The organism is Enterococcus sp. C76 (assembly GCF_040886985.1).
Lineage (GTDB): Bacteria > Bacillota > Bacilli > Lactobacillales > Enterococcaceae > Enterococcus_B > Enterococcus_B lactis.
In genome coordinates this window covers 57672-173014 of sequence record NZ_JBFOEY010000004.1, presented here as the reverse complement: position 1 = coordinate 173014, position 115343 = coordinate 57672, and the positions used below count along the sequence as shown (strand labels likewise).

The 115343-nt window shown below is 37.7% G+C and carries 111 protein-coding genes and 1 tRNA gene (2 of these 112 cut by a window edge); 97 read left to right on the top strand and 15 right to left on the bottom strand.

Going from position 1 to position 115343, the window contains the following annotated elements:
- From AB3I00_RS07180 to recN, 15 genes are all read left to right on the top strand, one after another.
- On the top strand, positions 1–764 hold the 3' portion of the coding sequence (locus AB3I00_RS07180; protein ID WP_002289456.1) for a mannose/fructose/sorbose PTS transporter subunit IIB. It extends 226 nt beyond the left edge of the window; only the last 764 of its 990 coding nucleotides appear in the window; the start codon falls outside the window, past its left edge; its stop codon occupies positions 762–764.
- A gap of 32 nt (positions 765–796) precedes the next feature.
- Positions 797–1600 carry a PTS mannose/fructose/sorbose transporter subunit IIC gene (locus AB3I00_RS07175; protein ID WP_002310261.1) on the top strand — a complete coding sequence of 268 codons (804 nt, stop codon included), beginning with the start codon at positions 797–799 and terminating at the stop codon, positions 1598–1600.
- A gap of 20 nt (positions 1601–1620) precedes the next feature.
- Positions 1621–2535 carry a PTS system mannose/fructose/sorbose family transporter subunit IID gene (locus AB3I00_RS07170; RefSeq protein WP_002310262.1) on the top strand — a complete coding sequence of 305 codons (915 nt, stop codon included), beginning with the start codon at positions 1621–1623 and terminating at the stop codon, positions 2533–2535.
- A gap of 82 nt (positions 2536–2617) precedes the next feature.
- Positions 2618–2992 carry a DUF956 family protein gene (locus AB3I00_RS07165; protein ID WP_002286668.1) on the top strand — a complete coding sequence of 125 codons (375 nt, stop codon included), beginning with the start codon at positions 2618–2620 and terminating at the stop codon, positions 2990–2992.
- A gap of 137 nt (positions 2993–3129) precedes the next feature.
- Entirely contained in the window at positions 3130–3375 is a 246-nt protein-coding gene (locus tag AB3I00_RS07160) for a GlsB/YeaQ/YmgE family stress response membrane protein (RefSeq protein WP_002291892.1), read from the top strand.
- A gap of 172 nt (positions 3376–3547) precedes the next feature.
- Positions 3548–4612: a Xaa-Pro peptidase family protein gene (locus AB3I00_RS07155; protein WP_002315415.1), complete on the top strand. Its 1065-nt coding sequence runs from the start codon at positions 3548–3550 to the stop codon at positions 4610–4612.
- Positions 4613–4858: 246 nt separating this feature from the next.
- On the top strand, positions 4859–5284 hold the full coding sequence (locus AB3I00_RS07150) for an Asp23/Gls24 family envelope stress response protein (RefSeq protein WP_002291889.1): 426 nt from the start codon (positions 4859–4861) through the stop codon (positions 5282–5284).
- Positions 5277–5726, top strand: coding sequence for a transcription antitermination factor NusB (gene nusB / locus AB3I00_RS07145; protein ID WP_002286662.1), 450 nt, complete (start codon positions 5277–5279; stop codon positions 5724–5726). The genes AB3I00_RS07150 and nusB overlap by 8 nt, the downstream gene beginning before the upstream one ends.
- 96 nt (positions 5727–5822) lie before the next feature.
- Positions 5823–6677 (top strand): bifunctional methylenetetrahydrofolate dehydrogenase/methenyltetrahydrofolate cyclohydrolase, encoded by an 855-nt coding sequence (locus AB3I00_RS07140; protein WP_368024996.1) that lies wholly within the window; start codon positions 5823–5825, stop codon positions 6675–6677.
- Entirely contained in the window at positions 6678–8015 is a 1338-nt protein-coding gene (gene xseA, locus AB3I00_RS07135; RefSeq protein ID WP_368024995.1) for an exodeoxyribonuclease VII large subunit, read from the top strand. It begins immediately after the preceding gene.
- Positions 8016–8019: 4 nt separating this feature from the next.
- A complete protein-coding gene (locus AB3I00_RS07130; RefSeq protein ID WP_002286657.1) occupies positions 8020–8244 on the top strand; it encodes an exodeoxyribonuclease VII small subunit in 225 nt (74 codons plus the stop codon).
- Position 8245: 1 nt separating this feature from the next.
- Entirely contained in the window at positions 8246–9136 is an 891-nt protein-coding gene (locus AB3I00_RS07125; protein WP_024636550.1) for a polyprenyl synthetase family protein, read from the top strand.
- Between the two features lie 8 nt (positions 9137–9144).
- The gene (locus AB3I00_RS07120) at positions 9145–9963 is read left to right on the top strand and encodes a TlyA family RNA methyltransferase (protein ID WP_368024994.1); all 819 of its coding nucleotides are present in this window, start codon (positions 9145–9147) and stop codon (positions 9961–9963) included.
- A gap of 106 nt (positions 9964–10069) precedes the next feature.
- Positions 10070–10519: an arginine repressor gene (locus tag AB3I00_RS07115; RefSeq protein ID WP_002291879.1), complete on the top strand. Its 450-nt coding sequence runs from the start codon at positions 10070–10072 to the stop codon at positions 10517–10519.
- 17 nt (positions 10520–10536) lie between these two features.
- Positions 10537–12219 carry a DNA repair protein RecN gene (gene recN / locus AB3I00_RS07110; RefSeq protein ID WP_047927753.1) on the top strand — a complete coding sequence of 561 codons (1683 nt, stop codon included), beginning with the start codon at positions 10537–10539 and terminating at the stop codon, positions 12217–12219.
- A gap of 55 nt (positions 12220–12274) precedes the next feature.
- Here recN and AB3I00_RS07105 read toward each other — a convergent pair whose 3' ends face one another.
- Both AB3I00_RS07105 and AB3I00_RS07100 read right to left on the bottom strand, forming a co-directional pair.
- Positions 12275–12391 (bottom strand): DUF4044 domain-containing protein, encoded by a 117-nt coding sequence (locus tag AB3I00_RS07105; protein WP_002291876.1) that lies wholly within the window; start codon positions 12389–12391, stop codon positions 12275–12277.
- Between the two features lie 72 nt (positions 12392–12463).
- A complete protein-coding gene (locus AB3I00_RS07100) occupies positions 12464–13420 on the bottom strand; it encodes a magnesium transporter CorA family protein (RefSeq protein WP_002291874.1) in 957 nt (318 codons plus the stop codon).
- A gap of 170 nt (positions 13421–13590) precedes the next feature.
- On the opposite strand from AB3I00_RS07100, the gene AB3I00_RS07095 reads away from it, so the two are divergent.
- From AB3I00_RS07095 to ileS, 17 genes are all read left to right on the top strand, one after another.
- Positions 13591–13959: a DUF3397 domain-containing protein gene (locus tag AB3I00_RS07095; protein ID WP_002291871.1), complete on the top strand. Its 369-nt coding sequence runs from the start codon at positions 13591–13593 to the stop codon at positions 13957–13959.
- Positions 13960–14128: 169 nt separating this feature from the next.
- Positions 14129–14560 (top strand): division/cell wall cluster transcriptional repressor MraZ, encoded by a 432-nt coding sequence (gene mraZ, locus AB3I00_RS07090; RefSeq protein WP_002291870.1) that lies wholly within the window; start codon positions 14129–14131, stop codon positions 14558–14560.
- Positions 14561–14580: 20 nt separating this feature from the next.
- A complete protein-coding gene (gene rsmH / locus AB3I00_RS07085; protein ID WP_368024993.1) occupies positions 14581–15540 on the top strand; it encodes a 16S rRNA (cytosine(1402)-N(4))-methyltransferase RsmH in 960 nt (319 codons plus the stop codon).
- A gap of 4 nt (positions 15541–15544) precedes the next feature.
- Entirely contained in the window at positions 15545–15946 is a 402-nt protein-coding gene (ftsL, locus tag AB3I00_RS07080) for a cell division protein FtsL (RefSeq protein WP_002297992.1), read from the top strand.
- Positions 15947–18139: a penicillin-binding transpeptidase domain-containing protein gene (locus AB3I00_RS07075; RefSeq protein ID WP_002310275.1), complete on the top strand. Its 2193-nt coding sequence runs from the start codon at positions 15947–15949 to the stop codon at positions 18137–18139.
- A gap of 25 nt (positions 18140–18164) precedes the next feature.
- Positions 18165–19127 (top strand): phospho-N-acetylmuramoyl-pentapeptide-transferase, encoded by a 963-nt coding sequence (gene mraY / locus AB3I00_RS07070; RefSeq protein WP_002291862.1) that lies wholly within the window; start codon positions 18165–18167, stop codon positions 19125–19127.
- A 13-nt stretch (positions 19128–19140) separates the two neighbouring features.
- Positions 19141–20502: a UDP-N-acetylmuramoyl-L-alanine--D-glutamate ligase gene (gene murD / locus AB3I00_RS07065; protein ID WP_123861058.1), complete on the top strand. Its 1362-nt coding sequence runs from the start codon at positions 19141–19143 to the stop codon at positions 20500–20502.
- Between the two features lie 25 nt (positions 20503–20527).
- The gene (gene murG / locus AB3I00_RS07060; protein ID WP_123838044.1) at positions 20528–21616 is read left to right on the top strand and encodes an undecaprenyldiphospho-muramoylpentapeptide beta-N-acetylglucosaminyltransferase; all 1089 of its coding nucleotides are present in this window, start codon (positions 20528–20530) and stop codon (positions 21614–21616) included.
- A gap of 14 nt (positions 21617–21630) precedes the next feature.
- The gene (locus tag AB3I00_RS07055) at positions 21631–22851 is read left to right on the top strand and encodes a cell division protein FtsQ/DivIB (RefSeq protein WP_368024992.1); all 1221 of its coding nucleotides are present in this window, start codon (positions 21631–21633) and stop codon (positions 22849–22851) included.
- Positions 22852–23006: 155 nt separating this feature from the next.
- Positions 23007–24332 (top strand): cell division protein FtsA, encoded by a 1326-nt coding sequence (ftsA, locus tag AB3I00_RS07050; RefSeq protein ID WP_002291855.1) that lies wholly within the window; start codon positions 23007–23009, stop codon positions 24330–24332.
- A 22-nt stretch (positions 24333–24354) separates the two neighbouring features.
- Positions 24355–25596 (top strand): cell division protein FtsZ, encoded by a 1242-nt coding sequence (ftsZ, locus tag AB3I00_RS07045; protein ID WP_002291854.1) that lies wholly within the window; start codon positions 24355–24357, stop codon positions 25594–25596.
- A gap of 16 nt (positions 25597–25612) precedes the next feature.
- A complete protein-coding gene (locus AB3I00_RS07040; protein WP_002310280.1) occupies positions 25613–26290 on the top strand; it encodes a YggS family pyridoxal phosphate-dependent enzyme in 678 nt (225 codons plus the stop codon).
- Between the two features lie 13 nt (positions 26291–26303).
- Positions 26304–26903 carry a cell division protein SepF gene (locus AB3I00_RS07035; protein ID WP_368024991.1) on the top strand — a complete coding sequence of 200 codons (600 nt, stop codon included), beginning with the start codon at positions 26304–26306 and terminating at the stop codon, positions 26901–26903.
- A gap of 14 nt (positions 26904–26917) precedes the next feature.
- Positions 26918–27205 carry a YggT family protein gene (locus AB3I00_RS07030; protein WP_073357513.1) on the top strand — a complete coding sequence of 96 codons (288 nt, stop codon included), beginning with the start codon at positions 26918–26920 and terminating at the stop codon, positions 27203–27205.
- Between the two features lie 48 nt (positions 27206–27253).
- Positions 27254–28036, top strand: coding sequence for an RNA-binding protein (locus AB3I00_RS07025; protein WP_368024990.1), 783 nt, complete (start codon positions 27254–27256; stop codon positions 28034–28036).
- A 20-nt stretch (positions 28037–28056) separates the two neighbouring features.
- A complete protein-coding gene (locus AB3I00_RS07020) occupies positions 28057–28764 on the top strand; it encodes a DivIVA domain-containing protein (RefSeq protein ID WP_002291846.1) in 708 nt (235 codons plus the stop codon).
- Between the two features lie 260 nt (positions 28765–29024).
- Positions 29025–31823, top strand: a complete 2799-nt coding sequence (gene ileS / locus AB3I00_RS07015; RefSeq protein ID WP_024634776.1) for an isoleucine--tRNA ligase — start codon at positions 29025–29027, stop codon at positions 31821–31823.
- Positions 31824–31871: 48 nt separating this feature from the next.
- On the opposite strand, the gene zwf is transcribed toward ileS, so the two are convergent.
- From zwf to AB3I00_RS07000, 3 genes are all read right to left on the bottom strand, one after another.
- On the bottom strand, positions 31872–33398 hold the full coding sequence (gene zwf, locus AB3I00_RS07010) for a glucose-6-phosphate dehydrogenase (protein WP_002291842.1): 1527 nt from the start codon (positions 33396–33398) through the stop codon (positions 31872–31874).
- Positions 33399–33412: 14 nt separating this feature from the next.
- The gene (locus AB3I00_RS07005; RefSeq protein ID WP_002286616.1) at positions 33413–34060 is read right to left on the bottom strand and encodes a metal-dependent transcriptional regulator; all 648 of its coding nucleotides are present in this window, start codon (positions 34058–34060) and stop codon (positions 33413–33415) included.
- 173 nt (positions 34061–34233) lie between these two features.
- Positions 34234–34563, bottom strand: a complete 330-nt coding sequence (locus AB3I00_RS07000) for a DUF4828 domain-containing protein (RefSeq protein WP_002375263.1) — start codon at positions 34561–34563, stop codon at positions 34234–34236.
- A gap of 176 nt (positions 34564–34739) precedes the next feature.
- Between AB3I00_RS07000 and sfsA the strand changes: the two genes are divergently transcribed.
- From sfsA to AB3I00_RS06945, 11 genes are all read left to right on the top strand, one after another.
- Complete coding sequence (gene sfsA, locus AB3I00_RS06995; protein WP_047937369.1) at positions 34740–35468, top strand: DNA/RNA nuclease SfsA; 729 nt, start codon at positions 34740–34742, stop codon at positions 35466–35468.
- A 15-nt stretch (positions 35469–35483) separates the two neighbouring features.
- On the top strand, positions 35484–36497 hold the full coding sequence (locus AB3I00_RS06990; RefSeq protein WP_368024989.1) for a Gfo/Idh/MocA family protein: 1014 nt from the start codon (positions 35484–35486) through the stop codon (positions 36495–36497).
- Positions 36497–37774 (top strand): DEAD/DEAH box helicase, encoded by a 1278-nt coding sequence (locus tag AB3I00_RS06985; RefSeq protein WP_002291838.1) that lies wholly within the window; start codon positions 36497–36499, stop codon positions 37772–37774. Before AB3I00_RS06990 ends, AB3I00_RS06985 begins: the two co-directional genes overlap by 1 nt.
- A gap of 62 nt (positions 37775–37836) precedes the next feature.
- Positions 37837–40539 carry a sigma 54-interacting transcriptional regulator gene (locus AB3I00_RS06980; RefSeq protein WP_368024988.1) on the top strand — a complete coding sequence of 901 codons (2703 nt, stop codon included), beginning with the start codon at positions 37837–37839 and terminating at the stop codon, positions 40537–40539.
- A 151-nt stretch (positions 40540–40690) separates the two neighbouring features.
- Positions 40691–41008: a PTS sugar transporter subunit IIB gene (locus AB3I00_RS06975; protein WP_002286606.1), complete on the top strand. Its 318-nt coding sequence runs from the start codon at positions 40691–40693 to the stop codon at positions 41006–41008.
- 28 nt (positions 41009–41036) lie between these two features.
- Positions 41037–41357 carry a PTS lactose/cellobiose transporter subunit IIA gene (locus AB3I00_RS06970; protein ID WP_368024987.1) on the top strand — a complete coding sequence of 107 codons (321 nt, stop codon included), beginning with the start codon at positions 41037–41039 and terminating at the stop codon, positions 41355–41357.
- Positions 41358–41465: 108 nt separating this feature from the next.
- Positions 41466–42926: a PTS sugar transporter subunit IIC gene (locus AB3I00_RS06965; protein WP_002292902.1), complete on the top strand. Its 1461-nt coding sequence runs from the start codon at positions 41466–41468 to the stop codon at positions 42924–42926.
- A 67-nt stretch (positions 42927–42993) separates the two neighbouring features.
- The gene (locus AB3I00_RS06960) at positions 42994–43215 is read left to right on the top strand and encodes a hypothetical protein (protein ID WP_002292901.1); all 222 of its coding nucleotides are present in this window, start codon (positions 42994–42996) and stop codon (positions 43213–43215) included.
- A 31-nt stretch (positions 43216–43246) separates the two neighbouring features.
- The gene (locus tag AB3I00_RS06955) at positions 43247–43429 is read left to right on the top strand and encodes a DUF3188 domain-containing protein (protein WP_002286596.1); all 183 of its coding nucleotides are present in this window, start codon (positions 43247–43249) and stop codon (positions 43427–43429) included.
- Positions 43429–43842 (top strand): DUF3284 domain-containing protein, encoded by a 414-nt coding sequence (locus AB3I00_RS06950; protein ID WP_002315398.1) that lies wholly within the window; start codon positions 43429–43431, stop codon positions 43840–43842. Before AB3I00_RS06955 ends, AB3I00_RS06950 begins: the two co-directional genes overlap by 1 nt.
- 123 nt (positions 43843–43965) lie before the next feature.
- Complete coding sequence (locus tag AB3I00_RS06945) at positions 43966–45147, top strand: enhanced intracellular survival protein Eis (protein ID WP_104764463.1); 1182 nt, start codon at positions 43966–43968, stop codon at positions 45145–45147.
- A gap of 71 nt (positions 45148–45218) precedes the next feature.
- Here AB3I00_RS06945 and AB3I00_RS06940 read toward each other — a convergent pair whose 3' ends face one another.
- Positions 45219–45383 (bottom strand): hypothetical protein, encoded by a 165-nt coding sequence (locus AB3I00_RS06940; protein WP_002286676.1) that lies wholly within the window; start codon positions 45381–45383, stop codon positions 45219–45221.
- Positions 45384–45536: 153 nt separating this feature from the next.
- Between AB3I00_RS06940 and AB3I00_RS06935 the strand changes: the two genes are divergently transcribed.
- Positions 45537–45610: transfer RNA gene (locus AB3I00_RS06935), tRNA-Arg, on the top strand.
- A gap of 621 nt (positions 45611–46231) precedes the next feature.
- The gene (locus tag AB3I00_RS06930; RefSeq protein WP_104764464.1) at positions 46232–46786 is read left to right on the top strand and encodes a hypothetical protein; all 555 of its coding nucleotides are present in this window, start codon (positions 46232–46234) and stop codon (positions 46784–46786) included.
- A gap of 146 nt (positions 46787–46932) precedes the next feature.
- Here AB3I00_RS06930 and AB3I00_RS06925 read toward each other — a convergent pair whose 3' ends face one another.
- The gene (locus AB3I00_RS06925; RefSeq protein WP_368024986.1) at positions 46933–48165 is read right to left on the bottom strand and encodes an aminopeptidase; all 1233 of its coding nucleotides are present in this window, start codon (positions 48163–48165) and stop codon (positions 46933–46935) included.
- A 255-nt stretch (positions 48166–48420) separates the two neighbouring features.
- Between AB3I00_RS06925 and AB3I00_RS06920 the strand changes: the two genes are divergently transcribed.
- Positions 48421–48990: a TetR/AcrR family transcriptional regulator gene (locus tag AB3I00_RS06920; RefSeq protein WP_002315341.1), complete on the top strand. Its 570-nt coding sequence runs from the start codon at positions 48421–48423 to the stop codon at positions 48988–48990.
- A gap of 175 nt (positions 48991–49165) precedes the next feature.
- Here AB3I00_RS06920 and AB3I00_RS06915 read toward each other — a convergent pair whose 3' ends face one another.
- Positions 49166–49606, bottom strand: coding sequence for a flavodoxin (locus AB3I00_RS06915; RefSeq protein WP_002292892.1), 441 nt, complete (start codon positions 49604–49606; stop codon positions 49166–49168).
- A 157-nt stretch (positions 49607–49763) separates the two neighbouring features.
- Here AB3I00_RS06915 and map point away from each other — a divergent pair, with 157 nt between their 5' ends.
- From map to AB3I00_RS06780, 27 genes are all read left to right on the top strand, one after another.
- Positions 49764–50528, top strand: a complete 765-nt coding sequence (gene map / locus AB3I00_RS06910; protein WP_002292891.1) for a type I methionyl aminopeptidase — start codon at positions 49764–49766, stop codon at positions 50526–50528.
- 31 nt (positions 50529–50559) lie between these two features.
- Positions 50560–51483, top strand: a complete 924-nt coding sequence (locus AB3I00_RS06905; protein WP_002292890.1) for a YihY/virulence factor BrkB family protein — start codon at positions 50560–50562, stop codon at positions 51481–51483.
- A gap of 75 nt (positions 51484–51558) precedes the next feature.
- Positions 51559–52698, top strand: a complete 1140-nt coding sequence (locus tag AB3I00_RS06900; RefSeq protein WP_002329034.1) for an MraY family glycosyltransferase — start codon at positions 51559–51561, stop codon at positions 52696–52698.
- Positions 52691–53491, top strand: a complete 801-nt coding sequence (locus AB3I00_RS06895; protein ID WP_002375235.1) for a glycosyltransferase — start codon at positions 52691–52693, stop codon at positions 53489–53491. Before AB3I00_RS06900 ends, AB3I00_RS06895 begins: the two co-directional genes overlap by 8 nt.
- Positions 53491–54318 (top strand): glycosyltransferase, encoded by an 828-nt coding sequence (locus tag AB3I00_RS06890; RefSeq protein ID WP_086286569.1) that lies wholly within the window; start codon positions 53491–53493, stop codon positions 54316–54318. The genes AB3I00_RS06895 and AB3I00_RS06890 overlap by 1 nt, the downstream gene beginning before the upstream one ends.
- Before the next feature lie 4 nt (positions 54319–54322).
- On the top strand, positions 54323–55030 hold the full coding sequence (locus tag AB3I00_RS06885) for a glycosyltransferase family 2 protein (RefSeq protein WP_002292885.1): 708 nt from the start codon (positions 54323–54325) through the stop codon (positions 55028–55030).
- A 99-nt stretch (positions 55031–55129) separates the two neighbouring features.
- Positions 55130–55996: a glucose-1-phosphate thymidylyltransferase RfbA gene (gene rfbA, locus AB3I00_RS06880; protein ID WP_002286449.1), complete on the top strand. Its 867-nt coding sequence runs from the start codon at positions 55130–55132 to the stop codon at positions 55994–55996.
- Positions 55997–56009: 13 nt separating this feature from the next.
- Complete coding sequence (gene rfbC / locus AB3I00_RS06875) at positions 56010–56582, top strand: dTDP-4-dehydrorhamnose 3,5-epimerase (RefSeq protein ID WP_002292883.1); 573 nt, start codon at positions 56010–56012, stop codon at positions 56580–56582.
- A gap of 21 nt (positions 56583–56603) precedes the next feature.
- Positions 56604–57632 carry a dTDP-glucose 4,6-dehydratase gene (rfbB, locus tag AB3I00_RS06870; RefSeq protein WP_002292882.1) on the top strand — a complete coding sequence of 343 codons (1029 nt, stop codon included), beginning with the start codon at positions 56604–56606 and terminating at the stop codon, positions 57630–57632.
- A gap of 97 nt (positions 57633–57729) precedes the next feature.
- Complete coding sequence (gene rfbD, locus AB3I00_RS06865) at positions 57730–58581, top strand: dTDP-4-dehydrorhamnose reductase (protein ID WP_002315336.1); 852 nt, start codon at positions 57730–57732, stop codon at positions 58579–58581.
- A gap of 34 nt (positions 58582–58615) precedes the next feature.
- Positions 58616–60649 (top strand): hypothetical protein, encoded by a 2034-nt coding sequence (locus tag AB3I00_RS06860; protein WP_024634787.1) that lies wholly within the window; start codon positions 58616–58618, stop codon positions 60647–60649.
- A gap of 43 nt (positions 60650–60692) precedes the next feature.
- Positions 60693–61973 carry an EpaQ family protein gene (locus tag AB3I00_RS06855; protein WP_368024985.1) on the top strand — a complete coding sequence of 427 codons (1281 nt, stop codon included), beginning with the start codon at positions 60693–60695 and terminating at the stop codon, positions 61971–61973.
- Between the two features lie 208 nt (positions 61974–62181).
- Entirely contained in the window at positions 62182–62988 is an 807-nt protein-coding gene (locus AB3I00_RS06850; RefSeq protein ID WP_002289081.1) for an ABC transporter permease, read from the top strand.
- 11 nt (positions 62989–62999) lie between these two features.
- Positions 63000–64220 carry an ABC transporter ATP-binding protein gene (locus AB3I00_RS06845; RefSeq protein ID WP_002289079.1) on the top strand — a complete coding sequence of 407 codons (1221 nt, stop codon included), beginning with the start codon at positions 63000–63002 and terminating at the stop codon, positions 64218–64220.
- Positions 64210–65796 carry a bifunctional 2-polyprenyl-6-hydroxyphenol methylase/3-demethylubiquinol 3-O-methyltransferase UbiG gene (locus tag AB3I00_RS06840; RefSeq protein ID WP_086286572.1) on the top strand — a complete coding sequence of 529 codons (1587 nt, stop codon included), beginning with the start codon at positions 64210–64212 and terminating at the stop codon, positions 65794–65796. The genes AB3I00_RS06845 and AB3I00_RS06840 overlap by 11 nt, the downstream gene beginning before the upstream one ends.
- A 38-nt stretch (positions 65797–65834) precedes the next feature.
- The gene (locus AB3I00_RS06835) at positions 65835–67973 is read left to right on the top strand and encodes a glycosyltransferase family 2 protein (RefSeq protein ID WP_368024984.1); all 2139 of its coding nucleotides are present in this window, start codon (positions 65835–65837) and stop codon (positions 67971–67973) included.
- Between the two features lie 293 nt (positions 67974–68266).
- The gene (locus AB3I00_RS06830) at positions 68267–69658 is read left to right on the top strand and encodes a sugar transferase (protein ID WP_002322621.1); all 1392 of its coding nucleotides are present in this window, start codon (positions 68267–68269) and stop codon (positions 69656–69658) included.
- 19 nt (positions 69659–69677) lie between these two features.
- Positions 69678–70718, top strand: coding sequence for a glycosyltransferase family 2 protein (locus AB3I00_RS06825; RefSeq protein ID WP_368024983.1), 1041 nt, complete (start codon positions 69678–69680; stop codon positions 70716–70718).
- A 179-nt stretch (positions 70719–70897) separates the two neighbouring features.
- Entirely contained in the window at positions 70898–71770 is an 873-nt protein-coding gene (locus tag AB3I00_RS06820) for a phosphorylcholine transferase LicD (protein ID WP_002314203.1), read from the top strand.
- Complete coding sequence (locus tag AB3I00_RS06815) at positions 71767–72468, top strand: 2-C-methyl-D-erythritol 4-phosphate cytidylyltransferase (RefSeq protein ID WP_002310302.1); 702 nt, start codon at positions 71767–71769, stop codon at positions 72466–72468. Before AB3I00_RS06820 ends, AB3I00_RS06815 begins: the two co-directional genes overlap by 4 nt.
- Positions 72469–72475: 7 nt before the next feature.
- Positions 72476–73543 (top strand): NAD(P)-dependent oxidoreductase, encoded by a 1068-nt coding sequence (locus AB3I00_RS06810; protein WP_104870240.1) that lies wholly within the window; start codon positions 72476–72478, stop codon positions 73541–73543.
- On the top strand, positions 73536–74513 hold the full coding sequence (locus AB3I00_RS06805) for a glycosyltransferase (protein WP_002314201.1): 978 nt from the start codon (positions 73536–73538) through the stop codon (positions 74511–74513). Before AB3I00_RS06810 ends, AB3I00_RS06805 begins: the two co-directional genes overlap by 8 nt.
- Before the next feature lie 11 nt (positions 74514–74524).
- Positions 74525–75916, top strand: a complete 1392-nt coding sequence (locus AB3I00_RS06800; protein ID WP_002314200.1) for an O-antigen ligase — start codon at positions 74525–74527, stop codon at positions 75914–75916.
- Positions 75916–76740, top strand: coding sequence for a phosphorylcholine transferase LicD (locus tag AB3I00_RS06795; protein ID WP_002314199.1), 825 nt, complete (start codon positions 75916–75918; stop codon positions 76738–76740). The genes AB3I00_RS06800 and AB3I00_RS06795 overlap by 1 nt, the downstream gene beginning before the upstream one ends.
- A 46-nt stretch (positions 76741–76786) precedes the next feature.
- Positions 76787–77722, top strand: a complete 936-nt coding sequence (locus AB3I00_RS06790; RefSeq protein WP_104835779.1) for a lipopolysaccharide biosynthesis protein — start codon at positions 76787–76789, stop codon at positions 77720–77722.
- Between the two features lie 33 nt (positions 77723–77755).
- Positions 77756–79186, top strand: a complete 1431-nt coding sequence (locus tag AB3I00_RS06785) for a lipopolysaccharide biosynthesis protein (protein WP_025478856.1) — start codon at positions 77756–77758, stop codon at positions 79184–79186.
- Positions 79187–79237: 51 nt separating this feature from the next.
- Positions 79238–80185, top strand: coding sequence for an NAD-dependent epimerase/dehydratase family protein (locus AB3I00_RS06780; protein WP_368024982.1), 948 nt, complete (start codon positions 79238–79240; stop codon positions 80183–80185).
- Between the two features lie 38 nt (positions 80186–80223).
- Here AB3I00_RS06780 and AB3I00_RS06775 read toward each other — a convergent pair whose 3' ends face one another.
- Positions 80224–81384, bottom strand: coding sequence for a serine hydrolase (locus tag AB3I00_RS06775; RefSeq protein ID WP_016628659.1), 1161 nt, complete (start codon positions 81382–81384; stop codon positions 80224–80226).
- A gap of 164 nt (positions 81385–81548) precedes the next feature.
- Here AB3I00_RS06775 and mltG point away from each other — a divergent pair, with 164 nt between their 5' ends.
- The 8 genes from mltG (at position 81549) to AB3I00_RS06735 (ending at position 90451) form a co-directional block, all read left to right on the top strand.
- Positions 81549–82724 carry an endolytic transglycosylase MltG gene (gene mltG / locus AB3I00_RS06770; RefSeq protein ID WP_002289159.1) on the top strand — a complete coding sequence of 392 codons (1176 nt, stop codon included), beginning with the start codon at positions 81549–81551 and terminating at the stop codon, positions 82722–82724.
- 135 nt (positions 82725–82859) lie between these two features.
- Positions 82860–83339 (top strand): transcription elongation factor GreA, encoded by a 480-nt coding sequence (gene greA, locus AB3I00_RS06765; protein WP_002289156.1) that lies wholly within the window; start codon positions 82860–82862, stop codon positions 83337–83339.
- 168 nt (positions 83340–83507) lie between these two features.
- Positions 83508–84239 carry a cell wall-active antibiotics response protein LiaF gene (gene liaF, locus AB3I00_RS06760; RefSeq protein WP_368024981.1) on the top strand — a complete coding sequence of 244 codons (732 nt, stop codon included), beginning with the start codon at positions 83508–83510 and terminating at the stop codon, positions 84237–84239.
- Complete coding sequence (liaS, locus tag AB3I00_RS06755; protein WP_002289154.1) at positions 84236–85303, top strand: two-component system sensor histidine kinase LiaS; 1068 nt, start codon at positions 84236–84238, stop codon at positions 85301–85303. The genes liaF and liaS overlap by 4 nt, the downstream gene beginning before the upstream one ends.
- A gap of 6 nt (positions 85304–85309) precedes the next feature.
- On the top strand, positions 85310–85942 hold the full coding sequence (locus AB3I00_RS06750; RefSeq protein WP_002289153.1) for a response regulator transcription factor: 633 nt from the start codon (positions 85310–85312) through the stop codon (positions 85940–85942).
- A gap of 176 nt (positions 85943–86118) precedes the next feature.
- Positions 86119–89232, top strand: a complete 3114-nt coding sequence (locus tag AB3I00_RS06745; RefSeq protein ID WP_368024980.1) for an N-acetylmuramoyl-L-alanine amidase — start codon at positions 86119–86121, stop codon at positions 89230–89232.
- Positions 89233–89475: 243 nt separating this feature from the next.
- Positions 89476–90141: a TrkA family potassium uptake protein gene (locus AB3I00_RS06740; RefSeq protein WP_002315315.1), complete on the top strand. Its 666-nt coding sequence runs from the start codon at positions 89476–89478 to the stop codon at positions 90139–90141.
- 16 nt (positions 90142–90157) lie between these two features.
- Positions 90158–90451 (top strand): HesB/YadR/YfhF family protein, encoded by a 294-nt coding sequence (locus AB3I00_RS06735; protein ID WP_002292868.1) that lies wholly within the window; start codon positions 90158–90160, stop codon positions 90449–90451.
- Between the two features lie 59 nt (positions 90452–90510).
- On the opposite strand, the gene AB3I00_RS06730 is transcribed toward AB3I00_RS06735, so the two are convergent.
- Both AB3I00_RS06730 and AB3I00_RS06725 read right to left on the bottom strand, forming a co-directional pair.
- A complete protein-coding gene (locus AB3I00_RS06730) occupies positions 90511–91458 on the bottom strand; it encodes a phosphoglycerate dehydrogenase (RefSeq protein WP_002315314.1) in 948 nt (315 codons plus the stop codon).
- A 218-nt stretch (positions 91459–91676) separates the two neighbouring features.
- Positions 91677–92480, bottom strand: coding sequence for a DUF1189 domain-containing protein (locus AB3I00_RS06725; RefSeq protein WP_070770754.1), 804 nt, complete (start codon positions 92478–92480; stop codon positions 91677–91679).
- A 160-nt stretch (positions 92481–92640) separates the two neighbouring features.
- On the opposite strand from AB3I00_RS06725, the gene AB3I00_RS06720 reads away from it, so the two are divergent.
- The 4 genes from AB3I00_RS06720 to AB3I00_RS06705 all read left to right on the top strand — a co-directional run bounded on the left by AB3I00_RS06720 (position 92641) and on the right by AB3I00_RS06705 (position 95085).
- A complete protein-coding gene (locus AB3I00_RS06720) occupies positions 92641–93540 on the top strand; it encodes a cation diffusion facilitator family transporter (RefSeq protein ID WP_368024979.1) in 900 nt (299 codons plus the stop codon).
- A gap of 47 nt (positions 93541–93587) precedes the next feature.
- Positions 93588–94058, top strand: coding sequence for a GtrA family protein (locus AB3I00_RS06715; protein ID WP_002310319.1), 471 nt, complete (start codon positions 93588–93590; stop codon positions 94056–94058).
- Positions 94059–94142: 84 nt separating this feature from the next.
- Positions 94143–94751: a superoxide dismutase gene (locus AB3I00_RS06710; protein ID WP_002310320.1), complete on the top strand. Its 609-nt coding sequence runs from the start codon at positions 94143–94145 to the stop codon at positions 94749–94751.
- A gap of 133 nt (positions 94752–94884) precedes the next feature.
- Entirely contained in the window at positions 94885–95085 is a 201-nt protein-coding gene (locus AB3I00_RS06705; RefSeq protein WP_002292860.1) for a cold-shock protein, read from the top strand.
- 49 nt (positions 95086–95134) lie between these two features.
- On the opposite strand, the gene AB3I00_RS06700 is transcribed toward AB3I00_RS06705, so the two are convergent.
- On the bottom strand, positions 95135–96583 hold the full coding sequence (locus tag AB3I00_RS06700; RefSeq protein WP_368024978.1) for a helix-turn-helix domain-containing protein: 1449 nt from the start codon (positions 96581–96583) through the stop codon (positions 95135–95137).
- A gap of 536 nt (positions 96584–97119) precedes the next feature.
- Here AB3I00_RS06700 and AB3I00_RS06695 point away from each other — a divergent pair.
- The 5 genes from AB3I00_RS06695 (at position 97120) to AB3I00_RS06675 (ending at position 105003) form a co-directional block, all read left to right on the top strand.
- A complete protein-coding gene (locus AB3I00_RS06695; protein WP_368024977.1) occupies positions 97120–99858 on the top strand; it encodes an adhesive domain-containing protein in 2739 nt (912 codons plus the stop codon).
- Positions 99859–99966: 108 nt separating this feature from the next.
- Positions 99967–101646, top strand: coding sequence for a hypothetical protein (locus AB3I00_RS06690; RefSeq protein ID WP_368024976.1), 1680 nt, complete (start codon positions 99967–99969; stop codon positions 101644–101646).
- A gap of 5 nt (positions 101647–101651) precedes the next feature.
- Positions 101652–101891 carry a hypothetical protein gene (locus AB3I00_RS06685; protein ID WP_002341260.1) on the top strand — a complete coding sequence of 80 codons (240 nt, stop codon included), beginning with the start codon at positions 101652–101654 and terminating at the stop codon, positions 101889–101891.
- A 37-nt stretch (positions 101892–101928) separates the two neighbouring features.
- Positions 101929–103419, top strand: a complete 1491-nt coding sequence (locus AB3I00_RS06680; RefSeq protein ID WP_368024975.1) for a Mur ligase family protein — start codon at positions 101929–101931, stop codon at positions 103417–103419.
- 357 nt (positions 103420–103776) lie between these two features.
- Complete coding sequence (locus AB3I00_RS06675; protein ID WP_368024974.1) at positions 103777–105003, top strand: LCP family protein; 1227 nt, start codon at positions 103777–103779, stop codon at positions 105001–105003.
- 117 nt (positions 105004–105120) lie between these two features.
- Here the strand turns inward: AB3I00_RS06675 and AB3I00_RS06670 are convergent, their stop codons facing one another.
- Positions 105121–105591, bottom strand: a complete 471-nt coding sequence (locus tag AB3I00_RS06670) for a TspO/MBR family protein (protein ID WP_002310332.1) — start codon at positions 105589–105591, stop codon at positions 105121–105123.
- Positions 105592–105867: 276 nt separating this feature from the next.
- Between AB3I00_RS06670 and AB3I00_RS06665 the strand changes: the two genes are divergently transcribed.
- Positions 105868–107415, top strand: a complete 1548-nt coding sequence (locus AB3I00_RS06665) for a carbohydrate-binding protein (protein WP_024634798.1) — start codon at positions 105868–105870, stop codon at positions 107413–107415.
- A 153-nt stretch (positions 107416–107568) separates the two neighbouring features.
- Positions 107569–108147, top strand: coding sequence for a lytic polysaccharide monooxygenase (locus tag AB3I00_RS06660; protein WP_002315302.1), 579 nt, complete (start codon positions 107569–107571; stop codon positions 108145–108147).
- Between the two features lie 171 nt (positions 108148–108318).
- Here the strand turns inward: AB3I00_RS06660 and rlmD are convergent, their stop codons facing one another.
- Positions 108319–109701: a 23S rRNA (uracil(1939)-C(5))-methyltransferase RlmD gene (gene rlmD, locus AB3I00_RS06655; protein ID WP_368024973.1), complete on the bottom strand. Its 1383-nt coding sequence runs from the start codon at positions 109699–109701 to the stop codon at positions 108319–108321.
- Between the two features lie 106 nt (positions 109702–109807).
- On the opposite strand from rlmD, the gene recX reads away from it, so the two are divergent.
- The 3 genes from recX to AB3I00_RS06640 all read left to right on the top strand — a co-directional run bounded on the left by recX (position 109808) and on the right by AB3I00_RS06640 (position 112403).
- Positions 109808–110605 carry a recombination regulator RecX gene (recX, locus tag AB3I00_RS06650; protein WP_086322875.1) on the top strand — a complete coding sequence of 266 codons (798 nt, stop codon included), beginning with the start codon at positions 109808–109810 and terminating at the stop codon, positions 110603–110605.
- The gene (mutY, locus tag AB3I00_RS06645) at positions 110598–111776 is read left to right on the top strand and encodes an A/G-specific adenine glycosylase (protein ID WP_368024972.1); all 1179 of its coding nucleotides are present in this window, start codon (positions 110598–110600) and stop codon (positions 111774–111776) included. Before recX ends, mutY begins: the two co-directional genes overlap by 8 nt.
- Positions 111777–111869: 93 nt before the next feature.
- The gene (locus tag AB3I00_RS06640) at positions 111870–112403 is read left to right on the top strand and encodes a DUF402 domain-containing protein (RefSeq protein WP_002310342.1); all 534 of its coding nucleotides are present in this window, start codon (positions 111870–111872) and stop codon (positions 112401–112403) included.
- Between the two features lie 82 nt (positions 112404–112485).
- Here the strand turns inward: AB3I00_RS06640 and AB3I00_RS06635 are convergent, their stop codons facing one another.
- Positions 112486–112920 (bottom strand): GNAT family N-acetyltransferase, encoded by a 435-nt coding sequence (locus tag AB3I00_RS06635; RefSeq protein WP_002315298.1) that lies wholly within the window; start codon positions 112918–112920, stop codon positions 112486–112488.
- Between the two features lie 141 nt (positions 112921–113061).
- Here AB3I00_RS06635 and AB3I00_RS06630 point away from each other — a divergent pair, with 141 nt between their 5' ends.
- Together AB3I00_RS06630 and AB3I00_RS06625 are read left to right on the top strand one after the other, a co-directional pair.
- Positions 113062–114180, top strand: coding sequence for an AI-2E family transporter (locus AB3I00_RS06630; RefSeq protein ID WP_002315297.1), 1119 nt, complete (start codon positions 113062–113064; stop codon positions 114178–114180).
- A gap of 127 nt (positions 114181–114307) precedes the next feature.
- A protein-coding gene (locus AB3I00_RS06625; RefSeq protein WP_002315296.1) for a hemolysin family protein crosses the window boundary here: on the top strand, positions 114308–115343 show its 5' portion. It continues 341 nt past the right edge of the window; only the first 1036 of its 1377 coding nucleotides appear in the window; its start codon is at positions 114308–114310; its stop codon lies beyond the right edge, outside the window.

Sequence of the window (115343 nt, the reverse complement as noted above, 5' to 3'; positions counted from 1 at the left end):
CAAACACATTATTCGAAGAGCACAAAGATAAATGGGCAATCGTCAGCGGTTTGAATTTGCCAATGTTGATTGAAGCCTATGCATCACGCTTTTCAATGGAATCTGCTCATGAAATTGCAGCGCATATCATTGAAACAGCAAAAGATGGTGTAAAAGTGAAACCGGAAGAATTAGAACCGGCAGAAGCACCGAAAGCAGCAGTTGAAGACGCACAACCTAAAGGAGCACTTCCAGAAGGAACTGTGGTCGGAGACGGGAAAATCAAATATGTATTAGCTCGTGTTGACTCACGTCTGTTACATGGACAAGTTGCGACAGCTTGGACAAAAGCAGTGCAACCAAACCGTATTATCGTTGTTTCAGATGCAGTATCAAAGGATGATCTGCGTAAGAGACTAATCGAACAAGCTGCTCCTCCAGGTGTAAAAGCAAATGTTATTCCTATTAGCAAAATGATCGAAGTCGCAAAAGACCCTCGTTTTGGAAATACCAAAGCATTGCTTTTATTTGAAAATCCTGAAGACGTATTGACAGCTGTTGAAGGTGGCGTGGACATCAAAGAATTAAATGTTGGGTCAATGGCGCATTCGGTTGGTAAAGTCGTTGTAAGTAAAGTATTGTCTATGGGACAAGAAGATGTTGAAGCGTTTGAGAAGCTTGAACAAAAAGGTGTGAAATTCGATGTACGTAAAGTACCTAATGATTCACGCGATAACATGGATGACATTTTGAAAAAAGCAAAAGCTGAATTAGCAAAAGCGTAATAAATAATATTAAAATTTATAGGAGGCTTATCATGTCTATTATTTCAATAATTTTAGTCGTATTAGTTGCCTTTCTAGCTGGTATGGAAGGTATTCTTGATGAATTTCAATTTCATCAACCACTAGTGGCATGTACATTGATCGGTTTAGTTACCGGTAACCTCGAAGCTGGTATCGTACTTGGCGGTACGCTTCAAATGATCGCTTTAGGTTGGGCAAATATCGGTGCCGCTGTAGCACCAGATGCTGCATTAGCATCAGTAGCATCAGCAATTATTTTAGTTTTAGGTGGACAAGGTGTTAAAGGTGTTCCTTCTGCGATCGCGATTGCCGTTCCTTTGGCTGTTGCAGGGTTGTTTTTAACAATGATCGTACGTACAATCGCTGTTCCAATCGTTCATTTGATGGATGCAGCTGCTGAAGAAGGAAACATCCGTACGGTTGAAATGTGGCACATCATTGCTGTATGTTTACAAGGGGTTCGTATCGCGGTCCCAGCAGCAGCATTGCTATTTATCCCAGCACAAACTGTGCAATCATTCCTTGAATCAATGCCAGCATGGTTAACAGATGGTATGGCTATCGGTGGGGGAATGGTCGTAGCTGTAGGTTACGCTTTGGTAATCAACATGATGGCTACAAAAGAAGTATGGCCATTCTTCATTATCGGTTTCGTTGTAGCTGCAATTTCTCAATTAACATTGATTGCTCTAGGTGCTTTAGGTGTTGCATTAGCTCTTATTTACTTGAACCTTTCTAAAATGGGTGGTTCATCAAATAATGGAGGCGGAAGCAACTCTGGTGACCCTTTAGGCGACATTTTGAATGACTATTAATCTTGAAGGAGGAAAATAAAATGGCAGAAGAAAAAATCAAATTATCAAAAAAAGATCGTTTAGCTGTTGCATGGCGCTCTACCTTCATTCAAGGTTCATGGAACTACGAACGTATGCAAAACGGTGGCTGGGCATTTTCTATGATTCCAGCAATCAAAAAATTATACAAAACAAAAGAAGAACGTTCTGCAGCATTGAAACGTCACTTGGAATTCTTTAATACACACCCATACATTGCTTCTCCAATTTTAGGGGTTACATTGGCACTGGAAGAAGAACGTGCGAATGGCGCACCTGTTGATGATGTAGCGATTCAAGGGGTTAAAGTAGGTATGATGGGTCCTTTAGCTGGTGTTGGTGACCCAGTGTTCTGGTTTACAGTACGTCCAATGCTAGGTGCACTAGGTGCTTCATTAGCTATGGGAGGAAATATCCTTGGACCAATCATCTTCTTCTTAGGTTGGAACATTATTCGTTGGGCATTCATGTGGTATACACAAGAATTCGGCTACAGAGCTGGTTCTAAAATTACGGATGACCTTTCTGGCGGATTATTACAAGACGTAACAAAAGGTGCTTCTATTTTAGGGATGTTCGTATTAGCTGCCTTGGTACAAAGATGGGTATCAATCAAATTCTTACCAGTTGTATCAACTGTAAAATTAGATAAAGGTGCTTACATCGAATGGGATAAATTACCTTCAGGTGGTGAAGGAATCAAGAGTGCATTTGAACAAGTTAATAATGGCTTAGCCCTTTCTCCTGAAAAGGTAACAACGTTACAAGACAACTTAGACCAATTGATTCCTGGTTTAGCTGCATTAGGATTAACATTGTTCTGTATGTGGTTGCTTAAGAAAAAAGTTTCTCCAATCGTTATTATCCTTGGCTTATTCGTAGTCGGTGTTGTAGGACACGTCATCGGACTTTTATAATCCATAAAAATATAGCTCGGGCGTTGTCCCGAGCTTTTTTTATATAGTATACTGTGAATAAACAGATATTTGGAGGGAGAAAATGGTTCAATCAATCAATACAAAAGTAGACTTAGTAATTGACGCTACTTCATTTACGGGGCTGACAGATTACGGACAAATCATGATAGGCGATAATGGCTTTGAATTTTACCATGCGCGAGATAGACGCAAATATATCCAAATTCCATGGGAAGAAGTGGATTATGTACTAGCATCGGTCATGCTAAAAGGAAAATGGATTCCTCGATATGCCATTCAAACGAAAAAAAATGGTACATACACATTTTCTTCCAAAGAACCTAAAAAAGTACTTCGTGCGATCAGAGAATATGTAGATGAAGATAGAATGGTACAGTCATTGAGTTTCTTTGATGTAGTGAAACGTGGTATCCGTAGCATGTTTAAACGCAAATAAAAAATAAAGAAAACTTCTAAGGGGAGGTTTTCTTTATTTTTTGCTTTGCAGAAGAAAATATGAAATAGCAGAACCAATTATTTGTCCCCTTTAAATCCCTTATGCTAAAATTGATTAGCAAAGAAGGAGGTTATATTATGAGTTGGTTATGGACATTGATTGTTGGAGCTGTGATCGGAGCGATTGCAGGTGCAATCACCAGCAAAGGAAATTCGATGGGCTGTATCACGAATATCATTGCTGGATTAGTTGGTTCAAGTATTGGACAAGCGATTTTCGGCGAATGGGGACCAAAAGCTGCAGGTATGGCACTTATTCCATCTATTTTAGGCGCAGTGATTTTGGTAGCAGTTGTCTCGTTTTTCTTTGGAAAACGGTCATAAGTTTTTTACAAAATAGTAAACTAAAAGGAGTTGCAGCGAGACTGTGACTCCTTTTTGGCTTTCTTTCTTTAAAAGAAAAAGAAGTTTTCCGGAAATTTTTATTTAACTGTCGTGTACGAAGAAAAGTTTGCTATAATAGAAAAAAGCGTGCAAAGAAAGAGGGAGTTTCATTATGATGCTACGTGTAGAAAAATTGCGCAAAAAAATGCAAGAAGAAAATTTGGATTCATTTTTGGTTACCAGTCCGTACAATCTTCGTTACTTAACGAACTTTACAGGTACGACAGGATTAGCTGTTATTACTTTGGAAAAAGCATTTTTTATTACTGATTTTCGTTATACCGAGCAGGCGGCAGCGCAGGCTCAAGGGTTTGAAATTATTAAAAATGTCGGACCTATTTTTGATGAGGTAGCAAACTTAGTACGCAAAGAAGAACTGCACTCATTAGCTTTTGAGGAAACAACAGTCTCATTTTTAGAATATTCGGTTTTAGAAGAAATCATCGATGCGGAATTAGTACCTGTTTCACAGATGATTGAAGAACTTAGAGAAGTGAAAGATGAAGAAGAAATCGCCATTATCGAAAAAGCATGTAATATTGCGGATATGGCTTATGATCACATCCTGAAAATGATCCAACCGGGCATGACTGAGATTGAAGTCGCAAATCAACTAGACTTTTATATGCGTTCTCTTGGCGCTTCAGGTGTTTCTTTTGATACGATCGTTGCTAGCGGATTGCGTTCGGCTATGCCGCATGGTGTAGCAAGCAAGAAACTCATCGAACAAGGTGACTTGATCACGTTGGATTTTGGCTGCTATTACGAAGGGTATGTTTCTGATATGACACGTACATTCGCTATTGGTGATCCTGGAGAAAAATTAAAAGAAATATATCAAGTAGTTCTAGATGCGCAATTAGCGGTTATTGATGCTGCGAAACCAGGAATGACTGGTGTACAATTAGACGCAGTTGCTAGAGATTATATTTCAAAACATGGTTACGGTGAAGCATTTGGACATTCTACAGGACATGGGATCGGTCTGGAGATCCACGAAGGACCGAATGTTTCTTCTCGTGCGGAAAAGCAATTTGTACCAGGAAATGTAATTACTGACGAGCCAGGGATCTACTTACCAGGAATCGGTGGGGTACGTATTGAGGACGATTTGCTGATCACAGAAGATGGCAATCGTGTATTGACTCGTTCACCAAAAGAATTGATCATCTTATAGTCTCGTCCATAAAAGAAGTAAGCGTAAAAATCAGTGTTCACAGACTTTGTTATAGAAAATCGCTTGATTTAATGATACACTATAGAAGAACTTTTAAGCTGTAAGAGATAATAAAGTTGGATATTTTCTCCAATTCATAGCAATTTGCAGCTGATCGGCGGCAGTTTTTTTACCAAATGATCATTATAGCCGCATCATAGAGAATTCGGATGTATCTCGTGCTTAGGCAAAGGGAGGAATAAATAAATGGCAGATGAAAAAAATTTGATTTTAAACGCAAACCAAGATTTGGGAGAGATCGTGATTGCTCCTGAAGTCATCGAAGTAATCATCGGGATTGCTGCTTCTAAAGTAGAAGGCGTATATGGAATGCGCGGAACTTTTGCCAGCAATGTCACTGAATTATTAGGACGAGCAGCTCACGGAAAAGGTGTTTACTTGGCAAATGAGGAAGATGGCTTGAAAGTAGATCTTTACTGCTACCTGGAATATGGTGTTTCAGTTCCTAAAGTTGCAATGGAAATGCAAGAACGGGTTAGCCAGCAAGTCCTTTTCATGACAGATATCGATCTAGCTGAAGTCAATATCCATGTAGTAGCTGTTGTTCCTGAAAAATTAGAACAACCAACAATCGAAGAACTTTTTGAAGACGAAGAGGAAGAGAATGAATAAAGAATTATCAAGACACGAGATTCGGGAGATGGCATTGCAGGCTTTATTTCCGTTAGACTTCAATGCAGACCTAACAAAAGAAGATGCGATTTTCAACGCAATCGAATTAGACCACCGCGACATGATCAATGAAGATGAATCAGAGTTTGTTCCTGTTTATCTTGATACGCTAGTTGGCGGTGTCTGTGCAAAAAAAGATGAATTGGATAAAGTGATCGAAAAACATTTGAAAAACAATTGGCATATCAATCGGATCTCAAAAATGGATTTGGTGATCTTGCGTATCGCGATTTTTGAAATGACTTATGTGACAGATGTACCAGCGGCTGTTGCTTTAAATGAAGCAATTGAGTTGGCAAAAACATTTAGTGATGACCGTTCGCGTAAATTCGTCAACGGTGTTTTATCCAATGTATTAAAAGAATTAGAAGCTGGGGCGTAAGTCCTAGCTTTTTTCTGTGAATCATCATAAACCTGTTATAAATCGGGAAAATTCTATGGTAGAATGAAAACACAAAAAATATCTGGGAGTGGTTAGATGGCAGAATTGATTAACGGAAAAGAATTAGCTGAAAAAATGCAGGCAGACATTGCTGAAAAAATCCAAAAATTGAAAGATAATGGTATCCATCCCGGATTAGTTGTTTTATTGGTAGGGGAAAATCCAGCCAGTCAAATCTATGTAAGAAATAAAGAACGCGTAGCAAAAGAAATCGGAATCCATTCATCAGTAGAGCGTTATCCTGAGACGATTTCTGAAAACGAACTACTTGCAGAAATCGAAAAATACAATCAAGATCCTAGATTTCATGGTATATTGGTCCAATTACCATTGCCAAAGCATATAGATGAAGAAAAGATCCTGTTAGCTATCCGTCCTGAAAAAGACGTAGACGGTTTTCATCCAATGAATTTAGGCAGACTCCTTGCGGGTAAACCGGACAAGATTCCTTGTACGCCATATGGCATCATGAAAATGTTTGAAGCTTATTCTATCGATCCGGCGGGTAAACGAGCAGTAGTTATCGGACGAAGCAATATCGTCGGCAAACCGATGGCTCAGCTGCTCTTGATGGTAGATGCAACTGTTACTGTTGCTCATTCTAAAACCGAAAATCTGGCTGAACTGGCACAAGAAGCAGATATCTTAGTCGTAGCGATAGGACGTGGACATTTTGTCACAAAAGAATTCGTAAAACCAGGTGCTGTAGTGATCGATGTAGGGATGAACCGTGATGCTAACGGTAAGCTGATCGGTGATGTGAAATTTGATGAAGTGGAGCCTATTGCAGGCTGGATCACTCCTGTGCCAAAGGGTGTAGGGCCAATGACTATCACAATGCTGATGTATCAAACCGTAAAATCTGCCGAAGCTTTTGGAGCAGGTGAATAAATGGCACAAGAATATTTAACTGTCACTACATTAACGAGGTATTTGAAACGTAAATTTGATGCCGATCCTTATTTAGAACGGGTATATTTAACCGGTGAAATATCGAATTTCCGTTTACGCGCCAATGCCCATCAATATTTCAGCTTAAAAGATGATCATGCAAAAATATCTGCTATTATGTTCAAAGGTGCATTCCAAAAATTACGATTCCAGCCAAAAGAAGGAATGAAAGTCCTTGTTGTTGGGCGTATTTCACTCTATGAAGCGGGAGGTTCGTATCAAATCTATGTAGAGCACATGGAGCCTGATGGAATAGGTGCTTTATATCAAGAATTGGAAGAACGAAAAGAAAAGCTGATGAAGGAAGGCCTTTTTCAAGGTCCTAAAAAAATGTTGCCGCGTTTCCCAAAGCGAATCGCGATTCTTACCAGTCCAAGCGGAGCGGTTATACGCGATATCATCACGACGGTGAAAAGAAGGTATCCAATTGTCCAATTGGTTTTGTTCCCAACCGTTGTACAAGGGAATCAAGCAGCGGACAATGTTGTCAAAAATATCCGACGAGTAGAAGAGATGGGCGATTTTGATACAATGATCATTGGTCGTGGGGGCGGATCGATTGAGGATTTGTGGCCGTTTAATGAAGAACGGGTTGCCCGAGCGATTTATCAAGCCGATACGCCGGTGATCTCATCTGTGGGACATGAAACAGATACTACGATCGCTGATTTAGTAGCAGATGTTCGGGCTGCTACTCCAACAGCAGCTGCAGAATTAGCTGTTCCTGTTTTGTCAGAAGAGTTGATGCGCATTCAAGAACGGCAAGCTAGATTGCAGCAGGCGTTTGTACGCCAGATCCAGCGCAAACAAGAACGGTTCGAGCGTGCTCGACGTTCCTATGTCTTTCGGCAGCCTGAAAGATTGTATGAAGGACAGACCATCAAATTAGATCAATTGAAACAGCGATTATATCAAGCTACACAGCAGATTTATCATGCAAAAGAAAAGCAAACGATCGCGTTAAGCCACCAATTGGAACAAGTGGCTCCGCTTTATCGAGTCAAAGCAGCCCGCCAAGAAACTGCTTATCTAGAAAAACGTTTAGAAGAGAAAATCCAACAATATATGAAACAACAGCAGCAGCGTTTTGCTCAAGCTGTTCAATCTCTTGATTTGTTGAGTCCATTGAAAATCATGGGAAGAGGCTACAGCTATACGACGTTAAATGATCAAGTAGTAAAAAGTGTCTCCGAGATTCATCAAGGGGATTTGCTGACAATCCATTATCAAGATGGAATCGTTAAAGGACAAGTACAAGAGATAGATAAAGGAGAATAAGAATATGGAAAATCCAACTTTTGAAGAGTCACTGCAAGAATTAGAAAAAATCGTCATGCAGCTAGAACAAGGAGACGTTCCATTAGAATCAGCTCTAGATTCGTTTAAACGAGGAATGGAATTAAGCAAACATTGCCAAGATACCTTAGCTAAAGCAGAAGAAACTTTGACGAAAATGATGACAGAATCAAATGAAGAAGTTGATTTTGACGGAAACGAGGAAAGCTGAGATGAGATTAACTGACTTTTCAGCTATTCATCTACCTGCTGTAGAAAAAGAAATCTTGTCTTTTTTAGATGAACATACGACGGATAGAGCACTCTGTGATGCGATGACTTATTCAGTGAAAGCAGGTGGAAAAAGAATCCGTCCCTTATTACTTTTAGCGGCCGTTGCTTCCTTTGATGAGCCTATCGATGTTCCCGTCTATCAAGTAGCAGCTGCTTTAGAAATGGTGCATACGTATTCCTTGATCCACGATGATTTGCCTGCGATGGACAATGATGATCTTCGAAGGGGAAAACCTACCAATCACAAAGTATTCGGCGAAGCGTTAGCTATATTGGCTGGAGATGGTTTACTGACAGGCGCATTCCAGCTGATCAGTATGGCACACTTGGGTCATTCTCCTAAGCTTCTGTTGCTTCAGCAATTAGCTGTTTGTGCGGGATCACAAGGTATGGTGGCTGGACAAGCTGCAGATATCGAAGGAGAATCAAAAAAGCTTTCATTAGAGGAATTAGCATTTATTCATGAAAGAAAGACAGGACGTTTGATTCGTTATGCCTTGCTAGCTGGAGGTATATTAGCGAAGCAACCTGAAGAAATCTTATTGCTACTTCAACGATTAGCCGAACATTTAGGTTTGGCTTTCCAGATAAGAGATGATCTACTTGATGTGATTGGTACAACGAAAACGTTAGGGAAAACAGCTGGCAAAGATGAACGTATGGAAAAAAACACTTACCCGCGTTTATTAGGACTAGAAAAGACACATGAGGCGTTGGAGATTGAGTTGTTGTCCGCTAATAAGATCATAGACAAATTAGATGAGGACGTTTTTTCTTTTGATGGCGGGCTGATGCGCCAGATGATCAAGCAATTTGATGTGGAGAAATGAGGGAAAGAATGGAAAAAGAACGCGTAGATGTATTAGCGGTCAAACAAGGATTATTTGAAACAAGAGAACAAGCCAAACGTTCAGTTATGGCTGGTTTGATTTACAACGAAAAAAACGAGCGGTTTGATAAACCGGGAGAAAAAATTCCAGTAAGTAGTGAATTAAGAGTCAAAGGTAAAAAACTTCCTTATGTTTCTCGGGGTGGATTAAAATTAGAAAAAGCGCTCAAAGCATTTGATCTATCTGTTGAAGGAAAAACATTGTTAGATATCGGTGCTTCCACTGGCGGATTTACTGATGCAGCTTTGCAAAATGGCGCTAAAATGAGTTATGCTTTAGATGTCGGTTACAATCAGCTAGCTTGGAAAATCAGACAAGATCCTAGAGTCGTCGTAATGGAAAGAGTGAATTTTCGTTATGCAAAACCCGAAGACTTTACCTTAGGGATTCCAGAAGTTGCTGTCATCGATGTTTCTTTTATTTCACTAAAACTGATGCTGCCTCCATTACATGCTATTTTAAAAGAAGAGGGAGAAGTGATTGCCTTAATCAAACCCCAATTCGAAGCAGGCAGAGAATCTGTAGGGAAAAACGGAATTGTTCGTGACGCACAGACCCATCAAAAAGTTTTAGAAGACATTTTGTCATTTGCGGCACAAGGTGGATATGATGTGCTGGAAGTAAGTTATTCTCCAATCACGGGGGGAGAAGGAAATATCGAGTTCTTGGCTCACTTGAGGAAGGTACCTGAAAGCGGCACGATCAATCCAGCTATTAATATGGCAGAAGTGGTTTCAAACGCACACGAACAGTTTGACCATAAATAAATTGTAACTGTGAAAATCAAGTGAGAAGTATGCGGATTCTTCTTTATTATACCAAGGAAATAAGCTATCATTGGTTAAGAAGAATAAGCTAAGGAGCGAAGACGTAATGAGAAAAAAAGATCGGCATCGTTTGATTACTCGATTGTTGAGTGAGCAAGATATCCGAAAGCAGGAAGAATTTGTTGAAATCCTGAAAAGCAAAGGAATATCTGTTACTCAAGCTACGATTTCCAGAGATATAAAGGAACTAAAACTGATTAAGGTACCGGCCTCAGATGGCGGCTACCGTTATAGTATACCAGCTGAAACAAATGAAGATGTAAATACTAAATTGGAAAAACTGTTAAAAGACGCTTTCGTAGCAGTTGACCAAATGGAAAAATTTGTTACTTTGAAAACTTTGCCGGGGAATGCTTCGGCAGCAGCGAATTTGATCGATAAGCGCTACAAGAAAGAATTATTTTCGATTATCAATGATGACGATAATGTTTTGATGATTACACGAACTGAAGACCAGGCAGTTTTACTAAAGAAAGACTTCCTGCATTACCTTTAAGTTGAGGAGCGAATGTGATGCTACAAGAAATCAGTATTACTAACTTTGCGATTATTCCGGAATTGCGGCTTTCTTTTCACGAAGGAATGACCGCGCTGACCGGAGAGACTGGTGCGGGTAAATCCATCATTATCGATGCTTTAGGTTTGTTAGCAGGAGGAAGAGGTTCAAGCGATTATATACGTCAAGGCGCAGAAAAATGCATTCTTGAAGGATTGTTTGAACTTCCGAAACAAGAAGGATTCTCTGAATTGATGGTTGAATTAGGTATCGAAACGGATGAAGACAATCTGATCGTTCGACGAGATATGTCGTTGACTGGAAAAAATGTTTGCCGAGTGAATGGTCACATCATCACGCTAGCTAATCTAAGGAAAATCGGCAGTTATTTAGTGGATATCCAAGGGCAAAACGAACATCAGGAACTGCTCCAGCCTGAATCACATCTTGCTTTATTGGATCGTTTTGGAGATGCAGCTTTCCAACAGAAGAAAAAGAGTTATCAGCAAGAATATACCTCTTATCGTGAGCTGGAAAAAAGGGTACGAAAAGTGCAGCAAAATGAAAAATCCTATGTTCAGAGAATAGATATGCTCCATTTCCAGCAAGAAGAAATAGCTGCTGCTGATTTGCAAGTCGGAGAAGAAGAGAAATTAAAAGAAGAAAGAGAAAAACTTAGCAATTATCAAAAAATTGCTGATGGATTAGCTGCAGGCTACGGAGCACTGACGAATAATGAACAAAACAGTGTAGATGGCGTTGGCTTGGCCGTTGCAGAATTGCAAGGGATCGCACATCTAGATGTGGAGTATGAAGCAATTTATGAAAATATCCAAAGTGCTTACTATTTGTTACAAGATGCAATCGGAGACATGAGTCGTCAAATCGATTTGTTGGAGTTAGATGAGAACCGTTTAGAAGAAGTGACTCAACGTTTAGAATTAATCCGACAGTTGAAACGCAAATATGGCGAATCCATTGAGTCGATATTGGCTTACTATGACGAAATCACCGAAGAGCTAGCTTCTTCTGATTTTTCAGAAGGTCAATTGGACAAAATGAAAGAGGAACTAGAGCAAAAAGAGCTTCTACTTCAGCAACAAGCCGCAGATCTTCATGAAGCGCGTAAAAAAATCGCAAAAGAATTGGAAAAATCCATTCTGCATGAATTAAAAAGTCTGTATATGGAAAACACTGAGTTTGAAGTACGTTTCTTAAAAGAAGAAAACAGACAATTGAATCATGATGGGTTTGACCAAATCGAATTCTACATTACGACCAATCCAGGAGAGCCGCTGAAGCCTTTAGTGAAAGTCGCTTCTGGTGGCGAATTATCTCGGATGTTACTGGCTTTAAAAACGATTTTTTCTTCTGAGCAAGGTGTGACAAGTATTATCTTTGATGAAGTGGATACAGGTGTAAGTGGAAGAGTTGCACAAGCCATCGCGGATAAAATTTCTCAAATATCGAAATACTCTCAAGTTTTGTGCATCACTCATCTACCGCAAGTCGCCGCAGTCGCCGACTATCAATATTATATCGTGAAAGCAGTGATTGATGGTCGTACGCAAACTTCTGTTTCAGAATTGAAAACAAAAGAAAGAGAAGAAGAAATTGCACGCATGCTAGCTGGAAGTGAGATTACAAAACTGACACTCGAACATGCAAAAGAACTATTGCAACTCGCAAGAAGGACCTGATCCACCTCGTAGTGGTTCAGGTCCTTTTTAGCAGCTGATAGCTATATTTTATTTTTTACATGACACTCATGACAGCAGTCAATACAACAGACCCAATCGTTAAAATCAGCATCGTCCAAATGACAAATTTTGTTACTTTAGCAAAAGTACTTGTTTGTTTTTTTTCACGCATTGTTTTCAACCTCGTAATTAATTAGTTAATCCAAGTGTACAATCTTTTTGTCTTTTCTACAAGAGGTCTTTTTTATAAAAACTTCCCTTTTTTTAAATAATAGGTAGTTACGATACAAATAAATAATGTTAATAGGACTAGCCAGATAAACGCATCATCTCTTTCAGCAATGGGTAGCTTGATGTTCATCCCATAGATACTTCCGATGATTGTTGGTATAGTTAATATAATCGTTAAAGAAGTTAAAATTTTCATAATATTATTCAAATTATTCGATACAATTGCTGAAAAAGTCTGATTCATTTGTTCTACTAGTTTTAATTGAATGCGAGAAGTAGTCATTGCTTGCTCTGTTTCTACCAATACATCACGCAGATGGTTTTTCAACGCATGATTTTCTTGGAAAAGTTTATTTTGCGCTAATTCTTTCAATGCATCTAAATTAGCAGAAGTCGCTTCTCTGAAATAAACAAGGCTTTTTTGGATATCCATGATTTGATAAAGTTGTTTGTTTTCAGTTGATACTTGAAGTTTGGCTTCCAAAGTATCGCATTGAGATTGAAGCGTAGCTAAATAACTGTTATAAGACAGTGTAACCTGCCAGATGAATTGAAAGAAGATATTGAGATTGGGTGAAACATCGCTTTTTGGAAAGGTTTGACTAAAGACTTTCTTTAAAAATAGTGGTTCATGATTCGTAATTGTGATAAGCTTCTTTTTGGGCGTCAAAATGATAGAGAGCGGGTATGTATCCACTTGAAAATAACCGCTAGGACTTGTTTTAGCAAACGGATATTGTAACAATAATAACGCTGGTTTTGTCAACTTTGATTGATTGAATTCTTCTGTACGGGAATTTTCTGCATCGTCCAATATGGAAGTGATGTAATCTGACGGAATTTCAAATTGATGTGTCAGCTGATGAATCTCTTCTTGATTGGGACGTTCTACACAATACCAGATCGTTTGGTCAGTTTCCTTTCCGGTATTACGCAGTTTCTCATTATCTAATGTAAAATATTTGATCATGATTTTCCTCCTGTTGCCTGTTTCTTTTATTATAACGGATAGGGGATTGGAATACATGGAATGTGTTTGTAAGATATAGAATATAACTGCATAAATTTAAATAAAATGAAACAGTTGTGTAAAGTATATACAGTATACTTGAAGCAACGATAAAAAAGGAGTTTACGTTCATGGGCACATTCACACCACTTATCTTGTTTTGGTATATTTACCCGGTAATCGTTTTGTTTGGTTGCCAATTTCTTGTAAAATTATTTTCGTTAAATCGTCGTTTTAAAATAAAAGCCCCTGATTTGGCGATTCCTTTTTTGTGGGGCGGTATGCATGCGTTGTCTAGAAACACAGCGACAATTTCTATCCTGCCGTTTTTCTTTATTTCTGTTTTACTAATGGGCATCTGTATTGCTGTTTTTCAAGCATATTATTATGAAGAAATCATTTATCCGCGTTATTTCAAGATGACTTGGCGTTTGGTATTTCTGCTGACGATCGTCTTGTACGCGGTCTTGATCATTGTGAATATACTTTCTTACCTATGAAAAAAGCAGAAAAGCTGTAAAAAGTCTTTTAAAAGGCTTTTTGCAGCTTGATTCTTAAAAAAATGTTTATGAATAAAAAAAGTTGTTCCCGGATTTCCTAGAAAAGGTGGTAGAAAGTGGGGGATTGTGGTAGACTAATTTTAGTTAGTGGAGGAATGGGGGGCTTTCAATGTTGATGGGTGAATTCCAACATAATATTGATGCAAAAGGACGTTTAATCGTTCCCTCAAAACTTCGTGAAGAACTTGGCGAAAAGTTTGTTCTGACACGCGGATTGGATGGTTGTCTTTTCGGCTATCCGATGAGCGAATGGGAAAATCTGGAAGCTAAGCTGAACGAAATGCCGTTGGCTAAAAAAGACGCACGTACATTTGTGCGATTCTTCTATTCGGCTGCCACTGAATGCGAACTTGATAAACAAGGACGGATCAATATACCAAGCACGTTAAGAAATTATGCAGCTTTGACAAAAGGGTGCGTAATCATCGGCGTATCTAACCGAATTGAAATTTGGGATGAGACACGATGGGAAGATTTTTCTGCAGAAGCAGAAGAGAATTTTGACGAAATTGCTGAAAATATGATTGATTTCGGACTATAAGAATAGGAAGAGGCTGACTAATGACTGAAACATTTCAACACTATACAGTCATGTTGAAAGAAACGGTAGATGGATTGAACATCAAACCGGATGGCGTTTATGTAGACTGTACACTCGGCGGTGCCGGACATAGTGAATATTTATTGAGCCAACTAAGTTCTAAAGGGCACCTGTATGCGTTTGACCAAGATCAAAAAGCAATCGATCACGCCAAGCTGCGTTTAGCTTCTTATGTCGAACAAGGGATGGTCACATTTATCAAAGCGAATTTCAGAGAATTAGAAGAACGCTTGAGTGAGTATGTAGATAAGGTAGATGGTATTTTGTATGACTTAGGGGTTTCCTCTCCTCAACTAGATGAAGCAGAACGTGGATTTAGTTATCATCAAGATGCACCCTTGGATATGCGTATGGATCAGTCAGCTCCTTTAACCGCTTATCACGTAATTAATGAATATTCCTACCATGAATTAGTAAAGATTTTCTTCCGCTATGGCGAGGAGAAATTTTCCAAACAAATTGCTCGTGAAATCGAACGAGTACGAAAAACAAAACCAATCCAAACAACTGGTGAGCTTGTCGAAATCATTAAACAAGTCATCCCAGCTCCCGCAAGAAGAAAAGGCGGGCATCCTGCAAAAAGAATTTTTCAAGCTGTGCGGATTGCAGTAAATGACGAACTTGGTGTCGAAGAGGCCTCTTTAGAACAGGCAATCCGGTTATTGAAAGTCAATGGAAGAATCAGTGTGATCACATTCCACTCATTAGAAGACAGAATTGTCAAAAGTATGTTTAAAGAATATAGTACGGTTCAAGATTTACCACCGGGACTTCCTGTCATACCTGACGAATTTCAACCGGAACTGAAAGTCATTACTCGTAAACCAATCCTTCCTTCAGAGGAAGAGTTAGCAGAAAACAATCGATCACGCAGTGCAAAGTTACGTATTGCAGAAAAAATAAGAATGAAAGAGGAGTAGAATGATGGCAGAATTAAAGAAAATGCAAGAGTACGAATATGATTTACCTGAATTGGTGGATCAGCCAGAACAACAAATGCCAGATTCTTCTTCGAATCAAGAAATCATTCTTCCACAATCACCAGCAAAACGATTGAAGCAGATTTCTGCTTTGGAAAAAATTGCTGTGGCAAGCGTGGCGATTGCTATTGTTGCTTTGTGTGTTTTAACAGTCATGTTGCGTACAAATATCAGCGGAGCTGAAAAAGAAATCACATCAATACAAACAGAAATCAATGATAAAAAGCAAGAAAAAACGAGTTTAGAACAAGAAAAAAATGAACTTTCTCGTACTGAACGGATTAAACAAATCGCAGAAGAAAAAGGATTGTCTATTAATGACGACAATTTAAGGAAAGTGAAGTAAATGAGTCTTAAAAATAAAATTCGGCGGTTTATGGAAAAGAAAAATCTAAATCCGATGAACAATCGCAAAAAAGTAGGTATCATTTTATTTGCTACGAGTATTGGATTGTTCTTTTTATTTGCCGTCCGTTTCTCGTATATCGTTATTGGAGGTCATGTTGCTGGTACCTCATTAGCTGAAAAAACAAAACAGTTGTACCAAGGAAGTGAAGTAGTAAAAGCAAAAAGAGGAACGATTTATGATCGTAACGGTGTGGCGCTCGCAGAAGATGCCTCCTCTTATTCAATTAAAGCGATACTCTCAAAAACATATACTTCTGGGGATAAAAAACTGTATGTCGAAGAAAAGAATTTTGATAAAATAGCAGAAATCCTGCATAAGAATCTTTCTATAGACAAAAAAGATGCACTGAATATTTTAGAAGACGGCGCAAAAAAAGAGCTGTATCAAGTTGAATTTGGTAGCTATGGGAAAAATATCTCCCAAGAAACCAAGCAAAACATCGAAGCAGATATGAAAAAAGAAGGTGTCGCTGGTCTTTACTTTGTCGACCATCAGGCTCGGATGTATCCAAATGGCGTCTTTTCTTCTCATTTTATCGGATATGCAGTTCCAGACAAAGATGAGAATGGCTTAGTTGGTAAACTAGGTTTGGAGTCTGCTTACAATGATATTTTGAGCGGTAAAGATGGTAAGATTATTTATCAAAAAGATAATTTTCAAAATCCTCTGCCAGGTACAGTAGCAGAAGAAGAAAAAGCTGTTGATGGACAAGATATCTACACGACTTTGGACAGTAGACTACAAAGTTATTTGGAAACACTGATGGATCAAGTAAATGAAGAATATCAACCGGAAGAATTGACAGCAGTCTTGATGAAAGCAAAAACTGGAGAGATTTTGGCGATGGGGCAGCGTCCTACTTTCAATCCCGAAACAATGGAAGGTTTGACTGGAGAAGATGCTATCTGGCGTAATTTCTTGGTACAAGATAGTTATGAGCCAGGATCAACCATGAAGGTTTTCACTACTGCAGCCGCTATCGAAGAAGGAGAATTCAACGAGAATGAAACCTTCCAATCTGGAAAAATCCAAGTAGAAGATGCGACGATCAATGACCATGACTTTGGTGAAAAAGGTGTGCTGACCATGCGTCAAGCTCTTTCATGGTCAAGTAACGTCGGGATGGTCATACTGGAACAGCGATTAGGCGGACGATGGTACAATTATTTACAAAAACTAGGATTTGGACAAAGTACCCATTCTGGATTAGATGACGAAGTAAATGGTGCTTTGCCTACATCAAATATTGTCGACCGAGCAATGAGTGCTTATGGACAAGCGGTAGGTGTGACGAATTTCCAAATGATGAAAGCTTTCACTTCTATTGCGAATAACGGTACAATGATTCAACCTCGATATATCAGCAAAGTAGTGGATCCTCAAACTGGAGAAGAGCGAACAACTCAAACAGAAGTTCTAGGACAACCTTTTTCAAAAGAAACAACAGAAAAAGTCCGTGAATATATGAGAGATGTTGTCGAAAGCGAAAACTACGGTAGTGCTTATGGCGTATATAGTGTACCTGGATACAATGTATCGGCAAAAACCGGAACAGCCCAAATCGCTTCTGATACAGGGGGATACCAAACAGGAGATACAGCCTACCTGTATTCGATTGTGGAGATGGTTCCTTCTGAAGATCCAGACTATGTCTTGTATCTAACAATGAAACACCCTAAGACATATGATCGAATGGCTTTGGCTAAAATCGCAAATCCATTGATGAAACGGGCAATGGATTTTAAAGAAACTGAAGAAGATACGGATACAGAAACCAAAACAGAAAAAGTATCCGTAGCCGATTATCGTAATCTAGAAGCAGATGTTGCAGCAGCGGATGCTCAAAAAAGCGGACTGCAACCTGTCGTTATCGGTAACGGGAAAAAAGTACAAAAACAATCTACTGCCAACGGTGATCAGTTGATCTCTGGAGAAAAACTGATTCTATATACTGGCGGCGACAAGCTGATGCCTGATGTAACTGGATGGTCAAAAGCAGATATCATGAAGCTAGGGAAAATCCTTGGTATCGAAGTTAGTTTTGATGGGGATGGTTATTGTGTCAAACAAGAACTTGCTCCATATGAAAAAATCACAAAAGAAAAACTTAATTTTACTTTAGAAGAATAAGAAGAGAAATAGGAGAGAAATGAGCATGGAATGGACACAAGCATTGATTCCCATTGTCAGCAGTTGTGCAATGACGATTGCCGCAATGCCGCTATTTATTGGTTACTTTCAAATGAAAAAGCAAGGTCAGGCGATTCGCGAGGAGGGACCAAAGTGGCATAATATCAAAGCCGGAACTCCTACAATGGGCGGCTTAGTGTTTCTGATCGGCTCTATTTTGACAGGGATTTGGGTTGGAGCTTGGCAAAAACAGCTGACTCCTACTCTTTTCATCTTGCTTTTTGTATTAGCATTATATGGAGTAATTGGTTTTCTTGATGATTTTATAAAGATCTTCAAGAAAAGAAACATGGGGCTGAACTCGAAACAGAAACTGATTGGACAGGTTCTAGGGGGAATCATCTTTTATCTTGTTTACCGTTCTGAAGGCTATCCAGGTGTATTGAATTTCTTTGGGCTGGATCTGCCTTTAGGAATCATTTATGGGGTTTTCGCTATCTTCTGGCTTGTTGGATTTTCAAATGCGGTCAATCTGACGGATGGTATCGATGGATTAGTTGCTGGCTTAGGCAGCATATCTTTTGCAGCTTACGGTCTGATTGCTTGGCATCAGCATCAGTATGATGTATTAATCATTTGTCTCAGTGTCTTAGGTGGTTTACTTGGATTCTTCGTCTATAACCGGAAACCTGCCAAGATTTTTATGGGAGATGTTGGTTCATTAGCTTTGGGCGGACTTTTAGCGGCAATTTCTATGATGCTGAACCAAGAGTGGACATTGCTTTTGATTGGCTTGATTTATGTTATGGAAACTGCAAGTGTGATGCTTCAAGTTACATCCTTTAAACTTACGGGAAAACGAATTTTTAAAATGTCTCCAATCCACCATCATTTTGAAATGTGCGGATGGTCGGAGTGGAAGATTGATACAGTTTTTTGGTTGATCAGCATTGTGACTTCATTGATCACATTATGGATCGTTTGGTAGGAGATGACAGGAAATGAAAAAAATATCAACATATGAAAATAAAAAAGTGCTTGTCTTAGGACTCGCAAAAAGCGGAGTAAGTGCGGCCAAATTATTACATGAATTGGGCGCACTTGTCACCGTTAATGACGGAAAACCTTTTGATGAAAATCCGGAAGCACAAGAATTGCTTTCTTTAGGGATAAAAGTAATAACAGGCAGTCATCCAATCGAATTACTAGATGAAGAATTTTCGTTGATGGTCAAAAATCCTGGGATTCCCTACAGCCATCCTTTAGTAGCAAAAGCCCAAGAAATGGGTATTCCGGTAATTACGGAAGTGGAGCTAGCTTACGAAGTAGCGGAATGCCCAATTATTGGGATTACAGGAACGAATGGAAAAACCACGACAACAACGATGACTGGACTACTACTGAATGCAGGCGTAGACAAAGGAGTTGCACGTCTAGCAGGAAATATTGGGTATCCAGCAAGTGGTGTCGCGCAAGAAGCGAAACCAGAAGATAAAATCGTGATGGAGTTATCTAGTTTTCAACTCATGGGAATCACAGATTTCCATCCTCATATAGCGGTGATCACCAATATTTATGAAGCACATATTGATTATCATGGGACAAGAAAAGAATACGTCAAAGCTAAATGGAACCTTCAAAAAAATATGACAGCTGAAGATTATCTGGTTCTTAACTGGAATCAGTCAGAACTACAAGAATTAGCGCAAAGAACAAAAGCACGCGTCCTGCCTTTTTCGACAAAAGAAGTGTTGGAAGACGGTGTGTATGCTGACGATCACGCAATTTATTATAAAAAAGAAAAAATAATGGAAATCTCTGAACTTGGCGTACCAGGTACGCATAATGTAGAAAATGCGTTAGCTGCTATTACTGTAGCAAAATTGTATGGTATATCAAATGAAGCTATACGACAAACGTTGCATTTATTCCATGGCGTGCCACATCGTACGCAATATGTAGGAGAAATCCAAGGCAGAAAATTTTATAATGATTCAAAAGCAACCAATATTTTAGCGACTAAAATGGCTCTAAGCGGATTTGAAACGGCTAAGGTCGTGTTATTGGCAGGCGGATTAGATAGAGGAAATACATTTGATGAATTGGTTCCTTCACTAAAAGGAATCAAAGCAATGATCGTATTTGGTCAAACAAAAGAAAAATTGATCGATGCTGGAAAAAAAGCAGGCATCGAAACGATAGTAACAGCCGATTCTGTAGAACAAGCAGTTCCTTTAGCATTAGAAAACAGTACAGATGGTGATGTGATTTTATTATCACCAGCGAATGCCAGCTGGGATCAATACCCTAATTTTGAAACTAGAGGAAACCGATTCATGGAAGCTGTGAATCAATTAAAATAGAAAAAGTAGAAGCGAGCGATAAAAAATGAAAATTTTGGTTACAGGCGGAGGAACGGGAGGACATATTTATCCGGCTCTTGCCTTTGTCAATTATGTGAAGACTCAAGAACCGAATGCTGAATTCATGTATGTGGGAGCAAAACGTGGTCTGGAAAATAAAATTGTCCCTGATACAGGAATGCCTTTCCATACTTTGGAGATTCAAGGCTTTAAACGAAAAATTTCCATGCATAATATCAAGACAATCCGATTGTTTCTTAAGAGTATCCGTCAAGCAAAAAAAATCCTCAGTGATTTTCAACCAGATATCGTTATCGGTACTGGAGGATATGTATCCGGAGCGGTAGTGTATGCTGCATCAAAAATGGGAATTCCAACTATTATCCATGAACAAAACAGTGTACCAGGTGTTACCAATAAATTTTTAAGCCGATATGTGGATCGGATCGCTCTTTCATTCAAAGATGCGGCTCCTTTTTTTCCCGAAAACAAATCAGTCCTTGTAGGTAATCCTCGAGCACAAGAAGTAGCAGATACTAAAAAATCAGATATTTTGAAAACATTTGGGTTGGATCCAGAAAAGAAAACAGTTTTGATTTTTGGCGGCAGTCAAGGAGCACTTAAAATCAATCAAGCGGTATCGGTTTTTTTAAGTGAATATATTCCTTCCTCTTATCAAGTCTTGTATGCTTCAGGAGAAAGATATTATGACGAAATCCTAAATAAAATAAATCCTGAAATACAAAACATTAGTGTCCAGCCTTACATCAAAAACATGGCAGAAGTCATGGCTTCGAGCAATCTGCTAGTGGGACGTGCTGGAGCAACTTCGATCGCAGAATTTACAGCTTTGGGGCTTCCGGCAGTGCTGGTTCCCAGTCCATATGTTACGAATGATCATCAGACTAAAAATGCAATGAGTCTTGTTCATGCAGGAGCAGCAAAAATGATTGCGGATAATGAGCTAACGGGTGAATCACTAAGTCAGACAATTAACGAAATCATGGATGATGAAGAATTGCAAAAGCAAATGTGCCGAGCTTCTAAAGAACAAGGCATCCCTGATGCTTCAAAACGTCTTTATGACGTAGTGAATCAAATAATCAAAAAATAAAGGCGGTGGTCTTAGTGAGTAAGAAAAAAGAACCTAGAAAATTGTCTCATCCGTCTTCTGATGAAAACAATTTGACTCCTTGGCAAAAGGCTAACCGAAAATATCTGGCAGAACAAGGGATGAAAAACCAAGAGCCAAAAAAAGAAGACACACCATTAGACACACCCCTTTCAGATTCTGAAGAAGAAAGAACGGTTCAAGAGGAACAGCAAGAAACAAGCCAGTCCGAGAAAAAAATCGAATTTTTTGAAGAGATCAAGCAAAAGAAAAACGGTGGCCCGTATAACGGTTCTTTTTTGAATCGTCTCCCCAATTTAAAAAGTCAAAGGCATAAAGTACTGTTTCGTCGGTTAGCATTGATTATTACTGTATTGGGCATACCGCTGATTTTTTTGATCTATTATGTTTCTCCTTATAGCAAGCTACAAGCAGTTGCAGTGTCAGGTAATAAGGTAGTCAACAGTCAGGAAATCATCTCTGATACCAAATTGTCATTGGGAGAAAATGTCTGGGGGCAGTATTTCGATCGATCCACTTATATCGAACGGCTAAAAAAAGCACAGCCGAGAATCGAAAAAGCAGCTATACACTTCAAAGGGATAAATGAGTTCGATTTGGATGTGACAGAATATAAAGAAATCGCTTTGATTGCAAAAGATAATCAATACTATCCAGTAATTGAAAATGGAACAGTATTAGATGAAAAAGTAGCAAATCCTACAAAAAATCTCCCTATCTTAGAAGAGTTCAAAGATTCAGCAAAAATCAAAGAATTAACAAAGCAATACAATCAGTTATCATCAGAATTGCAAAAAGCAATCTCTGAAATCAAGTATACACCAAGAGCAAGTAATAAAAACCTGATCCAATTGAACATGAATGATGGCAATCAAGTCATTGTAAATATCAATAATCTTGCGAACCAAATGAAATATTATTCGCAAGTAGCCAAAGACATGGATGAAAAAGGTGTGATCGACATGGAAGTTGGCATCTACTCATATCCTTACAGCAGTACTCAAGAAACGGCAGAATCGGACCAAACGGAAGAAACAACTGGAAGTGAAGAAAACGCGGATCAAACAAATGGGTCAAGTGAAGAGGCAGAAACGCAAGCAGCAGATACACCTGAATCGTCTGATACAAACGGCTCATCTGATTCAAATAATTCAAGTGAAACAAGTCAAATAGAAGACAATCCAAGTACAACTCCGTCAAGTTTAAATGAAAATTGATAAAACAACTTTAAAAAGTAAGAATGTACTTTCTAAAAACCAGTAATTTATGGTAGAATTGAAAGCAGTGAATATATCTATTAATAAGTATATTTTAAAACGGACGCTAGTTGTTCGCTTGTATATGGAATAGTAAGTAGGAGGGAATCCCATTCATGGCAAAAACAGGAATGTATGTAGGCCTTGATATTGGAACGACATCTGTTAAAGTTGTCGTGGCTGAATATATCGACAGCCAAATGAATATTATTGGAGTAGGAAACGCAAAATCAGAAGGGATTAACCGAGGCATTATCGTTGATATCGATAAAACGGTCCAAGCGATACAACGAGCAGTACGACAAGCAGAAGAAAAAGCAGGTATCCAGATCAAAGGCGTAAGTGTCGGTTTGCCAGCAAACATGCTTGAAGTAGAAAATTGCCAGGGAATGATTGCAGTTAACGGAGATTCAAAGGAAATCACCGATGAAGATGTCAGAAATGTGGCTTCTGCTGCCCTTGTTCGTTCAATACCTCCTGAACGTCAAATCGTGTCAATTTTGCCACAAGATTTTACTGTCGATGGATTCGAGGGGATCAAAGACCCTCGTGGAATGATCGGCGTAAGATTAGAAATGTACGGTCTGTTGTTTACCGGACCAAAAACGATCATCCATAACATACGTAAATGCGTGGAAAACGCCGGATTAATCGTCAATGAAATGGTGATTACTCCTTTAGCGCTGACAGAATCAATTCTTTCTGACGGAGAAAAAGATTTTGGTACGATCGTTATTGATATGGGTGGTGGCCAAACGACAACAGCTGTTATGCATGATAAGCAATTGAAGTTTACCAGTCTCGACCAAGAAGGTGGCGAATTTGTCACTAAAGATATCTCTATTGTATTAAATACGTCTTTTAACAATGCAGAAGCGTTGAAAATAAATTACGGGGATGCATATCCAGAACGGACATCACCAGATGAAGAGTTTCCAGTAGATGTAATTGGCCAGTCAGAACCAGTGAAAGTCGATGAACGCTATTTGTCAGAAATTATTTCAGCTCGTATGGAACAGATTTTCAACAAAGCAAAAGATGCATTGGACCAAATCGAAGCATTAGAGTTGCCAGGTGGCGTCGTATTGACAGGCGGAGCTGCTAGTCTTCCAGGTGTTGTGGACTTGGCGCAAGAAATCTTCGGCGTAAATGTGAAACTGTATGTTCCAAATCACATGGGACTGAGAAACCCGGTATTTACAAATGTAATAAGTATCGTTGATTATTCAGCAAACTTGAGCGAAGTGTATCAATTGGCAAAAATTGCTGTTACAGGTGAGACCTCAGCAGCTCGTCAAATGGTAGTTGAACAAGAAACAACAAACACATATGAAAGCTATGAAGCACCTGAAGAAACAGTCTACGATGAGCCGGAACCAAAAGAATCCGGAGAAAATGTAAAAAATAAAATCAAGGGTTTCTTTACAAATATTTTTGATTAATTCATCCTGGGAGGAATAAGATATGGAATTCTCAATTGATAATAATATCAATGACGGCGCAGTAATCAAAGTCATCGGAGTCGGCGGTGGCGGTGGAAATGCTGTGAACCGAATGATTGAAGAAAACGTCAAAGGTGTTGAATTCATTACGGCCAACACAGACGTGCAAGCATTAAAAAATTCAAAAGCTGAAACAGTTATCCAATTAGGACCAAAATATACTCGTGGTTTAGGGGCTGGTTCTCAACCAGAAGTTGGACAAAAAGCGGCAGAAGAAAGTGAACAATCCTTACGAGAAGCTTTAGACGGTGCAGATATGATTTTCATCACTGCAGGAATGGGTGGAGGAACTGGTACAGGTGCTGCGCCAATCGTTGCAGGGATCGCTAGAGAACTGGGCGCATTGACCGTTGGTGTCGTTACACGTCCGTTCACTTTTGAAGGACCTAAACGTGGCCGTTTTGCTGCAGAAGGTATCGCTCGTTTGAAAGAAAATGTCGATACATTATTGATTATCTCAAATAACCGTTTACTAGAAGTTGTAGATAAAAAGACACCAATGCTTGAAGCTTTCCGTGAAGCAGATAACGTTTTACGTCAAGGTGTACAAGGTATCTCTGACTTGATTACGGCACCAGGTTACGTTAACCTTGACTTTGCTGACGTGAAAACAGTGATGGAAAACCAAGGTACAGCATTGATGGGAATCGGTGTAGCTAGTGGAGAAGATCGCGTAGTAGAAGCAACGAAAAAAGCAATCTCCTCTCCATTGCTTGAAACATCTATTGATGGAGCGGAACAAGTACTTCTTAACATCACAGGCGGTTTGGATATGACATTGTTTGAAGCACAAGATGCTTCAGATATCGTAGCAAATGCAGCAACTGGCGATGTAAATATTATTCTAGGTACATCTATCAATGAAGAAATGGGCGATGAAATCCGCGTGACGGTCATCGCAACAGGTATCGATGAATCAAAAAAGGAGCGCAAGTCTAGCCGTCCAGCTAGACAAGCACAAATGCAATCACCTGCTCAAAAGACTGTATTAGATATGGATCAAGCTAAACCAACTTCTGCAGAAGAAGAAAACAGTTTTGGCGATTGGGATATCAGACGTGAACAAAATGTTCGTCCTAGAGTTGATGATTCCAATTTTGACAATATCGAAAAAAAAGAATTTGATACATTCAACCGCGAAGAAACAAAATCTCATGGCGATGATGAATTAAATACGCCACCGTTTTTCCGTCGTAAAAAATAAAGGAGAGGAAGAGCACATGATTGCTGACAACTTGCAGAAAATCAAGCAAGAAATTCAGGATTCGTGTGCTCTTGTTCATCGTGATCCGAAAGAAGTTACATTAGTAGCTGTAACAAAATCTGTTGAATCAGCTCAAGCTGAAGAATTGGTCAGAGCTGGCGTTATGAATTGTGCAGAAAACCGAGTAGATAAACTATTACAAAAGAAACAAGATTTATTTGATTTTCCCGAAATAAAGTGGCATTTAATTGGTAATTTACAGCGCAGAAAGGTAAAATTGATTGTAAATGAAATTGATTACTTTCATGCGTTGGACAGTTTAAGATTAGCAGAAGAAATCCAGAAGCGGTTAGAAAAAGAATTATCCTGTTTTATTGAAGTAAATGTTTCTGGTGAGGAATCAAAACATGGAATTTCACCAGATGAGCTTTTACCGTTTGTGGAATCTTTAGCTGCCTGCACAAAAATCAAGGTTGTTGGGTTAATGACTATGGCGCCTAAAGAAGCTTCTGATGAGCAAATCCATAAAGTGTTTGGTACGCTGAAAGAATTGCGTGATCTTGTTCAAGCAAAAGGTTATGCCCATGCACCATGTAATGAATTAAGCATGGGGATGAGTCAGGATTTTCAAATTGCGATTGAAGAAGGTGCAACATTTATCCGTGTAGGAACAGCGCTATTCAAAGACGAATAAAGGAGGAACAAAAATGCCGCTTTTAAACAGAGGAGCAATTGCTAATTTTTTCGGATTAGCTGATGAAGAAGAGTACGAATACCAAGATTATCCTGAAACAACAAAAAAGGCTGTACAGCCAACTAAAAAAAATACAGCACAGAATCAACCAACTCATTCTGTATCTGCTGCGAATACTCATGAGAAACAAAAAACGGCGACTTCACGTCCTGTAACGCATGAAAGTATTCAGCCGGCTGAAAAGAAAAAAGTAATTGAACTACATCAATCACCTACAAAAACTGTAGCGAAAGAAAGAACAGCTTCAAGAACGTCTACACAACCTAAAGCAAATCTTGCGGGAAAAATCACTGTGATGGAACCAAGAGCTTATTCTGAAGCGATGGCGATTGCTAAACGAATCATCGCTGGAGAAGCAACCTTAGTGAATTTTCATTTAGTGGAAGAAAAGCAAGCGAGAAGAATCGTTGATTTTCTAACAGGAACAGTTTATGCATTAGATGGAGATATCAAACGCGTTGGAGATGAGATTTTTCTTTGTACACCGACAGGGATGGAGATTGACAGTTCAACCGCTCAATCTTTTGCAGATGCGAATTTGTTTGATCTGTAAGAGGAGGAACTACGATTTATATTATTGCGCTATTACTTCATTTAATTCAACGGGCAGCCTATTTCTATAGCATTATCTTGATGGTATATGCTTTGCTCTCTTGGTTTCCAGGCGGTTATCAATCAGGATTAGGACGGTTTTTAGCTAAGATCTGTGAACCGTATATCAGTTTATTCGACCGTCTGCCTTTAAGGATCGGTCCTTTGGATTTCACGATTTTAGGGGCCATTCTAATCTTGAACTTAGCCGTACAAGGATTAGCACAGATCGTTATATGGATAACTATCCATTTAGTTTATTGATTCAAGCAACAAAATCTTTATTCTCAGAATAGATAGGAGGGGAAAATTTTGGATGCAAATGTATACCAGCACTTTCGGGCAGATGAACGTGCATTTATCGACTCAGTAGGTGATTGGATTGAACAAGTTCAAGGACAATATGCGCCATATCTGACTGAATTTCTTGACCCCAGACAATCCTATATTTTAGAAACACTGATTCGGCAAAGCAGTGATTTGCGTTTCATGTTTTATGGTGGATATGAACAGGCAGAAAGAAAAAGATGTTTGATTTTCCCCGATTATTACGAACCTGTAGAGGAAGATTTTGAAACAGCATTGTATGAAATCCATTATCCTAGCAAATTTACCAGTCTAAGTCATGGGAAAATCCTTGGGACTTTAGTGGGAACAGGTATCAAACGCTCTTACTTTGGCGATATCATCTCAGATGGCGATCGCTGGCAAGTATTTATTGCAAATGAGGTGGATCATTTTGTTGCTGCACAAGTAACAAAGATTGGAAAAGTTGCTGTACGCTTGGAACCAATCAAATACACAGAAATGATTTTGCCGAAAGACAGCTGGACACAAGAAAGAGGGACTGTTAGTTCTATGCGACTGGACAGTGTGATCTCTGAGATTTATAATATTTCCAGACAGCGGTCCAAGCAGCTGATCGAAGCTGGTAAAGTAAAAGTGAATTGGACAGAAAATACAAGACCTGATTTTGTACTTGAACTATTAGATATTATTTCAATCAGGGGTTACGGCAGAGTCCAGATCCAAGAACTTGAGGGGAAGACGAAAAAAGAAAAGTACAGGGTGTTGTTCGGTGTATTACGTAAATAAAATAAAAAGGTGGTTTACTCATGGCTTTAACTCCATTAGATATCCAAAATAAGACATTCCCAACAAAAATGCGGGGATATAATCAAGACGAAGTAGATGATTTCTTAGATTTAGTTGTTCGTGACTATGAAGAATTGACTCAAAGAAATCGTGAATTAGAAAAAGCAGTCAAACATTCAGAAGAAAAACTTGAGTATTTCAATGAATTGAAAGATGCATTGAACCAATCGATCATCGTAGCTCAAGACACAGCGGATAAAGTAAAAACAAGTGCAAGTAAAGAATCTGAAGTGATCGTTACTTCTGCACAAAACAAAGCAGATGAGTTAGTTGCGAATGCTGAAAAACGTGCACACCAATTAACAACTGATGCAGAAGAAAAAGCAAGAAAAATCTTGACAGATGCAACAGAAAAAGCAAGACAGCTTGCGACAGAAACAGAAGATCTTAAGAAAAAGACACGAGTATTCCATCAACGTATCAGCTTGATGCTTGAATCTCAATTGGAACAAGTGAAAAGTCCAGAATGGGACGAAATTTTACAACCATTCTCTAGCTATGTGACTGACAGCCATGAAGTGATCAAAGAAGTTTTAGCAAAACAGCTTGACAACGAAAATGATACTGATGTAAACTCAGACACAGGAGTCATAGAAGCACCTATGACGGCATTTGATACACAGGCTATCGATATCTCAATCGTACCTGGTGAACATGAAAACGAGTAGAACAGAAAAGCACTTTGTTATTCTTAAAGCGAGCCGATGAGAGTGGAAGATCGGTAAGACACTGCATCGTGAAAGATCCTCTACTTGAGACTGCTTTTCTGAAACTAGAGTAAGAAGCAGCGGCTGACCTCGTTATTGGTCACAGAGAGTTTGCATTAGATAGATGCAACTAAATTTGGGTGGTACCACGGCATGTTCGTCCCTTGCGGCTGAACATGCCTTTTTGTGTCCGGAAAATAAACGAAGGAGTGAATGGTTGAATGAAAATGAAAGAAACCTTGCAATTAGGAAAAACAAAATTCCCTATGCGTGGTAATTTGCCAAACCGAGAAGGCGAATGGCAAAAAGAATGGGAAGAAAATCAAATCTACCAAAAAAGACAAGAATTGAACGAAGGAAAACCTAGCTTTGTTCTTCATGATGGACCTCCTTATGCCAATGGAAATATCCATTTAGGGCACTCATTGAATAAAATCAGTAAAGACATTATCATTCGTTCAAAATCAATGTCTGGCTACCGCGCACCATATGTTCCAGGATGGGATACACATGGATTGCCAATCGAACAAGTGTTGGCTAATAAAGGCGTGAAACGTAAAGAAATGTCCATGGCAGAATATTTGGAAAAATGTCGTGAATATGCACTTTCCCAAGTAGATAAACAACGAGAAGATTTCAAACGCCTAGGAGTTGCAGGAGATTGGGAACATCCCTATGTTACATTAGACCCTTCGTATGAAGCTGCACAAGTACGCGTATTTGGTAAAATGGCTGAAAAAGGCTATATTTACAAAGGATTGAAACCCATTTACTGGTCTCCGTCAAGTGAGTCTTCTTTAGCGGAAGCTGAAATTGAATATAAAGATGTAAAATCTCCATCTATTTTTGTAGCTTTCAATGTCAAAGACGGTAAAGGCATCCTTGATGAAGATACAGCTTTCGTCATTTGGACGACAACACCATGGACATTGCCAGCAAACCAAGGTATTGCTGTAAATCCCAAATTTACGTATGTACTGGTCGAAGCTGATGGCCGTAAGTTTGTTGTAGCAAAAGATTTGCTAGAAACAGTTCAAACAGAAATCGGTTGGGAAAATGTAACGGTTCTAAAAGAATTTGCTGGCCAAGAAATGGAATATATGACTGCAAGTCATCCATTCTATGACCGTGAATCGCTCGTAATTTTAGGTGACCATGTTACTTTAGACGCTGGTACTGGATTAGTCCATACTGCTCCAGGACACGGGGAAGATGACTATATCGCCGGTAGCAAATATAAACTATCTGTAGTGTCACCTGTAGACTCAAAAGGGTTGTTTACAGAAGAAGCTCCTGGATTTGAAGGAATCTTTTATGATAAAGCAAATCCTATGATTACTGATTTATTAAAGGAAAAAGGAGCTTTGCTGAAACTAGATTTCTTTACCCATAGTTATCCTCACGATTGGCGGACGAAAAAACCTGTGATTTATCGTGCAACTCCACAATGGTTTGCATCTATCGATAAATTCCGTCAGAATATTTTGGATGAAGTAGAAAAAGTAGATTGGGTTATTCCATGGGGAAAAACACGTTTATATAATATGATCCGTGATCGCGGCGACTGGGTCATTTCTCGTCAACGTGCATGGGGAGTGCCGCTTCCGATTTTCTATGCTGAAAATGGTGAAGCAATCATCACGCCAGAAACAATCGAACATGTAGCAAAATTATTCGCTGAACATGGATCAATCATCTGGTTTGAAAAAGAAGCAAAAGAACTTCTTCCTGAAGGATTTACTCACCCAGGTTCTCCTAATGGCGAATTTACAAAAGAAAAAGATATCATGGATGTCTGGTTTGATTCTGGTTCTTCTCATGAAGCTGTTTTACGTCAACGACCAGAATTATCATTCCCAGCAGATATGTACTTAGAAGGATCAGACCAATATCGTGGCTGGTTCAACTCAAGTATCACGACAAGTGTGGCTATCAATGGCGTAGCACCATATAAATCAGTTATTTCTCAAGGATTTGCTTTAGATGGCGAAGGCCGTAAGATGAGTAAATCTTTAGGAAATATCATTGCACCAGAAAAAGTGATCAAACAATTTGGTGCAGATATCCTTCGCTTGTGGGTATCTAGTGTCGATTATGAAGCAGATGTTCGTGTATCTATGGATATCTTAAGTCAAGTGGCAGAGGTATATCGTAAGATCAGAAATACGATGCGTTTCTTATTAGCGAATACAGAAGATTTCGATCCTAAAAAAGATACTGTTTCGTACAATGATTTACGCTCTGTAGACAAATACATGACCGTACGATTGAACCAAGTAATCAAAGAAATCAGAGAAGAAGGATATGACAAATATAATTTCATGCATATTTACCGTACAGTTATGAACTTCTTGACTGTTGATCTATCGTCCTTCTACCTGGATTTTGCTAAAGATGTGGTTTATATCGAAGCAGAAGATGATTATCAACGTCGTTGTATGCAAACTGTTTTCTATCAAACAGCTGTAGCTTTGACGAAACTATTGACGCCTATCATTCCACATACGGCGGAAGAAATCTGGTCATTCCTGAAAGAAGAAGAAGCATACGTTCAGTTAAGCGAGTTTCCTGGCTATGAAGAGTTTGCGAACCAAGAGGAATTGATGGACACTTGGGCTGCTTTCATGGATTTCCGTGACAAGGTCTTAAAATCATTGGAAGAAGCAAGAAATAGCAAATTGATTGGTAAATCATTGGAAGCAAAACTAACTGTTTATCCAAAACAACAAGTTCGTGAAATGTTAAAAGCTTTGGATGCAGATATTGCACAATTGCTGATCGTTTCCCCAGACTACTTTGAAGTAATGGAAGCAGATGTACAAGTGCCAGATAATGCTGTGGTATTTGATGATGTTGCTATTACAGTGGAAAAAGCAGACGGAGAAACGTGCGATCGCTGTCGTCAAGTTCGTAAAGATGTAGGAGTAGATGAAAAACTTCCTCATCTATGCGGTCGTTGTGCAAAAATCGTTGAAGCATTCTATCCTGAAGCTGTAGCTGAAGGATTCGAAGAAAAGTAAAATGGAAAAGGGGTTGTGACATGTTTTTTGTCACAACCCCTTTTGTTATCAATCGATTAATTTTCCACGTTCGCGATACCAGTTATCTGGTTGCCAGATCCATTCGAATCCGTCTTTTTCAAGTAATTCGAAAGCTGCTTTAGGCCCCATTGATCCGGCCTTGTAGTTTGGAAAGTCCGGTTGTGTTTGGTCCCAAGCTTTGCGAATGACATCCACGATATGCCAAGATTGAGCGACTTCTTCCCAATGAGAGAAATTCGTTCCATCACCATTCAACGCATCTAGCAGTAATTTTTCGTAAGCTTCTGGGCTATTTTCAACCATTTCTGCACTATTTCGAAATTCTAATTTGATTGGTTCCGTTTCAAACCCTTGACCTACTTCTTTTCCATTCAGGGATAAAGAAAATCCTTCAGTTGGCTGGATATAGATCGTTAGAACATTCGGTGGGAGTGTCGTATCGTCACATGGTTCATCGACAGATGTTTTGAATACATTAACAGGAACCTGTTTGAACACGATATTGATCCGAGTACCTTTTTCAGTCAAACGTTTTCCTGTACGCACATAGAAGGGAACACCAGACCAACGGAAGTTGTCGATAGTGAATTTTCCTGCGACGAAGGTTTCGGTCTCTGATTGAGCATCCACTTTGTCTTCTTCTCGATAACCTTTGAATTGTACGCCATCTAATTCACCTTGAGCATATTGTCCACGAACGAAGTTTTCTAACACTTCTTCTTCGTTGTAGATGCGGATTGCTTTCAATGCTTTGATCTTTTCTGTACGGATTTCTTTTTCGGAAAATGCTACTGGTGGTTCCATTGCAAGTAATGCTACAACTTGCAAAATATGATTTTGCACCATGTCTTTCAGTGCGCCACTATGATCGTAGTAGCCCCCGCGATCTTCTACACCAAGGTTTTCACCAAAAGTGATTTGGATATTATCGATGTAACGATTATTCCATTGAGCCTCAAAAATATTATTGGCAAAACGGATAGCTGAGATGTTTTGGATCATTTCTTTCCCTAAATAATGATCGATCCTGAAAATATCTTGTTCTGGGAATACTTCTCTGATTTGCTGATTCAATTCGAAAGCAGATTGGTAATCCGATCCAAACGGTTTTTCTATAATCAAACGATTGAAGCCATTTTTTGTCATAATGTTTTGTGATTTTAAATGAGAAACGATCGTTCCGAAAAATTGAGGTGCCATGGCCAAATAATAGACGCGATTGCCGTTTAACTGATAGTGTCCATCTAATCGGTCAGACAATTCTTTTAATGTTTGATAATGTGTTGAATCATTTACATCATGGGATTGGTAGTAAAAATGACTAGCAAAAGTAGTTGCTTCTTCATCAGAAGGATTCAATGCACGGATCGTTTCTTTGACAACTTCACGGTAGTGTTCATCGCTCCAAGGACGGCGAGCGGTCCCGATCACGGCAAAATGCTCGCCTAAATTTCCTTTTCTGTAAAGGCGGAACAAAGACGGGTACAATTTACGTTGGGCTAGGTCACCTGTGCCGCCGAATATCGTAAACAATACATTTTTTTCATTAGACATGTAGATACACTCCTTTATATTTTATCGACAAAAATTGTGCTGGCCGCCTTGAAGCTGACGGGTATTTTCTTTCTATCATTTTGGATAGTGATTGGTCCTTCATAAGCTGCGATATCAACGATCTCATACTCTTCGTTGATATTCAGGTCAATTGTGACTAAGTAATCCAACAATTCTTTTTCATCAAGCACTCGTGCGATACGCACTTTTGTACCGACAGGATAAGATTCTAGTGTTTGCCGGCGTTCTTCATGGACGACTTCCTCTTTTTTAGGAATCGATCCTCCATGAGGACAATGTTCAGGATGATTCAAATAGTTTTCTAAATGATCTGCAAGATGTTCTGAAGTCACATGTTCCAATACTTCAGCATCATCGTGGACTTCATTCCAGCTATAGTCTAAATGTTCAACTAAAAAAACTTCCCATAAACGATGTTTGCGAATCAAACTGCTAGCTTTTTGCAGTCCGCTTGCAGTCAATTGTACACCTTGATAAGGGGAATGTTCTACAAGCTCTTCTTTCACAAGTTTAGAAATCATTTCACTGACAGATGCAGCCGAGACATCTAGGCTAGATACGATTTGTTTATTGTTGACTTTCGTTGTATCTCCGCCTAGTTCTAAAATGATTTTCAAATAATCTTCTCGATTTGGTGTCATATTCGATCATCCTTTCATGGTAAAAACCATCATTAGTAAGTGTAACAAAAAAAACGTTAATTGACTATTTTTCTAAATAAAAAACAAAGGATTTTTGGACGTTTTTACAACAAAAAACGAAAGACGAGAAAGAAGACTCATACTTTCGTTTATAGATATATATTGGGAGGTGTCTATTTTTCAGATGTCAACTTATACGAGACATCTGCAGATTCATCATAAAGAGTTTGTTCGGGATAAGAAAAGACAAGATAAAAACCGTATTGATCACGTACGACTAAACGCTGTTCATCTATTTCTACTACAGATGTGCCAAGTGACTGACCGTTGATCAAAAACGTGTAATCAGATGTAATCTGTAATTGTTGTTTTTGCTGGCTATCACTGAAGAACCATGTACCTTGATACCTCGAGAGTCTTTCAGATTTTTCCGCTTGTTTTTTCTTTTTCAAGTAAATCCAACTTGAGAGAACGGCAACGAGTGAACCAAGAAAATAGATCATTTTTTTTATCACCAAATCACTCCTTTATGAGAAAATCATCGTATAGAAACATTCTTCCTTCTTTATTTCATTGTACCGAATAAAAACTAAAATTTCTCTAAGACTTTCGACTGGTTTTTTTACTGTTTTTCCACAAATTATGATAGGATACATAGTAGGAAGACAGGTGACATAATTTGAAGTATCAGCAAGTTGAAACAGCTTTTTTTATTGACCGCCCGAATCGGTTTATTGCACATTGCATGAAAAAAGACGGAGAAATGATTATCGCGCATGTCAAAAATACAGGCAGAGGAAAAGAGGTCCTGATACCGGGCGCTGAAGTGGCTATTGTATTTGCTCCTGGACCTAAAAGGAAAACCGACTATGATCTGATTGCTGTAAAAAAGAAGGGTGATTGGTTCAATATCGATAGTCAATTGCCTAATCAGTTAGCAACTGACGGTATTTTAGACGGCACGATCCTTTTACCAGGATTAACTGGTCCATTTACAGCATACAAGCGGGAAGTAACTTATCTTCACTCCAAATTTGATATTTATTTGGAGACGGCGGCCGGACGAAAAGCATTTGTTGAAGTCAAAGGTATGACGCTTGAAAATAAAGCAATTGGTGCTTTTCCTGATGCGCCTACACTCAGAGGATTGAAACATGTTGGAGAATTAGCGTATGCCGCACAAGATGGTTATGCCGCTTATGTCTTGTTTATTGCTCAATTCGAACATCTTCATTTCGCAACGATCCATGAAGAAATGCAACCAGCACTAGCTGATATGGTTCGACATGCGCAGCAAAGTGGAGTGCAAATCCTCGCCTATAATTGTCAAGTAACGGCAGATGAGGTAACTGTCAAGCAGGCTATCCCATTTGATGTAGCTATCCCGTTTGAAGATCCTATACAATAGAAAGAAGGTAAAAAAATGATCAACTTAGGTATTATTGGAACAAATTGGATCACTCATCAATTTGTCCAAGCAGCTTTGAGCACAAAAAAATATGAATTGACAGCGGTATATTCTAGACATTTGGAAAAAGCACAGGAATTTGGTTCTCATTATGAAGGGGATATCGAATTTGCAACAGATTTGAAGACTTTTTTCAATATTGCTCATATGGACACTGTTTATATAGCTTCTCCAAATAGTCTTCATTTTAGTCAGACTAAGCAAGCAATTTTGGCAGGTAAAAATGTAATAGTGGAAAAGCCAGCTTTTTCGACGCCAAAAGAAATGGATGAAATCATCCATTTGGCAAATGAACACAATGTGTATTTTTTTGAAGCAGCAAGAAATATCCATGAAGCAGGTTTTAAAAAGATTGCCGATTACTTACCATTAAAAGACGAGATAATCGGTGCAAATTTCAGCTATATGAAATATTCTTCGCGTTATGACCAAGTATTAGATGGAGAAGAACCAAATATCTTCTCGACTCATTTCTCAGGTGGTGCATTGATGGATTTAGGTGTTTACCTTGTGTATGCAACTGTCGCTTGGTTTGGAATGCCAAAAGAAGTCCATTATTTCCCAAGAAAGATTTCTACTGGTGTGGATGGTCTTGGATGGGGAATCTTGCGTTATGATACTTTCGATGTATCGATCCAACCAGGTAAAATCGGTGATTCTTATCTGCCATCAGAGATCTATTTTGACTCAGGAACGCTAGTGATGAATGGCGTCAATGCAATCGAACAAGCAGAGTTTCATGATCGGGTACACGAAGAAATCATTGACTTAACAGTAACAGCTGCAGAAAATCCAATGGCAGATGAAGCAGAGGATTTTGCCAATGTCATGACTCATCCGAAAGATCCAGCTTGGGGATTATTGTATGAAGAGTGGATCGAGCTAGCTAGAAATGTGAACCAAGTGATTTATGATTTAAGAAAAAATGGTGGCATCAAATTCGATGCAGATAATGAGGAAGATTTTTAATGAACGAATTTGTACAAGTATTTCCCGAAAATTGGCAGAAAAATTATGAGAATAAAGGATTTATTACACCTTCTCTTATTCAACAGGCAGTTTTTCAGCCATTAAGCAATAAACAAAGCATAGTAGCCATCTCTCCAACAGGTTCAGGTAAAACACTGGCTTATCTTTGGCCGTTACTACTAAACGTAGAACCAGGTGAAGCAAGTGCGTTGGTTATCTTTGCATCTTCTCAAGAACTAGCTATTCAAGTAGCAGATGTTGCACGTGAATGGGGAAAAGACAAAGAATTGAAAGTCCAATCTTTGGTGGGCGGAGCAAACGTTAAACGACAAATTGAAGGTTTGAAGAAAAAACCAGAAATCTTGATTGGTACACCAGGAAGAATATTGGAATTGATGAAAGCTAAAAAAATAAAAGCACATCAAGTGAAAACAATGGTATTTGATGAAGCAGACCAGCTATTTGATGCGGGGAACAGCCAAATCATTGATCAGATCCTTCATCAAGCTCCGACAGAATATCAGCTAGCCTTTTTTTCAGCAACAGCAGATCGTTCCCTTGAAAGCATTGAAAAAATCACTGGGAAAACGTTTGAGACGATCGACGTGACAGCAGAAGATGATTCTCGAAAAGGCTTGAGACATTACTTTTTACGAGTGCCAATACGAAAGAAAGATGAATATCTAAGACGTCTCACTCACATAGAAGATTTTCAAGGTCTGATTTTCTTTAATCAACTGACTGAATTAGGTGTGATGGAAGAAAAATTGCTGTATAGAGGGGTACCTGTAGGAAGCCTGGCCTCTGATCAAAACAAGCTGCTCCGAAAAGCGGCGCTGGAACAATTCAAAAAGAAAAAGATCAGCGCACTTTTGACCACAGATGTGGCGGCTAGAGGTTTAGATATTACAGGACTTCCTTATGTCGTGAATGCAGAAGTGCCGTTAAGTGAAGAAGCTTACTTGCATCGTTCTGGAAGAACTGGACGAATGGGCAATGAAGGAACAGTGATCACACTCGTACAAGATAACAATTTAAGAGATTTGAAACGACTTTTACGTCCGACAAACATAACACTTGAAGAGATTTTTCTGCACGGAGGAAAGTTACAAACGGATCAACCAATCAAAGAAGATGTAGCTACCGCAGCGAATAACAAGTATAAGAAATCTTTTCCTGGGAAAGAACAAAATCCAGAGCATAACAAAAACAAATCAAGAAAAAAAGTTAAAAATAAATCAAAAAAAGAGAGAAATAAAGGAGCAAGGCGCAAATAAGCGCCTTTTTATGCTATGATTATGAAAACGGGAACAAAATTGGTTGCCAGAGGAGGGATTATGTGAAAGAACGTCAAGAAGAGATCTTGCATCTATTGACAGAAAACCAACAAGGATTGACAGCAAGTGACGTAGCTGAGCGCTTGAATATTGATCGAAGCAATGCAAGCCGATATTTAAGCGAACTGTATAAGGCTCATCATATTGTAAAAACCGCTGGCCGACCAGTCGTTTACTCCTTGCCAACGGAAAAATCAAAATCTGATGAAGTACATGTCGACTCTTCTACGCAAGTGACTTTTGAAACGCTCGTTGGAGAAAATGATTCTTTAAAAGTCAGCATACAGCAGGCAAAAGCAGCGATTCTTTATCCGCCGCGGGGGCTGCATACCATTATTTTTGGAGAAACTGGTACAGGGAAGTCGATGTTTGCGGAATGTATGTATCATTTTGCAATCGAATCTGAAATGCTTTCAGCCGATGCGCCATTTGTTTCTTTCAATTGTGCGGATTATGCTCAAAATCCCCAACTGCTCTTTGGACACATCTTTGGGATCAAAAAAGGGGCTTACACAGGAGCAGCGCAAGACAGTCCTGGTCTAATCGCCAAAGCAGACGGCGGTATATTGTTTTTAGATGAGATCCACCGTTTACCACCGGAAGGGCAGGAAATGCTGTTTACTTTCATCGATAAAGGTATCTATCGTCCACTTGGAGAAAGTGCACAAGTACATGAAGCATCAGTTCAGATCATTGGAGCAACGACTGAATCTTCAGAAAGCTTCTTGACTACCTTCAACCGACGGATCCCTATGGCTATCACCTTGCCAAACCTTGCTTCGCGTTCATTGGATGAGCGTTATGAGATCATCTCTCTTTTTATCAAACAAGAAGCGAACCGTTTGAATCAACGTATCGATATCGAAAAAGAAGCGATTCTTGCCTTCATGCTTTATGATGCGGAAGGGAACATCGGTCAAGTGAAACGAGACCTGAAATTAGTCTGTGCAAAATCTTTTTTACATTACCGAACGCATCATGAGAAAAAGCTGATCATTCGAAAAGAAGAACTTTCCCTTCAAGTACAAAAAGGACTACTGAAAATCAAAGAAATACCAGAACGCCTCGACCGATTCATGGACAGCAAGAGCCAGTATTTGACATTTGAACCAGGATTTGCTGATGTTGTCTGGTCACGAGATCCAGAAAGAAACATGCAAGTCTACAACGATATTGAGGAAAAAGTTACTTCTCTTTCTGAAACCGGTGTGGAGAACATCGATTTGGAGACGCTCATTTCAAAAGATGTGGATGCTTATTTTCAGACATATGTCAAAGAATTGACTAAAAGTTCAATCCCAAAAGATCTTTTGCCAGATGAAATCTGGCGGTTAACCAATCAATTGTATGATGTGGCTGAGAAACGGTTAGACCGTATTTATAATGAAAAAGCTCGTTTTGCTTTTGCTTTGCATTTGCAAAGTACATTGGATCGTGTGAGAGAAGGACATATGATTGTCCATCCAGATTTGAATAACGTACGAAAAAATTTTAAGAGGGAATTCCAGGTAGCAATCGATCTTTCGACAATCATTGAAGAAGAAGAACAAGTCGAGATTCCTTTTGATGAAATTGGCTTTATCAGTATGTTTCTTTCTATCAACTTAGGAGAAAGTGAGCCTGTTAAAGAAAACAAAGTAGATGTTCTCGTATTGATGCACGGCAGACAGACCGCTTCAAGTATGTTGGAGATGGCGCAAGAACTATTAGGAACAAAAGTAGGGAAAGCTTTTAATATGCCACTGGTTATGGAAGTTCAAACAATGTATGAAGAGGTCCTACAATATGTCAAAAATTATCAGGGGCATTTGACGAATGGCTTGCTTTTGTTAACAGATATGGGATCATTAAACACCTTCAGTGATTTGATTTATGAAGAGACTGGCATTCGGACGAAAGCTATCACAATGACAAGTACAATGATTGTGATAGAAGCGATACGGATGGCAAGTGTTGGAAGAAGCTTAGAAGACATCTATCAAAATATTCAGCTCTCCTTTGAATCAATCGTACGTGATCAGTTCAAAGCGGAAAAATCTGAAACTTTACAGCGTAAAAAAGCCGTCATCGTGACATGCTTTACTGGTGAGGGAGTAGCTGCCAAATTGTATCAACGGATTATGCCGGTGATTAATCAAGACAAAGTAGAACTGATCCAGATGCAGTTTTTAGAACGCGAATCATTCAAAAAACACATTGATGCCTTATTGGAAGAATACGAGATCAAAGCAATTGCAGGAACGGTTGACGTTGATTATCAAAATATCCCATTTTTTTCCGCCTATGACGTTTTTGATGATGAAAAATTGAATGTTTTAAAGCGTATAGCTGATGATGAGATTCCAACAGCTAAAATTGTTGATTCGCTTTCAGGATCATTAAGTGATGTCTTTTCTATTGATGAATTGATCCGCTCATTGCAAAAAACGGTTCAGCAGATCCAGACAGATTTGTCGATTATCGTAGAACCAGGAGTAGATACTGGAATTGTCATCCATTTAGCCTTCATGCTAGACGGATTGATCAAAAAAGAAACGCATCGGCAATTTGAGAAACTATCTATTTTCTCAAAAATTTACCGTTTGGAAATGGATATCATTCGAGCAAACTTGATGGCACTGGAACGGAAATATCAGGTAAAAATTTCAGAAGATGATATCGCGTTTCTTACACAAATGTTTCTTGAAAACAAAATAAAAAAATAAACACACTAATCATACTGTTTACACACTGGATATCAGTGTGCGCACTATATAAAAGAGCTAAAAAGCATGAAAACGCTATTTTAGCTCTTTTTTTCTTGGCATGCTTCTTGCATTATATAAAAGTGTAAAAAAAATAAAAGGAGTGTTAAAAATGGCAAAAAAAACAATTATGTTAGTTTGTTCAGCAGGGATGAGTACGAGTTTATTGGTCACAAAAATGCAAAAAGCAGCAGAAGAAAAAGGAATGGAAGCCGATATTTTTGCTGTTTCTGCCTCAGATGCAGATAATAATTTAGAATCTAAGAATGTCGATGTTTTATTATTAGGTCCTCAAGTACGTTTCATGAAAGCTCAATTCGAACAAAAACTTGCGCCTAAAGGTATTCCGTTAGATGTCATCAATATGCAGGACTATGGCATGATGAATGGAGAAAAAGTACTTGCACAAGCAGAAAATCTAATGAAATAAATCAAGTATGCAGTTGGGGGATAACAACGTGGAAGATCAACAAAATCTAGAAGCCATCATGGGACTCATCATGTTTGGCGGTAATGCAAAGAGCGACGCAATGGAAGCGATTGCGGCTGCTAAAATCGGTGATTTCGAGTTAGCGGATAGAAAAATCGCTGAGGCAGAAGAATCACTTATACAAGCACATCATGCACAAACAGACATGTTGACACAAGAAGCACAAGGAAATCATATGCAAGTGACGTTATTGACTGTTCATAGTCAAGATCATTTAATGACGTCTATTGCGTTTACTGATTTAGCAAAAGAAATCATCGAACTTTATCGTCGCGTATACAGCGAATAAATACAACTTCTTTTTTGAACGGAAGAAGAAAAATTTTTGAACGGATTTTTTATTTTGTTATAAAGAGAACTCTCTTTATATAAAAAACTTATAGGAGGAAGTAAAAAAATGAACGGACTAACAAGTTGGATGGAGAAATACATCCTGCCGGTTGCCGCAAAAATCGGAGCGCAAAAACATTTAGTTGCTTTGCGTGATGCTTTTATCGGCACACTGCCCGCAACAATGGCGGGATCAGTCGCTGTAATGATCAATGCAATTATTCGAGATTTACCGCAACAGTTTAACAGTACCTACGCTGACAGTTTAGCAGCAGACAAAGGAATCTTTGCCGTATTGAATGTCATCATCGGAATCAATGGTTTTGTCTGGAACGGTACACTAGCAATCGCCGGATTGATCTTTGCCTTTTCTTGGGGGTATAATCTTGCCCGAGCTTATGGAGTAAATGATCTAGCTGGGGGGATCGTTGGTCTAGCTACCTTGATTCAAGGTATTTCCTTTGGTCCAGCATTATCAGCAGCATTAGATGTGAATGTCCCCTCAAATGTCGCAGATGCAATCAATAGTTCTGAGATTGGTGCAACGATTGCAGATGGCACACTGTCAGTTGGATTATGGGGTTGGCTGAAACTAGATCATTTGAATGGAAACGCTTATTTTACAGTTATGATCATGGGGGCAATTTCAGTCATTATTTTTTGTAAATTGATGCTTGCTAACATTACGATCAAAATGCCTGATTCAGTACCACCAGCAGTATCTAAAGCATTTGCAGCCATTTTACCAGCGACGATCGCTTTATACGTCATTGCTATTATCAATTATATCGTAGGTCGTGTAGCTGATGGGCAACTAATCATTGATTTGGTACAAAAATATATTGCAGAACCATTCCTAGGATTATCCCAAGGGTTGGGAGCAGTATTGATCGTCACAGTGTTTGTTCAAGTATTCTGGTTCTTTGGTATTCATGGACCAAATGTATTGGCACCAGTGCTAGAGGGAATCTGGGGACAAGCACAACTAATCAATATTGATATTTTCCAAAAAGGTTATAACGGAAAAACTGGTACACCAGCCGTGTTAGACGCAATCGAAGATGGAAAAGCTTATATGTGGGTCCGTGGATCGTTCGATGCTTTTGCATGGTTTGGCGGATCAGGTGGAACGATCGTCTTACTGATAGCTATCTTGATTTTCTCTAAACGAGCGGATTATTTAACAGTAGCTAAATTATCCATTGGACCTGGTATTTTCAATATCAACGAGCCAGTGATGTTTGGTCTGCCGATCGTATTGAATGCAATCATGTTCATCCCATTCTTGATTGCTCCAGTAGTTGCGACAGCTATCGGTTGGTTAGCAACTTACTTTGGACTTGTAGCACCAGTTTCGCAACAAGTTACATGGGTAGTACCGCCGTTCTTATTGTCATTCTTAGCAACAGGAGCGGATTGGCGAGCACCAATCGTAACGTTGGTATGTATGGTCGTGACTTTCTTGATTTGGGCACCGTTTGTCATTTCTGCAAACAAAATGGACCCTGCCGCAGGCGAACAACAATAAGATGAATCTGAGGAGCGGGACGCTTTAAGTTTCGTTCCTCATAATGAATTTTCGAGGAGGAACTGAAATGATTTCAATTGCCAGTGCAATGCAACAAGATGCAATCAAAGAATTGTTAGAAGGATACAATGAAGAAGGAATGACATTTACGTTTAAAGAAAAACAAGGAATCAAAATGTTCTTTGAAACAAGTGCAGAAGATCCGGAAGCTGCGGCTAAAAAAGCAAAGGAACTAATCAAAGCACAGCCTTGGGGAACAGTCCTTTATTTTCAGTCAACAGCTGTTTAAGAAAATGGTTCAAAAAGATAGGATGGTTGATATGATAAAAAACGGTTTATTTTTATGTAGTATTGGTTCTTTGATCGTGTTGTATAGTTTGAATCCACATTCGCAAAGGTATGATTTGTATAGTATGGTCACGGGTCTTTTCCTAACAGGATTAGGAATCTACTTCTTCATGAAGGGGAAAAAAAGAGAAGAAGCAAAGGAGAAAAATAACTAATGGAAATCACAAAAAAATTAAATATTCCAGCGTCGTTTTTTTACGATAAAGTTATGGATTCTGTTCTTTTCGATGTACGTAAAGCGACCGGCAAATCAGTGACCAGAAAACAGCTGAAAAATTTGGAGTACGTCAAACAATTCTCGCAAAATAACCGGGCTCGTATAAAAATCGAAGAAGTCATTGAAAACCAGTCTTATAAGTTTCGTACATCGACAACGAAGAATGAATTCGTTGTTCATTATCAAATCAAACCAGTAGACGATTCGACCTGTGAGGTTCATTACACAGAAAAAATGGAGTCTTATGGCATGCTTCAAAAGTTGAATGATATGCTTTTAGGAACGATCTTGATGTACTTTAAGCGGAGACGTTTCAAAAAAATGCTAGAGATGATCGAAGCAACGTATTAAACCAGTAAAAAAATGGTACTATTTAGTTATTGAAAAATGAAGTAAGCTAGAAGAGATTTTTCAGAGGAAGCGAGGTCTTTCCTGAGATTCCTCACTAGCTTTTTTGTAGGAAGGGGCAGCAAAATGACAAAACAAGTAAGGGAGCTAGGGGGATCTTCGATTGAGGAAATGTTTGCTTTAGCCACATATGCATTTAATGGGGCAGATACACCTGAAAGGAGAGAACGTTTTCGTACACTTGCGGAGAATTCCTGGAATTACGGTTTTTTTGATGAGGAGGATCGGCTAACAAGTCAAGTCATGGCGACTCCTTTTCCAGTGAATTTTTACGGACAAGAGTATTTAATGGCCGGTATTGGCTATGTTGCTTCTTATCCTGAAGCAAGGGGACAAGGCGGAATCAATCAGATCATGGAAAAGATCCTTGAAGATTGCCGTGATCGTAAAGTAAGCTTATCTTATCTGGCGCCATTCTCCTATCCCTTCTATCGGCGCTATGGCTATGAACAATCGTTTGATAAAATCAGGTATCAACTAAACAGTCGTGACGTGCCGTTTACCAAAAAAAAATCTGGCAAGATGAAGCGTATGAATTTCGAAGATGCAAAAGCTGCTATCAAACGAATTTATGAACAGATGCCTGAAAACCAACGAGCTGGTCTGAAGCGCGAAGACTGGTGGTATACGTATAAATTCAAGCAAAAAGGTAATTATCAGTTTGCTTTGTATTTTGATGAGACTGGGGAAGCAACGGGCTATGTCGTTTACCAGCTTGCAGCGCCTTCCTTTATTATTGTGGAATGGGGATTTTTGAATCATGATGCCTTTTGCAGTCTTGTCCGCTTTGTAAGTTCCCATAACGGTGCTTTTGAAACATTTGAATATTCATGTGGCTACGGTGGCAATGATCAAAATTATCTATTAGCAAATCCATTTGCTTCTGTAACGATCACACCTTATATGATGGCGAGGATCGTAGATATTTCTTTGTTTTTGGAAAAATATCCATTTAGAAAGAAACAAGCTGCCTTTGCCCTTCAGATAGAAGAAGATCAGTATGCAAAATGGAATGAAGGAATCGTGGAAGTAACGATCAAAAATGGAAAAAACCATCTCTCAAAAGTAGAACAAACAGCATTACCTATCGTTCGCGGAAGTATCCAACATATCACACAGCTATTATTAGGATATCGTAAAGTTGAAGAGCTGGTATTCCAAGAGAGGATACAGGTGGCAAAAGAATATGAAGAAACGTTAAGCTCGATCTTGCCACAGCAACAGCCAATCCTTAATGACTATTTTTGATAAAAAAAGGGTGATGACAATATTTTTTTCACCACCCTTTTGTTTTTTCGTTTGGCATTTGAAGGAAAATGTTAAAGTAAATCCTCTTTTTTCGTAAATTTGAATTTTTTGTTTTCTTTTGTTTTAGGGTTTTCTTTTTTGTGGTCTTGGATTGCTTCTTTCGTAATCTTTTCCCGATTTTTTTTAGATGAATCTAAGCGTTCGGCATATACTTTTTCTTTTGGCTTATCATTCATTGGAAAGAACCTCCCTGTATTATTTCATTCTACTCCTAGTTTATCATCTGTTAAGAGCTAGTGGAAACGATTTGCCTAACTTACAAGCTGATTTTTTTAGCAGATAAGCTTGCAAGTAAAAAACAAACAAGCTACAATTGATTTATTGAAATTGTTCCTGTAGCTCAGTAGGATAGAGCAATCGCCTCCTAAGCGATAGGTCGCTGGTTCAATTCCAGTCAGGAACGTACAAATAACCCCTGTATCCTTTGTGATACAGGTTTTTTTATTTTAAAACAACGAAAATTAAATATTTTATAATTAAAAAAACTTCATTTTTTATTGATATAAGGGTATAATTTTTATTGAAGGAAGGTGATAAAAAAACATTTTCATTAAAACGGAAAGTAAAAAATAAAAATAAAAATGAAAGAGGGAGAAAAATTAAAAAAATGGATTCTTAGCGCTACATTGATTATTTTACTTAGGGCTTTCGCAGATGCAAGGGTAATAGAACAAAGTGGTTTTACTGGTAGGCGCGTAGCTTTTCCAATGCTATGGAGCTAGATCCTTTCTAGTGGGCATAAGTATGTTTAACTTCTTATGTTAACCTGGACATATAATGTACAGGCGCACTACATAGAGAATCACGAAAGTGGGATAGTACTAAGTATAGTTGATACAAACAGCACTTCACAGCTAGAATAATTGGAAAGTCAGAAGTTTTTTGTTCGATTTGAAATACCTAGTTAGTTTGAATACGTACATAAAGAATCTTCTTATTTAGCACTTAATAAAAAATATAAAAAACATTTAAAAGAGAAATCAAAGGTTTTCTCAATCTTTGATAAAAAAGGAGGAAGTAGAAAATGAAAAAAGCAAAATTGATACTTAGCACAATCGTCTTGACATCTTTAAGTAGTGGGTTTTTAGGGAGTGGGACGGTGGATGCCAGTGCATATAATAATAAAGTTGTTTCGCTTCGAGCTGCTAGTGACACAACGCTTACTGTGTCACGCATACCTTATAATCCTATTCTATATTTTGAAATTGGAATGGAAAATTATAATCAATCTGACTCAACCCAACGTTGGGTAATGGAGTACAATGCAAATGCCGGTGGTTATTATATCCGGGAGCAGATTCCGGGAGGTATGAATTCTAGTCCGAATTATATTTGGAGGGATAGCAGGGGAGGAGGCTTTGTGGACTTCTCGAGTAACAGAGAGAATGTAGGGACTCTGTGGAAGTTATATTCAGCCGGACAGAACTCGTTGGGAAATATATATTTTATAGAAAATATGTCAAGCGGGACCTATTTGAATTGGAGCAGAGGAGGTCATACTGATCTGGGGGTGTTTTCTACTGCATTTGATTGGAATCGTGAGCAAAGATTCATTGTGCAAGTTGAAGGAGAAGTTTAAAAGATAAAATGGAAGTACACTAATACGTTCAATCTTTTTGACTTATATCTAGAGAGTGGGGCAATAATCAGATTTTTTTCTGACTATTGTCCCACTCTCTTTTTTATATGTTTTTTTTTATTTTATTTGTGCTAACAAGATTTTGCTCAAGCCCAATCTCCATTACGGAAAATCGGTACTGTAGAACCGTCTTCGCGGATTCCATCGATATCCATCTTGTCAGATCCTACCATGAAATCTACGTGGGTTTGACTTCTATTCAAACCAGCTTCTGCTAATTCCTCGTCGGACATTTCTGTACCGCCTTTCACACTGAAGGCATAAGCAGACCCTAAGGCTAAATGGTTCGATGCGTTTTCATCAAATAATGTATTGAAGAAAATGACACCAGATTGAGAAATAGGGGAAGGGTCGGGAACAAGTGCTACTTCTCCTAGACGACGCGCACCTTCATCGGTATCAAGCAGTTTTGCTAAGACATCTTCGCCTTGTTCGGCAGAAAAGTCAACTACTTTTCCATCTTTGAAAGTAAATTTCATACCAGAGATGATCGTACCAGCATAACTTAGCGGTTTTGTGCTTGAAATATACCCATCTACTCGATGACTGTCAGGTGCGGTGAACACTTCTTCTGTTGGCATATTTGCCATGAATTTTTCCCCTCGAGCATTGTAGCTTCCAGCACCTTCCCAAAGATGGTTTTTAGGCAATCCAATGATGATATCCGTACCAGGAGCAGTGTAGTGCAGGGCAGAAAATTGTTCTTGATTCAATTCTTCTGCTTTTTTTGCTAATTTCTCATCGTGTTTTTTCCATGCTAAAACAGGGTCTTCTTCGTAGACACGAGTTGTTTTGAAAATTTGATCCCATAATGCATCAACTTGTTCTTCTTCTGGCAGATCTGGAAAAACTTTTGCTGCCCATTGTTTACCAGCAGCAGCTACAACAGTCCAACTGACTTTATTTGCCTGAGTTGCCTTGCGCAAATTCATTAGTGCTTTACCGGCAGCTGCTTGATAAGATGCTACTCGTTGGCTGTCTACACCGGCAAACGCATCAGGGTCGGCAGAAACGACACTGATCCTGCTTGCTCCTTTTTCAAGCCATTCATCCGCTTGATCGATTTTAGATTGTGGTACATTCTCAATACGATCTGTTGCTGCATGTAAAAAAAATTCTCTTTGAATCTGATCATCCGTCCATTGAACGATGACTTCAGCAGCTCCTAATTTGTAAGCTTCTTGTGTGATCAAGCGAGCAAGGGGTGCTTGGTCCACACTGATCTGTAAAACGACTGTGTGACCTTTTTCTGTGGCCACGCCAGTTTCTGCAATTAAGCGTGCATATTTTTTTAGAAGGTCATTAAAATCGGATAACATAATAAAAATTCCTCCTCACCATTTTTTCTGGTAACTATTAGCATGATACCATTTAATCATGATTCAAACAATGTAGCTTTAAATAAAAAAAGGAGGTTATTTTTTTATGGTTGCGTTTCACATTCTATGACACGACTTGCTATTTTAGCTTGTGAAGAAAATCGAAAACTAATTTTGCATATCAAAAAAAACATGTTACAATAAAATTAATCAATGGTGGAAGCGTTATAAAAAAATTGAGGAGATTAAAAAAATATGGCAAGAAAAAAGACGATTACTAAAGAACAGATTTTGGCAGCTGCTTATGAAGTAGCTGCCACCGAGGGATTTACACGATTTACTGCGAGAAACATCGCGAACAAAATGAATTGTTCCACGCAGCCGATCTATCTTGAGTTCAAAAATATGGATGATTTGAGACAAGCACTTTTTGAACAAATCTATGATTATTTGCAATACGAAGTGTTTCCAGTTGAGCATACAGGGAATACGATTATCGATCTTGCTTTTAATTATATCCATTTTGCAAGAAGAGAGAAGAAGTTGTATCGTTCACTGTACTTAGAAGAATATGGTGGAGGAAAAGAGATGCAAAATTTCTCTTATACTTACTTTGTGAATACAGTGAAACGGGACCCAACCTATGCGGATCTTTCAGAAGAGCAGATCGAATCCTTGCATAACGGTACATGGATCATAGCTACCGGGATTGCAGCTTTGATGTCTTCAAGCATTATCCATCCAACTGATGAGCAGATTGAAAAAATGATCCAAGACAGCATTGATGCAATCTTGAATCTCAAAGAACCAATCGAAATCGATTGAATATACTCAAGAGTTTCACAAATCAGTAGATAACAAGAGATGTGTCAACATAAGGAAAATTTCGTTTTTCTTACAGCGTATACATTTTTAACTCCCGAAGAACTCTTCCATAAATACAATAAAAGAGCCGTCTAGATTGATTCAATCTGGACGGCTCTTTTATATCTCAAGCATATTAAAGTTTTGCGACTAATTCTTTAGCGAAAGCTTCTAGATTCTCGATATCTTCTTCCTCAGCATTTAAGTCTACTTTTACATTTTCTGCGCCTTTTGATGCGCCTGTTTTTCCAAAAGCAGCATCGAAGTCATCCACTGATTTACAGAATTCATCGTAAAAAGTATCACCAGATCCGCAGACGCCGTAGATTTTTCCTGATAGATCCAACTCTTGCAAGTCTTCATAAAAATCTACAATCTCATCAGGAAGATCGCCATCATCGTATGTATAAGTAGCTACGACGCAAATATCTGCCTCCTCGAATTCATCTGCATCTACTTGGGTACATTCGTTGATTTCGACTTCGATATCCATATTTTCAAATGCTTCTGCAACAATATCGGCGATTTCTTCAGTATTTCCTGTCATGCTAGCATATACGATTTTTGCTAAAGCCATGATGTGCCTCCTTGTTTAAAATTATTTAACAATTATGAATTATACCAAAACATCGTTGAAAAGAAAATAAAACCTAGAGACACATGGGAAATGTCATTTGGCTAAATGTATGCCGCTATGTTAAAATGAGAGAGATTTGTAAAAAGGAGACGAAAATATGATTACTTTAAAATCAGCACGTGAAATTGAAATGATGGCAGAATCTGGCGCTTTATTGGCAGATGTACATAAAAATCTGCGTGATTTTATCAAACCAGGCATAACAAGTTGGGATATTGAGGTATTTGTCAGAAACTATATCGAGAGTCATGGAGGAATCGCTGCGCAAATTGGCTTCGAAGGGTATGAATATGCGACTTGTATCAGTATCAATGACGAAATTTGTCATGGATTTCCTCGGAAAAAACCTTTGAAAAGCGGCGATTTGGTAAAAGTCGATATGTGTATCGATTTGAAAGGCGGCATTTCCGATTCTTGTTGGGCTTATGTAGTGGGAGAATCTACACCTGAGATCGACCGATTGATGGAAGTAACGAAGAAAGCATTGTACATCGGTATTGAGCAAGCACAAGTAGGAAATCGAATCGGCGACATCGGTCATGCGATCCAAACGTATGTAGAAGGTGAAAATCTAGCAATCGTCCGTGATTTTATTGGTCATGGCGTTGGTCCTACGATCCATGAAGAACCAGCCGTTCCTCATTACGGAGAAGCTGGAAAAGGTTTGCGATTGAAAGAAGGTATGGTCATCACGATCGAGCCTATGGTCAATACCGGAACTTGGAAAATGAAAATGGATCCTAATGGCTGGACTGCTTATACAAGAGACGGCGGACTATCTTGCCAATATGAACATACATTGGCTATTACTAAAGATGGCCCTAGAATCTTGACATCACAAGGAGAAGAAGGTACCTATTGATCCAGCCAATCAATAGGTACGGGAGAGGTACATGAAAGTTTGGAACAAAATAAAACAAAATGAAAATCTGATGCGCTTTATCGAGACGACTCAAAAGCGCATCACTGATTCAGAAATGAGTACGACCTCGGTTGTCGTTGCTTATTATTTACTCTTGTCTTTATTTCCATTGATTATTGCTTTTGGTAATATTTTGCCGTTTCTCCACATCGATCAAGAGACTGTACTGACCTATTTACGAGAAGTGATTCCTGAGACCGTTTACCAGTTTATTGGTCCTGCAATCAAGGACCTTTTGACACAAAGTTCAGGCGGTTTGTTATCCGTTTCTGCTTTGGCGGCCTTGTGGTCTGCCAGTCAAAGTATCAACGCTTTACAAATTGCGATGAATAAAGCGTATGGCGTAGAAAATAGAAAAAATTTTTTGATCGTTCGCTTCTTCTCGCTGATCGTAATCGTCTTGTTCATGATTGCCATTAGTGGAGTAACTATCGTTCTTGGTTTAGGACAGCTGATTTTAGATGCGATTCAACCGATTGTACAAATACCTGTAAACTTTATTGATCAGTTCCAAACGTTGAAATGGCCAATCACATTGGTGGCTTTATTTGTCATCATGTTCTTGATTTATTTAATTGTCCCTAATGCTCAATTGAAGTTGAAGACGATTATTCCAGGTACGATCTTCGCTACTGTCGGCTGGATGCTGTTATCACAAGTGTTTAGTATCTATGCCAGATATTTTGCTACGAGGATCAGCGGTTATCAGATCATAGGAAGTTTTATTGTCCTCATGCTTTGGCTTAATTTTGCTGCTACGATCATCATTTTGGGCGGAATCATCAATGCAGTTGTTCAAGAATACGTGACGGGACATCAAATCAAAAAACGTCGAGATCCAAGCCGAAAATGGTTCAATAAATTGAAAGCTAAATTTTCTCATAAAAAAAAGTAGAAACAAGAGTTCTTATTGTAAATTTATATCAGTAATTTATAATAATTGTGACTCTTAATTAAAGTAGGTGCCCATATGCTTGTTTCTTTTAGTATGGTTATAAGATTTTTTCTGACAATTTTATTATCACTGATATTAACACCTGTATTTAAAATCATTTCAGTACAAACGGGTATGGTCGACAAACCAAATGAAAGAAGGATAAACAAAGTTCCAATGCCTTCCGCAGGCGGACTGCCCATTTTTATTTCATTTGTTATATCGACTTTATTCTTATTTCGTAAAATCATTCCACAATCGTATATTGTGCCCATCTTGCTCGCTTCTTTGGTGATCATCGTTACAGGAGTACTCGATGACAAATTTGAGCTGACGCCTAAACAAAAGAGTGTAGGGATCTTGCTTGCCTCTCTTATTATTTATTTTGTAGCAGATATACGTATTGATTCCTTTACGCTTCCTTTTATTGGCTATATCCAATTAGGATGGCTTAGTTTCCCTGTAACGATTTTTTGGATCTTCGGTATCACGAACGCAATCAATCTGATTGACGGTTTAGATGGGCTAGCGGCAGGGATTTCATTGATTGGTTTAATCACGATAGGCATCATTGGGTATTTTTTCCTTCATGCTTCCACAGTGTACATCCCGGTCGTTATTTTCTGTCTTGTAGCAAGCATTATCGGATTTTTCCCGTACAATTTTTATCCGGCAAAGATTTATTTAGGCGATACAGGAGCGTTATTCTTAGGGTTCATGATGGCCGTCCTTTCACTACAAGGGCTGAAGAACGTAACTTTTGTTTCGTCAATTTCTCTACTGATCGTCATGGGCGTTCCGGTAACAGATACGTTTTTTGCTATCATTAGAAGAAAAGCAAACCGTGTTTCTTTTTCTACAGCAGATAAAAAACATCTTCATCACCGACTAATCAGTTTAGGATTTACTCATAAAGGTGCCGTCCTGACGATTTATGCGATGGCTTTGATGTTTTCTTTCACAGCTATGGTCATGAATTATACTGGAAGAATCGGAACGATTGTATTGATTATTGCTATGCTATTTGCTGCAATTTTATTATTTGAATTGATTGGTCTGATTAACGAGAAACATCAGTTCATTTTAAAAACATTGCGATTTTTAGGGAATAAAGAGTATCGTACGCAAGTAAAACAGAAATATTTGAAGAAATGGAACCGTCATATAGATGAATAACAAATTAAACCAGCCAATTCTTATTAGTATTGTAACGGCGAACAGTGATAAGATTTTTCGGACACTAGATAATTTTATTTCAACTGTAAAAGATGAAACAGCGATAAAAATACGGATTTTTGACAACAACTCCCTTCCGGAATATAAAAGCAGACTAAAAGAATATGTGACATATCCGTATATCGAAATCTATTTTCATGATGAAAATTCCGGATTCGGTTATGGACATAATCACAACCTGCTGAACAGCAATTGCCACTATGGTATTATTTGTAATCCAGATATTTTAGTGGATGAAGAAACAGTTACAGCATTGGTGTTGTTACTGAAAGAACATCCCGAATGCGCGATGTTAGCACCTAAGATTCTTAATGAAGATGGGACAACTCAGCACCTCATCCGTGAGCGGCTGGCTGTTTTTGATTATGTTTTGCGCTTTGTACCTTTCAAATGGGTCAAAAAAAGGTTTGATAAACGGCTGGCTGTCTTTGAATGCCGTGGCTTGCCCACTGATGTTGATAGTTATGTGCGAATGATCTCGGGCAGTTTTATGGTAGCTGATATTGATAAATTTAAAGAGATAAGGGGATTTGATGAGCGTTTCTTCATGTACTTTGAAGATAATGACTTGTGTTTGAGTTTTGAAAAAGCAGGTTACAAATTATTGTACACACCCTTTTATGCAGTCGTCCATTTTTATGGAAAGGGTGCACATCGAAATGCAAAACTTTTTCGTGTGTTTTTGACTTCTATGATGAAATTTTTCAATAAGTGGGGGTGGCGTTTTTTCTGATGAAACCAGAAATAGTAGTAGTAGTCGTGCTCTATCAGCAACTATTCAGCCAATCTCCAACTTATGGACCATTAAGCAAAGCACTTAGCGAAAAGCATATTCAGCTTGTTATTTACGATAATAGTCCTCAAAGACAGCAAAATGAGCTGTTTGAAAAAGAAAACACCATTTACTATCATGATCCGCAAAACCCTGGATTAGCGGCGGCTTATAATTATGCGTTGTCTCAAGCAAATGAAAGAACACGTTGTATCGTTACATTGGATCAGGATACGAGGCTAGTCGACGACTATTTTGAAATCTTGCGTAAAGTAGCTTTTACAGATGAATGTGTTGCTGCAGTTCCGATGATTTTTTCTGGGGGACGGCAAGTTTCTCCCGTCTATTCAAATCATTATATCAATCGTACAGCACAAGCAGTAGAAGTAGACGGTACGACAGCTGAAAGAATCATGGCAATCAATTCAGGTGTGGCATGGTCTGTCAAATTTCTAAAAAAGATTGGCGGGTTTAATCCTGCTTTTTCTTTAGATTTTTTGGACCATTGGCTGTTTTGGAAAGTGAATCAGTTGGAAAAAACGGTGGAGATACTACCAGTACGACTGGAACATGATCTTTCGGTATTAGACTATGAAAAAGTTTCAAGCAATAGATACCGTTCTATTTTACAAGCAGAAAATCGATTTTATCATGAATATGATCAAAGACATTTATCCAGTCACCGACAACAATTATTGTTAAGAACAGTTAAACAGTTTTTGACCGTCAAAAACCGGCATATCTGGCGGATGACTTTGCGCTCATATGTTAAGAATTGGAAGGTGTGAATTCGTGCGTTCGGTTTGTATAGCTACCTTTAATGGGGGCAGATATTTAAGAGAGCAGTTGGATAGTATTTTATCTCAGCTTTCAGCAGAAGATGAAGTGATCATTTCTGATGATGGATCAGTAGATGATACATGGGATATATTGACTGAATACGCAGAAAAAGATAGACGGATAAAGCTTTTTTCAGGACCTCGTCAAGGGTTGATCGCTAATTTTGGCTATGCGATCCAGCAGACGAAAGGAGAGCTAATCTTTTTGGCAGATCAAGATGATGTTTGGTTAGAGACAAAAGTGAAAAAAATCACTGACTATTTTGAACAGCATCCGGATCAGTTAGTAGTCGTTTCAGATTTGATCATTGTGAACAGTAAGCTGCAAGAGATCCATGCTTCCTATTTTTCATTCCGAAATTCCAAAGAAGGATGGGTCAATAATGTGATACGAAGTCATTATATTGGTGCAGGTATGGCTTTTCGCTCTTCGTTGAAATCCGACATTTTGCCGATTCCCTCAGAAGTGCCTATGCATGACATGTGGATCGGTTTGTTGGGAGGAAGGAAGACTGGGTTTCTGAGAGAACCTTTGACACTGTATCGAAGACATGATTTAAATGCGAGTGAGATTGAAACGCATTCTAAATTACGCCAAAAAATTTCCTGGCGTGTTCATCTGATTACGGCGTTGATCAAACGAAAATGGTTTAAACGTTGATAAAAGATGTTTAAATCCTTAATATTTCCATGACAAATATAACGATTGATGAGATAATAGCAAAGTGAAATTTGAAATCAAAAAGGAGAGCATATATCCATGAAGGGAATCATTCTTGCTGGGGGCAGCGGAACACGTCTGTACCCTTTAACAAAGGCAACATCGAAACAATTGATGCCGATTTATGACAAACCAATGATTTATTATCCAATGTCTACTCTGATGTTGGCGGGAATCAAAGAAATTCTGATTATTTCAACGCCACAAGATACACCACGTTTCAAGGAATTATTTGGAAACGGAAATGATTTAGGACTGCAGATCGAATATGCAGTACAAGAAAGTCCAGATGGATTGGCACAAGCGTTTATCATTGGAGAAGAATTTATTGGAGATGATAGTGTCTGCTTGGTATTAGGAGACAATATTTACTATGGTGGCGGTCTGTCTAAAATGTTGCAACGAGCAGCTTCAAAAGATACAGGCGCGACAGTATTTGGCTATCATGTCAATGATCCAGAACGCTTTGGTGTAGTAGAATTTGATGAGAATATGCAAGCTTTGTCGATTGAAGAAAAGCCTGCTCAGCCAAAATCAAATTACGCAGTAACTGGCCTTTATTTTTATGACAATGAGGTGATTTCTATTGCTAAAGGAATCAAACCGTCAGAACGTGGAGAACTAGAAATCACAGATGTCAATAAAGCATATTTGGATAAAGGAAAATTATCTGTAGAACTTATGGGACGCGGATTTGCTTGGCTTGATACAGGAACACATGAATCATTGCTTGAAGCATCTACCTTTATCGAAACGATTGAAAAACGTCAGAACTTAAAAGTGGCTTGTTTGGAAGAAATTGCTTACCGTATGGGCTACATTGATAAAGAACAACTGCTAGCCCTTGCACAGCCTTTGAAAAAAAATCAATACGGTCAATATTTATTGAATTTGGCCGCTGAATAAGGAGTTCCTACAGATGAAAGTAACAGATACAAAATTAACAGATGTAAAAATCGTGGAAATGGATGTCTTTGGCGACCATCGCGGTTTTTTTACAGAAAGCTATTCAAAAGCAAAATTTGCAGAACATGGATTAGATTATGACTTTGTTCAAGACAATCATTCGTTATCTGCTGAAGCTGGTGTTCTTCGCGGGCTTCATTTCCAAAAAGGAGAAGCTGCACAGACAAAATTGATTCGTGTGGTTACTGGAGCAGTTTTAGACGTAGTAGTGGACATCCGCAAAGGCAGCCCGACTTATGGTCAATGGGACGGATTTATCTTATCTGAACATAATCATCGTCAGTTGCTTGTACCTAAAGGATATGCACATGGATTCGTTACTTTAACACCAAACGTGAACTTCCTTTACAAGTGTGATAATTACTATAATGCAGAAGCAGATGGAGGCATCGCATTTGATGATCCAGATTTAGCGATTGATTGGCCAATTGATCCATCAAGAGCGATTATGTCGGAAAAAGATCACCGTCATCCGACATTAAAAGAATTTGAAGCAGAAAATCCATTTGTTTACGGAGAAATCTAAGAATTAAGGAGAAATTTTCTTATGAAAAACATCATTGTTACCGGAGGTGCCGGATTCATCGGCTCTAATTTCGTTCATTACGTGGTAAACAATCATCCAGAAGTGCATGTCACTGTTTTGGATAAACTGACTTATGCAGGAAACAAAGAGAACTTGGCTGGACTTCCTAGCGATCGCGTAGAATTGGTCGTAGGAGATGTTGCAGATGCAGAATTAGTGGACCGTCTAGTAAAAGAAGCGGACGCAGTTGTTCATTACGCGGCAGAATCCCATAACGATAATTCATTAAAAGATCCTTTCCCATTTGTACAAACGAATATCATTGGTACGTATACACTTTTAGAAGCTTGCCGCAAGTATGATGTACGCTATCATCACGTATCTACTGACGAGGTTTACGGAGATCTTCCATTACGTGAAGACCTACCGGGACATGGAGAAGGCGAAGGAGAAAAATTCACTGCCGAAACACCATATAATCCTTCAAGCCCATATTCTTCTACAAAAGCTGGTTCAGATCTGTTAGTAAAAGCGTGGGTACGCTCTTTTGGCTTACGTGCAACTATTTCAAATTGTTCAAACAACTATGGTCCTTACCAGCATATTGAAAAATTTATACCTCGCCAAGTAACGAATATTTTAAGCGGTATTCGTCCAAAATTATATGGTGAAGGGAAAAATGTTCGTGACTGGATCCATACAAATGATCATTCTTCAGCAGTGTGGTTGATCTTGACAAAAGGCAGAATTGGCGAAACCTATCTGATCGGTGCGGACGGCGAAGAAGATAATAAGACCGTGATGGAATTGATCTTAGAAATGATGGGTCAACCAAAAGACGCATACGACCATGTAAACGACCGTGCAGGGCACGATTTGCGTTATGCAATCGATTCGACAAAATTGCGAGAAGAGCTAGGTTGGCAGCCTGAGTTTACGAACTTCCGTGATGGGTTGGCTGACACGATCAAATGGTACGAAGAACATGAAGACTGGTGGAAAAAAGAAAAAGAGGCCGTTGAAGCAGCATATGCCAAAAATGGACAATAATACAGAGAAAATTTCACTGTATTAATGGAAAAACACATGTGAGGCAGGCGCTCGCCTGTCTCTTTTTTAAAATAAAAATCAAGGAGCGGATAACCATATGTTTTTATTAACTGGAGGAAATGGACAATTAGGTACAGAATTGCGCCATTTATTAGATGAAAAAAATCTGCCATATGTTTCAACAGATGCAAAAGACTTGGATATCACAGATGCTGAGAAAACAATGGCTTATATTACAGAATTAAAACCGGATGTTATTTTCCATTGCGCAGCTTACACAGCAGTAGATAAAGCAGAAGAAGAAGCAAAAGAATTAGATGAGAAAATCAATGTCGATGGCACAAGAAATGTAGCGCTTGCAGCAAAAGCTGTGAATGCTCAATTCGTCTATATCAGTACAGACTATGTCTTCGATGGAAAAAACAAAAATGTAGAGTACGAAGTAGATGACCAAACGAATCCACTAAATGAATATGGTCGTACGAAATTATTAGGTGAAAAAGCAGTAGAAGAGATTTTAGAAGACTATTATATCATACGAACTTCTTGGGTTTTCGGGATTTATGGACACAATTTCGTCTTCACGATGCAACGCCTAGCGGAAACCCGCGACAAACTGACTGTAGTAAATGACCAGTTCGGGCGACCAACTTGGACACGTACTTTGGCAGAATTTATGGTATATGTTATCGAAGAAAAAGCACCATTCGGTATTTATCATTTGTCGAACGAAAATAGCTGTTCTTGGTATGAATTTGCCAAAGAAATATTGAAAGATACAGATGTGGAAGTAGCGCCTGTTACATCGGAAGAATTTCCACAAAAAGCAACGCGTCCGCAGTATTCAGTCATGAGCCTGAAAAAGACAGAAGCGTTAGGATTTGCCATACCAACTTGGCAAGAAGCACTTGCGCAAATGCTGGAAGCTGCCAAAAAAATGAATAAGTAATTTCCTTTTTATCAAATAGAATTTGGAGCATGATATGGAAAAACAAACAAGAAGTGCACGACGAAAAGAAAAACCAAAAGCGAATCAGGCAGATTCGAATTTGGTGCTTGACCTGTTTCTAAAACTCCGATACCTTATTGGTGTTTTAGTCATCGTGGTCATTGTTACTTTTAATTTAAACGGAAGTTCACTTGGTGTTTGGGATAAATATGTGTCGCAAAGAGACGATGGGAAAAAAACTGATGTGATTTTTGGACAGAATCGGGAAGTGCGGTCAGATGAATGGCTGGTGCAGACACCTTTTTACCTCTCACAAGCTGAAGAGGACTTTCCGTTGGTGAACGAAGATTATTCATTGAACGGACAAAACATGATCATTGCGTATAATTCTCCTGTAAAGGATATTACGGTTATCGGAAAACCATTCAATTGGGGATTCTTTTTCCTCGGAAGAGATCGAGGCCTTTCCTTTTATTGGGCGATGAAATTAGTCGTCATGGTCTTGCTTGGATTCGAAGTACTGATGATATTAACGAAGAGAAAAAAAGCATTATCGCTGATTGGCGCATTTGCGCTGACATTTTCTCCCGCAGTCCAGTGGTGGTTCATGCAGCATGTGGGCGATTTGATTTTCTTTACTTTGGGATTGATGACTGCTTTTTATCATTATTTCTACAATCATGATAAAAAATGGCTGCGAACGTTGATGATGCTTTTGGTGGTTATTTTCGGTATTGGGTTTATTTTAGTGATTTACCCAGCCCATCAAGTGATGCTGGCGTACTTGCTGATTTTTTATTTTGTTGGCCTGCTTATTTACTACAGCAAGAAAATTTCTTGGGATCTGTTGGATGTAGTGTTGATTGGAGGGGCAGTTTTATTTATTGGCGGAGTCATGGTTCATTTCTGGCTGACGTCAAAAGACGCATTGTTAGCTTCTTTGAATACCTTATATCCAGGAAAACGAGTCAGTACCGGTGGAAAGTGGACGATTGGCGAATTTTTTTCTTTCCTGACAAACTGGAAAATTCCTTTTGAAGACATCAACTATTCGAATAACTCTGAAGTGGCTTTGTTCTACCACTTCTTTCCAACTGTATTCCTAGCCAGTCCATTTGTGTTATTTGGCAAAAAAGATAGTGAACAAAAGTTATTGGGACGTATTTTGATGATTTTTTGTCTGTTTTCTATCTTTTGGATTACCGTTGGATTGCCAAAATGGCTAGCAGAAATTACTCTGCTGTCTTATGTTCCTCCTTTAAGAGCCATCCTTACTTTTAGTTTTGCGGCTTGCCTATTATCAATTTGGTTCATCGCTTATATTTGGAGAGAAGATGTTATTCCTATTTGGTATAAATTCATTTTACTGGCAGTAAACGCATGGTCTTATTTCTATGCAATTACTCATTCGAAGATGGATAATTATTTTTCAGATTTCGAAACCATCGCAGTCGTTGTGTTGGGAACAGTGATTTTAGCTTTTGCATTATTTGGCTGGAGACGCTTGTTTTATCTTGCTTTTGCCGCCGTGATCATCGCATCTGGTTTCTTTGTCAATCCAGTCGTAGAAGGTACTGGAGCGATTTTTGAAAAAACACTGGCAAAAGAAATCCGAAAAATCGATCAACAAGACCCTGGCAAAGTCTGGTTGACTGAAGATGAACTGTATAACTTCACCCCAACTTTGGGTGTGAAATCTTTCAATACAGTCCGCTTTTATCCAGATATGGCTGCATGGAAGAAAATCGATCCAAAAGAAGAATATGAGAAGTATTATAATCGGTATGCTCACACAAGAGCTTTTATCGCTAAGGAAGATACAAAGTTCATTTTAGATCGTCCAGATATGTTTTCGGTCACGTTGAATTTTGAAGACGCAGAAAAATTAGGGATCAACTATGTAATCAGTAAGCGACCGTTAACTGATTACAATCAGTTATATGAAGCTCAATTCACACAACTATATGGACCGGATAAAGATGGTTATATGATTTTTAAAGTAGAATATCCGGATTATCCAGATGTACCACAAACACAAACTCAGGAAAATCAGCTAGTCTTACAGTAATGGGCTAGCTGAGAATAACCCTGAAGTATTATTAGAAAGGAGAGTGGAGATAATTCAAGCAATCGTACAAAAATTTGTCAACAAAATGAGTGCTGGTTTCTTGCTTTTGCTGCTGACGCTGGTCTTTTCTGTTTGGACAGCAGGATTAAGCTTCCCAGCCACTTTGTTTATATATAACAACAGTTCGCTACTTATCACTTTTAGTGTGGCTATTTTGCTCATTTTAAATGTTTATAAAGCAAAAGGCGTCGATTTTCTTTATCTAGGTGTTGCGCTTGCACTTTTCATTTTCTTTTCTTACTTTCGGGAAATAAGAAATGAGTCTTTATTTGGAGATTTACTGTTTCCTTTGATTATTTTATTTTGTTTAGTAATTAAATGGATTGAGTGGACAAAATGGGATCGCGGGATTTATCTGCTTGTCTTTACGGTCTTCCTCGGAATCACGTTATATCGTGTATTTACAGAGATCCAAGTACCAGAAGGACAAAGCATCTGGGCTCCAGGAAATTCGCTTTCTGATATTTGGATCAATACGAATACAATCGGAAGTTCTTTGATGACTCTTGCTTTATTGATCAGCGGATTTGCCAGTTCTTTTGAACGGTGGTATGTTCGTATCATCGGTGCGATAGCAGTCGTTGCAGCCTTTTTAGGTATTTGGGTCTGCCAATCAAGAGGTGCATTAGTTGCATTGATTGTTTTTGCGATATTGGATCTTTTACCTAAATCATTGATGCGTGTCATTCGTGCACCGTTTATTGCCTATACGGCTACGATTCTTTTGGCTTTACCGATTTCTTATCTAGCCGCTGTTTCCGAAAAAGTCAATTTGTTTACCGGTCGAGAAGATATTTGGCATAAATTCTATCAGACGCTAGGAGAAAAATCTGAGCAAGTTTTACTAGGGATGAAAACATTCATCTTCCAACGAGGAAACCAATTTTTAGGAAACCACAATAGTTATAATTCTATTTTGAATATCTATGGGTTAATAGGGTTTGGAATTGCTGCTTTGCTGCTTATCCTTTTTATTGGTCGCTTAACGTTGAAAGCAGATTTGTCCAACGGGCAGATGACTTTTATCTGGGCCTTTTTTGCGGTGATGATGCAGTCATTTATGGAAGATACATTGACTTCATACCCATGGGTTCCGATTATTTATATCCTATTGGCTATGTCCGTTCATCGCTATGACGAAACGAAAGTTATGGAAGAATACTATGACATAGAAGAGCCATATGACGACATGAATGCTGGAGATCCAAGTTATGAGGAACAACCAGATAGCGCTCATTCTTCCAGGATCCAACGCTATCATTGATAGGCGCAAAATACGAGAGAGGCTGTGACAACCGTCGCAGCCTTTTTTGGTTTATTGCAATTGTCTAGCATCTTCTGTAAAATAGAAACGTTAGAGAAAATCTTGTATCATAGAAAATTAAGAAATAAATAAGAACGCAGCTCGGTACCAAAAATATGGTAAAATGGCACTTGACTGTAATTCACTGAAATCGCTTGGAGGAACACAAATGTTTAAAGATTTGTATTTATTTATGAAGGACATTTATCAGAACAGAAAATTACTGCTACAGTTTTCGATCAATGACTTCAAATCAAGATATGCAGGATCGTTTTTAGGGATCTTATGGGCGTTTATCAATCCGTTATTTACTGTATTGATTTATTGGCTGGTATTTGGCGTTGGATTGAAAGCACAAATGATCGATGCAAAATACCCATTTATCGTATATTTAGTTACAGGGATGATTCCTTGGTTCTTCTTCTCTGATGCCTTTGCATCAACTACGGTTGTTTTTCGGGAATATACTTATTTAGTAAAGAAAGTCGTATTCAATATTCGTATCTTGCCCACGACGAAAATCCTATCCAATTTGTACACCCATTTATTTTTCATTCTGATTGGCATAGCTGTTGCGCTTATAAATGGTATATATCCTTCAGCCATGTCTTTACAGCTGATTTACTATCTATTTTGCATGTGTGCTTTCTTGACAGGATTGACTTGGCTGACAGCATCCATCCAACCATTTTTACCAGACATCATGCAATTGATTACGATCGTCTTGCAGTTGATCATGTGGACGTTGCCGATATTATGGAGCCCGAACCAGTTTGACTCAGGTCTTGTAAGCATATTGAAATTAAATCCGCTGTACTATGTTGTTCAAGGCTATCGTGAGTCGTTTTTAAGTGAAGCTTGGTTCTGGGAGCATGGAACATATACTTTGTATTTCTGGGTGTTCACATTAGTAATGTTCGTAATCGGCTCTGCAGTGTTCCGTAGATTGAAACCACATTTTTCAGATGTGCTGTAAGGAGAATAGCTATGACAGAATATGCAATTAGACTAAAAGATATCACAAAATCTTATAATATGTACGCAAAACCGTCGGATCGATTTCGTGAAGCTCTTAATCCTTTTAAGAAATCCTATCATGATGTGTTTTATGCGTTGAAAAACGTGAATGTAGAAATAAAAAAAGGTGAGATGATCGGTTTCGTTGGAGAAAACGGATCCGGAAAATCTACGATGTTGAAAATCATTACAGGGGTACTGACACCAACATCCGGTACGATGGAAATCGAAGGGAAAATCTCTGCTTTGCTAGAACTAGGTTCAGGATTTAATCCTGAGTATTCTGGCTATGAAAATATCTATTTAAATGGGATGGTACTAGGCTTTTCAAGAGAAGAAGTCGATGAAATGGTCGATGATATCATTGAATTTGCTGACATCGGCGACCATATTTATCAACCTGTAAAAACTTATTCAAGTGGGATGTTCGTTCGTCTAGCTTTTGCTGTAGCAATCAATGTGAATCCTGATATTTTGATTGTAGATGAAGCATTGGCAGTAGGAGACCTTGAATTTCAACTAAAATGTATGGAAAAATTTACAGAAATCAAGAACTCGGGAAAGACGATTTTATTCGTTTCTCATGATATCAGTTCGATTCGCCGTTTTTGTGATCGTTCCTATTGGTTGAAAAACGGAGAAGTCGTCGAATATGGCGATACGATGGAAGTAACGACGAATTATGAAAACTTTTTAAAGAAAAAATCAGTTAAAACAGTGGATCGTAATAAAAACCAAGTAGAACGGTTCGCCGCTCCAGATATCGTCGACGTGACGAAAGCGGAATTGTTGGATAAAGACAAAAATCCGGTGGATATGCTGGAACAAGGAGAAAAACTATACGTTAAAGTAACTTATGAAGTAAAAGATGATACAATCAAAAATCCGGTTTTAGGAATTGCGCTACGAACAGTCGACAATTTTTATGTGTGCGGACTCAATACTCTACTAGATGGTATCAAGATACCTTGGAAAAAAGGAGAGAATATCTTTTATCTGGAGTATGAAAAGTTAGGTTTGTTAGCTGGTGAATATTATTTTGACGTTGCGGTCTTTGAAGAAAATGCAACGGTTCCTTTGGTATATAAGACAAAGTACATGAATTTGTTTGTCAGCGGTTCTTATATCGGAGAAGGCATCGTGGTCTTAGACCATAAATGGGAAGAAGGGACTCATAGCAATGAAATATGATTTTGAAATGGACCTAGATGAACAAAGCAGTGTGGGAAAAATTGCCGCACAGATCAAACCAGGAAGTAAAGTTTTAGAGTTTGGTCCCGGAAACGGCCGATTAACGAAACATTTAATCGGTGCAAAACAATGTGAAGTGAGCATTGTTGAGTTAGATAAGGAATTGTTCGATTTTGTCAGCGAATTTGCTCAAGATGGATTTTATGGTGATATCGAAAGTTTTGAGTGGGCAAACTATTATGCTGGACAGACATTTGATTACGTCTTGTTTGCCGATGTTTTAGAACATTTGGTAGATCCTGGAAAAACATTGAAGAAAGTCAGAGAATTTTTGAATGAAGAAGGAGAGATCCTGATTACATTCCCTAACTTGGCGCATAATTCTGTCATGATCGATTTGTTCAATAACCAATTGCCGTGGGCTTCTTATGGTCTCCTAGATGAAACCCATAATTCTTTTTATACTCATGATGGCTTCCAAAAAGTTTTTGAAAAAGCGGGATTATTCATTAATATTGAAGATTATTTGTACTTAGCTGTAGGTGATACAGAATTAAAATCAACTTATGAAGAATTGCCGGAAGCTGTACGCTATGATTTCAAAATGCGACCATTTGGTGAAGTCTACCAATACTTTTTCTCATTGATGAAACATCCAGTAGCACAAAGTTCCATTGCACAGCCACAAAATTCTAATTATGTAAAAGTGTTAGAAGTAACCCAGCAAACGAAACAAGATGAAACAATCCAACAAATACCATTCAATAATTTCACAGGGGAAAATGAGACACTAAGTTTCCCCGTGTCAGAAGCAACAGAAAGAATGGTGTTTCGCTTCGCACAGCAACCTAGCTTTATCGAATTCAGCGCAGAAGCTGCTGGAGAAAAACTCACATTTATCGATTCGAATGCTGTAGTCAAAACAGTAAATGATTGTTATTTGTTTGATGGGAAAGAATTACCAGAGTTCGTTCTAACGGATATTTCTGGGAAAGAAGTGACGATCCATTGTCACTATCGCTTTATCGGGGAATTGACACCAACAATGAAAGAATTGTTGGAAACGATTCGTCCCATGGCTGAAGTCACAAAGCAGCTTTCTGAGAAAAATGATGAATTAGAAAGAGAAAATCATCATCTTCTTGAGGAAAATACAAGTCTAAATCATATGTTAAAAACAACCACAAATCGCTATTGCACATTGTTGGAAAGTGATGAATGGACAATCAAACATAGATTAGGACGACGTAAGAAAGAAACATCGAAAAAAATCCAAGAAAAAGAGCTTTCTATATGTATTGACGAGAAAATCTGGGATGCAGAAACAAAAATATTAAAAATCATCGGATGGGGAATCGCTAATTCGGATCGCCAGCCATTGTCCTATAAGTTATCAGCTGACCAATCGCCATTTTTCGAAGCAATTCCTGTTTCACGAGAAGAAGTCAATCAAGCAGAACAGCTCGCAAAAGGAACAGAAGCGGGATTTGAATTACGAATCCTTTGCGAGCAAGAACGTTCATTCTTAGTGGAAGCAGTGGCTCAAAATGGCCAATCATGGATCATTGAAATGTAAATAATGATTAACTTATAAAGATAAGGAGTAAACGAATCGTGCAAAAAAAAGAAATTGCCGTATTTATCGATCAAATCACTCGTGAACGGGCCACTGGCGATTTGCTTATTGTGGGCTGGGCAATTGATGAAGTGACCAAAGAAATCCCTACGATAAAGGTAGAAAAAGAAAATGTGATTGCTGAAGCAACACATGTCGTAAGATTGGATATCAATCATTTATATAATCTTGATGTTAAGACCCAAAGCGGTTTTAAGGTACGTTTATCAGGGAAAATGAGAGGAAAGGCAATCTTAGACTTCCAAACAGCGAGACATCAAAATGGCATAGCTGTGAAATTAAACGGTAAATACCCTTATGATGACGGCATTGAATCTTCATGGGAAAGAAAAAAAAGATTACTGAAAAAAGGGATAAATTATGCAAGGACTCATGGCGTAAAAAAAGCGATCCGCCGAGTCAAACTGGAATTGAAGCCAGGATCGATCGACTATGCAGAATGGATCAGTCGTCATGAGAAACCAGATCTGAAAGAGCAAAGGAAAGAAGTACAAGGATTTGCGTACCGTCCATTGATTTCCATACTTATGCCTGTCTATAACGTTGAAATCAAATGGCTCGAAAAATGCATTGATTCGGTACTGGATCAAACGTATGCTCATTGGGAACTATGTATCAGTGATGATGCTTCCACTGATCCAGCTATCCGAAAGTGTCTGGAATCCTATCAAGCAAAAGATGATAGAATCAAAGTCGTTTTCCGACAAGAAAATGGACACATCAGTCTGGCAACTAATTCTGCATTGGAAATGGCAGAAGGAGAGTTTATAGCACTCTTAGATAATGATGATGAATTACCGCCATTTGCATTATATGAAGTGGCAAAAGTGCTAAATGTACATCCAGAACTGGATTTGATCTACAGTGACGAAGATAAAATCGATGCAGACGGCAATCGCTTTGATCCGCACTTCAAAGCAGACTGGTCTCCTGATACATTGATGGGAAATAATTATATCTCTCACTTAGGCGTATATCGAACAAGCATTGTTAAAGAACTTGGCGGTTTCCGTAAAGGCTATGAAGGTTCTCAAGATTATGATTTGGTCCTTCGTGTGACAGAACAAATCCCTGCAGATCATATTTACCACATTGACCGAGTTTTGTATCATTGGCGGACGATCCCAGGATCAACTGCAAGTAATGGTGAAGCCAAAAGTTATATCTATGATTCCGGAGTGAAAGCATTGACAGATGCCCTGTCTAGAAGGAACATCAAAGGAAGCGTACGTCCTGGCAGAATTTCTGGATTTTATGAGATTACTTATGACGTCTTGCAAGAGGATTTGGTCAGTGTGATCATTCCAACGAAGAATGGCTATGAAGATCTAAAAACTTGTGTGGATTCGATCATCGAAAAAACGTCTTATTCAAATTATGAAATCATTATTGCGGATAATGGAAGTACAGATCCAAAAATGCAAGAATTATTTGCAGAATACAAGCATCAGCTGAAAGACCGCTTTATCGTAGAATTGATTGACATTCCATTCAATTATTCTCGAATCAACAATTTAGCAGCAAAAAAAGCAAACGGCAAATACTTTTTATTCTTGAATAACGATACAGAAGTGATTGAGCCAGATTGGATGACGGCGATGGTTTCTTATGCACAGTTTGATCGAATCGGCTGTGTAGGAGCAAAATTGTTTTATCCAGATGATACGACGCAGCATGCAGGAGTATTATTAGGAATCGGTGGTGTTGCAGGGCATGCATTGAATAACTATGATCGAACACATTGTGGTTATTTCGGCCGATTAGTCATTGACGTCAATTACTTAGCAGTCACTGCAGCTTGTATGATGGTCAAGGCAGCTGACTTCAATGCTGTTAACGGGTTTGATGAAACATTAGAAGTAGCATTCAACGATGTTGACTTGTGCTTGAAAGTTTATGAACTGGGTCGTTACAATGTTTATGCACATCAAGCGGAATTGTACCATTTCGAATCTAAATCAAGAGGTTATGAAGATACACCAGAAAAACAAAGACGTTTTGCTGGGGAAATCAAAAAAATGCAAGATAAGTGGCCTTCTTATATTGCTCATGACCCATTTTATAACGATAATCTAACTAAAGAAGGAATCGGCGATTTTTCGTTGAGACCTGATTGATCAAAAAAACTGTATTTTCATTTTTATTGATGAAAATACAGTTTTTTTTAGTTTAGTATATGAATATTGTAACTTGTGACCGAAGAGATGATAGGAAGAACATCCATTTAGTAGGAAGCATGTGATACGGTTTTTGTCCAACTCTCTGTTAGGCAGAAATACACATATAAGCCTACAATAGTTGCCTTTTCTAGTTTCTTTTAATTTCTTTTACAATTTGGTTATTCACTAGGTTTTTAAACTTTGCTATGGTAAGATGATAGAGGCATTATTTTATGGTTAGGAGTGTATATATGAATAAAAATGGGGAGTGGAATGCGGCACGCAGGATATTCATTATCATCATGGATGTACTTGTATTGAATGTGTCGATCTATCTTAGCTTTTTGCTGAAGTTCCAAGGAGAAGTCCCAGCAAGAAACTTAGAGACCTTTCAGCATTCAGCAGTTTTTATTTCCATTATCTTTATTGCGTTGAATATTTTGTTAGGAGCTTATGTATTCTATAACCGAATGATCAGTGATATCGTCTTCATTACTGTTATTGGACAGGTGCTGATAGCATTGGGGATCATGGTGGTTACTTTTGCTGGACGTTGGTTTGCATTTCCGCGTGGCGTCATCGTGCTCTCGTTTATACTTGGCACGATATTACTTAGCGTTTATCGGATAGTTGTTTATAAACTATACTTAAGAGTCAGTCGTGATAAGAAAGTACTTATCGTAGGTTTGGAGAAAGATGTCGCACCAGCGATCCAAAACTTTCAATCTAAGAAAAACAACAAACATAAGGTTGAAGCAGTAGTCATCGACAATTATTATGAAAACACAAAAAAATTGATTGATGACATTGATATTGTCTACTTGGCTTCAAAAATCCCAGAAGATGAAAAAATCAATATTTATCAATTAGTGACTAAAAAAGAGAAGAAGCTGTTTTTAAATACAACTTTTGAAAATTTAACGATGATCAATCCGAACATCATGAATTTCGAAGATGAAAGTATCATTGAAGCTTCCGGTTTCAAAATTCAGCCGGAATATGAATTATTCAAACGTCTCTTTGATATCATCGTTTCGCTTATTTTACTGATCCTCGCTTCACCTTTTATGCTAATCACAGCGATTTTGGTAAAAACAACTTCACCTGGACCAATTATTTATAAACAAGTACGTATTACGAAAAATCAAAAGGAATTTTCAATCTATAAATTTCGTTCCATGAGTGCAACAGCTGAAGCAAAATCAGGCCCAGTCTTGGCAAAGAGCAATGATGCACGTGTGACACCAGTAGGCAAATTTATCCGTGCCGTACGTTTTGACGAATTACCTCAAATCTTTAATGTATTGAAAGGCGATATGTCGATCGTCGGACCACGTCCAGAAAGACCATTTTTCGTTGATCAGTTCAATGAAGAAAATCCTTATTATTATTTAAGACACAATGTACGTGCAGGGATTACCGGATATGCACAAGTATACGGAAAATATGTATCAGATTATAATAGTAAACTACGTTTTGATTTGTTGTATATCAAAAAGTATTCCTTACTATTAGATTTAAAGATTTTACTTCAAACAATCAAAATCTTATTTGATAAGATGTCCTCACAAGGACTAGATGAAGATGAAAATATCAGTTCATTAGCAGAAATCGACTTTTCACAAGAGAAAATTTATCGCTAAGCTGGAGGAAAGAAATGAAATGAGCCATCCGATATTTAGTATAATTGTTCCAGTTTATAATGCCGAAGACACGATCGTTCATACTATAGAAGTTTTAAAAAATCTGGCATTTGAAGAATATGAAGTGATTTTGGTCAATGATGGGTCAACTGACAAAACAGAGCAGCTGATTCAGTCAGCTATCCAAGGAGATAGTCATTTTCAACTTTTTACAACCGAAAATCAAGGACCTGGACTTGCTCGAAATGAAGGCATCAAGCAATCTACAGGGAAATATGTATTATTTTTCGATGCAGACGATGAGCCAGTCAAAGAAATTTTGGCAGATTATCAGCAGTTGTTTGAACAGTATCCTGAAGCAGATTTGCTTATCAGTTCTTTTACATTCCGCACGCTAAGCGGGGAAGAAATCATTTCGGAAAAGGACTATCTTGTTCCAGAATACCAATATACAAATCATGAACAGTTCGTGGATGATATGTATCAACTGATGAATCAGCAGTTGATGTATGTGGTTTGGAACAAATGTTACAAGAGGGAAATCTTGATGGAAAAACAGATTCTATTCAAAAATTACAGCAGTTGTGAAGACCGTATCTTCAATTTGAACTATTATGAACATTGTCAGCAAGTAATATTGAATCCAAGAATCGAGTATATCTATCATTTTGAAGGTGGAAAAGGGATAACCAACCAATACAAACCGAATAAATTTGAAACCTTTAAAGAATTTTATGAATTAGCAAATGTCGTGACAAGTGATAAAGACAAACCAGGTATGGCTTCTCTTCTTTTAAAAGGAACAACCTCTGTCATTTTTTCTATTTATGAGAATCCTGAGCGAACTGCCAAAGAAAAAAGACAAGAAGCCATGCATATCTTGAATGATCCAGCCATCCAAGAAGCTAAAAAGGTTGCATTGACTGATTCCAGCGCGAAAAAAGTAACAAAATGGCTGTATAATTTGCCGGCTCCTCTATTATTATCTGCGGTGAAAGCCGGCAGCTTTGTGGAAGTGAAAATGCCAAGCATCATGGCATTGTTGAAGAGAGTTTATTAAAAAAGTCGGAATAAGGGGTTGTGACTGTCTTTTGTCACAACCCTTTTAAAAACAAAAAATAGCTGTTTATCTATCCTTTTTCAGTCAGTAAAGAAAGAACCACTTGCATAAGATTGAAAACCGCCTCTATTTATGAGAAAATAGGGAAGATTAATAAAAGAATGGTTGAGGCAACTATAATGTACAGTACAGATCCTGAATTAAAAAAAATTCAAAAAGTAAATCTCGAAATGGCACAATACTTTGTAGATTTTTGTAAAAGTCACGATTTGTTGTGTTATTTTTGTGGTGGCGGCGCAATCGGAGCAATTCGACATAAAGGTTTTATCCCATGGGATGATGATTTAGATTTTTTCATGCCTAGAAGGGATTATGATCGCTTAGCTGAATTATGGGAAACCGGCCCACAAAAAGATAAATTTGTTTTATTAAGACCAACTCTGACGAATCACGATCGGAACTCCTTTACAACTATCCGTAACGTCCAAACGACCTTTATCAAAACGTATCAGGAAGATTTAGATATCCCTCATGGTATCCAATTAGATATTTTTCCGTTAGATACTGCACCTGAAAAGCAAGCAGAACGGAAAAAGCAAAAGATATGGGCAATGATCTATGCGCTTTATCGAAGTCAGCAAGTACCGCAAAACCATGGGAAAGCAATGGAATTAGCTGGAAAGTTATTGTTAAATAGCGTATCCGCAAAAACGAAGTATAAAATATGGAGATATGCTGAAAAGCAGATGACCAAATACAATGATAACCCGACGAATTTCGTTACAGAACTTTGTGTCGGTCCACGATATATGGGAAATGTTTATCCTGCAAAAGACTTTGAATCTGCTGTGTGGGTACCATTCGAAGATACAGAGATGCCAGTACCAATTGGCTATGATCATTATTTAAGTCAAGTTTTTGGCGACTATATGCAGCTTCCCCCTGAAAAAGATCAGGTTTCTCACCATGAAGCAGTTTATATTGACCCAGAACATTCATACAAAATGTACAAAGGAAAATATTATTTAACTAAAGGAGCAGAAAAAAAATGATTACAGCTATTATTATTGCCGGCGGTGTCGGTAAACGTATGGGACAAGATATCCCAAAACAGTTCATTACAATTGAAGGTAAACCTATTATTATCTATACGTTAGAATCATTTCAAAAACATCCACAGGTCGATCGGATTTTAGTCGTTTGTAAATCTGGCTGGGAAGAAACGATGTGGGCGTATATCAAAGAATTCAATATTAGCAAAGTCCAATGGGTCATCACAGGGGGATCAAAAGGACAAGAGTCAATCAATAATGGTGTCCAATTTTTGAAAGATTACTCTGAAGACGATGATACGATCATCATCCATGATGGTATCCGTCCACTAGTAGACGAACTGGTATTGTCAGATGTAATCGTTAAATGTAAAGAATTTGGTAATGGCGTAACCTCTCTACCTTACAATGAACAAATTTTTATCAAGAAAACAGAAGAAACGACGGAACAGTATGTCGATCGTAACACATTACGGCGTGTCTCAACTCCACAAGCTTATCAATACGGAAAACTACGGGCAGCATATGACCGAGCAGTGAAAGAAGACATTGGTATGACTGATTCTTCCTATACGAATACCATGATGGTAGATTTAGGAGAAACTTTATATTTTGCTGCTGGTTCTGATAAAAATATCAAATTGACAACAACAGATGATCTAGAATTGTTCAAAGCATATTTAAAAATGAAAGACTAGGAGAAAGATGATGACGTTGATTAAACAACCAATGTACCAAAAAGATTTGGCAAAAGTGATCAATCATACACCAAAAATAAAACAGCTACATGGCAAAACCGTTCTGATGATTGGCGCTTCGGGAATGATCGGCTCTTTTTTGATTGATACGTTGATGGCTGCTAATGAACAACTAGACATCAAAATCAAAGTATATGCTATGGGCAGAAACCGTCAGAAGCTTGAAAAAAGGTTTGCCAGTTATCTTTCCTTAGATACTTTCGAAATTGTTGAAGGTGACGTCACAGAACCCTTACCAAAAGAAATTCAAGCTGACTATTTGATACACGGTGCAAGTAACACACATCCTAAGGCTTACGCAACTGATCCAATTGGTACGATCATGACTAATCTTGCAGGTACAGAGCAAGTATTGAAACATGCAGTAGCAACCCAGCCTGAGAGAGTATTATTTTTATCAACAGTAGAAATCTATGGCGAAAATCGAGGCGATATAGAAAAATTCACAGAAGATTACTGCGGGTATATCGATTGTAATACACTGAGAGCAGGCTACCCTGAAGGAAAAAGAGTCAGTGAATCATTATGCCAAGCCTATATCGCAAAACACGACCTCGACATCGTGATTCCAAGGCTTTGCCGTACGTTTGGTCCGACGATGCTTTTATCCGATACGAAAGCATCCTCACAATTTATTTTAAATGCAGTCGAACAAAAGGATATTGTTTTAAAAAGTGAAGGAAATCAGTATTTTTCGTATGTTTATGTTGGAGATGCTGTTTCTGCTATTCTTCATTTACTGCTTGAAGGAGAAAAAGGAGAGGCGTACAATGTTTCTTCAGAAAACTTTGATTTACGACTAAAAGAATTAGCACAACAGCTAGCTGATATCAGCGGCAAACAAGTAATTTTTGAATTGCCGGATGAGATTGAACAAAAAGGTTTTTCAAAAGCAAACACAGCTATTTTAGATAATGAAAAAATCAAAATGACAGGTTGGACACCACTTTTTGAACTAAAAGACTCTTTAGTCCATACCGTAGAATTAGTTAAAGGTGAGAAGCAAAATGTGTGAGATTAGTATTATTGTTCCTGTTTATAAAGTAGAACCCTATTTAAGAAAATGTGTAGATTCAATCTTAGCGCAAACATTTACTGATTTCGAAGTGATATTAGTAGATGACGGTTCTCCTGACAACAGCGGTAAAATATGTGATGAATATGCATCAAAAGACAGTCGTGTCCGTGTCATCCATAAAAAAAACGGTGGATTAAGTAGTGCAAGAAATGCCGGGATTGATGTGGCACGAGGGAAATATTTAGGCTTTGTTGACAGTGATGATTATATCGAAAAAGATATGTATGAACTTTTGTACGACAACATTGTCAAAGAACAAGCAGATCTTTCTATTTGTGGAGTATATGACTTATACGCAAGTAGGGAGCCTAAAATTTTAATGCCACAATATATGGTTTTATCGAAAATAGAAGCGATGAAAATGATTTTAGAAGCAAAAGTTGTTTCTGTTCAGGCTTGGAATAAACTATACAAAAAAGAGATTTTTGATACTATCCGCTATCCTGAAGGTGTTATCACGGAAGATGCTGCTGTTATCCTATCTGTATTAGAAAAAACAGAAAAAGTAGTTATTGACACTCAGCAGAAGTATTATTATTTTCATCGGGAAAACAGCATTTCAAGTAGTGGTTTTGGGGAGAAAGATCTTGATACAATCAATGTTTGGAAAGAGAATGAAATTTGGATTAAAGAACGCTATCCAAAATTATTGCCAGTGGCACATACTAGAACTTGTTGGGCACATTTTATCGTTTTAGATAAGATTGTGATTAGTAATAGTGAATGTAGCTATAAAGGAACCAAAGAAATAGTAAGATTTTTAAGGGATAATTATTTGTTCATTTTAAAGAATCAATATTTTACTAGAAATAGAAAAATAGCGGCGACAGCATTAAAAATAAATTTAAATTTATATAAAAAGCTTTCCATATTGGAAGAAGAGAAGCATAAAAGTAAGCATAGTTAGGTGAGTGGAAAATGGATGTAAAAAAAATAAAGGTTTTTTCTGATAAAAGCAAAAAAATTTTTATAGTTGTCTTTGGAGTCGCATTGACCATTCGGTTAATTAATTTTTATAGTCTTTTGCCTTCAAAAATCGATACAGCATTATTTTCGTTGATAACTGTATGGGCCTTTGCCATTTTAATAATTGATGCGTTATCTAAGGACGTAAAAATTTATAAAACAGATTATCTTTTATTAGGATTTATATTAGCTATTTTGTGTTCTACGTTCTTTAATGGACCTAGTGGGATAATTGAAAACATTAAACTAGTCATTTGGCAGGTTATTTATTTATTTGTTGTTTATCGTATTGGAAGAGATAGTATTGATTCTGAATTTCTTACAAAATTCGAAAAATTAATTATAGGTATTTGGAATACTTTGGTTATCATTTCTTTAGGAATGTTCTTTACGCACTATTCTTACGTAGCACCTTTTGATAAATTTTATAATGGCTTTAGAGCAGGATTTGTCGAAAACCGTTTGTATGGTATTTTTTCTGATCCTAATTTTGCCGGTGCAACTTCTGTAGCAGTTGTTTTTCTTGCTGTAAAGCTATTAATGACGAATAAAAACAAAATGGCAAAAATTTATAGCATAGTTACGATCCTTCTTCAATTTGCTTACATCATTTTGTCTGGATCAAGAACAGCAGAGATTGCTTTGGTATTGTGTGCTTATTTTGCTATCTTCTTTATTGTCTATAACCGATTTGGGAAGACGATTGCTTCTAAATTGTTATTGGCAGTAATCTGTGGGGTTATTGGAACTGGAGCTGTTTTAGGAATTGCTGAAGCAGGGAAATATGCTGCCCCTAAATTGATCAATATAACAGCAAGATATGTTCCTAGAAAGTCTGAAAATCCAGATAAAGATCAGAATTCTATCAGTTTAAAACGGGATGATGTTGTAAATAAGGACGATGTGTCTAATAATCGTTTTGCTTTATGGAAAAGTTCGTTTGAGATTTTTCAAAGTAGTCCGCTTGTCGGGAGTTCACCTCGTAATTTGGTTAATTATGCTCAAAAAGAATTACCGAATACGTTCATTGCAACAAAAAAACAAACTTCCCATAATTTTATCTTCTATTTATTAGCAACAACAGGTCTGTTAGGGACTATACCGCTACTTGTATTTCTTGGAATTAAGATTTGGAATACATTGCGACAACTATTTATGCGTACTATAAAAGACTACGATTCGTATGTATTAAATACCATGGTAGTACTTGCAATTTTGATTTCTGCTATGTTTTTAACAGAATTAGTATTAGTAAATAAATTAGGAAGCCTCATCTTTTGGCTATATTTGGGATATATATCAAAAAAACATCCTGTGGTAGGTAAGGGAGGTATATCAGAATAATGAGAGAATTAAAGATTAAAGATATCCAACGTATAAGCGTAGAAATCCTTGTTTATATAGACCAAATTTGTAGAGAAAATCAGATTGAGTATTCATTATTTTATGGAAGTTTAATTGGTTCAGAGCGACATCAGGGTTATATTCCTTGGGATGATGATTTGGATATTATTTTGACCAGACCTAATTATGAACGATTAATCCAACTTCTTAAAAATGATGATTCGTATAAATTATTAAGTTTTGAAACGAGAGATAATTATAGATATTGTTACGCAAAATTAGTTGATCCTAATACAAAAGCGGTAACGAAGCAATATTATAGTAGTGAAGATCCTGATTTAGGAGTCTTTGTAGATATTTTCCCCTTTGATGGATTTCCAGAAAATCCAGAAGAACGAAAACAATTTGGCGATTTATGTGAACTCTATCGTGCAAACATGATGTTTACATTAAACCATTCGTACGCTATATCCAGATCAAAAGTTAAAGCAATGGTTAAAAGGGTGATTTATTATCCTAAGTACCGTCGACTGTTGAAAAAAGGAAATTACTCATTCTGGAAAAATAAATATGAAGAATTAGTGCGTAAGTATCCGATTGAACAGACGAAGTACTGTGGGTACATGGAATTTATTAATGAAGTATGGGGAGTTTTTCCGATAGAATGGTTTGAGCATTATGAGGACGTAGAATTTGAGGGGCATAAATTTAAAGCAATTAGAGATCGGAAAAAGTTTTTGGAACTGAGATACGGGGACTATATGAAACTTCCGCCAAAAGAAGAAAGAATTTCACATCATCCCTATAAATTTTATGAAAAGTAACTATATGAATTAAATTAATTTGTAATCGAAGTAAGGATGAATAAGAATGATAGACTATAATAAGATAATGATTATTACCCTAGATAAAAAATCTGTCCTTTATTCAACAGACGCAATTGAACTTGGAATAGACGTAAACAGTTATTTTAAAAAAAGAAATATGTTTGTCAAATGTTTAAATCATCTTGACAGATATATTAATACTACTTTTTCCAGAATAGCATATGGTGACTGGAAAAAAAGATTAAATGGGATAGAATTACTAATACTAAATTCACATTTTTTTTCAAAATCAGTTATCAAGTACGTAAATAAACATTATCCACATGTTCGTATTATTATTTGGTATAGTAATCCTGTTTCAGTAGATACACCTATTGACTTCTTTGATGGACTAAATTGCGAAATCTGGTCATTTGATAAAAAAGACGTTGAACAGTTTTACTTAAATTATAATAATCAATTTATTGATACGAGTAGCTTAAAAGTCGTTTCACATGAGAAAAAATATAAGTCTGAATTGTGCTTTATAGGAATAGATAAAGGACGATTAACTTATTTAACAGAACTTCAAACTTTTTTCAAAGAAGTAGGTATAGATTCAATGATCTATATTGTAGATTCTAGTCGAAATTCTTCTTCAACTTATCAATATGAAAAGCCGTTAAGTTATCAAGAGGTAATCAACTATGAAGGAAATTCGAAAGCGATATTAGATATTGTTCAAGAAAATCAAACAGGACTGTCTCTTAGACCTATTGAGTCGATTTTTTTGGGAGTAAAACTAATAACCAATAATAATATGGTAAAATATCAGGATTTCTATAATGAGCAGAATTGTTTTTTACTAACAGAACGACCTTTATCTGAACTAAAACAATTTTTAAATACCCCATATATTCCGGTACCAGATAAAATATTAGAAAAATACACTCTAAAGAATTGGATCAACAACTTTATACGATTTGATTCAGATAAATGATTATAGTTTTTTAGAAAGATGATGTGATAAAACTTGAACACGAAGGCAAAAATGGTTTTTCGTAACTTATATTATACGGTTGGAGCAAATTTCATAACTTTAGCTATTTCCGTACTATTGAATTTATTTGTGCCTAAACTGCTTGGAGTAAGGGAATATAGTTACTGGCAACTGTATGTGTTTTATTCTTCTTATGTTGGTTTTTTGCATTTAGGATGGATAGATGGTATCTATTTAAAAATTGGCGGTGAAGAATATGAAAATCTAGATAAAGATAATCTAGGTTCGCAGTTTTGGTATCTATGCCTTTTTGAGACCCTATTATCTGTAGGTGTTATTATCTTTAGTCAGTTCTTCATGCCTCCATCTTATAAGAAAATGATTTTGACTTTAACAGCAGTAGTTTCTGTTATTACGATAATGAAAACATTTATATTATATGTGTTACAATCAACAAACAGAATAAAAGAGTATGCTCAATTATCTCGTGGCGACAGATATTTATATGTAATAATGATAGGAATGTACTTTTTTATAGGCGGACGAAACTTTTTTTGGCTGATTATATTAGATATCATTTCAAAACTAATCATCACTTTATGGGGAATGATGCAAATTTCTGATATGGTTTGGCAAAGAAATATACTTAAATTTAAATCTATTTTAAGAGAAATTGTTGATAATATCAATATTGGTAGTAAATTGATGTTATCAAGTATTGCAGGTATGCTTATTATTGGTTCAATTCGTTTTTTTGTAGAACAAAGATGGACAATTGAAATTTTCGGTAAACTATCTTTTACTTTGAGTATCTCTAATATGTTTTTGACGTTTATTAATGCAATAGGTATAGTAATGTTTCCACTGCTACGTCGTTCGAATAAAGAGAAACTTCCATGGTTATTTAAAACAATAAGAGATTTGTTTGTACCAATTACGTATAGTTTTTTAATTTTTTATGTTCCAGCTAGATATATTTTAAGCATGTGGTTACCAGAATATGCTGATAGTCTTCAATATATGGGAATTCTATTTCCTATTGTTATTTACGAGGGAAGAATGTCTTTATTGATAAATACCTATTTAAAAACAATACGTAAGGAAAAAACAATTTTGTTTGTAAATATACTTACTTTATCATTAACATTGTTGTTTGCTATAGTTATTATTTTCTTAGTTGGAAATATAATGCTTGCAGTAGGACTAATTTTATTTAGTTTAGCATTAAGATGTAATCTTGCAGAATTTTTCTTATGCAAATACTTAGATGTAAAAGTAGGAAGTAAAATTATATTAGAAACCGTATTAACAATCTTGTTTATTATTGGTAACATAGTATTCGACGGTGGGTTCTTAAGTATGGTTGTTTATTTAATTAGTTTCTTAGTATATATATTTATTATTAGAAAAAATTTGGTAAAAAGTGCCAAAGAATTTTGGCATCTAATGAAAGCCGATAATTAGTTTGATATTTAAGTTAATAGAAAATAAATATGTGCAATTGGAGTGAAACTTGTGGATACTATATTGATTACTGGCGGAGCTGGTTTTATCGGTTCAACGCTAGCGAATTATTTGGGAAAAGAAAACAAAATCGTAGTAGTCGACGATTTATCAATGGGAAAAAAAGAAAACTTGGATATGGAGAAACAAGTGACTTTCATTGAGGGGGATGTATCAGATCCTCAATTGATGGAAAGAATCATGAAAGAATATCAGTTTGCCTATATTTTTCATCTAGCTGCTGTAGCTAGTGTGGCAGATTCTGTAGAACGGCCTTTAGAAACACATCGTGTAAATTTTGACAGTGCGCTTTTATTGCTTGAATTAGCACGAAAATATCAATCTGATTTAAAACGATTAGTATTTAGTTCCTCAGCTGCAGTTTATGGTGATGAACCAACATTGCCAAAAAAAGAAGAATCAGTCATCCGTCCATTAACACCATATGCTATCGATAAGTTTGCAGCAGAACAATATGTTTTGGATTACTGTCATTTATATGATGTTCCGACTAGTGCTGTCCGATTTTTTAACGTTTATGGTCCAAATCAAAATCCAAACTCTCCATATAGCGGAGTCATTTCGATTCTAGTGGATCGTTACAAAAAACAATTGGCAGGAGAAAAAGCGGAATTTACTTTATTTGGCGATGGGAGTCAGTCTAGAGACTTTGTTTATATAGAAGATGTTATACAAGTACTTTTACTTGTTGCCAAGGAAGAAAAAGCTTTAGGACAGCAATTCAATGTCGGTACAGGAAAAAGCACTACGCTACTTGAATTGATCCATTCAATTGATCAAATCTTAGGAACAGAGCTAGCGCTTAAATATGAAGCGGAGCGTTCAGGGGATATTCGTGATTCCTTAGCGGATATTTCAAAAATTCGTTCTTTAGGCTATCAGCCTAAATTTGATATATTGAGCGGAATGGAACGGTATTTAAAGTCAGAAATCAACTAAAACAAAAACCAGCAAGATGCTGGTTTTTTTGTTTCGACTTAGCTTTTTAAATTAACACCTTCCATCAGTTCATAAATCTGATTTCTTAAATCAGTGGCCGGCAATTTGATGTTTTTATCTGATTGGATATTACTTTCCATAACGATGGCATCTTTAGTGTCTTTTTTCATCGCCACTACTGCATGGAATCGATTGATATTCCCCTGAGCAAGGATATAATCGTTTCCACTGTAAACACCGCCGCTGTAAGGATGTTTATCACCATTATTTTGCCACAATGAGAAAAGTAGTTCTTTTGGTATGATACCGCCAGAAAGAACACTGGTAAAGAATTTGTTCAAGTCATAAACAGACATACTTATGTTTCCTGTACCTAATTCATTTCGGATGTCGGTTTCAGGCTCGATCAATGCTTTTGAATAATCGTCAGTTGCAGACATCTGGTAAGATACAGCATGTTGAGGCGAATTTTTTACATTGTCATAAAAATCTGTATGTTCTAGATGGAGAGGACGAATGATTTCTTTTTTTAGAAGAGTTTCATAAGGCTGATTCGTTAGTTTGATCAATATCCCTGTAAGCAATGTATAATTCAATGGTTCATAATGATACGTATCATAATCAGTAAGTTTCAAATGATGAAGGGCGAACTGAATGATTTCACTATCCGACATAGGTTTGTCGGGAGAAGCAGTTCGATGAAGACCAGAGCGCATATAAAGCATATTTTTGATTGTGATTTGCTGACTTCCAGGAATCTGAGGATAAAATTCTGCTAACTTTGTGTCAAAAGTTAACTTACCAGCTTGGATTTGTTTTAGTATCAGTAAAGCAGTCATTGCTTTTTGAATCGAACCGATTTGATAGTAAATAGAAGGTGAATTCGATTCTTTTACGCGCAGATTTGCATATCCATATCCTTTTTCTAATAGTACGCGATTATTTTTGCGAACATAAATCGAACCGATATAATCTGATTTTTGTAGTAATTGATCAATTTTGCTAGCAAGCCTCTGCTCATCGGGCGTTAAATTGGAAGTAAGTTGTGTTGGCTCCGCTTTATAAGTTTGGGACTGAGGTATTTTTGTTAATTGACCTCCTATAATGATGCCTGTTGAAAAGAAGCTGACAGACAATAATAAAATTACAAGAAAAGAAATAGAAATTTTTTGTTTTTTTCGATGTTTTCCTTTTGACATGTTAATTCCTTTCTATCCATTTTTAACTATTTTTCATTGTAATCCTCAAAAAGAGTATTTGCCACTTACAATTTTGACATAATATTTGGTAAAATAATTCACGGCAGTAGAAATTTCATGTATAATAAACAGAGTTACGAAGATGATAGTAAGGAGGAGTTGTTTTGTCAGGAAACAAACAACACCCAAGTAAAGATAAAAAAGAAGCCAGTAAGGCAGCTACAGCAGATATAATCGACAAGCGGAGAAATCTGCGTAAAAAAGAAGATAAGATTGTGAGGAAGATCATTTTAGTGATTGCTCTTACATTATTAATTATTGGCGGATTTCTTGGATTTACCGTGTATCGTTATGTAGATAGCGGGTTGAAGCCTTTAGATAAATCAGATGACCAATTAGTCCAAGTGGAGATCCCGAGTGGCTCTTCTAACAAGCAGATTGGTGAGATTTTGGAGAAGGACAATATTATTAAAAGCGGGATTGTTTTCAATTATTATACAAAATTTAAAAATTTAACTGGCTTTCAAGCTGGCTATTATCAGTTAGCGCCTAATATGACTCTTGACGAGATTGGCAAACAGCTGCAAGAAGGCGGCACTTCTGAGCCAACAAAAGTTGCAGATGGGAAAATTGCCATTCCAGAAGGGTACGATATCGATCAGATTGCTGAACGGGTAGCGAAGGTAACTGGTAAAGACAAGAAAGAATTTTTAGATTTAGTGAATGATGAGACTTTCTTTAATGAGTTGCACCAAAAATTCCCAGAACTGTTGGAAAGTGCATCTAAAGCTGAGAACACAAAATACCGTTTGGAAGGTTACTTATTCCCAGCCACATATGATTATTACACGAGTACTTCGCTTAAGGATCTAGTGATTGAAATGGTGAACAAGACGAATACGGTCATGCAAAACTATTATTCAGCTATCAAGCAGAAAAATTTGACTGTACAAGAAGTTTTAACTCTAGCTTCTCTAGTTGAAAAAGAAGGCGTAAAAGAAAACGATCGTAAAAACATTGCACAAGTCTTCTTTAACCGAATCAAGGCAAATATGCCACTTCAGTCAGATATCTCTGTTTTATACGCATTAGGTGAACACAAAGAATTAGTGACGTATGAAGATACAGCTGTAGATTCACCATATAATTTGTATACCAATACCGGCTATGGACCTGGACCTTTTGACAATCCAAGCGAAGAGGCAATCAAGGCAGTATTAGAACCAGCAGAAAATGACTATTATTATTTCGTAGCAGATACGAGCACTGGAAATGTTTATTTCGCTAAAACATATGAAGAACATATGGAATTAGTGGAAAAATATGTAAATAATTCTTAGAAAAACAGGCTCTAGACATTGATCATTTTTAGAAAAACATTTACATTTGAAGAAAAGCGTGGTAATCTTTTTTGGACTATATTCCTCAAAAGATTACCTTTTGCGGTATTTTATCGAAAAAAGGAGACGTTACACATGGTAGAGAAAGTTTATCCAATGACTCTAGAAGGTAAAGAAAAATTAGAAAAAGAATTAGAAGAACTAAAAACAGTCAAACGCGGGGAAATCATTGAACGAATCAAAATTGCCCGCGGTTTCGGAGATCTTTCCGAAAACTCTGAATATGAATCAGCGAAAGATGAACAAGCATTTGTTGAAGGAAGAATCACAACAATTGAAAATATGATTCGTTTTGCTCAAATCATCGATAACGACGGTGTAGATGCAGATGAGGTATCAATTGGTAAAACAGTTACATTCATCGAACTACCAGATGGAGAAGAAGAAGAGTACACGATTGTCGGAAGTGCTGAAGCAGATCCGTTTTCTGGCAAAATTTCCAATGATTCTCCTATTGCGCAAGCATTGATTGGCAAACGTAAAAATGATGAAGTAACTATTGCTACTCCAGGTGGCGATATGTTAGTTAAAATCGTCAAAGTAGAACAAGCGTAGTCTGACTGAAAGATCTAGAGAGTTCATCTCACTGATGATACACTCTAGATCTTTTTCTCTTTGTGTATTTTAGATTTCAACAAACGATCTTACATCTAAAGTCCTATAGCCAACAGTTAAAAAAATAGGTATGATGAAATGAGAATGTGTCAGGAGGGAGAAAGAGCGATGAATAGTTCTTGGCGTTTTTTTGTGGTAGTTGAAGCACTACTGCTGTTATTTGCTGTTTGGCAAATCGTAAACAATACTGGACTTTTGTTTTTAGTGATATTCGGTATTTTCAATATATATCTAGCTATGCGCAAACATCCTCGTACTAAATTTCAAAATTTTCAATTGATATTAGGAAGTTTGGTCATTTTTTTTAGCTTAGTCAACAGTCCTGCTTTATGGATGATGGCTGTATTTGCCGTTTTATTTATTGGACTAAAAGGTGTAGAGATTTCAGGGATAGATTTAACCAAAAATGCTTTTTGGCGAAAGAAACAGATCATGATGGTCCAAACAGAGCAATTAAAAACACATAATAATGAGCGGAAAAGACAGCAATTATTCGGTAACCAACGTATTGGAAACGACGTCTATGAATGGGACGATATCAACATCGCCGTCATTTCTGGTGATACTATCATAGATTTGGGCAATACGCTTTTGCCAAAAGATGATAATATTGTGATTGTAAGAAAAGGGATAGGCAGAACACGAATCTTAGTACCTTTGGGCGTAGCCATCCGATTAGAGCATGCGACATTAGTAGGAAATGTCTTGTTTGAAGAAGAGCAATTTTCTTTGAAAAATGAACAAATCAAAATCTACAGCAGTGATTATGATGAAAACCCTCGTAGACTGAAGATTATTACTAATACCTTGATTGGAGATGTCGAGGTGATACGAATATGATGGGAAAAATATCCAGAGCGATGCTAGCTGTTTATTCGGGGATTGCGGCTTTCCTTATTATTCTATTTTCACTTTTCACTTATTTTTATGCCAGTAATCAAAGTCATTGGTGGGGAGAATTACTGCGTGCACGTTTATTATATGTTCCGCTTATCTTCCATTTGTTAGCTATTTCCTTAGGTGTAGGATTAATCGTCTTTCTATTATTATCACTTATTCAAAAGACAAAATACGGGAAAATCGAAGAAAAGCTGCGTGCACTCTCTTCTGGCAATTATGAATCCAAATTGTTGCTTCTTCCGATCCCAAGTGCATCGGACGATTTATACATCAAAGATATTGATAAGGAAATCACTAAAATAAAAGAAAAAATGATTGAAGTATCTAGTGAATTACAAATTGTAACGAGCCGTCCCCAATATGTAGATGGACAAACCAAAGAAGAAATTTTAGAATTAGAAAGACATCGATTAGCCCGTGAGCTGCATGATTCAGTTTCGCAACAATTGTTTGCAGCAATGATGATGATGTCGGCATTAACGGAGCAAGCAGAAAAAAGCGAGACACCAGAAATGTTCCGCAAGCAGTTGAAAATGGTAGCAGAGATCATCAACGCTTCCCAGTCTGAGATGCGTGCGCTGCTTCTTCATCTGCGTCCAGTCAATTTAGAAGAGAAAAGTTTAAAGCAAGGTATCGAGCAGTTATTGAAGGAATTGCAAAATAAAATCCAGATTTCGCTGAAATGGGATGTAGAAGATGTAAAACTATCTAGTTCCATTGAGGATCACTTGTTCCGAATCGTTCAAGAATTGTTATCAAATACATTAAGACATGCCAAAGCCAATGAATTAGAGGTATATTTGCACAAAATAGACAATAATCTTTTGTTACGTATTATTGACGACGGAACAGGGTTTAATATGAATGAAACGAAAACGGGAAGTTATGGATTGAACAATATCAAAGAACGAGTAGCTGGTATTGGTGGAACAGTAAAAATCATTAGTTTTAAAGGGCAAGGTACAAGTGTAGAAATCAAGGTCCCTTTGATGAAGGAGGCATAGATAAGGATGATAAAAGTTTTATTAGTAGATGACCATGAAATGGTGCGCTTAGGTGTCTCTTCTTATTTATCTATTCAAGAAGACATTGAAGTAATTGGAGAAGCTGAAAATGGACGACAAGGCTATGAGAAGGCGATGACACTTCGACCGGACGTCATTTTAATGGACTTAGTCATGGAAGAAATGGATGGTATCGAATCAACAAAAGCAATCTTAAAAGATTGGCCAGAAGCTAAAATCATTATCGTAACCAGTTTTATTGATGACGAAAAAGTTTATCCTGCCATTGAAGCAGGTGCAGCAGGGTATTTGTTGAAGACCTCTACCGCACATGAAATTGCTGATGCTATAAGGGCAACGCAACGCGGCGAGCGAGTATTAGAACCAGAAGTGACAACAAAAATGATGGAAAAAATGAGTCGGCGAAATGAGCCTGTATTACATGAAGAACTAACGAATCGGGAAAATGAAATTTTAATGTTGATTTCTGAAGGAAAAAGTAATCAGGAAATAGCGGACGAATTGTTCATTACACTGAAAACAGTAAAAACACATGTTTCCAATATATTGGCTAAGCTAGAAGTGGAAGACCGTACACAAGCCGCTATCTATGCATTCAAACATGGTTTGGTGAAATAATGATTTTTTGAGGGAAAGATTTAGCTAATCTACCCTCTTTTTTTACATAAAATAAAGGATTCATCCTGTTTTTAATCTCTTTTTCTGTTCACCAACTGTTCATTTTTCTTTTTTTATAGTTTAATAGTAATAGGAGAAAACTTTACCCGAAAAGTGAAAGAACGAGGGAGGAAATTATGAAGAAAAAGTGGATAGGACTATTCTTAAGCCTGTTGTTATTGACAGGATCAATTGCGCCAAATGCTTATGCTGTTACTCAAAGCAGCACTTCTGATGAGCTAAAAACGGAACATACAACAGAGACTTCCACACAACCAATGAGTGAGTCGACGACCCATGAAAGTACAGACGACTCCTTGCCACAGGCCTCAGCTAAGGAAGAAGATTCAGGAGAATATTCAGAAAATAATGAAATAACAGAAAAAATAGAAATCAATAAAAGCAATTTTCCTGATGATCATTTTCGAAATTGGTTGTTGGAAATGATTGATACAGATAAAGATGGTTACTTATCAAATGAATTATTGGAAGTAACACAGTTAAACTTGGAAGGGTTACAGATACAGACACTAGAGGGAGTCAATTTCTTTAAAAATTTAACGAAGATCGAAGTACAAAACAATGAGCTGAAAGAATTAGATGTACATGAATTAAAGAAATTAGCATATTTAGATGTTTCATCTAACCAACTTTCAAAAATTGATCTTTCCCAAAATAGCGAATTAACGTATTTTAAGGGAGAAAATCAAACGGTTACAAGTATTGCAAACAAAATGGATAATAAATGGGAAATAAATGATGACACGCTGAAACCAGAGAAAGAACAAACGATTTTAGAAACAGAAAAATGGCAGTATGATGGAAATCACTTTTATTCAAACGAACAGACTCCATTAAGCTATATTTATGAAGTAGATTTTTCAGATGACGCAGTATTAGAAGAAGCAGCAGAAAAAACATTGACAGTAAAAGTGACGGTCGAATATATGGAACCAGAACAAAAAGAGGCTGATTCTATCGTACCTGATTCATCATCTATAATATTGAAGAAAGGAGAAACAAAACAACTTGCGTACACGAGTGTCCCCGATGGAAGTATCATATCGGATCCGTTATGGGAATCTTCTGACCCATCAGTAATAGAAGTAGATGAGAACGGTAAAGTAACAGCAAAAGAAGCTGGGGAAGCTAAGGTAGAGTTGAAGAACGCTGAAAAAGTCCTCGGTGAATTCACGGTCATTGTAGAAGCTGAAAAAAATGAATCTCAGACAAAAGAAACAGCACAAACTTCTGACGAAACCACAGATCGTTCACCAATTTATAGACGAAGTGCGTTAGCTGCGACTCCTACGATCACCTATCAAACACATGTACAAGATATTGGTTGGCAAACACCAACTGCTAATGGAGAAGTTGCTGGAACAACTGGACAGAAAAAAAGGATAGAGGCTATCAGAATTCAAGTGAACAACAGTTCATTAAATGGTGACATTGAATATAGCAGTCATATTCAAGAACAAGGATGGCAATCATATGTTAGAAATGGTGGTAACTCTGGTACAACGGGAAATTCACTTCGTATGGAAGCCATACGTATTCGTTTAACAGGTCAGTTAAGTCAATATTATGATATTTACTATAGAGTACATTCAGCAGAGTTTGGATGGCTAGGGTGGGCAAAGAACGGAAAAGATGCAGGAACTTCAGGTTTTAGTTATCGCATGGAAGCCATACAAATTCAGTTAGTAGAAAAGGGGAAGAAAGGGCCTTTGGAAAGCACAGCTTACTACCAAAGAAATTCTTTAATTCCTCCAAATATCAATTATCAAACATACATCCAAAATATAGGGTGGCAGAATCCACAATCAAATGGGTTAACAGCTGGAACTGTAGGAGAAAAACTTAGGTTAGAAGCTATTCGTATGAATGTAACCGATTCTGAATTTTCTGGTACAGTTAAATACAGTAGCCACATTCAAGACATTGGTTGGCAAAAAGAGCAAGAAAATAATGATATCTCTGGTACTAATGGTCAAAACAAAAGAATTGAAGCAGTAAAAATACAGTTAACAGATGATTTAAATAAATTTTTTGATGTATATTACAGAGTACATTCAGCGGAATTCGGATGGTTAGGCTGGACAAAGAATGGAAGTGAAGCTGGTAGCTCTGGTTTTTCATTTCAAATGGAAGCAATCCAAGTTCAGTTAGTAGTAAAGGGGCAGAATGGGCCAACTACCTCTATTTCTTATTATGAAAAAAATAAACTAACGGTACCAACCATAAACTACCAAGCACATTTACGAAATATTGGCTGGCAATCTGTTCAAAGCAATGGAAACAATGCGGGGCTGACAGGGCAAAGCGCTAGGATAGAAGCTTTAAGAATCAATGTAGCAAACACGCCACTTCCTGGTGTAGTGGAGTATACAAGTCATGTACAAAATATAGGTTGGCAAAATTATAGTAGAAATAACGAGATTTCGGGAACAACTGGAAGAGCTCTTCATACAGAGGCAGTTCGAATACGTTTGACTGGACAATTAAATCGTTTCTATGACATTTATTACCGAGTCCATTCAGCACGTCTTGGCTGGTTAGATTGGGCAAAAAATGATCAATATGCTGGAACATCTAGATTGAATTTGCCAATGGAAGCAATCCAAGTCGTAATTGTCAAAAAAGGTGCAGCAGCCCCTGGACCAACGACGAATCCTTATCAGACATCTATTAACCATCTATTTGTGATGGGACATGGAGTCAATGATCCTGGTGCTTCTTATAATGGTGTCAATGAGCGTGATTTTACTAGAGGAGAATTGATGCCTCATTTACAAAGATGGGCTGCTCGTTTAACGAGGAATCGGATCACTTTTTATAATACAGCTGCAGATATGTATCAAGATTCTCAACGTATGCAAGGTGCATATACGATTAGCAGTTCATTTTCTTCTGTATCAGAATTTCATTTAGACAGTGGCGTCATTGGGGTTAGCACGGGCGGTCATGTAATCGCTCATCGTAATGGGAACTCATTGACTGCACAAAATTATGCAATCGCCAACGTCATACGAAATTATGTAGGTCTTTGGGGATCGGTACAAAACACAGGAGGGATCAATCTGCGAGCTGACTTACTAAACATGAATGTATTGCAATCAAGAGGGATACCTTACCGTTTAGCTGAGTTAGGCTTCATAACGAATACAAATGATGTAGCAAATATCCGAAATAATATCGATATGATCGCCAAAGGAATTGTAGAGAGTATGACTGGCGAAAATTTATAGTGAAACAAACTATACAAGAAAGATAGTGGGGAAAGTTTGGGACTGTGACAAAAGTCGTGTCGCAGTCCCTTTTTCTGAATAAACAGTATTCAAGAGACTGCTATCGGTAATAAGGCACGATTTTGTCGTCGCTCAAGGTTGAACGTCTCTTTTACAACCTCTTTTTCCGCAAAAGAATGCTTGCTTTTGTTTTTGTAAAGGCTTTGTTATACTGAGAAAAGAAGATACTAAAGGAGGAAAACGGTGAAACAAAATTTTGCAATTGTAGGTCTTGGACGATTTGGCGGAAGTATCTGCCGAACACTGATCGAAGCTGGTCAAGAAGTACTGGCTATTGATAGTAATGAAGATCGGGTCAATGAATATATGAATATAGCCACTCATGCTGTTGTGGCAAATGCACAGGATGAAATGACACTTCGATCATTAGGCATAAGAAATTTCGATCATGTAATTGTCGCTATTGGAGAAGATATTCAAGCCAGTATCTTAGTTACTCTGATGGTAAAGGAAATGGGCGTACCAAATATTTTAGCAAAAGCCCAAAATGAGTATCATGCCAGAGTACTTGAAAAGATCGGAGCTGATCGCGTCGTCCATCCCGAGCGAGACATGGGAATAAGGATTGCGCACAATTTAGTATCAAAGAATATTTTAGATTACCTAGAGTTGTCAGATAAATATTCTTTAGCAGAAATCCGAGTATCCAATCCTAGATTTTTCAATAAAACATTATCTGAATTAAATTTTAGACAACGTTTTGACTTAACAGTAGTTGCAATTCGCAGAGTAGATCAAACGGTGATCGCTTCACCTGCAGCAGATGAATACGTTCGTGAAAACGATAATCTGCTAGTGATTGGTGAGACAGGCGATGTGGATATTTTAGACGATAAGATGAATCAATAGAAAGCAGGTTGTTAGGATGGAATTAACAGTAACGCCAAAAGCACAAAAATGGTTTGAATCAGAAATCGATCTGCCAGAAACTTACGGAATACGTTTTTTTGGAAAAGTCTACGGCAAAACAGAAGTTCATGATGGTTTTTCGATTGGGATGTCAGTGGAACAGCCTGAACATCCTGTCAAGAAAGTGGAAATAGATGGGACACTGTTTTTTATTGAGGATGCAGATGAATGGTTTTTTAAAGGATATGATTTACTTGTAGATTATGATCCAAAACTAGAAGAACCAACCTATCACTTTAAAAAACAATAGAAGCAAGAGGGTGTGACAAGTTGTCACACCCTCTTGCTTAAAATAGGCTGATTCAGCTATCAATATCCTGCAGACAATTTGACTTGATTGGTTTGAAGGTCATGAGTAGCAAGGTAGCTTTTTAGATTAGTTAAAAAAATAGACATTAATTTCTTTTGAAAATCAGGTGTCAAACCTGCAATATGGGACGTGATCAGTACATTGTCCATTTTCCAAAGAGGATGATTTTGTGGTAGAGGCTCCTCCTCAAAAACGTCTAATGCTGCAAAGGAAAGTTGCTGCTTGTTTAATGCTTGTATCAAATCTTGCGTTTTAACAGAAGCGCCACGACCGACATTGATAAATACAGCTTTTGAATCAAAGTGTTCAAATATGTGTTGATCAAAGAGTCCAGTTGTTTCCTCCGTTAGAGGTAAGATATTGACGACGAAATCTACTTCAGGAAGAACTTCCTGAAGTTGCTTTAAAGAAAAAGTTTTTTCCATTCCTTCTGCTGGATGACCGGATGTATTGATTCCATAGCAGATCATATCCAATGCTTTGACTTTCTTTGCAATCATTTTTCCAATATGGCCAGTTCCAATGATTAATATTTTTTTCCCTTGGATAGGTTGGTAATGGATTGAGGAACCTAACCATTTCATTTCACTCTGTGCCCTTTGTGCTTGGAAAAGACCGCGAGAATAACCTAGAATGATTCCTAATACGTGCTCGGTGATCGATTCACTGTGAATACCACTTCCATTTGAAAGTAAGATATGTTTTTTTGAAAATGCTTCAAGTGGGAGTTGATCAACTCCCGCTGAGATAGACTGTACCCATTTCAAGTTAGAAGAGGCTAATAGTTTTTCTTGATAGTTTGAGTTCCAACCTAAACTGATTTCTACATTTGGTAGATCTTCTGGTTGTAATTCTGTCTTGAAGACATAACCAGGCGCTATAGTATGGATTTCTTCGATAAATTCGTCACGAAATGGACGATCTGCGTAAATGATTCTTTCTGACATAGTTGATTACCCGCCTTTCTTTACTTTAAGTGTAGCGCATATAAGAAGAACTTTGAAGTGCCATGCTTTTTTAGAAATTAATATTGTATAAATAAAAAAGAGTTGTGACAAAAGATGTGTCACAACTCTTTTTCCGAATAAACGGTGTTCCAGAAGTAGCTTCTGCCACAACCTCTAAAAGAGTTTATTGAAGTTGAAATAATAAGTTGTCTGTATTTCTAACTGATCGATATTTTTGACCATCCTTTGACAGCTTGAGCAAAAATAAAGATACCTGCAAAAGCAATAAATGCACTAGTGTCAAAAGAAGGGAGAAAGATCATCAAGAGTGTTGCAATGATAGTCGGTAACGAGATTGAATAAATCAATGTCTTCAAGCAATCAAGGAAAGTAGCTTTTGTTAGTCGAAAGCGTGCATAGAGAAAAGCAGCGACATTGGCAAATAGTAAAGTGATCAGCAGATTCAAGAAACTAGGATAAATCGAAAATAGAAAGGTCAGGGCTTTTACCCAAATCGGTATAGATGCTTCACTTAAGAAGGATCGAAGCTGCTTACCTGTTAAATTTTTTAAAGATTCATTGGTGTAGGGAAGTTCTAACTGATTATTATTCAATAAAGCAGAGGTAGTGCCTGTATTGGGAAGAGCAATGATAAGTTTGTCTTTTAACATCCCGACACTAACGAAATTTCCCATCAAATCAGTAGAGATGTCTTGTTCTGTACGTTTTCCCTCTGGATCAAATGTAAAGATAATGGAGTTTGTTTGGTAAATGAAACCTTCTTTTTCTTTTGTTTGAAGCTGTCCGCTTTGGACTGTAAAATCAGGAATGCGGGTAGCAATCTTTTGTCCATCCAATTGAATGTTATTTAAGACTTGAAAAACTTGAAAAGAGATTGGCAGAGCCATAATTACACTCAAAACCAGAAGATAGACAATAGCTTTCCAAAATGGAACGTTTCTCGCCTCCTTAAGGTCTTTGAATCGTATAAAGGAACTGATAATTAATTGTTTTGTTGTCATAAGTACTCCTCATCTAGTAGTGTCATCACTTGCAATTCTAGCGAAGTATCAAGTGAAATACAAGTGCTTTAAGGAAACATCTGAATGATTGGTGAAATATCAAAAAAATGTTATTCTTGATTTAAGATTATCCAATACAAATAAAATGGAGGAATGAATCGTGCATACACAGCCACAGAGAACATCAAAAAAGCTATTTGGGGTAGTGGTGCTGAATGCGGTGATCACTTTATCAGAATTTATTGGAGGGGTTGCGTCGGGAAGTTTGTCTCTTGTTTCAGATGCTTTTCATAACCTTAGTGATACATTAGCAATCATTTTTTCTTATGGAGCACAAAAAATGGCCCAAAAAGAAGCAAATGAAAAGCATACGTACGGTTACCAGCGTTTAGAAATATTGAGTGCGTTCATCAACTCATTCATACTGATCATATTATCTTTGTTCTTAGCTGTTGAAGCATTCAAACGGTTCAATTCCCCAGAAAAGATAAATAGTCATTTGATGCTGATAGTAGCAGTTATCGGATTGCTCGCGAATTTGTTTTCGACGTTATTGTTGAGACAAGAAGCAGACGAAAGTTTGAATATAAAATCTAGTTATCTGCATTTGTTAAGCGATACACTGTCTTCGATAAGTGTGATTATCGGAGCAGTTTTGATTCGATTTTTCGGTATCTATTGGATTGATCCAGTTATTACATTGATCATTTCGATATATATATTGTTAGAAGCGATAATAGTGATTAAAAAAGCTGCGGCTATTTTGATACAAAGTGCGCCTACAATCGACTATGAAAAAATGGAGCAAGAAATCAAAGCAATCGAAGGGGTAAAAGATGTTCATCATGTCCATATTTGGCAGTATAGCGAAAAGATTATTATTTTCGACGGACATATTGATTTTGAAGATCAGCTGCTAAGCGAGATTGAAAAGGTATATCCGCGTATAACTTCTTTATTAAAATTAAAGTATGGGATTACACATGTAACGATCCAAGCAGAGACACATGTAAAAGACCAAAAAAAATTAATTTTTTTAAATAAAGATGAAAGTTACTGAAAAATAGAGTATGATAAATAAGAATTTCTAATAAGGTAGGTTGGCTCATGAAGCAGTATCGACAAATAAAAGGATATTTAGAAGCAAAGGGATATTGGGAGATACTGGTTTATCTCTTTTTTGGTGGTTTGGCTACGATTGTGAACTTTGTTAGTTTTGCCCTCGCACGCCAATATTTTGATTTAAGTATGGCTCTGTCCAATTCTATTTCATGGTTTTGTTCTGTACTGTTTGCTTTTGTGACGAACAAACTTTGGGTATTCCATTCAAAATCACCGAATTTTACACATGCACTTATTGAATGTGGTAAGTTCTTCTTTTACCGCATCCTTTCTTACGGGTTGGACATGGGAGCAATGGTGTTATTAATCAATGTCATGAACAGCAATGAATATGTGGCAAAAATCATCACTCAAATTATTGTTATCCTAGCTAATTACATTTTCAGCAAGTTGTTTATTTTCAAAGAAACTGAGGTTTTTGAAGAAGAAGTAGGCCAAGGAGAAAAAGACGACTAGGCATAACTATTGAAGAATTTCCTTCTCTTTGTTACTCTTTGTAATGTAGACATTATAAAGAAAACATTGAGGAGGAATTTTTTTATGACTTACACATTACCAGATTTACCTTATGCATATGACGCATTGGAACCTTATATTGATGAAGAAACGATGCACCTGCATCATGACAAGCATCACAATACTTACGTAACGAATTTAAATGCAGCAATCGAAAAATATCCAGAATTAGGCGAAAAAACAGTAGAAGAATTATTATCTGATATGGATGCTGTTCCAACAGATATCAAAACAGCTGTACGCAACAATGGTGGTGGACATGCTAACCATTCATTTTTCTGGGAAATCATGGCACCGAATGCGGGTGGCGAACCTACTGGGGCAATAAAAGAAGCAATTAATGAAGCTTTTGGCGATTTTTCTTCTTTTAAAGAAGAATTCAAAAAAGCAGCAGCTGGACGTTTTGGTTCTGGTTGGGCTTGGCTTGTAATGGAGAATGGGAAATTAGCTATTACCTCTACTGCCAATCAAGATTCTCCATTGATGGAAGGTAAGACACCAATTCTAGGTTTAGATGTTTGGGAACATGCTTACTATTTGAAATATAAAAATGTACGTCCAGACTACATTGCAGCATTCTGGAATGTTATTAATTGGGACGAAGTAAATAAACGTTTCGAAGCAGCAAAATAACTATTTTCTCCATCATATCAGTCTTAAAAATAATTTGGAAAATAAGCGAGCGAAAGCTTGCGAGCGTTTTCTAAATTGGGTATAATGTTCTTGCAAGGTTACTTGCAAGAACTTTTTTGGAGGCTATACATTTATGGAACACGGAACAGTTAAATGGTTCAACAATGAAAAAGGATTTGGGTTTATTACAGTAGATGGCGGAGATGACGTATTTGTTCATTTCTCAGCAATTCAAGGAGACGGCTTCAAGAGCCTAGAAGAAGGCCAAGAAGTAGAATTTACGATTGTTGAAGGTGCGCGCGGTCCTCAAGCTGCTGAAGTGACTAAATTATAATAATTTGTTGGATAAAGACACGACTTCTTAGGGAGTCGTGTCTTTTTGTCTATTCAAGAAGTTTTTTGATTTCTTGACTAAGTAAATAGATTTGTTCACTAGACATTTCATAACTAATTGTCAAGCAAGGTACATCTTCTTCATAAGTAACGGTTTTTAAAGAAGTATCAGTTGTTCGGATGATCAATTCCGGCTTGAATAAAAGGTCGTTAGTAAACACAACATTTAAATACATACTCAGCTGTTCTTGAAGAATTTCCATATATGCTAACTCCAAACCAATCGGAAGGTCACTCTCAAATTTGATTTTGATTTCTTTATTAAAGTAAGTAGGAGAAATGATCAACATGAACGCTTCTGCTAAATTCCAAGAATGCAACCAATCAAGTTCCTCAGATTCGTTTTTAAATTGTTCCGTCAATCGGTTGATTTCTCGGTGGAATGCCGGATAACTCATCTCGATAAAAGAGGTAATTTCATGTTTGACGATCGAAAATTGAGGAAATAGCAATCCATGCATCCCATTTGCGAGCAGTGTACTGTTCAACAGCGACTTTTTTGAATGGATTTGGGCAGACTTGAATCGATTGGAGTGAATATAAGAATAAAAACTAGTCTGCAGTTGTTTTACAGGAGTCGCAATTTTTGTATGGATACGCAAAGCAGTTTGCAGATAGTCCTCTTTCAAATAAAAAGCAGCCCGAGATTGCATCCAAAGAAACAAGAACATGCTATCTGTCAGACTGAAACGCATACGTTTATAATTCGTTGTTAACTCTTCAGCCATTTTTTCAAAGCCATTCCAAAGGTCGAGTGAAAAATCAGGTAACTCTTTTGCTGGAATAACGTGTCCTTGTTGAGAACGAAGATAAGTAACAGCTAGTATAAAGGACCATTCGATCATTTTTATCTTATTTGGTTTTTGATGGACAATGGCAAAAGAATCCTCCACTTCTGAAAATAATTGATGAAACTCTATTGAAGCAAAAGGCCATTCAACACTGTGATAGGATGGCCATAGTATCAAATAAATCAAATAACGAATTTGCATCTCACTTCCTTTGAAATACATCTCGCCTTTTTTTGTTTTGATCTGCAGTTGATATTTTTTTAGTATCTGATTGATGCGAGTAATGTGCCGCCGAAGGATGGATTCACTGATGTTATTATCTTCAGAGAATTCCGCAATCGTTACTTTCGAGTCAAGGCATAAATTTTTCAATAGATGAAAAATAGGCGAGCGCTTCAAAATGGAAAGAATCAATTCTTGAAAATCCGAATTGGTACCTAAAAATAAATAATTACGTCCTTCCTTTCTGAACTGATCGCTAATAGAGAGGGTGCGTACTTGTTCACAATAATTTTGTACAGAACGTTTGTCACAAGCAGTGAATTCAGCTAATTGTTCGATAGACCAAATTTTATTGGAATGATAGATGGTATCAAGAATAGTAATCTGTAAACGTGTGGTCTTTTCCAATAATGAATAAAAATCCATGAATTTTAGTTCCTCCAATCAATAATTAGTACTTAAGTTATCTTGATATTAAAAAATAATGTTATTTTTAACAAAAAATGTATGCAGAAAAAACAATTTATAATAAAAAAAGTTTGTTATATGAAAAGCTATACCTTTAGTTTGATAAACGAAATATTGATTTTTGTGTTATTTTATTTATTTGTGAATAAATTTACTTCAAAAAAGATAAAAATATTTTTTATTCTTTTATGCTTAATTTCATTATAATTCATCTCATAAAAAAAGCATAATTTTATACTAAAAATAGAAAATCGATTATTTTGTACTTTATTTTCGTGAAAACTGGATAGTTATTTAAAAAAAGATTAAAACTTAATAATAGATTTATCATTGAGATGTTGTTAAACTTCCTCTGACTTAAGTTGAAAACAAAATCTGCACAAAAAGATATCTTTTTGATTAAAAAATGATAGCTAAGGGGTGTTGTAATCTTTTCTTTTTTATAACGATCAAAAATTTGGGGATGAACGATAGAAGGGTGACAGGAGGAAAAAATGAAAAAGGATTATAAAAAAAGTATGAACCAGAAGGCACGGGCAAAAAGTAGATCGAAAAAAATCTTGCTTGCCGGTACATCCATTGCAGCTGGTGTGATGTTAGGGATCACACCAATCTCAATGGCTACGCCATTATTTACTATTGGTTCTCAACAAGTACATGCAGATGTAATCAGTGGGCAACTGTTTAACAATTTAAGTACAACGAATACTAGTGGGACTACAGCTGCTGCCCCATTTCTTCTTCAGGGGGCGAGTCGGGATGTTGATTTTGTTATATCAGCGAATAGTGGTATTGATGTTAGCGTGATTAATGGAACGCGTCGTGCTGTCTTAGCTATTCCAGAAGAAATGCAAGGATTGGTTACGCCGAATGGAACGGGTACTTTCTACACAGATATTTTGCTTCCAGGAAATAGTTTAGCACCTCTATTAAATATTGTAGATGGAGCGGTGACTACTTTGGTAGGAGCAGTAGAAGATTTGATTAATTTGAATCCTTTAGCTACAGTGAACCTTTCGGAAGTTTATGAACAACTTGCTTTATTGAATAATCTAAGTACACTGACTTCTGCTGAAGTAGAATTGCAGCTTCAAATGCAAGGGGATGAATACATCTACGGAGAGCTAGACGGTGCCTTGGAAACCGTGATACGAGAAAATTTAAGTAATATATTGAACGGAATCAATAATGCAGTTCAAGCAATCGAGGCAACTTCAACTGGAGGGCTTCTTGGAGATGCAGCGGCCGGAACAATCAATACTGCTTTAGCAGTTACAGTCAAGCCAGCGTTCAATCTTACGTTTAATACCGCTTTGGCATTGGTGAATGTCGGTTCTTCTTTCCTTGGTACTCTTGCTGATACAAGTATTTTGGGTGAAACGACTGTTACTATACCGACAACGATCCAAGATCCTACTTATGCAGACTTAACAAATGCAGGTGTCGACATGACTGTTCCTTATGAAGCAGGATTTATCGGTACCATTCTTAAATCAGACATTCTATCGATCTCTATTGCTTCGAATGTTGATGGCTATTCTCCAGTGTTTTATGCAGCTGAAGAAGTCACTGCTCCTTATAACGTAGAAGTTACAGGTAATTCTACTGATGGTTATGAGGTGACTGGGATGGCAGATCCCAATGCCACAGTTCGTATTTATGATGACGAAGGAAATATGATTGCAGAGGGACAAGCAGATGAAAATGGTAATTTTGCTATTCCAGTCTCGGCAGAAGATGTTGTGCCCTTAGAACAGATCCAATTGATTGCTTATGATGAAAATGGTGTAGCAAGTGCGCCAACAGCAGCAATTATTCCAGATGATGATGAAGGAGATGCGGACGCGGATGCTGATGCGGACGCCGATGCCGACGCAGATGCTGATGCGGACGCCGATGCCGATGCTGATGCCGACGCGGATGCCGATGCTGATGCTGATGCTGATGCTGATGCTGATGCCGACGCCGATGCTGATGCGGATGCTGATGCTGATGCCGACGCTGATGCCGATGCTGATGCGGATGCTGATGCCGACGCAGATGCCGATGCCGATGCTGATGCTGATGCTGATGCTGATGCTGATGCCGACGCCGACGCTGACGCTGACGCTGACGCGGATGCGGATGCTGACGCGGATGCCGACGCGGATGCTGATGCTGACGCAGATGCGGATGCGGATGCTGACGCAGATGCGGATGCTGATGCTGACGCGGATGCGGATGCGGATGCGGATGCTGACGCTGACGCGGATGCTGATGCTGACGCGGATGCCGACGCGGATGCTGATGCTGACGCGGATGCTGACGCGGATGCTGATGCTGACGCGGATGCGGACGCTGATGCAGATGCTGACGCTGATGCGGATGCTGACGCGGATGCCGATGCGGATGCTGACGCGGATGCCGATGCCGATGCTGACGCGGATGCTGATGCCGACGCGGATGCCGACGCTGACGCTGATGCTGACGCGGATGCTGATGCTGATGCCGACGCCGATGCCGACGCTGACGCCGATGCGGATGCCGACGCTGACGCGGATGCCGACGCGGATGCCGATGCGGATGCTGACGCCGATGCTGACGCCGACGCTGATGCGGATGCTGACGCGGATGCGGATGCTGACGCTGATGCCGATGCCGACGCTGACGCTGACGCTGATGCGGATGCTGACGCGGATGCCGACGCCGACGCGGATGCTGATGCTGACGCGGATGCGGATGCGGATGCGGATGCCGATGCCGACGCTGACGCGGATGCCGACGCGGATGCCGACGCTGACGCTGATGCGGATGCGGATGCTGACGCTGATGCCGATGCAGACGCTGATGCCGACGCTGATGCCGATGCCGATGCGGATGCTGACGCAGATGCCGATGCGGATGCTGACGCAGATGCCGATGCCGATGCTGACGCAGATGCCGATGCGGATGCGGATGCAGACGCGGATGCAGACGCCGACGCCGATGCAGACGCCGATGCTGACGCTGATGTTAATCATCCAATGGGAGACATACATTCTCATGATCGAGATCCAGGCCAGATGCCAATAAGACATGGTCATTCAAATACACCAAAACCAAGTACTACAGGTGGTTCTACACCGAAATCCTTGCCAAAAACTGCTGAGACACTTCATAGTTCACTTTCTTGGTTAGGAGCAGCTCTGTCTACACTATCTGGTTTAGGAATTTGGAAAATCAAAAAAAATAAAAAAACAGATAACAATGAATAATTAAGAAAGAAGCCGTTGCGGCAAGCAGTTCCGTATCTATGATTTTTTGATAAAAACGGATGTTCAGATTTTGTTTGCCGCAACTTCTTTTTAATATGAGGTGATTGAGTGCTAGTTAAGACAAAAGAAAGCTATTTGCCAGCAATCAAAGAAATGATAGAAACAATTGAAACAAATGTATCAAAACAATTGTTGATCGTCTCTACAGGAGATTTTACGAATAGAGGAAAGATCTTTGAATTCTACGGCAGTAATTTTGATATGATTTGGCGGAATTTTTTGACAGCTTACCATGTCAATAAGCTGGATCAGACGACTTATTTAAGAATTGATATTGCTATTGAAGAAGAAAAAACCAACTATGAACAGTTTATACAGCGCTTAAAAAAAATCAGAAGAAATAATTACATTGATTTCAATGTGAGAATCGATGGGTTGAGAAAAAGAAGTTTTTTAAAAGAAGAACTGGTAGCAAATGCGATCATCAAACCTAGTAAAACACATAAAGTTGGGAAGAATCTTCCTGATTTAAGAATCGACGCTCAAAATTACCGCAGTTATGTGAAACGCAAGTATGGTCGTGAAGAGACAGATCTCAGCTACTTGGAGCGTTCTACGTTCTATTATTTTAAAACAAAATCTTTTTATTTTGAAGACGGTCATATTTATCCTTTGAAAGATTACGGTAATGGAAATTACTTACGGGAAGTTTCATATGAAAATTTATCAGAAATAACAGATCTAGTGATCGAAAAAGGAAGTATGTATCTACAAAACCAGCTAACTGCTACAGGGAAATTTATTTACGGATATTATCCTTGTTATAATCAACTGCTTAAAGGTTACAATTCCGTGAGACACTTTTCGTCTTTATACGCGCTAGCCGAAGCAGCAGAATACTTTTCAGATGAAAAAATGCTCTTAGATGTTGAAAAAGGTTTATCTTGGGGGATTGAAAATCTGACTTCGGAGACTGACGGTTATTTTTTAATCAAGGATTATTTAAACACAGAGATTGAATATAAGCTAGGAGCACAGGCTACAGCAATCTTAGCTTTTTCAAAATACATCCAACAAACAGGTGATGAACAATACGTTCCAATCCTAAATCGTCTGATAGAAACTGTTTCCGCTAAATTTTTAACAAATGAGCATCGAACGATTCATGTACTTAATGCACAACTAGAAACGAAAGAAAAATTTCGGATCATTTATTATGATGGTGAAATTTTATTCTCTTTGCTTCGAGCATATGAGATTTTAGGCAATAAAGAAGTTTTTGCTATATGTCAAGGTTTGATGGACCAGTTCGTAGCGAACGACTATCAAAAGTATCATGATCATTGGTTAAGTTATGCGACCAATGAAATGCTGAAACATAGCCAGACAGAAGAATATTATCGCTTCGGTATAAAAAATGCGTTAGATAATATCGACTTTATTGATAAAAGAGATACTGCTTATCCTACGATGCTGGAATTGCTTGTTGCTGCTTCAAAAATGATGAGAAAATTGGAGTTCAGCATGTGGAGAAAAACGATTTTTGCTGAAGAAACTGACTTCTATAAGGTAAAAGAAAGAATAAATACAGTAATGAAAAAAAGGGTGAGACATGAGATTACTACTGGGGTCATGTTCCCTGAATTTGCTCAATTCTTCAAAGAACCAGAAACAATAAAATATGGCTTTTTTGCACGTCATGATCGTTTTCGTATGAGGATCGATGATGCAGAGCACTTTTTATCAGGATTGATTAACTATCGAATGTATGATCAAAAGAAGGAGTGAGAAGAATGGTTGGATTCATTCGCTTTGCTGCATTAGCTGCATTTGGTGTTTTCTATGTAGGTCTTAAAATACGTCGGAAAAATGATCATAAAAATAATCTGAAAGAATCAGATTTAAGTCAATATAAGAAAAATGAAGATGGGTTGTATCCTTGGGAAGTGGATCAAGATGATTCTCCGAAAAGGATCGAACCGAATGCCTCCAGATATGTAAACCAAGCAAGGCCAAGAAGAGGCAGGTGGTAAACCATATAGAAAAAACAAGAAAAACAGGAGGAGAGTTATGACTTCTATACATTCATTATTAGTTGATATGGATGGCCATTATTTAAAGAAATATGGAGATTTAGATAGACATATCCAAGATGTTGAATATTTCTCAGGCCACTTAAAACGAAACATGGATTATTCTGATACGATGTTTGTTTGTGTTTCGCCAGAAAGAAGGAGTTACGTCAATCGAAAGGTCGTGAAATGGCGAGATGGAAATGAACAAATCATCGGAAAAGAAAATTGGTTTGGTGTGATCGTCACTGAAAAACCAATCATGGATCCGTCAGTGACGACACCACAGTTCATCGTAGAAGATAGTTGGAAATTTTTATTGGAATTATCCGCGAAATTGCGTTCCTGTTTTGTAAATCCGGTTGTTGCGATTACCGGGTCAGCAGGGAAGACTTCTACGCGAATGATGATCACTCATTTGCTTCAAGAAGAGAAAGTTTTGGAAAACAGGGGAAATCACAACGTTCGGTTTGCTGTTCCATTATACATGAGTAAATTACTTTCTAATCCTGATGTCTTGAATCTTGAAGTTTCTGTCAATGCTTTGAATTCATATGATACAGGGTCGATGTCTAATTTGATACAACCAGATATTGCTATTGTGACTTCGATTGGAGAAGCACATCTTAGTTCTTTAAAAGATACAAAAGGAGTAGCAGTGCATAAAGCAAAAATTTTCGAAGGCCTGAAACAAGATGGAATCGCCATCATCAATGGAGATATAGGAAAAGAAGAATTTTCAATTTTAGTAAGCGCTGCTGAGAAAAGAACCAGCAAAATAGTGGTCTATTCATTACATGATGCTTCAAGAGATGTTTTTGTGAAACAAATCTCACAAAAAAGAGAATATTGCGAAGTCCTAGTTTCTTTTTTCGGAGAAGATATTTTATTGAAACTTGCAGTTTCTTCAGAAGGGATGATCGCTAATTCATTGGCTGCGTTGATTGTAGCAAAAGAACTGAAAAAAGAGATCTCTCCATATATAAAAAAATTTGAGACATTCAAACCACTACCTAAGATATTGGAACGTACGATTTATACATCAGAAACAGGAACAGACTTCACCTTTATTGATGATACGCATAACGCTTCATTGCCTTCCATGAAAAATGCAATCAATTACTTTGATGGGATACAACCATTTTATAAAGGAAATAAAGTCTTGATACTTGGACAAATCGCTGATTTAGGCGATTCAACAAAGCAAATCCACCGCTTTGTACAAGAGGAGTTAAACCAATCGGCTGCCACGCATATTTATGGTTATGGGGAACATTTTAAATTGCTTTTTGAAGAAGGACAGAAAACAGATGATCGGCTTCAATGGTTCGATTCACTTCAGGAATTATGCAATGATCTGGAAACAAAACTAATAGAAGACAGTTTAGTTTTAGCAAAAGGATCAGTTACTGGAAGTGATTTTCATGAAATCGGCAAATATGTGCGTCAGATCGGAAACAAGCATAATATGAAAAGTCAGACTTTATAGAAGGTATTAGGGAAACGCCATGTTAGTCTGAACAGAGTAAAGAGGAATCGTTAAAATGACGGGAAAGGAGTGTGGCAGGTCGATGTCACACTCCTATTTTTGTGAAATACCTGGTTGTTCAATTTTTCTAGCAAAAAATGCATAAAAAAAGATAAAACGGTTGTAAACTGCGTATATTCGGGCTTTCGAACTTTTTCGTGGTGTGGTATGATAGTTAAGAATTTTGAGAAAATTTTTAAAAGAACGGTTATTATACAAGAATTATTTTTTAAAGTTTTCTTATGATTAAAAAGTGAATTTGCTGATTGAACAGTTGTATGAGACAATATTTTAGAAAATGTGAGACAGAGGTGTACTATGAAGCGATGGCAAAAAGTTCTATTAACCTTATTAGGTATACTCGTTTTGCTGATAGCCGGATTATCAGCATACGGTATCAGATTTATGGGAGAAGCGAGCCAAACAGTAAACAAAATATCTAAAAACTCTAATCGAATATCTTCCAAACGTTCTGAGAAAGTAAGTATTGATGACAAAGAACCGTTTTCGGTTTTGCTATTAGGTTTAGATACCGGTGGATTAGGAAGAACAGAACAAGGGCGTTCTGATACGATGATGGTAGTAACCGTTAATCCGAAACAAAAAAAATCAACGATTATCAGTTTGGACCGAGATATTTATACGAATATCGTAGGGTATGGAACGGTAGATAAATTAAATCATGCCTATGCATTTGGCGGCGTCGAAATGGCCATGGATTCAATTGAACAACTGCTTGATATTCCTATTGATCATTATGTAACCATCAATTTGGACGGTATGGAAGATTTGATCAATGCGGTCGGCGGCATCAAAGTGAATAATAAAATCGACTTTACGTTGGATGGTGTCCATGTACCAGTAGGTGAACAAACATTGGATGGAGAAAAAGGATTAGCCTATTCCCGAATGCGACACGAAGATCCAGAAGGAGATATCGGGCGACAACGTCGTCAGCGGGAAGTAGTGACGAAAATCGTCAATAAAGTTTTAAGTTTAGATGGCGTAAGCAATTATAGAAAAATTTTAAAAGCAGTCGAAAACAATGTGACAACGGACTTGAATTGGGATGACATGCTTGATGTAGCAACGAATTACACGCCGGCGTTCGAAACGATCAAACAAGACCAGTTGCAAGGTGAAGGTCAAATGATCAATGAAGTCTACTATCAGATTTTAGGACAAAACGATCTTCTTTCGATTCAAAATGAACTGAAGAAACAATTAAATATCAAAACAAGCGACACATTACCTAATTTGAAAAATGAGAATGCTTCAATGATGTTCTTTGATGATTCGGAAGATGCCGATTCGACAACCGGTGATGGATCGAATAGTGAAGGATACACTGATTATTCTTCCTATTCAGAAAACACCTATGATCAGTACCAAGATCCGAATACCTATTATCAGCAAACAGAAGATACAAGTCAGTACTATACACCAAGTCAAGATACTCAAAGTTATGATCCTTATGCTGGACAGGAACAAAATGGTTATGGTTATGACCAGAATAATGAGTATGGAACAACAAGTGGGTACTAGAAAAAAATAGTTTGGTTAATAAAGAGTGCCACCTAAATTAGACAATAAAATCTAACTTGGGTGGCACTCTTTCTATGTGTTAAATATACTTTTTAACAAGTTTTCATTTATTAGCACTTAGTTTAAAAAATAAATCGAATAATTCAGTAGAGTTGCGAATAGAACCCATAAATAATAAGGAATCATGAGCCACATGACTAGGCGATGATGTAGCCATAATTGATACATAAGCACTGACAAGAAAATAACCAAAAGTGTAATATCGATTGCTGCAACGAAGATATTTCTTAAATTAAAAAATAGAGCAGTCCATATGAAATTAAAAATGAACTGAATCACAAAAAGACCTACAAGGTTGTTTCGCTGTTTTTTGTTGTTGTGATTAAGCAACAAATAAAGAGAAATACCCATCAAAATATACAATAAGGTCCACATTGGTCCAAATATCCAACTAGGTGGTGCAAATGGCGGAAGTTGTAAAGAATAGTAATATTCTCCAGGATTTCCGCTAAGCAATCCTGATAAAAAGCCTAATATGACAATTCCTATAACACAAACCCAAAAACGAATATCTTTTATCATCTTCATTCTATTAACTCCTTTCTATAATAATATTTTACATGAAGAATCACAGCAATACCTGTATTTAGTTTGTGAAGTAAGAATAATGGAGAAATATTGTTATTTAAAAAAGTTAAAAATTTGTTTATATGAATCATGAATTTGAAAAAGATCGTATTAAATAATTCTCATGTTTTTTACAATTCGTTATTTTCTTATTAACTTCTGTTACAATCTATATTGTAATCGATTACATAAAAGCTTGGCTGAAGCAAAAAATTATACATAGGAAGGTTGATAAATATGAAAAGAGGTTTACGCAAAGTACTTACTGGGGCGGCACTCAGCACGATGCTTTTTTCTCCTGCATTGCTGATTCAAGTACAAGAATCATCTGCAATCGAACAAACAGTAGTGACTAATCCCGATTTTGGAGTAGGACAAGGAATTGAGTGGCCAAAACAAGTAGTTGCTCCTTATGTGGATATAACTGCTTATTCTTCTGATGAAGAACTATCTAATAATGGGGCATTGAACTTAGCAGCTGTTGCTCAACAAACAGGACAGAAATTTTTTAAATTAGGTTTTTTACAGGCGAGAGGTATTAGAAATGGTCGAATTGATTGGGCTTGGGGTGGTTTTAATGGTCTAAGTGAGATTGATAATGACGAATGGCAGTATGAAGGAATCAAAAAATCTATCCGGGAATTACGTCAAAATGGCGGAGATGTAGCTGTTTCGTTTGGCGGACTGAATTCAGGAGCATTTTGGGAGGTCACTCAAAATCAAGCACTTTTATATGATGCCTATATGGAAGTTATCCAAGGCTATGGATTGACACGTGTAGACTATGATGTCGAAGCCGCTGCGATGGGATATGAAGAGAATTTGGCAAATGCAAAAGCGGTAAAGAAAGTTCAAGAAGCAACTGGTGTAGAAGTAACGTTGACCTTGCCAGTCATGGATACTGGCCTGATTTCGACCGGATTAGCAGTGTTACAAGCTTATCTGGAGGCAGGAGTGGATTTGACAAATATCAATCTAATGACGATGTGTTACGGAAGCAGTGTACCAGATTATGCCCAAGGGTCGCTTGATGCTGTGGATAATACAATGGTGCAGTTAAAAGAGTATTATCAAAGATTTATGGGAACGACTTTGACGACAGAACAAGCATATGCTAAATTAGGAACCACTCCATCAATCGGATTTGAAAGCGAAGCTCATCCATACTTTACAGCAACGATGTTCAATCGAGTCGTTCAGCATGCAAAAGAACGAAATATTGGGATGGTTTCCTACTGGTCAATGAATCGAGATTCAAAGGTCGATGGAGGACAAGGACAAGTCAATAATCGGTATGAATTTTTAAATGTGGCACAACGTTTTACAGATGACACACCTCTTCCAGAAGACAAAGAAAAACCAACTATTCCAGAAAATTTTAAAGCAGAATTGGTGACCTCTAGGCGTGCTGCGCTAAGTTGGTCGCCTGCGACAGATAATGATTTTATTGAAAAGTATAACCTTCGATTGATTGGAAACGAAGAAGTAGTTGAAAGAAGCACAATAGATACCCGGTATACTTTTGAGAATTTAAAAGAGAATACAACTTATACAGTGGAACTTACAGCAGAAGACCGTTCTGGTAATATTTCGGATAAAACAACATTGACGTTTACAACATTAGCGGACAATGAAAGTGAATATCCAGTATGGGATCCTGAAAAAGTTTATATGGCTGGCGATCGTGTTGTATACGAAGGCATCATCTATGAAGCTAAGTACTGGACTCAAAACAATAATCCAAGTGAATCTGGAGAATGGGGACCTTGGAGACAGATTTCTTGATTCATAGATATATATGAAAAATAAAAAATGTAAACAGGAGTTTTATTTAGCTCCTGTTTCTTTTTGTTTTAATATAAAATTATAAAAGCATAATGTTTGCGCTAACATAATAAAGCGTTTACAATGTGTGTATCAAATGAAGGAGGTTTCTACATGAAAAAGATCAGTACGTTATTGTTTATCGGGTTAGTTAGTTTAGGGTTGTTCGGTTTCAGCATTCCAGGTTTCGCACACGGTTATATTACTTCTCCTGGAAGTCGTGCATACCTAGGAACATCAGCAGCAGGGAATCTAAACCAAAATGTCGGAAGAGCACAATGGGAACCGCAAAGTATCGAAGCTACCAAAAATACATTCATTGATGGAAAAATCGCCAGTGCAGGAGTCAGCGGATTTGAACCTTTAGACGAACAAACATCTAACAGATGGCATAAAAATATGGTCAATCCAGGAACATTGAATATTACTTGGAATTTAACAGCGCAACATCGGACAAGTACTTGGGATTACTACATTACCAAGCCAAATTGGAACCCTGATCAACCTTTGAAATTTAGTGATTTTGAATTGATCACAAAAATAGACGACAAAGCAACCGTACCACCAAAAACAGTCAACCAAACAATCACACTTCCTCAAGACCGCAAAGGATACAATGTGATTTTAGCAGTATGGAATATCAGTGATACGACAAATGCATTCTATCAAGTGATTGACGTGAATATCCAATAATAATCAAAAGGGCTGTGACAAAAAACGTGTCACAACCCTTTTTTTGAATAAGCAGTGTTCGCCTGCCAACTCCTCGGTCACAAGTGACAATAGTCATCAAACATGAAAAGCTTTTTTTGAAATTGTTCCTTGTGACTCGGAGCTGAATGGCAGGCTCACGCCTTCTCTCATTTAATCAGCAAGTCTCGTCATCTTCACGACGACTTCACAACGTGCAGTCTGAGGAAACATATCAACAGACTGTAAATATTCAACATTGAACTTTTTACTTAAATGAACCAGATCTCTGGCAAGTGTAGAAACGTTACAGGAGATATAAACAAGTTTTTTTGGTGGAAATTTCAGTAACGATTGAATCAATGCGTTATCCAAACCCGTACGTGGCGGATCTACGATGATACCATCTGGCTGAAAACCTTCATTCAACCATTTAGGTAGAACTTGTTCGGCTGTACCGACTTCATATCGAGTGTTGTGATACCCTAATCTTTCCGCATTTCTTTTTGCATCAGCGATTGCTTGAGGAACGGTATCCATTCCTCGGACTTCTTTGACCTTTTTTGCTACACTTAAACCAATCGTACCAACTCCGCAATAAGCATCTACGATTGTTTCATCAGGCTGGGCATCTAATGCTTTGATTCCTTCACCATAAAGCAGTTCGGTCTGCTGAGGATTCAACTGAAAGAAGGCGCGAGGAGAAAGATCGAAAGTCACTTCATTGATTTGTTCTTCAATGGCTTCTTTTCCCCATACGTGGATCGTTTCATCCCCCATCACGAGAGATGTTTTTTGTGCTTGGACATTTTGCATGATCGAAACAACTTCGGGCAGGCGTTGATTGATCTCACGAATCATTGCGTTTTTTTGTGGGAATTTTTTACTGCGAGTAATAAAAACGACTTGCAGCTCTCCAGTTTTGACACCGACTCTGACCATGATCGTGCGGAAAATACCACTGTTTGTCCGTTCATCATAGATGGGTGCATCAAATTTATTCAATAGTTGAACAACAGTATTCATCACTTTTTGTGTTCGGGGTTCTTGTACCAAACAGTCTGTTATAGGAACTAACTGATGCGAGTTTGCTTCATATAAACCAGCTTCGGCCTTTTGCGTTTGTTTATTTTTTCGTAATTGAAATTGTGCTTTGTTTCTATAATGCCATGGATCATCCATCCCAATCGTCGGTAACAACTGGTAGGATCGAAAGCCTGCTGGTTTGAATTTTTCCAATGCTTGCAAGAGTAGATCCTTTTTAAAATCCAATTGTGCTTGATAGGCTAAGTGTTGTAATTGACAGCCACCGCATTCATAATAAACAGGACATGGCGCCACTACGCGATCTTTGCTTGGCTTTTTGACTTTTATTAATTCTCCTTCTGCATAACGAGGAGTTGCTTTCGTGATTTTGACTAGTACTTCTTCTTTTGGTAGTGCATACGGAACAAATATAATCAATCGTTTGAAATAACCAATTCCTTCGCCATTTATGCCTAAACGCTTGATTTTCAAAGGAACCGTTTGTCCATTTTTGACAATTGTTTCTGCCATAAGTATCTCCCTTTTTCTTTTTTCTGTGGTTTATTCTAACATATAATACCTGATTACGGGGATTTTCTATGGTATGATAGAGAATATATGTTCGAGGAGGATGTTTATGTTAACCGTTACGAGAATCAGTAAAGGCAAAGGCCCTTTCTATCGCGTAGATTTATCTGAAGGAGAAGCTTTACAAGTATCTGAAGATGTATTAGTACGCTATCGTTTGTTAAAAGGACGGGAATTAGATGAAGAAACTATCCAAGAGATCAAGAAGAGCAGTGGAGCTGATTTCGGATTTCAGCTAGCAATGAATTACTTAAGCTATCAGTTACGGTCAGAAAAAGAAATCCGAACATACTTAAAAGAAAAGGAAATCCTTCAAGAAGATCGAAATAAAATCGTAGCCCGCTTAAAAGAATTGGATCTTGTCAATGATTTGGTCTATGGGGAAAGTTATGTGCGCACGAATATGCGCTTAAGTGACAAAGGTCCAAAAAAATTGTCACAGCAAATGCAGCAAAAAGGATTAAAACCAGAGATTATTGAACAGGCGCTCGCCCAGTATACAGTTGAAGACCAAGTTCAAAATGCACGTCAAACGGCTGAAAAAACATTTGGAAAAAATCATGGGAAAAGCCAAAAAGAATTATTGCGGAAAATCCAACAAACTCTGATGACAAAAGGTTTTTCTCAAGAAGTGATCCAACAAGCGATGGCTGATCTTCCGCAAGAAGTAGACCAGGAAACAGAATATGATTATTTAGTCAAACAAGGGGATAAACTATGGCGAAGAAATTCAAGATTTGAACCTAAAAAAAGAAACCTAAAAGTAAAACAAAGCTTATATCAAAAAGGATTTGATTTGGATATGATCCAGCGATTCATTACGGAAAAGGAAGAGGAAAGTGAATAAAGAATGGGAAAAATGGACAGACGAAGAAACAAAAGAATTTCAAGATCAGTTCATTCAATGGTATGAACAAGAAAAAAGAAACCTGCCATGGCGCTACAATCGGGATCCTTATCGTATCTGGATCTCTGAAATCATGCTCCAGCAGACCAGAGTAGATACAGTGATCGATTATTTCTATCGCTTCATGGAATGGTTTCCTACAATTGAAGAATTGGCAACTGCTCCAGAAGAAAAGCTTTTAAAAGCTTGGGAGGGGCTTGGTTATTACTCAAGAGCCCGAAACATCCAAGCAGCTGCTAAACAGATCATGTCTGAATTTGACGGAAAAATGCCGCAAACGCCTGAAGAAATCAGCTCATTGAAAGGGATAGGCCCCTATACGACAGGAGCGATAGCAAGTATAGCATTTGGACTTCCAGAACCTGCAGTTGACGGTAACGTGATGCGAGTAGTCAGCAGATTGTTTTGCATTGAAGCAGATATCACCAAAGCTTCCAGCAGGAAAATCTTTGATGAAGCGATGCGGAAAATCATTGATGAAACGTATCCAGGTGAATTCAACCAAGCAATGATGGATCTAGGCTCAGCTATCTGTACACCAACTTCTCCAAAGTGTGAAGCTTGTCCGATCCAAGCCTTTTGTTTAGCCAACAAACGAGGGATTCAAACGAGCTTTCCTGTAAAAACAAAAAAAGCAAAGCCAAAAGACGTTTATTATATCAGTGCGGCTCTTCAAAATCATTCTGGAGCGTATTATTTTGAAGAAAGAGATAGCCAAAAACTGCTGGCGAATATGTGGACATTTCCAATGGTGGAAGTGACACAAGAGGAGTACGAGCGATTGAAAAAAGGATGGGAAGCAAAACGGGAAGTCGATTTGTTTGATGATCTAGTAGCAGAAGACGGAAAAGAGCTTCCCTTCGAAAAGCAGGAACTTTTTATTTGGCAGACACGTCATTTAGGAGAAGTTACTCATGTCTTTAGTCATCTGAAATGGCATGTCCTCCTTTTTTACGGACGGGCAACCGAGGAAGCAGAACAAGAATTTACCGAGAACAAAACTTCGAAGTGGTTGAAGCCTGCTGCATTTGATTCGGTCGTTTTTCCGAAGGTACAAATGAAACTAGTGGAACAGTTGGAGAAAAATCGAAACAATAGGAATCCTTTCTAGGCAAAGCTCATTTTTATTGATATAATAATTATGATGTCGGTGTAATGAACACCCAAACACAAAGCACAAAATGCTGCTTAAGGAAGGGTTGCTATGGGAGTTCCAAAAGAAGGAGAGTTTGTGACGATCCAAAGTTACAAGCACGACGGCAGATTGCATCGAACGTGGCGAGATACCATGGTATTGAAAACAAGCGAACACTCTATGATCGGCGTGAATGATCACACATTAGTCACTGAATCTGACGGACGCCGATGGGTAACGCGCGAACCAGCGATTGTGTATTTTCATAAAAAATACTGGTTCAATGTAATAGCAATGATCAGAGAAAAGGGGGTTTCCTATTATTGTAATCTAGCTTCACCTTTTTTGCTGGACGATGAGGCCTTGAAATATATCGACTATGACTTGGATATCAAGGTGTTTCCTGACGGCGAGAAACGACTATTGGATGTCGATGAGTACGAGATGCACAGCAAAATGATGAATTACCCGAACGATATTGACTTCATCCTAAAAGAAAATGTGAAGATTCTGGTTGACTGGATCAATAATGGAGATGGCCCGTTCTCAGAAGGCTATATTGATATTTGGTATGACCGTTACAAGCAATTGTCGCGTAAGTAAACGCAAAAAAAACAGTAAGCCAGTGAGAAATCTTTCTCAAAAGCTTGCTGTTTTTTTGTTTTTTTTTTTTTCGAAAAATTTTTTATAAAGTCTTTTTCATATAAATGTGAGGCATGCCAGCGTCTTCAAAAGGCTCACCGTAAGCTATGTAACCAAGCTTTTCGTAAAAAGCTTCCGCTGTAGACTGCGCTCCTAATAAAATCGTATTATAGCCTTGATTCTTAGCAAAGGTTTCTGCTTCTTCAATCAATAGCTTACCTAAGCCTTGGTGTCTGTATTCAGAAAGAATCGCCATTCGCTGTAATTTCATTTTTCCGTTTTCTAAAGGCAAAAGACGTACAGTTCCTTGCGGTTCTTTTTTATCTGAGTACAAGACGAAATGGATGCAATGTGCTTCATCTTTATCTATTTCTCGAGACAAAGGGACACCTTGTTCGACTACAAAGACTTGATGTCTGATTCTTACAGCATCTAAGTAAATATCGCTCATTGTATCTTTTGTTTGTACAACTTTCATGGTCTAGCCACCTTCCTTTCGTATAGTATACTGGAAAATAAAATAAATAAAAAGTATGGAAAGTTTTCAAAAATAAAAAAAGAATAAAAGAATTTTTAGCGAATATAATATATACTAGGAAGAAAGAAAGGAGGAAATCTATTGTTTGAAAAACTTAGACAGTCTAAACTAATGTTTTGGTCGCTTGAATTATTGATCATAGCTGCACTAATCATGATTTCATCAGAAATAAATTTTATTTTTGAACCGATCGGGACATTTTTTTCCACGTTATTTGCACCCGTACTGATTGCAGGCTTTCTTTACTATTTGCTGAATCCTATCGTCAAGCTGCTGATGAAAGCAAAAATCAAAAGAATATGGGCTGTCGCAATTGTGCTGCTCCTTTTAGTTGCAGCAATTATTTGGATTTTACTCAGTGTCATTCCAAGTCTAGTACAGCAAATTTCCTCATTGGCATCCAATATGCCTGATTTTATCAAACAGGTCGAAAATTGGTTAAAAGAGGTTGCCGAATTGCCTGTGTTCAAGGAAGTTGATATCAATAAATATTTTGAACAATTAGATATTTCTTACGGGACGATCATCCAACAATTCCTTAGTGGCGTTTCCAACAGTTTAGGTTCGATCGTTGGAACGATTGCTTCGGCAACCGTAGTGATCATTACGGCACCCTTCATCTTGTTCTATATGTTGAAAGATGGCGAAAAACTAGTGCCAAACATCCAACAGTTTTTCCCAGAGAAAAGAAGAAATCAAATTGTGGAATTATTGGGACAGCTGAATAAAACATTAGCTAATTATATTAGTGGACAAGCAATTGAATGTCTATTCGTCGGCACTTTTACATTTTTAGGTTATATGATCATCGGTGTAGATTATGCTTTCTTGTTTGGGGTCATTGCAGGATTGACGAACCTGATACCATATTTAGGACCTTATCTAGGGCTAGCACCTGCATTTTTAGTGACGATCTTCAACGATCCGATAAAAGCATTGCTTTGTTGTTTAGTTGTACTAATCGTCCAACAGTTAGATGGAAACATCATTTATCCGAATGTAATTGGGAAATCACTGAAGATCCATCCATTAACGATCATTATCGTCCTTCTAGTAGCAGGAAACATTGCCGGATTGCTTGGTATCTTCTTAGGTGTTCCTTTTTATGCAATCTGCAAGACAATCATTTCCTATATAATCAAAATCATCAAGGAAGATAAACAAAATGAAAACAAGAAAAAAATTGCTACGACCTCGTAGATAGTTTTAGTACACTTGTTTTTATTGCAAAGAAAATTGCTTTGTGATACCATTTTAACGTGGCTATAGTGCCACGTTTTTTTCTATCGTAAACTAAAAATTAATTTTATAAGGAGAGAATGCGATTATGAATGCTGACCCTGAGAGTCAGTCGCTGTTAGCGCAGATTTTATTATTGATCGTTTTGACATTGATCAATGCTTTTTTAGCAGCTTCCGAAATTGCTGTTGTTTCGATCAATAAGAATCGAATCGAGCAAAAAGCTGATGAAGGAGATGTGAAATCTCAAAAGCTTTTAAAAATATTGCAGAATCCAAATAATTTCCTATCGACAATCCAAGTAGGAATCACTTTGGTCAACATTTTGTCTGGTGCGTCACTAGCGAATACTTTATCGGAACGGTTAGCTCCGGTATTAGGTGGCGGTACAGCGGCAAAAAATATTGCAAATATCATTGTGCTGGCTATTTTGACCTATGTATCGATTGTTTTTGGAGAATTGTACCCTAAACGTATTGCTTTAAATAAATCAGAAGAAGTCGCAAAGTTCACTTCAGGGCTGATACGCTTGATCGGCGTAGTAGCTAAGCCCTTTGTCTGGTTGCTTTCTGCTTCCACAAGTTTGTTGGCACGTATCACACCGATGACCTTTGATGATGAAGATTCAAAAATGACCAGAGATGAAATGCGTTATATGCTTGAAAACGAAGGCGTATTGAACAACGAAGAATTGGAAATGCTCCAAGGGGTTTTTTCTCTTGATACGAAAGTTGCCCGAGAAGTAATGGTCCCACGAACGGATGCATTTATGATTGATATCAATGACACTGTGGAAGAAAATGTGAATGAAGTTTTATCGGAAAACTATTCAAGAATTCCTGTATATAATGAGGACAAAGATAAGGTAGTTGGAATCCTTCATACAAAGAATTTACTAAAAGCAGCCCATAAATTTGGCTTTGATCATTTAGATATCAAAAAAATCATGCAGGAGCCTTTATTCGTTCCTGAAACGGTCTTTATTGATGATCTATTATATGAAATGAAAAAGACACAGAATCAAATGGCTATTTTATTGGATGAATATGGCGGTGTCGTTGGTTTAGCAACATTAGAAGATCTTTTAGAAGAAATCGTCGGAGAAATCGATGATGAATCAGATG

What these genes read in the sequence shown, in the direction of transcription:
- AB3I00_RS06685 (WP_002341260.1), top strand. Translation starts at nt 101,652, where the DNA reads ATGGTTGGATTCATTCGCTTTGCTGCATTAGCTGCATTTGGTGTTTTC.
- AB3I00_RS06775 (WP_016628659.1), bottom strand. Translation starts at nt 81,384, where the DNA reads ATGTCAAAAGGAAAACATCGAAAAAAACAAAAAATTTCTATTTCTTTT.
- AB3I00_RS06695 (WP_368024977.1), top strand. Translation starts at nt 97,120, where the DNA reads ATGAAAAAGGATTATAAAAAAAGTATGAACCAGAAGGCACGGGCAAAA.
- AB3I00_RS06960 (WP_002292901.1), top strand. Translation starts at nt 42,994, where the DNA reads ATGATTTCAATTGCCAGTGCAATGCAACAAGATGCAATCAAAGAATTG.
- ftsA (WP_002291855.1), top strand. Translation starts at nt 23,007, where the DNA reads ATGGCAAAAACAGGAATGTATGTAGGCCTTGATATTGGAACGACATCT.
- AB3I00_RS06735 (WP_002292868.1), top strand. Translation starts at nt 90,158, where the DNA reads ATGGAATTAACAGTAACGCCAAAAGCACAAAAATGGTTTGAATCAGAA.
- AB3I00_RS07160 (WP_002291892.1), top strand. Translation starts at nt 3,130, where the DNA reads ATGAGTTGGTTATGGACATTGATTGTTGGAGCTGTGATCGGAGCGATT.
- AB3I00_RS06940 (WP_002286676.1), bottom strand. Translation starts at nt 45,383, where the DNA reads ATGAATGATAAGCCAAAAGAAAAAGTATATGCCGAACGCTTAGATTCA.
- AB3I00_RS06915 (WP_002292892.1), bottom strand. Translation starts at nt 49,606, where the DNA reads ATGGCTTTAGCAAAAATCGTATATGCTAGCATGACAGGAAATACTGAA.
- liaF (WP_368024981.1), top strand. Translation starts at nt 83,508, where the DNA reads ATGAATAGTTCTTGGCGTTTTTTTGTGGTAGTTGAAGCACTACTGCTG.
- AB3I00_RS06840 (WP_086286572.1), top strand. Translation starts at nt 64,210, where the DNA reads ATGAAATATGATTTTGAAATGGACCTAGATGAACAAAGCAGTGTGGGA.
- rlmD (WP_368024973.1), bottom strand. Translation starts at nt 109,701, where the DNA reads ATGGCAGAAACAATTGTCAAAAATGGACAAACGGTTCCTTTGAAAATC.
- ftsZ (WP_002291854.1), top strand. Translation starts at nt 24,355, where the DNA reads ATGGAATTCTCAATTGATAATAATATCAATGACGGCGCAGTAATCAAA.
- AB3I00_RS06665 (WP_024634798.1), top strand. Translation starts at nt 105,868, where the DNA reads ATGAAAAGAGGTTTACGCAAAGTACTTACTGGGGCGGCACTCAGCACG.
- AB3I00_RS07155 (WP_002315415.1), top strand. Translation starts at nt 3,548, where the DNA reads ATGATGCTACGTGTAGAAAAATTGCGCAAAAAAATGCAAGAAGAAAAT.
- AB3I00_RS06810 (WP_104870240.1), top strand. Translation starts at nt 72,476, where the DNA reads ATGATGACGTTGATTAAACAACCAATGTACCAAAAAGATTTGGCAAAA.
- murG (WP_123838044.1), top strand. Translation starts at nt 20,528, where the DNA reads ATGAAAATTTTGGTTACAGGCGGAGGAACGGGAGGACATATTTATCCG.
- AB3I00_RS07140 (WP_368024996.1), top strand. Translation starts at nt 5,823, where the DNA reads ATGGCAGAATTGATTAACGGAAAAGAATTAGCTGAAAAAATGCAGGCA.
- AB3I00_RS06985 (WP_002291838.1), top strand. Translation starts at nt 36,497, where the DNA reads ATGAACGAATTTGTACAAGTATTTCCCGAAAATTGGCAGAAAAATTAT.
- AB3I00_RS07130 (WP_002286657.1), top strand. Translation starts at nt 8,020, where the DNA reads ATGGAAAATCCAACTTTTGAAGAGTCACTGCAAGAATTAGAAAAAATC.
- AB3I00_RS06895 (WP_002375235.1), top strand. Translation starts at nt 52,691, where the DNA reads ATGAATAACAAATTAAACCAGCCAATTCTTATTAGTATTGTAACGGCG.
- mraY (WP_002291862.1), top strand. Translation starts at nt 18,165, where the DNA reads ATGGAATGGACACAAGCATTGATTCCCATTGTCAGCAGTTGTGCAATG.
- AB3I00_RS06635 (WP_002315298.1), bottom strand. Translation starts at nt 112,920, where the DNA reads ATGAAAGTTGTACAAACAAAAGATACAATGAGCGATATTTACTTAGAT.
- xseA (WP_368024995.1), top strand. Translation starts at nt 6,678, where the DNA reads ATGGCACAAGAATATTTAACTGTCACTACATTAACGAGGTATTTGAAA.
- AB3I00_RS06660 (WP_002315302.1), top strand. Translation starts at nt 107,569, where the DNA reads ATGAAAAAGATCAGTACGTTATTGTTTATCGGGTTAGTTAGTTTAGGG.
- AB3I00_RS06850 (WP_002289081.1), top strand. Translation starts at nt 62,182, where the DNA reads ATGTTTAAAGATTTGTATTTATTTATGAAGGACATTTATCAGAACAGA.
- AB3I00_RS07020 (WP_002291846.1), top strand. Translation starts at nt 28,057, where the DNA reads ATGGCTTTAACTCCATTAGATATCCAAAATAAGACATTCCCAACAAAA.
- AB3I00_RS07040 (WP_002310280.1), top strand. Translation starts at nt 25,613, where the DNA reads ATGATTGCTGACAACTTGCAGAAAATCAAGCAAGAAATTCAGGATTCG.
- liaS (WP_002289154.1), top strand. Translation starts at nt 84,236, where the DNA reads ATGATGGGAAAAATATCCAGAGCGATGCTAGCTGTTTATTCGGGGATT.
- AB3I00_RS06745 (WP_368024980.1), top strand. Translation starts at nt 86,119, where the DNA reads ATGAAGAAAAAGTGGATAGGACTATTCTTAAGCCTGTTGTTATTGACA.
- mraZ (WP_002291870.1), top strand. Translation starts at nt 14,129, where the DNA reads ATGTTGATGGGTGAATTCCAACATAATATTGATGCAAAAGGACGTTTA.
- AB3I00_RS07095 (WP_002291871.1), top strand. Translation starts at nt 13,591, where the DNA reads ATGGGCACATTCACACCACTTATCTTGTTTTGGTATATTTACCCGGTA.
- AB3I00_RS06800 (WP_002314200.1), top strand. Translation starts at nt 74,525, where the DNA reads ATGGATGTAAAAAAAATAAAGGTTTTTTCTGATAAAAGCAAAAAAATT.
- rfbB (WP_002292882.1), top strand. Translation starts at nt 56,604, where the DNA reads ATGAAAAACATCATTGTTACCGGAGGTGCCGGATTCATCGGCTCTAAT.
- AB3I00_RS07000 (WP_002375263.1), bottom strand. Translation starts at nt 34,563, where the DNA reads ATGATCTATTTTCTTGGTTCACTCGTTGCCGTTCTCTCAAGTTGGATT.
- AB3I00_RS06700 (WP_368024978.1), bottom strand. Translation starts at nt 96,583, where the DNA reads ATGGATTTTTATTCATTATTGGAAAAGACCACACGTTTACAGATTACT.
- AB3I00_RS06675 (WP_368024974.1), top strand. Translation starts at nt 103,777, where the DNA reads ATGAAGCGATGGCAAAAAGTTCTATTAACCTTATTAGGTATACTCGTT.
- AB3I00_RS07120 (WP_368024994.1), top strand. Translation starts at nt 9,145, where the DNA reads ATGGAAAAAGAACGCGTAGATGTATTAGCGGTCAAACAAGGATTATTT.
- AB3I00_RS06860 (WP_024634787.1), top strand. Translation starts at nt 58,616, where the DNA reads ATGGAAAAACAAACAAGAAGTGCACGACGAAAAGAAAAACCAAAAGCG.
- AB3I00_RS06670 (WP_002310332.1), bottom strand. Translation starts at nt 105,591, where the DNA reads ATGAAGATGATAAAAGATATTCGTTTTTGGGTTTGTGTTATAGGAATT.
- AB3I00_RS06805 (WP_002314201.1), top strand. Translation starts at nt 73,536, where the DNA reads ATGTGTGAGATTAGTATTATTGTTCCTGTTTATAAAGTAGAACCCTAT.
- AB3I00_RS06725 (WP_070770754.1), bottom strand. Translation starts at nt 92,480, where the DNA reads ATGACAACAAAACAATTAATTATCAGTTCCTTTATACGATTCAAAGAC.
- AB3I00_RS06715 (WP_002310319.1), top strand. Translation starts at nt 93,588, where the DNA reads ATGAAGCAGTATCGACAAATAAAAGGATATTTAGAAGCAAAGGGATAT.
- AB3I00_RS06750 (WP_002289153.1), top strand. Translation starts at nt 85,310, where the DNA reads ATGATAAAAGTTTTATTAGTAGATGACCATGAAATGGTGCGCTTAGGT.
- AB3I00_RS07100 (WP_002291874.1), bottom strand. Translation starts at nt 13,420, where the DNA reads ATGATCAAATATTTTACATTAGATAATGAGAAACTGCGTAATACCGGA.
- AB3I00_RS06730 (WP_002315314.1), bottom strand. Translation starts at nt 91,458, where the DNA reads ATGTCAGAAAGAATCATTTACGCAGATCGTCCATTTCGTGACGAATTT.
- zwf (WP_002291842.1), bottom strand. Translation starts at nt 33,398, where the DNA reads ATGTCTAATGAAAAAAATGTATTGTTTACGATATTCGGCGGCACAGGT.
- AB3I00_RS07170 (WP_002310262.1), top strand. Translation starts at nt 1,621, where the DNA reads ATGGCAGAAGAAAAAATCAAATTATCAAAAAAAGATCGTTTAGCTGTT.
- AB3I00_RS07175 (WP_002310261.1), top strand. Translation starts at nt 797, where the DNA reads ATGTCTATTATTTCAATAATTTTAGTCGTATTAGTTGCCTTTCTAGCT.
- AB3I00_RS06790 (WP_104835779.1), top strand. Translation starts at nt 76,787, where the DNA reads ATGATAGACTATAATAAGATAATGATTATTACCCTAGATAAAAAATCT.
- AB3I00_RS06950 (WP_002315398.1), top strand. Translation starts at nt 43,429, where the DNA reads ATGGAAATCACAAAAAAATTAAATATTCCAGCGTCGTTTTTTTACGAT.
- AB3I00_RS07125 (WP_024636550.1), top strand. Translation starts at nt 8,246, where the DNA reads ATGAGATTAACTGACTTTTCAGCTATTCATCTACCTGCTGTAGAAAAA.
- AB3I00_RS07165 (WP_002286668.1), top strand. Translation starts at nt 2,618, where the DNA reads ATGGTTCAATCAATCAATACAAAAGTAGACTTAGTAATTGACGCTACT.
- AB3I00_RS06990 (WP_368024989.1), top strand. Translation starts at nt 35,484, where the DNA reads ATGATCAACTTAGGTATTATTGGAACAAATTGGATCACTCATCAATTT.
- ileS (WP_024634776.1), top strand. Translation starts at nt 29,025, where the DNA reads ATGAAAATGAAAGAAACCTTGCAATTAGGAAAAACAAAATTCCCTATG.
- AB3I00_RS06930 (WP_104764464.1), top strand. Translation starts at nt 46,232, where the DNA reads ATGAAAAAAGCAAAATTGATACTTAGCACAATCGTCTTGACATCTTTA.
- AB3I00_RS06890 (WP_086286569.1), top strand. Translation starts at nt 53,491, where the DNA reads ATGAAACCAGAAATAGTAGTAGTAGTCGTGCTCTATCAGCAACTATTC.
- rfbA (WP_002286449.1), top strand. Translation starts at nt 55,130, where the DNA reads ATGAAGGGAATCATTCTTGCTGGGGGCAGCGGAACACGTCTGTACCCT.
- AB3I00_RS06945 (WP_104764463.1), top strand. Translation starts at nt 43,966, where the DNA reads ATGACAAAACAAGTAAGGGAGCTAGGGGGATCTTCGATTGAGGAAATG.
- recN (WP_047927753.1), top strand. Translation starts at nt 10,537, where the DNA reads ATGCTACAAGAAATCAGTATTACTAACTTTGCGATTATTCCGGAATTG.
- AB3I00_RS06815 (WP_002310302.1), top strand. Translation starts at nt 71,767, where the DNA reads ATGATTACAGCTATTATTATTGCCGGCGGTGTCGGTAAACGTATGGGA.
- AB3I00_RS06640 (WP_002310342.1), top strand. Translation starts at nt 111,870, where the DNA reads ATGGGAGTTCCAAAAGAAGGAGAGTTTGTGACGATCCAAAGTTACAAG.
- rsmH (WP_368024993.1), top strand. Translation starts at nt 14,581, where the DNA reads ATGACTGAAACATTTCAACACTATACAGTCATGTTGAAAGAAACGGTA.
- AB3I00_RS07105 (WP_002291876.1), bottom strand. Translation starts at nt 12,391, where the DNA reads ATGCGTGAAAAAAAACAAACAAGTACTTTTGCTAAAGTAACAAAATTT.
- AB3I00_RS06965 (WP_002292902.1), top strand. Translation starts at nt 41,466, where the DNA reads ATGAACGGACTAACAAGTTGGATGGAGAAATACATCCTGCCGGTTGCC.
- greA (WP_002289156.1), top strand. Translation starts at nt 82,860, where the DNA reads ATGGTAGAGAAAGTTTATCCAATGACTCTAGAAGGTAAAGAAAAATTA.
- AB3I00_RS06975 (WP_002286606.1), top strand. Translation starts at nt 40,691, where the DNA reads ATGGCAAAAAAAACAATTATGTTAGTTTGTTCAGCAGGGATGAGTACG.
- AB3I00_RS07150 (WP_002291889.1), top strand. Translation starts at nt 4,859, where the DNA reads ATGGCAGATGAAAAAAATTTGATTTTAAACGCAAACCAAGATTTGGGA.
- AB3I00_RS06680 (WP_368024975.1), top strand. Translation starts at nt 101,929, where the DNA reads ATGACTTCTATACATTCATTATTAGTTGATATGGATGGCCATTATTTA.
- recX (WP_086322875.1), top strand. Translation starts at nt 109,808, where the DNA reads ATGTTAACCGTTACGAGAATCAGTAAAGGCAAAGGCCCTTTCTATCGC.
- AB3I00_RS06920 (WP_002315341.1), top strand. Translation starts at nt 48,421, where the DNA reads ATGGCAAGAAAAAAGACGATTACTAAAGAACAGATTTTGGCAGCTGCT.
- AB3I00_RS07115 (WP_002291879.1), top strand. Translation starts at nt 10,070, where the DNA reads ATGAGAAAAAAAGATCGGCATCGTTTGATTACTCGATTGTTGAGTGAG.
- AB3I00_RS06925 (WP_368024986.1), bottom strand. Translation starts at nt 48,165, where the DNA reads ATGTTATCCGATTTTAATGACCTTCTAAAAAAATATGCACGCTTAATT.
- AB3I00_RS06705 (WP_002292860.1), top strand. Translation starts at nt 94,885, where the DNA reads ATGGAACACGGAACAGTTAAATGGTTCAACAATGAAAAAGGATTTGGG.
- AB3I00_RS06825 (WP_368024983.1), top strand. Translation starts at nt 69,678, where the DNA reads ATGAGCCATCCGATATTTAGTATAATTGTTCCAGTTTATAATGCCGAA.
- AB3I00_RS06900 (WP_002329034.1), top strand. Translation starts at nt 51,559, where the DNA reads ATGCTTGTTTCTTTTAGTATGGTTATAAGATTTTTTCTGACAATTTTA.
- rfbC (WP_002292883.1), top strand. Translation starts at nt 56,010, where the DNA reads ATGAAAGTAACAGATACAAAATTAACAGATGTAAAAATCGTGGAAATG.
- AB3I00_RS06830 (WP_002322621.1), top strand. Translation starts at nt 68,267, where the DNA reads ATGAATAAAAATGGGGAGTGGAATGCGGCACGCAGGATATTCATTATC.
- AB3I00_RS07035 (WP_368024991.1), top strand. Translation starts at nt 26,304, where the DNA reads ATGCCGCTTTTAAACAGAGGAGCAATTGCTAATTTTTTCGGATTAGCT.
- AB3I00_RS06955 (WP_002286596.1), top strand. Translation starts at nt 43,247, where the DNA reads ATGATAAAAAACGGTTTATTTTTATGTAGTATTGGTTCTTTGATCGTG.
- ftsL (WP_002297992.1), top strand. Translation starts at nt 15,545, where the DNA reads ATGGCAGAATTAAAGAAAATGCAAGAGTACGAATATGATTTACCTGAA.
- AB3I00_RS06820 (WP_002314203.1), top strand. Translation starts at nt 70,898, where the DNA reads ATGTACAGTACAGATCCTGAATTAAAAAAAATTCAAAAAGTAAATCTC.
- AB3I00_RS07005 (WP_002286616.1), bottom strand. Translation starts at nt 34,060, where the DNA reads ATGACACCAAATCGAGAAGATTATTTGAAAATCATTTTAGAACTAGGC.
- AB3I00_RS06905 (WP_002292890.1), top strand. Translation starts at nt 50,560, where the DNA reads ATGAAAGTTTGGAACAAAATAAAACAAAATGAAAATCTGATGCGCTTT.
- AB3I00_RS06795 (WP_002314199.1), top strand. Translation starts at nt 75,916, where the DNA reads ATGAGAGAATTAAAGATTAAAGATATCCAACGTATAAGCGTAGAAATC.
- map (WP_002292891.1), top strand. Translation starts at nt 49,764, where the DNA reads ATGATTACTTTAAAATCAGCACGTGAAATTGAAATGATGGCAGAATCT.
- AB3I00_RS07075 (WP_002310275.1), top strand. Translation starts at nt 15,947, where the DNA reads ATGAGTCTTAAAAATAAAATTCGGCGGTTTATGGAAAAGAAAAATCTA.
- nusB (WP_002286662.1), top strand. Translation starts at nt 5,277, where the DNA reads ATGAATAAAGAATTATCAAGACACGAGATTCGGGAGATGGCATTGCAG.
- rfbD (WP_002315336.1), top strand. Translation starts at nt 57,730, where the DNA reads ATGTTTTTATTAACTGGAGGAAATGGACAATTAGGTACAGAATTGCGC.
- AB3I00_RS06710 (WP_002310320.1), top strand. Translation starts at nt 94,143, where the DNA reads ATGACTTACACATTACCAGATTTACCTTATGCATATGACGCATTGGAA.
- murD (WP_123861058.1), top strand. Translation starts at nt 19,141, where the DNA reads ATGAAAAAAATATCAACATATGAAAATAAAAAAGTGCTTGTCTTAGGA.
- AB3I00_RS06845 (WP_002289079.1), top strand. Translation starts at nt 63,000, where the DNA reads ATGACAGAATATGCAATTAGACTAAAAGATATCACAAAATCTTATAAT.